The 115,343-nt window shown below is 65.5% G+C and carries 83 protein-coding genes and 1 riboswitch (1 of these 84 only partly in view); of the genes, 43 read left to right on the forward strand and 40 right to left on the reverse strand.

The window, feature by feature from the left end:
- Positions 1-854, reverse strand: partial view of an EAL domain-containing protein gene (locus CIW53_RS02450; RefSeq protein WP_149363104.1) — the 5' end (the start) only. Its footprint begins 2,050 nt before the window's first position; only the first 854 of its 2,904 coding nucleotides appear in the window; the start codon lies at positions 852-854; its stop codon lies beyond the left edge, outside the window.
- Positions 855-1,089: 235 nt separating this feature from the next.
- Between CIW53_RS02450 and CIW53_RS02455 the strand changes: the two genes are divergently transcribed.
- Positions 1,090-2,013 carry a hypothetical protein gene (locus tag CIW53_RS02455; protein ID WP_149363105.1) on the forward strand — a complete coding sequence of 308 codons (924 nt, stop codon included), beginning with the start codon at positions 1,090-1,092 and terminating at the stop codon, positions 2,011-2,013.
- 72 nt (positions 2,014-2,085) lie between these two features.
- Here the strand turns inward: CIW53_RS02455 and CIW53_RS02460 are convergent, their stop codons facing one another.
- From CIW53_RS02460 to CIW53_RS02480, 5 genes are all read right to left on the reverse strand, one after another.
- The gene (locus CIW53_RS02460; RefSeq protein WP_149363106.1) at positions 2,086-2,988 is read right to left on the reverse strand and encodes a DUF4097 family beta strand repeat-containing protein; all 903 of its coding nucleotides are present in this window, start codon (positions 2,986-2,988) and stop codon (positions 2,086-2,088) included.
- 17 nt (positions 2,989-3,005) lie between these two features.
- Positions 3,006-3,467, reverse strand: a complete 462-nt coding sequence (locus CIW53_RS02465; RefSeq protein WP_149363107.1) for an anti-sigma factor — start codon at positions 3,465-3,467, stop codon at positions 3,006-3,008.
- Entirely contained in the window at positions 3,464-4,009 is a 546-nt protein-coding gene (locus CIW53_RS02470; protein ID WP_149363108.1) for a sigma-70 family RNA polymerase sigma factor, read from the reverse strand. Before CIW53_RS02470 ends, CIW53_RS02465 begins: the two co-directional genes overlap by 4 nt.
- 214 nt (positions 4,010-4,223) lie before the next feature.
- Positions 4,224-6,059, reverse strand: a complete 1,836-nt coding sequence (locus tag CIW53_RS02475) for a phosphoenolpyruvate carboxykinase (GTP) (protein WP_277949619.1) — start codon at positions 6,057-6,059, stop codon at positions 4,224-4,226.
- 75 nt (positions 6,060-6,134) lie between these two features.
- Positions 6,135-6,713: a TetR/AcrR family transcriptional regulator gene (locus tag CIW53_RS02480; protein WP_149363110.1), complete on the reverse strand. Its 579-nt coding sequence runs from the start codon at positions 6,711-6,713 to the stop codon at positions 6,135-6,137.
- A 126-nt stretch (positions 6,714-6,839) separates the two neighbouring features.
- Here CIW53_RS02480 and CIW53_RS02485 point away from each other — a divergent pair, with 126 nt between their 5' ends.
- Positions 6,840-7,742 (forward strand): alpha/beta hydrolase, encoded by a 903-nt coding sequence (locus tag CIW53_RS02485; protein ID WP_149363111.1) that lies wholly within the window; start codon positions 6,840-6,842, stop codon positions 7,740-7,742.
- A gap of 9 nt (positions 7,743-7,751) precedes the next feature.
- Positions 7,752-10,211 (forward strand): acyl-CoA dehydrogenase, encoded by a 2,460-nt coding sequence (locus CIW53_RS02490; RefSeq protein WP_149363112.1) that lies wholly within the window; start codon positions 7,752-7,754, stop codon positions 10,209-10,211.
- Between the two features lie 126 nt (positions 10,212-10,337).
- Here CIW53_RS02490 and CIW53_RS02495 read toward each other — a convergent pair whose 3' ends face one another.
- The 4 genes from CIW53_RS02495 to CIW53_RS02510 all read right to left on the reverse strand — a co-directional run bounded on the left by CIW53_RS02495 (position 10,338) and on the right by CIW53_RS02510 (position 15,488).
- Positions 10,338-11,237 (reverse strand): type II CAAX endopeptidase family protein, encoded by a 900-nt coding sequence (locus CIW53_RS02495; protein ID WP_149363113.1) that lies wholly within the window; start codon positions 11,235-11,237, stop codon positions 10,338-10,340.
- 65 nt (positions 11,238-11,302) lie between these two features.
- Positions 11,303-12,904: a peptide chain release factor 3 gene (locus CIW53_RS02500; RefSeq protein ID WP_149363114.1), complete on the reverse strand. Its 1,602-nt coding sequence runs from the start codon at positions 12,902-12,904 to the stop codon at positions 11,303-11,305.
- A 139-nt stretch (positions 12,905-13,043) separates the two neighbouring features.
- Complete coding sequence (locus CIW53_RS02505) at positions 13,044-13,946, reverse strand: hypothetical protein (protein WP_149363115.1); 903 nt, start codon at positions 13,944-13,946, stop codon at positions 13,044-13,046.
- Positions 13,947-14,090: 144 nt separating this feature from the next.
- Positions 14,091-15,488: a M20/M25/M40 family metallo-hydrolase gene (locus CIW53_RS02510; RefSeq protein ID WP_149363116.1), complete on the reverse strand. Its 1,398-nt coding sequence runs from the start codon at positions 15,486-15,488 to the stop codon at positions 14,091-14,093.
- Positions 15,489-15,898: 410 nt separating this feature from the next.
- Here CIW53_RS02510 and CIW53_RS02515 point away from each other — a divergent pair, with 410 nt between their 5' ends.
- Positions 15,899-16,462 carry a manganese efflux pump MntP family protein gene (locus CIW53_RS02515; RefSeq protein WP_149363117.1) on the forward strand — a complete coding sequence of 188 codons (564 nt, stop codon included), beginning with the start codon at positions 15,899-15,901 and terminating at the stop codon, positions 16,460-16,462.
- A 55-nt stretch (positions 16,463-16,517) separates the two neighbouring features.
- On the opposite strand, the gene fusA is transcribed toward CIW53_RS02515, so the two are convergent.
- The 7 genes from fusA to CIW53_RS02550 all read right to left on the reverse strand — a co-directional run bounded on the left by fusA (position 16,518) and on the right by CIW53_RS02550 (position 26,203).
- Complete coding sequence (gene fusA / locus CIW53_RS02520) at positions 16,518-18,647, reverse strand: elongation factor G (protein ID WP_149363118.1); 2,130 nt, start codon at positions 18,645-18,647, stop codon at positions 16,518-16,520.
- Positions 18,648-18,946: 299 nt separating this feature from the next.
- The gene (locus CIW53_RS02525; protein WP_149363119.1) at positions 18,947-19,309 is read right to left on the reverse strand and encodes a response regulator; all 363 of its coding nucleotides are present in this window, start codon (positions 19,307-19,309) and stop codon (positions 18,947-18,949) included.
- Positions 19,306-22,923: a chemotaxis protein CheB gene (locus CIW53_RS02530; protein ID WP_149363120.1), complete on the reverse strand. Its 3,618-nt coding sequence runs from the start codon at positions 22,921-22,923 to the stop codon at positions 19,306-19,308. Before CIW53_RS02530 ends, CIW53_RS02525 begins: the two co-directional genes overlap by 4 nt.
- Positions 22,924-23,092: 169 nt before the next feature.
- Positions 23,093-24,274, reverse strand: coding sequence for an acyl-CoA desaturase (locus CIW53_RS02535; RefSeq protein WP_149363121.1), 1,182 nt, complete (start codon positions 24,272-24,274; stop codon positions 23,093-23,095).
- Positions 24,275-24,352: 78 nt separating this feature from the next.
- Complete coding sequence (locus CIW53_RS02540) at positions 24,353-25,012, reverse strand: M24 family metallopeptidase (protein WP_149363122.1); 660 nt, start codon at positions 25,010-25,012, stop codon at positions 24,353-24,355.
- A 5-nt stretch (positions 25,013-25,017) separates the two neighbouring features.
- Complete coding sequence (locus CIW53_RS02545; RefSeq protein WP_149363123.1) at positions 25,018-25,374, reverse strand: DUF1304 domain-containing protein; 357 nt, start codon at positions 25,372-25,374, stop codon at positions 25,018-25,020.
- A 94-nt stretch (positions 25,375-25,468) separates the two neighbouring features.
- Positions 25,469-26,203 carry a 2OG-Fe dioxygenase family protein gene (locus CIW53_RS02550; RefSeq protein ID WP_149363124.1) on the reverse strand — a complete coding sequence of 245 codons (735 nt, stop codon included), beginning with the start codon at positions 26,201-26,203 and terminating at the stop codon, positions 25,469-25,471.
- A 303-nt stretch (positions 26,204-26,506) separates the two neighbouring features.
- Positions 26,507-26,621, forward strand: a riboswitch (SAM riboswitch).
- Positions 26,622-26,699: 78 nt separating this feature from the next.
- Between CIW53_RS02550 and CIW53_RS02555 the strand changes: the two genes are divergently transcribed.
- The 3 genes from CIW53_RS02555 (at position 26,700) to CIW53_RS02565 (ending at position 30,148) form a co-directional block, all read left to right on the forward strand.
- Positions 26,700-27,728, forward strand: a complete 1,029-nt coding sequence (locus CIW53_RS02555) for a homoserine O-succinyltransferase (protein WP_149363125.1) — start codon at positions 26,700-26,702, stop codon at positions 27,726-27,728.
- 102 nt (positions 27,729-27,830) lie between these two features.
- Positions 27,831-29,021 (forward strand): cystathionine gamma-synthase, encoded by a 1,191-nt coding sequence (gene metB, locus CIW53_RS02560; protein ID WP_149363126.1) that lies wholly within the window; start codon positions 27,831-27,833, stop codon positions 29,019-29,021.
- Positions 29,018-30,148, forward strand: coding sequence for a homoserine dehydrogenase (locus CIW53_RS02565; RefSeq protein WP_242451741.1), 1,131 nt, complete (start codon positions 29,018-29,020; stop codon positions 30,146-30,148). Before metB ends, CIW53_RS02565 begins: the two co-directional genes overlap by 4 nt.
- Positions 30,149-30,154: 6 nt before the next feature.
- Here CIW53_RS02565 and CIW53_RS02570 read toward each other — a convergent pair whose 3' ends face one another.
- Both CIW53_RS02570 and CIW53_RS02575 read right to left on the reverse strand, forming a co-directional pair.
- The gene (locus CIW53_RS02570; protein ID WP_149363127.1) at positions 30,155-30,754 is read right to left on the reverse strand and encodes a YceI family protein; all 600 of its coding nucleotides are present in this window, start codon (positions 30,752-30,754) and stop codon (positions 30,155-30,157) included.
- 145 nt (positions 30,755-30,899) lie between these two features.
- The gene (locus tag CIW53_RS02575; RefSeq protein WP_149363128.1) at positions 30,900-32,564 is read right to left on the reverse strand and encodes an APC family permease; all 1,665 of its coding nucleotides are present in this window, start codon (positions 32,562-32,564) and stop codon (positions 30,900-30,902) included.
- 385 nt (positions 32,565-32,949) lie between these two features.
- Here CIW53_RS02575 and CIW53_RS02580 point away from each other — a divergent pair, with 385 nt between their 5' ends.
- Positions 32,950-34,623: a hypothetical protein gene (locus CIW53_RS02580; protein ID WP_149363129.1), complete on the forward strand. Its 1,674-nt coding sequence runs from the start codon at positions 32,950-32,952 to the stop codon at positions 34,621-34,623.
- A 100-nt stretch (positions 34,624-34,723) separates the two neighbouring features.
- Here CIW53_RS02580 and CIW53_RS02585 read toward each other — a convergent pair whose 3' ends face one another.
- Complete coding sequence (locus tag CIW53_RS02585; protein WP_149363130.1) at positions 34,724-37,666, reverse strand: DEAD/DEAH box helicase family protein; 2,943 nt, start codon at positions 37,664-37,666, stop codon at positions 34,724-34,726.
- Here CIW53_RS02585 and CIW53_RS02590 point away from each other — a divergent pair.
- Positions 37,665-38,033: a type II toxin-antitoxin system RelE/ParE family toxin gene (locus CIW53_RS02590; protein WP_343191971.1), complete on the forward strand. Its 369-nt coding sequence runs from the start codon at positions 37,665-37,667 to the stop codon at positions 38,031-38,033. The two genes, CIW53_RS02585 and CIW53_RS02590, sit on opposite strands and share 2 nt — an antisense overlap.
- A 12-nt stretch (positions 38,034-38,045) precedes the next feature.
- Positions 38,046-38,351 carry a HigA family addiction module antitoxin gene (locus tag CIW53_RS02595; RefSeq protein ID WP_149363131.1) on the forward strand — a complete coding sequence of 102 codons (306 nt, stop codon included), beginning with the start codon at positions 38,046-38,048 and terminating at the stop codon, positions 38,349-38,351.
- A gap of 29 nt (positions 38,352-38,380) precedes the next feature.
- Here CIW53_RS02595 and CIW53_RS02600 read toward each other — a convergent pair whose 3' ends face one another.
- Complete coding sequence (locus CIW53_RS02600) at positions 38,381-40,450, reverse strand: site-specific DNA-methyltransferase (protein WP_149363132.1); 2,070 nt, start codon at positions 40,448-40,450, stop codon at positions 38,381-38,383.
- Between the two features lie 102 nt (positions 40,451-40,552).
- Here CIW53_RS02600 and CIW53_RS02605 point away from each other — a divergent pair, with 102 nt between their 5' ends.
- A complete protein-coding gene (locus CIW53_RS02605; RefSeq protein WP_149363133.1) occupies positions 40,553-40,960 on the forward strand; it encodes a helix-turn-helix transcriptional regulator in 408 nt (135 codons plus the stop codon).
- Positions 40,961-41,149: 189 nt separating this feature from the next.
- Complete coding sequence (locus tag CIW53_RS02610; protein WP_149363134.1) at positions 41,150-41,398, forward strand: DUF1272 domain-containing protein; 249 nt, start codon at positions 41,150-41,152, stop codon at positions 41,396-41,398.
- A gap of 25 nt (positions 41,399-41,423) precedes the next feature.
- On the opposite strand, the gene CIW53_RS02615 is transcribed toward CIW53_RS02610, so the two are convergent.
- The 5 genes from CIW53_RS02615 to CIW53_RS02635 all read right to left on the reverse strand — a co-directional run bounded on the left by CIW53_RS02615 (position 41,424) and on the right by CIW53_RS02635 (position 48,607).
- Complete coding sequence (locus CIW53_RS02615; protein ID WP_149363135.1) at positions 41,424-43,694, reverse strand: molybdopterin cofactor-binding domain-containing protein; 2,271 nt, start codon at positions 43,692-43,694, stop codon at positions 41,424-41,426.
- A complete protein-coding gene (locus CIW53_RS02620; protein ID WP_149363136.1) occupies positions 43,691-44,224 on the reverse strand; it encodes a (2Fe-2S)-binding protein in 534 nt (177 codons plus the stop codon). Before CIW53_RS02620 ends, CIW53_RS02615 begins: the two co-directional genes overlap by 4 nt.
- A gap of 51 nt (positions 44,225-44,275) precedes the next feature.
- Positions 44,276-45,595 (reverse strand): amino acid permease, encoded by a 1,320-nt coding sequence (locus CIW53_RS02625; protein ID WP_149363137.1) that lies wholly within the window; start codon positions 45,593-45,595, stop codon positions 44,276-44,278.
- A 69-nt stretch (positions 45,596-45,664) separates the two neighbouring features.
- Complete coding sequence (locus CIW53_RS02630; protein WP_149363138.1) at positions 45,665-46,543, reverse strand: PhzF family phenazine biosynthesis protein; 879 nt, start codon at positions 46,541-46,543, stop codon at positions 45,665-45,667.
- A 168-nt stretch (positions 46,544-46,711) separates the two neighbouring features.
- Positions 46,712-48,607, reverse strand: coding sequence for a S53 family peptidase (locus CIW53_RS02635; RefSeq protein WP_149363139.1), 1,896 nt, complete (start codon positions 48,605-48,607; stop codon positions 46,712-46,714).
- Positions 48,608-48,968: 361 nt separating this feature from the next.
- On the opposite strand from CIW53_RS02635, the gene CIW53_RS02640 reads away from it, so the two are divergent.
- The 4 genes from CIW53_RS02640 (at position 48,969) to murD (ending at position 56,495) form a co-directional block, all read left to right on the forward strand.
- Positions 48,969-50,486: a fumarate hydratase gene (locus CIW53_RS02640; RefSeq protein ID WP_149363140.1), complete on the forward strand. Its 1,518-nt coding sequence runs from the start codon at positions 48,969-48,971 to the stop codon at positions 50,484-50,486.
- A gap of 406 nt (positions 50,487-50,892) precedes the next feature.
- Positions 50,893-53,457 (forward strand): bifunctional aspartate kinase/diaminopimelate decarboxylase, encoded by a 2,565-nt coding sequence (locus CIW53_RS02645; protein WP_149363425.1) that lies wholly within the window; start codon positions 50,893-50,895, stop codon positions 53,455-53,457.
- Positions 53,458-53,687: 230 nt separating this feature from the next.
- Entirely contained in the window at positions 53,688-55,031 is a 1,344-nt protein-coding gene (gene murL / locus CIW53_RS02650) for a UDP-N-acetyl-alpha-D-muramoyl-L-alanyl-L-glutamate epimerase (RefSeq protein WP_149363141.1), read from the forward strand.
- Between the two features lie 105 nt (positions 55,032-55,136).
- Positions 55,137-56,495, forward strand: coding sequence for a UDP-N-acetylmuramoyl-L-alanine--D-glutamate ligase (gene murD, locus CIW53_RS02655; RefSeq protein WP_149363142.1), 1,359 nt, complete (start codon positions 55,137-55,139; stop codon positions 56,493-56,495).
- Between the two features lie 129 nt (positions 56,496-56,624).
- Here murD and CIW53_RS02660 read toward each other — a convergent pair whose 3' ends face one another.
- From CIW53_RS02660 to CIW53_RS02675, 4 genes are all read right to left on the reverse strand, one after another.
- The gene (locus CIW53_RS02660; RefSeq protein WP_149363143.1) at positions 56,625-57,053 is read right to left on the reverse strand and encodes a type II toxin-antitoxin system death-on-curing family toxin; all 429 of its coding nucleotides are present in this window, start codon (positions 57,051-57,053) and stop codon (positions 56,625-56,627) included.
- Positions 57,054-57,062: 9 nt separating this feature from the next.
- A complete protein-coding gene (locus CIW53_RS02665; RefSeq protein ID WP_133947811.1) occupies positions 57,063-57,284 on the reverse strand; it encodes an AbrB/MazE/SpoVT family DNA-binding domain-containing protein in 222 nt (73 codons plus the stop codon).
- Between the two features lie 261 nt (positions 57,285-57,545).
- Positions 57,546-59,597 carry a M13 family metallopeptidase gene (locus tag CIW53_RS02670; protein ID WP_149363144.1) on the reverse strand — a complete coding sequence of 684 codons (2,052 nt, stop codon included), beginning with the start codon at positions 59,595-59,597 and terminating at the stop codon, positions 57,546-57,548.
- Positions 59,598-59,688: 91 nt separating this feature from the next.
- Entirely contained in the window at positions 59,689-61,284 is a 1,596-nt protein-coding gene (locus CIW53_RS02675; protein WP_242451742.1) for a DHA2 family efflux MFS transporter permease subunit, read from the reverse strand.
- 65 nt (positions 61,285-61,349) lie between these two features.
- On the opposite strand from CIW53_RS02675, the gene CIW53_RS02680 reads away from it, so the two are divergent.
- The 3 genes from CIW53_RS02680 (at position 61,350) to CIW53_RS02690 (ending at position 63,897) form a co-directional block, all read left to right on the forward strand.
- Positions 61,350-61,946, forward strand: a complete 597-nt coding sequence (locus tag CIW53_RS02680) for a TetR/AcrR family transcriptional regulator (protein WP_149363146.1) — start codon at positions 61,350-61,352, stop codon at positions 61,944-61,946.
- A complete protein-coding gene (locus tag CIW53_RS02685; RefSeq protein WP_149363147.1) occupies positions 61,943-63,085 on the forward strand; it encodes an HlyD family secretion protein in 1,143 nt (380 codons plus the stop codon). The genes CIW53_RS02680 and CIW53_RS02685 overlap by 4 nt, the downstream gene beginning before the upstream one ends.
- 101 nt (positions 63,086-63,186) lie before the next feature.
- The gene (locus tag CIW53_RS02690; protein WP_149363148.1) at positions 63,187-63,897 is read left to right on the forward strand and encodes an SDR family oxidoreductase; all 711 of its coding nucleotides are present in this window, start codon (positions 63,187-63,189) and stop codon (positions 63,895-63,897) included.
- A gap of 6 nt (positions 63,898-63,903) precedes the next feature.
- On the opposite strand, the gene CIW53_RS02695 is transcribed toward CIW53_RS02690, so the two are convergent.
- The 3 genes from CIW53_RS02695 to CIW53_RS02705 form a co-directional block, all read right to left on the reverse strand.
- On the reverse strand, positions 63,904-67,653 hold the full coding sequence (locus CIW53_RS02695; protein ID WP_149363149.1) for a translocation/assembly module TamB domain-containing protein: 3,750 nt from the start codon (positions 67,651-67,653) through the stop codon (positions 63,904-63,906).
- 90 nt (positions 67,654-67,743) lie between these two features.
- Entirely contained in the window at positions 67,744-69,516 is a 1,773-nt protein-coding gene (locus CIW53_RS02700) for an autotransporter assembly complex family protein (protein ID WP_149363150.1), read from the reverse strand.
- A gap of 110 nt (positions 69,517-69,626) precedes the next feature.
- Positions 69,627-72,230, reverse strand: a complete 2,604-nt coding sequence (locus CIW53_RS02705; RefSeq protein WP_149363151.1) for a glycosyltransferase — start codon at positions 72,228-72,230, stop codon at positions 69,627-69,629.
- 560 nt (positions 72,231-72,790) lie between these two features.
- Here CIW53_RS02705 and CIW53_RS02710 point away from each other — a divergent pair.
- The 7 genes from CIW53_RS02710 to CIW53_RS02735 all read left to right on the forward strand — a co-directional run bounded on the left by CIW53_RS02710 (position 72,791) and on the right by CIW53_RS02735 (position 80,740).
- A complete protein-coding gene (locus CIW53_RS02710; protein ID WP_149363152.1) occupies positions 72,791-74,083 on the forward strand; it encodes an HlyD family efflux transporter periplasmic adaptor subunit in 1,293 nt (430 codons plus the stop codon).
- A complete protein-coding gene (locus tag CIW53_RS02715; RefSeq protein WP_242451743.1) occupies positions 74,076-76,217 on the forward strand; it encodes a peptidase domain-containing ABC transporter in 2,142 nt (713 codons plus the stop codon). Before CIW53_RS02710 ends, CIW53_RS02715 begins: the two co-directional genes overlap by 8 nt.
- A 56-nt stretch (positions 76,218-76,273) precedes the next feature.
- Positions 76,274-76,426 carry a hypothetical protein gene (locus CIW53_RS17610; RefSeq protein ID WP_172969562.1) on the forward strand — a complete coding sequence of 51 codons (153 nt, stop codon included), beginning with the start codon at positions 76,274-76,276 and terminating at the stop codon, positions 76,424-76,426.
- Positions 76,427-76,438: 12 nt separating this feature from the next.
- The gene (locus tag CIW53_RS02720) at positions 76,439-76,597 is read left to right on the forward strand and encodes a class IIb bacteriocin, lactobin A/cerein 7B family (RefSeq protein WP_149363153.1); all 159 of its coding nucleotides are present in this window, start codon (positions 76,439-76,441) and stop codon (positions 76,595-76,597) included.
- A 41-nt stretch (positions 76,598-76,638) separates the two neighbouring features.
- A complete protein-coding gene (locus CIW53_RS02725; RefSeq protein ID WP_149363154.1) occupies positions 76,639-76,839 on the forward strand; it encodes a hypothetical protein in 201 nt (66 codons plus the stop codon).
- 795 nt (positions 76,840-77,634) lie between these two features.
- Positions 77,635-80,301, forward strand: a complete 2,667-nt coding sequence (locus CIW53_RS02730; protein WP_149363155.1) for a pitrilysin family protein — start codon at positions 77,635-77,637, stop codon at positions 80,299-80,301.
- 118 nt (positions 80,302-80,419) lie between these two features.
- Positions 80,420-80,740 carry a hypothetical protein gene (locus CIW53_RS02735; RefSeq protein WP_149363156.1) on the forward strand — a complete coding sequence of 107 codons (321 nt, stop codon included), beginning with the start codon at positions 80,420-80,422 and terminating at the stop codon, positions 80,738-80,740.
- Positions 80,741-80,823: 83 nt separating this feature from the next.
- On the opposite strand, the gene CIW53_RS02740 is transcribed toward CIW53_RS02735, so the two are convergent.
- Positions 80,824-81,291: a Dps family protein gene (locus CIW53_RS02740; RefSeq protein WP_007512750.1), complete on the reverse strand. Its 468-nt coding sequence runs from the start codon at positions 81,289-81,291 to the stop codon at positions 80,824-80,826.
- A gap of 140 nt (positions 81,292-81,431) precedes the next feature.
- Between CIW53_RS02740 and hrpA the strand changes: the two genes are divergently transcribed.
- The gene (gene hrpA, locus CIW53_RS02745; protein ID WP_149363157.1) at positions 81,432-85,517 is read left to right on the forward strand and encodes an ATP-dependent RNA helicase HrpA; all 4,086 of its coding nucleotides are present in this window, start codon (positions 81,432-81,434) and stop codon (positions 85,515-85,517) included.
- A 254-nt stretch (positions 85,518-85,771) separates the two neighbouring features.
- On the opposite strand, the gene CIW53_RS02750 is transcribed toward hrpA, so the two are convergent.
- The gene (locus CIW53_RS02750) at positions 85,772-86,251 is read right to left on the reverse strand and encodes a hypothetical protein (protein WP_149363158.1); all 480 of its coding nucleotides are present in this window, start codon (positions 86,249-86,251) and stop codon (positions 85,772-85,774) included.
- 140 nt (positions 86,252-86,391) lie between these two features.
- Here CIW53_RS02750 and CIW53_RS02755 point away from each other — a divergent pair, with 140 nt between their 5' ends.
- From CIW53_RS02755 to CIW53_RS02775, 5 genes are all read left to right on the forward strand, one after another.
- Positions 86,392-88,512 (forward strand): bifunctional (p)ppGpp synthetase/guanosine-3',5'-bis(diphosphate) 3'-pyrophosphohydrolase, encoded by a 2,121-nt coding sequence (locus tag CIW53_RS02755; RefSeq protein ID WP_149363159.1) that lies wholly within the window; start codon positions 86,392-86,394, stop codon positions 88,510-88,512.
- Between the two features lie 77 nt (positions 88,513-88,589).
- A complete protein-coding gene (locus CIW53_RS02760) occupies positions 88,590-90,272 on the forward strand; it encodes a hypothetical protein (RefSeq protein WP_149363160.1) in 1,683 nt (560 codons plus the stop codon).
- A gap of 7 nt (positions 90,273-90,279) precedes the next feature.
- A complete protein-coding gene (locus CIW53_RS02765; RefSeq protein WP_149363161.1) occupies positions 90,280-91,119 on the forward strand; it encodes an NAD-dependent epimerase/dehydratase family protein in 840 nt (279 codons plus the stop codon).
- Between the two features lie 223 nt (positions 91,120-91,342).
- Positions 91,343-93,685, forward strand: a complete 2,343-nt coding sequence (mrcB, locus tag CIW53_RS02770) for a penicillin-binding protein 1B (RefSeq protein WP_149363162.1) — start codon at positions 91,343-91,345, stop codon at positions 93,683-93,685.
- Positions 93,686-93,687: 2 nt separating this feature from the next.
- On the forward strand, positions 93,688-94,221 hold the full coding sequence (locus CIW53_RS02775) for a tetratricopeptide repeat protein (protein WP_149363163.1): 534 nt from the start codon (positions 93,688-93,690) through the stop codon (positions 94,219-94,221).
- 12 nt (positions 94,222-94,233) lie between these two features.
- Here the strand turns inward: CIW53_RS02775 and CIW53_RS02780 are convergent, their stop codons facing one another.
- Entirely contained in the window at positions 94,234-94,782 is a 549-nt protein-coding gene (locus CIW53_RS02780; RefSeq protein ID WP_149363164.1) for a redoxin domain-containing protein, read from the reverse strand.
- Between the two features lie 120 nt (positions 94,783-94,902).
- Between CIW53_RS02780 and CIW53_RS02785 the strand changes: the two genes are divergently transcribed.
- The 5 genes from CIW53_RS02785 to CIW53_RS02810 all read left to right on the forward strand — a co-directional run bounded on the left by CIW53_RS02785 (position 94,903) and on the right by CIW53_RS02810 (position 100,014).
- On the forward strand, positions 94,903-96,849 hold the full coding sequence (locus CIW53_RS02785; RefSeq protein ID WP_149363165.1) for an ATP-dependent DNA helicase: 1,947 nt from the start codon (positions 94,903-94,905) through the stop codon (positions 96,847-96,849).
- 132 nt (positions 96,850-96,981) lie between these two features.
- Positions 96,982-97,377 carry a VOC family protein gene (locus CIW53_RS02790; RefSeq protein ID WP_149363166.1) on the forward strand — a complete coding sequence of 132 codons (396 nt, stop codon included), beginning with the start codon at positions 96,982-96,984 and terminating at the stop codon, positions 97,375-97,377.
- Positions 97,356-97,793 (forward strand): DUF4440 domain-containing protein, encoded by a 438-nt coding sequence (locus tag CIW53_RS02795; protein WP_242451744.1) that lies wholly within the window; start codon positions 97,356-97,358, stop codon positions 97,791-97,793. The genes CIW53_RS02790 and CIW53_RS02795 overlap by 22 nt, the downstream gene beginning before the upstream one ends.
- A 146-nt stretch (positions 97,794-97,939) precedes the next feature.
- A complete protein-coding gene (locus tag CIW53_RS02800; protein ID WP_149363167.1) occupies positions 97,940-98,497 on the forward strand; it encodes a 2'-5' RNA ligase family protein in 558 nt (185 codons plus the stop codon).
- 521 nt (positions 98,498-99,018) lie between these two features.
- Positions 99,019-100,014 carry a glucokinase gene (locus tag CIW53_RS02810; RefSeq protein ID WP_242451745.1) on the forward strand — a complete coding sequence of 332 codons (996 nt, stop codon included), beginning with the start codon at positions 99,019-99,021 and terminating at the stop codon, positions 100,012-100,014.
- Between the two features lie 13 nt (positions 100,015-100,027).
- Here CIW53_RS02810 and CIW53_RS17850 read toward each other — a convergent pair whose 3' ends face one another.
- On the reverse strand, positions 100,028-100,165 hold the full coding sequence (locus CIW53_RS17850) for a hypothetical protein (RefSeq protein ID WP_242451746.1): 138 nt from the start codon (positions 100,163-100,165) through the stop codon (positions 100,028-100,030).
- Here CIW53_RS17850 and CIW53_RS02815 point away from each other — a divergent pair.
- From CIW53_RS02815 to CIW53_RS02835, 5 genes are all read left to right on the forward strand, one after another.
- A complete protein-coding gene (locus CIW53_RS02815; RefSeq protein WP_242451747.1) occupies positions 100,164-103,271 on the forward strand; it encodes a TonB-dependent receptor in 3,108 nt (1,035 codons plus the stop codon). The two genes, CIW53_RS17850 and CIW53_RS02815, sit on opposite strands and share 2 nt — an antisense overlap.
- Positions 103,272-103,441: 170 nt before the next feature.
- Positions 103,442-104,827 carry an APC family permease gene (locus CIW53_RS02820; RefSeq protein WP_149363169.1) on the forward strand — a complete coding sequence of 462 codons (1,386 nt, stop codon included), beginning with the start codon at positions 103,442-103,444 and terminating at the stop codon, positions 104,825-104,827.
- Between the two features lie 4 nt (positions 104,828-104,831).
- Positions 104,832-107,558, forward strand: a complete 2,727-nt coding sequence (locus CIW53_RS02825; protein WP_149363170.1) for a sugar-binding domain-containing protein — start codon at positions 104,832-104,834, stop codon at positions 107,556-107,558.
- Between the two features lie 16 nt (positions 107,559-107,574).
- Positions 107,575-108,582, forward strand: coding sequence for a LacI family DNA-binding transcriptional regulator (locus CIW53_RS02830; protein WP_149363171.1), 1,008 nt, complete (start codon positions 107,575-107,577; stop codon positions 108,580-108,582).
- Positions 108,583-108,663: 81 nt separating this feature from the next.
- Positions 108,664-109,506, forward strand: a complete 843-nt coding sequence (locus tag CIW53_RS02835) for a sulfotransferase (protein ID WP_149363172.1) — start codon at positions 108,664-108,666, stop codon at positions 109,504-109,506.
- A 418-nt stretch (positions 109,507-109,924) separates the two neighbouring features.
- On the opposite strand, the gene CIW53_RS02840 is transcribed toward CIW53_RS02835, so the two are convergent.
- Positions 109,925-110,644 (reverse strand): hypothetical protein, encoded by a 720-nt coding sequence (locus CIW53_RS02840; RefSeq protein ID WP_149363173.1) that lies wholly within the window; start codon positions 110,642-110,644, stop codon positions 109,925-109,927.
- Between the two features lie 395 nt (positions 110,645-111,039).
- Positions 111,040-112,320, reverse strand: coding sequence for a hypothetical protein (locus CIW53_RS02845; RefSeq protein WP_149363174.1), 1,281 nt, complete (start codon positions 112,318-112,320; stop codon positions 111,040-111,042).
- Positions 112,321-112,542: 222 nt separating this feature from the next.
- Here CIW53_RS02845 and CIW53_RS02850 point away from each other — a divergent pair, with 222 nt between their 5' ends.
- The gene (locus CIW53_RS02850; protein WP_149363175.1) at positions 112,543-113,502 is read left to right on the forward strand and encodes a DUF4238 domain-containing protein; all 960 of its coding nucleotides are present in this window, start codon (positions 112,543-112,545) and stop codon (positions 113,500-113,502) included.
- Between the two features lie 232 nt (positions 113,503-113,734).
- On the opposite strand, the gene CIW53_RS02860 is transcribed toward CIW53_RS02850, so the two are convergent.
- Positions 113,735-115,144 carry a DUF2130 domain-containing protein gene (locus CIW53_RS02860; protein ID WP_149363176.1) on the reverse strand — a complete coding sequence of 470 codons (1,410 nt, stop codon included), beginning with the start codon at positions 115,142-115,144 and terminating at the stop codon, positions 113,735-113,737.
- Positions 115,145-115,343: the final 199 nt, after the last annotated feature.

Raw genomic sequence — 115,343 nt, forward strand, 5'->3', positions numbered from 1 at the left:
ACATAACTCAGCAACTCCAGGTCGTTCCGGGAGTAATGCGTATCGGCCCGGTAGCTCTGCACCACGATGCCGCCCACCACGTGACCGGCGCGCAATAGCGGGACACCCAGCCAGTGTTCGCAAATCGGGCCCAACAATACGAAACGATCGTCGAACTGCTGCCGCAGCTCGTCGATCGATCCCATCAGGGGTCGGCCCTCCTGCAACAGGTTCCAGGTCAGGCTGTGCAGCATGTCGTGCAGCGGCACGTCCTGGTCGGGCGGCGGCGGGTCGTTGTCGGCAATGTCGATGTAATAGGGGAAGCGGACCGTGCCCGTGACCGCGTCGTACAGCACGATGTAGAAATTCTCGGCGTACATCAGGCTGCCGACGATGCCGTGCAGCGAACGCATCATCTCAGGCATGTCGTGTTCGGCACCGGCCTGTTCGGCGATCGCGTAGAGTGCGCGCTGCAGTCGCTCGGCCAGCGCCAGCCGCGAAATCGCCTCATACAGCCGGCTGGTTTCGGCCAGCTGGCGCAGGCGCGACTCGGCCAGGCGACCCAGCCACATGAGCTGTTCGTGCACGCCTTTGGGCAGTGGCTGGTCGGCCCAGTCCAGGGTGAGCACACGCGACCCCAGCGGATCCTCGGCCAGATTCAGAACGGCGGGGGAGGCTTCGCTTCCCGGCTGATCCTGGCCGCGCCAGCGCAGGCGGGTGTCGATGCCGAAATTGCCCAGCATGACTTCGCAGATTTCCAGCACACTGGTTGCGTCGGGTGCCTGGAACAGCTGTTCCACGACCTGGTGCAACGCCGCAAGATCCTGAGCCTGCAAGGTCGGCTGGGGTGAGCGGATCGTGGGAGTGACACTCATCGGCGGCGTTCAGTTCCGGGGTGGATCCGGCAGGTTCGACATCAACTCCCTTTATATCGTGTTAGTCGGCCATGCCGCCAGCATCGGGGTCGCAGGAACCTGTGAAAGATCCGGTGGTCGCAACCCACAACAAGACATGACTTTTGTGCGTTCGTACCAGTTTTTGGGTGTTAGCAAAATGTAAAACGCGATATACTTGCCCCGCCTCCTACCCTCCAAGGTTGCTTCCCGGATCATGCGTCGCCTGTCTGCCCTGTTGATGCTCCTGCTGCCGCTTGCCGCGGCCGGGCAGTCCATGGGCGGGCAGTCCATGGGCGGCGACAGCGCGCAGGCCGAATATCTGCTGAGCCAGCCGCAAAACCAGACGACGGCAGCCGAGTCCGGTGTCATGACGCCGTTGTGGCGCGGTGCCGATGGCCGCATGCTGACGCTCAAGGCCGATCACGGCTTGGGTACCGATGCCTTGGGGCTCGACACGCCGCTGGCGTTCCGCGCCGGCGATGCGGCCAGCACCATGACGACAGGCCTGCAATACAACCTGGGTCCGAAGCTGCAGGCGCACGCCGAAGTCAGCGAGCACTCCTGGGTGAACCAGGGGCCGCGGGTGGTTGGCAGCGAGGTCGGGGCCACCTTCGACGCCGGGCGGTATCGCCTGGGTCTGAGTGTGGGTACCAACACCACGCCAAACAACCGTGCGGTATTGCCGAGGGTTCTCCCCGGGGCGGCGCCGGGTGTCGATGGACTGGCCGATTTCGACAGCAGCTCGCAGCTCAATGCGCGTGGCCGCTTGGCCCTGGGCCGTAGAAGCGGCATCGACCTGGGCGCCAGCGTGGGCCGTATCCACCTGCTTCCCGGCAACCTGCTCGGTGTCGACACGCTGGATCAGAAGGCGTTGAGTGTAGGTATCGACCACGGCCCGCTGAGCGGCACCTTGATCGGTCGCACGATGCAGCCGCAGGCGGGCATCCCCGGCAACCAGTATGGCGACAAGCGCTGGAACAGCATCGACCTGGGCGTGACCTGGCGGTTGCCGTGGCGCGGCGAGTTGAGCGTGGGCGCGCAGAACCTGTGGTCGTCCGGCACGGCGGTCAATACTCCTGCCGGGCCCGAGCCCGACCAGTCGCGCACGCCATACGTGCAGTATCACCAGGATCTCTGATCCGTCGAAGTCCGGTTTTGCTGCGATACCGCCGACGCCGCCGCCCATGCGACGGCGTTTTTGCATGCGCCGTCAGTCCTGCTTGCGAATACGCAGGTCGCCGCTGAATGTCTCGACGCTGATCTTGCCGCTGCCATCGCCGAGATGGACGTCCAGCGAGCTGCCCGGGCCGTGTTCGGGTTTCGTCGGGCTGCCGAAGTCGCTGCGCAGGTCGCCGCTGAAGCTGCTGGCGTGCAGGTCGCCGGAGGTGGCTGCCGGCAATTGCAGTTGCACGTCGCCGCTCATGCTGTCGATGCCGATGTTGCCGCCGGACGCCAGTGCGCCGCTCAGCTGTACGTCGCCGGAGACGGTGCTCAGGGTCATCTTCTGCCAGGGGCCGCCGGCAGCCTGGATGCGGCCGGAAATCGTCTGCAGCTTGACCTCGCTGCCCAGCGCGGGCGCCAGGATCTCGCCGCTCACGGTTTGCAGGTCGGCGTGTTCGGCGTGTCCGGCCTGTTCGATGCCGCCGCTCACGCTGTCCACTTCCAGGGACGGCGTGCGCGCATTGATGCGCGCCTTGCCGCTGACCGTATTGACCTTGATGCTGCCGCCGTCGATGCCGTCGACGACCAGTGGCGCGCTGACCACCTCGATGTCGAGCGAAGCGGCGCGGGGGACATGCAGTTCGAGCGTGGTCGGCGCCATCTTGCTGTCGCCGCCCCAGTTGAGCCAGCCGGAGCTGCCTTGCGATTCGACCTTGATCGTCAGGTTGCTGTTGCTTCCGGTGATCGCCAGTGGCTTGGCGCCCTCGCCGAGCCGGCCGCTGACCTGCACCTCCTGGCGATCCCAGGCGACCACGTTCACGCTGCCGGCGACGTTGCTGATGCTGACGTGGGCAGTGGGAGTGGCATCGTGGCGCAACTGGATCGGCGTGTCGGCGAGGGCCTGGCCAATGCAAAAGCACAGCAGCAGCGGTAGATAGCGGACGGTTTTCATGGTCATTCCTGTGGGCGTCATCCAGCCTGTTTGGCCAGCTGGCGCAGTTGAATCTGCTGTAGTTCAGTGCGATCGAGCAGGCGCCGCAACGCGGGCGAGTCGGGCGACTGCCGGATGGCGAGTTGCAGCTCCATGCGTGCGGCGTCCAGTTCGATCGCGGCGCCGGCCAGGCGCGGATCGTCCGGTTTCCAGGTTGCCGGGGCCGGATTGGCGGCGCGGGCGACCGGTGTCGCCGTCGGCGCCTGCAGCAGGTGCCAGCCGAAGCCGCCGACCAGCAGCAACGAGGCGGCGAGGCTGCCGGCAAGCAGCCAGCGTTGCCGGTGCTTCTGCAGGGATACGGCGGAAGTCGCCGGTCGCGGCAGGCGGGCCAGTTGGCTGTCGTCGTCCAGGGCGGCGTCGATCCCGGCCCACAGATCACGCTGTGGCATGAGTGGCTGGCGCAGGTCGCGCATTTGCCGGCGCCATTCGAATTCGTTCATGAGCTTTCTCCCAATATCTTGCGCAACAAGCCGCGCGCCCGATGCAGTTGCGCTTTCGATGTGCCTACCGCCATGCCCAGTTCGCTGCCGATATCCTCGTGCCGCCAGCCTTCGATGTCGTGCAGCACCAGTACGGCGCGTGCGCGTGGCGGCAACTGGCCGATCGCGCGTTCCAACTCGACGCGCTCGGCGGCACAAAACGGTGTCTCGCCGGCTTCGGGCAGATGATCGTCGTCGAGCATGCTGACCGGATCGGCGCCGCGGGCGCGGATGTCCATCAACGCCACGTTTATCGCCAGGCGGTACAGCCAGGTGCCGAACGCGCTTTCATGGCGGAAACCTGGCAGCTTTTGCCAGGCGCGGATGAACGCATCCTGGGTGAGGTCTTCGGCGCGGGCATGGTCGTAGCCGGCGAGCCGATACACCGCGCCATGCACGCGGCCCGCATGCAGTCGGTACAGCCGCTGGAACGCATGGCGATCGCCGGCGGCTGCGGCACGCACGTCATCGGTGTCGTTGGCTCGCGTCGAGGCGGGCGACATGGTGCTTCCAAGAGCGGGGCAGGCAGCGATCATCTTGCCAGCTTGGATGCGGCGTTGTGCGAAAGGGTTTGAATGGCAGCGCGGACTCGGGACTTGATCCGGGAGCTGAGAGGGCAGAGCAGGACCATGAGCGCCCCATCCGCCTTCGGCACCTTCCCCCGCTTCGCGGGGGAAGGAAAAACCGGGCTTCACGTCAATCCGCGAGGGAGGGTCCTCAGGAGGCGCTGGCTTCGCGGCGCGGCCGGTCGTTGGCAACGCCCAATGCGCTGGCCACGCGCTGCTGTTCCTGGTGCAATCGTTCGGGAAGGCGTGGGGTGAAGCTCTGCAGATACTCGCCGATGGCGGCAAGCTCGGCTTGCCAGCCGACGGGATCGACATCGAGCAATTCGTCGAGATGGGCACGATCGAGCGTGAGCCCGTCCAGCTTCAACTCGCCTTCACCCGGCAGGATGCCGATCGGGGTCTCGACGCCGCTGACGCGGCCTTCGGCGCGGTTGATCATCCACTCCAGCACGCGCAGGTTGTCGCCGAAGCCCGGCCACAGGAATTTGCCGTCGGCGCCCTTGCGGAACCAGTTGACGTGGAACACCTTCGGCAGCTTGGCGCCGGGCCGGTCGAACGACAGCCAGTGCGCGAAGTAGTCGCCGTAGTGGTAGCCGCAGAACGGTTTCATCGCCATCGAGTCGCGGCGCAGCACGCCGACTGCACCGGTGGCGGCGGCGGTGGTTTCCGAGCCCATGGCCGCGCCCATCAGGACGCCGTGATTCCAGTCGCGCGCTTCCATCACCAGCGGCAGCAGCGACGGCCGGCGGCCGCCGAATACGATCGCGCTGATCGGCACGCCTTGCGCGGCTTCGGCCATCTCCGACCAGGTCGGGCACTGCTTCGCGCTGACCGTGAAGCGGGAGTTGGGATGAGCGGCCGGGCCATTGGCCGGATCGTACGCACGGCCCTGCCAGTCGATGACCGGGGTGCCGGGCAGGCCTTCCCACCATGGCTGGTTGTCGGCGGTGACGGCGACGTTGGTGAAGATGGTGTCGTGCGAGATGCTCTTCAGCGCGTTCGGGTTGGTGCTGTCGCTGGTGCCCGGCGCCACGCCGAAAAAGCCGGCCTCCGGATTGATGGCATACAGACGTCCATCCGCACCTGGACGCATCCAGCAGATATCGTCGCCGACCGTCCATACTTTCCAGCCATCCTGGAGGTAGCCTGCCGGCGGGATCAGCATGGCCAGGTTGGTCTTGCCGCAGGCGGACGGGAACGCGGCAGCGACGTAGTGCGTCTCGCCCTGGGGATTCTCGATGCCCACGATCAGCATGTGTTCGGCCAGCCAGCCCTCGTCGCGCGCCTGGTTGCTGGCAATGCGCAGGGCGTGGCACTTCTTGCCCAGCAGCGCGTTGCCGCCGTAGCCGGAGCCATAGGACTTGATCATGCGCTCGGCGGGGAAATGCATGATCCAGCGCCGCTCGGGGTCGAGTTCGCCGACCGAGTGCAGGCCCTTCACGAACGAACCCTCGCGCTCGATGCGTGCCTGCGCGGCGGCGCCCATGCGGGTCATGATCTTCATGTTGGCGACCACGTACGGGCTGTCGGTGATCTCCACGCCGCAGCGCGACAGCGGCGAGTCGATCGGGCCCATGCAATACGGGATCACGTACATGGTGCGGCCTTCCATGCAGCCGTCGAACAGCGCGTCGATCTTCGCGTGGGCGTCGGCCGGGGCCATCCAGTGATTGTTCGGGCCGGCGTCTGCCTGATTCGGATGGCAGACCAGAGTGAGCTGTTCGACGCGCGCGACATCGGAGGGATGCGAGCGATGCAGGTAGCAGCCCGGATGGCTCTGCTGGTTCAGCTCGATCAGGGTGCCATCGGCCAGCATCTGCTGTACCAGGGCGCGGTATTCGGTCTCCGAACCGTCGCACCAATGCACTTTCGCGGGACGCGTCAACGCCGCCACCTCGTCAACCCACTGTTCGAGCGCTTCCAGCTTGCTGGCCATCATGTCCTCTTGAGGTCTTTGGAAAAAGTGATCGGAAACGGTAGTTTGCACGCACTGGTATTGCAAGGTTCCGTGCAACAAGAAACGGCGCCAGATGGCGCCGTTTGGGCATGCCGTGAGGGGATATCAGGCCGGAATCAATGTCGCGATCATGTGTTCGACGTAGGCGTCGAATTCCTCGTGATTGATACGCGGCAACCCCAGCGTGAAGTTCAACTGCAGGAAGCCGACATAAGCGGCGTAGGTCAGCCGCGCCCGGTTCAGCGCCTGCGGCGGCGCCAGGCCGGCCTCGCGGTAGGCGGTGGTCAGGAATTCCATCCGCCGCTGCGACACGCGCGCCATCACCGGCACCACCTGCGGGTGATCCAGTGCCTTCAACAGCGCGGCGTATACGCGATGCGGCTGCAATTCGTGCGCGACCCGGCGGAACAGCTCGGGCAGGCGTTTGCGCGGATCGGCAATCTGCTCGATCTGGCTGATGATCTCGCGCTCGCCGTATTGCTCCCAGCGCTCCAGCGCCGCGTTCAGCAGCGCTTCGCGGGTGCGGAAATGCCAATAGAAACTGCCCTTGGTCACGCCCAGCTGGCGCGCCAGCGCTTCCACGGCCAACGCCCCGACGCCTTGTTCGGCGATCAGTTGCAGGGCGGCAAGTTCCCAATCTTCGGCCGACAGGCGGGTGCGTTCTGGCTTGCTGCTGACATTCATATGCGTATGGTAGCCACACCTTGCGTATTTGTAATGTGGCGCGCGCCAGCGGCGGCCTTTTCCGCCCGGCCGGTTTGACGAAACGGCGGTTGACGGCACTCGTCGGGACAATCCATACTCTTCCGTATGGTTGATTCTGTCCCATTCCCGTCCTCGGACCATCGTTTTCCGGCAGCCGGGCTGAATCTGGCCGTGGAAACATGGAACGCGACCGGCAACCCGGCGTTGCTGTTCGCGCATGGTTTCGGCCAGACCCGCGGCGCCTGGAGCAATGTGGCGGCCACGCTGGCCGATGCCGGCTGCCGCTGCACGACATTCGACAGTCGCGGTCACGGCGAAAGCGATCGGGCAAACGTCGGCGCGGGATACCACATGGACCAGTTTGCCGACGACCTGCTGCGGCTGGCCACGGCACAGCCGCAGCCGCCGATCCTGGTCGGCGCCTCGATGGGCGGATTGCTGGGGATCGTGCTGGCCGGTGAGGTGAGGCCTTCGCCATTTAGCGCGTTGGTGCTGGTCGACATCACGCCACGCTGGGAAACCGCGGGCGTGGAACGCATCCTCGCCTTCATGCAGGCGCATCCGGACGGTTTCGCGAACTATACGGACGCAGCCGAACAGATCGCCGGCTACCTGCCGCAGCGGCGCGAACGCAAGAGCGAGGAGCAACTGCGCCCGCTGCTGCGCGAAGGCGCGGACGGCCGGCTGCGCTGGCATTGGGACCCGGCGCTGCTGGCCGGTGAGCTGGTACGCGAAAGCGAGCGCTACCAACCGCGCCTGCAGGCGGCGGCGGCGAAAATCGACGTGCCCGTGCTGCTGTTGTCCGGCGCGCGCAGCGACGTCGTATCGCGCGTCACCGTCGACGAATTCCTGCAGTTGGTGCCACATGCGCGGCATGTCGAACTGCCGCACGCCACGCACATGGTGGCGGGCGATGCGAATGACGCTTTTACTCGCGAAGTCGTGCGCTTCGTGCAAAGTCTGGATCCATCGGCTGACCGGCGCCATGCCGGCGCTGTTCAACCGTGAGGTGCTGAAATGTCCGTGATACTGACCCTGCTGGCGGCGCTGATTGCCACCGGCGCGTGTGCCTACCATCGCAGCAGCCTGCGCACCTGGGCGATCGTGACCATTGCCACCACGCTGGTGGTCGGCCTGGTGCTGCATGCGCCGTGGACGATGGTGATCCTGCTGATCATCGAGCTGTTGATTGCAGTGCCGCTGCTGCTGGTGGATTTTCGCCGCAAGCAGATCAGCGCGCCGCTGCTGAAACTGTTCGCCAAGGTCACGCCGAAGCTGTCGGACACCGAGCAGACCGCGCTGGAAGCCGGCACGGTCGGCTTCGAGGGCGAGCTGTTCTCCGGCAAGCCGGACTGGCATGAACTGCTGAGGCAGCCCAAGCCCGAGCTGAGCGTGGAGGAGCAGGCCTTCATGGATGGCCCCGTGGAAGAGCTTTGCGGGATGATCGACGACTGGCAGATCACCCACGAACTGGCCGACCTGCCACCGAACGTGTGGGACTTCATCAAGAAGAACCGCTTCTTCGGCATGATCATCCCGAAGCGCTACGGCGGGTTGCAGTTCTCCGCGCTGGCGCATTCGGCGGTGCTGCAGAAGCTGGCCACGATGTCGGCCACGGTGGCGTCGACCGTCGCCGTACCGAACTCGCTCGGGCCGGCCGAACTGCTGCTGCATTACGGCAGCGAGGAGCAGAAGGATCATTACCTGCCGCGCCTCGCCGTCGGCGAGGAGATTCCCTGCTTCGCATTGACCGGCCCGTACGCCGGCTCCGACGCCACCTCGATCCCCGACTACGGCATCGTCTGCAAGCAGACCGTCGATGGCGTCGAGACAGTCGGCATCAAGTTCACCTTCGACAAGCGCTATATCACGCTGGCGCCGATCGCCACGGTGGTCGGCCTGGCCTTCCGCATGTACGACCCCGACCACCTGCTCGGCCAGACCGACGATCTCGGCATCTCGCTGGCGTTGCTGCCGCGCTCGACGCCGGGGCTGGAAATCGGCCGCCGCCACTTCCCGCTGAACGTGCCGTTCCAGAACGGCCCGGTGCGCGGCAACGGCATCTTCGCGCCGTTGTCGGTGCTGATCGGCGGGCCGCAGATGGCCGGCCACGGCTGGCGCATGCTGGTCGAAGTGTTGTCGGTAGGCCGCGCGATTTCGCTGCCGTCCAACGCCACCGGCGGCGTGCGCGCGGCGGTTGCCTCGGTCGGCGCGTATGCGCGCATGCGCAAGCAGTTCGGCCTGGCGATCGCACGTTTCGAAGGCGTGGAAGAAGCGCTGGCGCGCATCGGCGGGTTGACCTATGCGACCGCGGCGTTGTCGCGCGCCACGGCGGCCGCAGTCGATCGCGGCGAGAAACCGGCGGTGACCTCGGCGATCGCGAAATACCACGCCACCGAATGGGGCCGGCAGATCGCCGGCGACGCCATGGACGTGCTCGGCGGCAAGGGCGTGCAACTCGGTCCGAAGAATTACGCCGGCCGCGCGTGGGAAGGCGTGCCGATCGCGATCACGGTGGAAGGCGCGAACATCATGACGCGCAGCCTGATGATCTTCGGCCAGGGCGCCATCCGCTGCCATCCGTACGTGCTGAAGGAAATGCAGGCGCTGTCGATCAGCGATCGCGGCGAACAGTTGAAGACGTTCGACCGGCTGCTGTTCGGCCATCTCGGTTTTGGCGTGTCCAATGCGGTGCGCAGCTTTGCGATGGCATTGTCCGGCTCGCGCCTGGGCGAGAGTGCCGGCGATGCCTACACACGCCGCTATTACCGCAAGCTCGACCGCTACTCCGCTGCGCTGGCGTTGTGCGCCGACGTGTTCATGGGCGTGCTTGGCGGCAAGCTGAAGTTCAAGGAGAAGCTGTCGGCGCGTCTCGGCGACGTGCTCAGCTACCTGTACATCGCCAGCGCGATGCTCAAGCGCTACGAGGACACCGGCCGGCCGGAAGCGGATCGTCCGCTGCTGGCTTGGGCGTTCCACCAGTGCATGTGGAACATCCAGACGGCGCTGGACGGCGCGATCCGCAATTTCCCGGTGCGCCCCGTTTCATGGCTGCTGCGCGTGCTGGTGTTCCCGTTCGGTCGCCGTGACGTGCCGCCGTCCGATCGCCTGGGCCGCCGCGTCGCCGCGCTGATCACCGCGCCCAGCGAGGCGCGCGATCGCCTGCTGGAATGGACCTACCTGACGCCGACGGCGAACAATACGATCGGCCGCATGCATGCCTTGCTGCCGGACGTGATCGCCGCCGAGCCGGTCGACCGCAAATTCGGCAAGGCGCTGAAGACTGGCCAGTTCAAGGCCCACGACTACCTCGGCCAACTGGCCGAGGCCGAGCAGGCCGGCGTGCTCGATGCCAGCGAGGCGGCGTTGCTCAGGCGCGTGCGCGAGGGCGTATTCGAGTTCATCTCGGTGGACGATTTCGAGGTCGACGAGATGCGCGCGTTCAAGACGCGCGCGGATGCGAAGAAGCCGGCCTGAGGTTTCGCGCGCGGAACCTCGTGTCGGGTGCTGCCTTGTGTGGCATCCGCTACGGGGCGCGGTCAGAGCCCGCGAGAAATTCGACTTCCGCAGCGATGGCGGGCGTGGGTTTTTCAGGCCCTCAGCTCAACGCCGCCAGGCTGGCGGCACGATCGAGCTCCGGCGCAGTGCGACGATCAGCAGAGCCAGCGTGAGCAGCGAGCAGATAGCCAGCGCGACTACCGAAGCCTCCGCACCGAACGCCCCGCCGCTGAGCCAGTCCGGCCCGGTTCGGCTGGACACCAGCCAGCCCTTGCCGGCACCGCCGGAAACCGGGATGCCGTAGACGGTGCCCTGCATGATGTTCCACGCCGCGTGCAGGCCGATGCACGCCCACAGCGAGCGGGTGACGTGATAGATCATGGCGAGCAGCAGCCCCGCTTCGATCGCGATCGCGGTCGAACTCCACAGCGAGGCGCCGGGATTGAAGATGTGCGCCGCGCCGAAGAAAGCCGCCGAAATCAGCAGCGCCCACCAGGTACCGAGACCTTCCTCGACGATCCGGAAGATCACCCCGCGCGCGATGATCTCCTCGCCGATGCCGGCCCCCAGGCCGGCCACCAGCACGCCCGGCAACCAGTCCACCTGCGGGTCGGTGCCGATGACGTGGTAACTGCCGGCCAGCCACAGCACGCCGACCACCACGCTGAACAGCGCGGCACCGATGACGAAGCCGGCCACGCCGAACGTCGGGATGTCGTGCGGCGACAACTCGCGCATGCGTCGCCGTTCGATCAGGCGGACCAGGATTGCGTAGCCGATCCATGCCGGCAGCAACCGCACACTCAGGGTCGCCAGGGCGTGATGCAGTGGACCGGCAGCCTTGGCGGTCCAGCCCAGCGCGATCATGGTCGTGCGCGTGACCACGATGAAGCCGATCAGCATGGCGGCGAAAAAGATGATGCGCGCGGCGGGTGAAAGCACCAGCCAGCGCTGCCAGGCTGGCGTGTCCGGTGGTGCGGTGAAAGCGATCTGCTGGGGTTGCATGCGCGGATTCGTAAGCAAGGGAGCCCGCAGATTAGCAGCGCGGATAGCTCAGTTCAGCGGGTACTTCAAATCTCCACCGCTGCCGCGTGCTCGCGGGTATTGGCAAAGCGCACCTGCGGCCAGCGCTCCTGCGCCAGTTGAAGGTTGACCCGCGTCGGCGCAATGTAGACCAGCTCGCCGGCGCCGTCGATCGCCAGGTTCATGGCATTCTTCTCGCGAAATTCCTCCAGCTTCTTCGGGTCGTCGCAATGCACCCAGCGCGCGGTGGTCACCGTCACCGGCTCGAAGCTGGCGTCGACGTTGTACTCGTCCTTCAGCCGGTACGCCACGACCTCGAACTGCAGCACGCCGACCGCGCCCAGGATCAGGTCGTTCGACATCAGCGGGCGGAAGAACTGGGTGGCGCCTTCTTCGGACAACTGCGCCAGGCCCTTCTGCAGCGCCTTCATCTTCAGCGGGTCGCGCAGGCGTGCGCGGCGAAAGAGTTCGGGAGCGAAATTCGGGATGCCGGTGAAGCTGACCTGCTCGCCCTCGGTGAAGGTATCGCCGATGGTGATGGTGCCGTGGTTGTGCAGGCCGATCACGTCGCCCGGGTAGGCTGTCTCGACGATTTCGCGGTCCGACGCCATGAAGGTCAGCGCGTTGGCGATGCGTACTTCCTTGCCGGTGCGGCTCTGGATCATCTTCATGCCGGCGTTGTAGGTGCCCGAGCACACGCGCATGAACGCCACGCGGTCGCGGTGCGCCGGGTCCATGTTCGCCTGGATCTTGAACACGAAGCCGGAAAGCTTCTCCTCCTCCGGCTCGATCTCGCGCGTGGTGGTGGCGCGGGGGAGGGGGCTGGGCGCGTTCTCCACGAAGAAATCCAGCAACAGCTGCACGCCGAAATTGTTCACCGCCGAGCCGAAGAACACCGGCGTCTGCCGGCCGGCCAGGTACTCGTCGATGTCGAACGAGGGTGCGGCGCCCTGCACCAGCTCCAGCTCCTCGCGCAGTTCGCGCATCGCATCAAAGCCGATCTTCTCCAGCAGGCCCGGCGCGTCGAGGCCCTTGAAGATGGTCGAATCCTGCCGCGTGAAATTCTTGCCCTGCTCGAAGATGTGCACCTCGTCCAGCGCCAGGTGGTATACGCCCTTCAGCCGCTTGCCCATGCCGATCGGCCAGGTCAGCGGCGCGCAGGCGATGCCCAGCACCGACTCCACCTCGTCCAGCAGCTCGATCGGCGAACGACCCTCGCGGTCGAGCTTGTTGATGAAGGTCATGATCGGCGTATCGCGCAGCCGGCACACTTCCATCAGCTTGATCGTGCGTTCCTCCACGCCCTTGGCGCAGTCGATCACCATCAGCGCCGAATCCACCGCGGTCAGCACGCGGTAGGTGTCCTCGGAGAAGTCCGCATGTCCCGGCGTATCGAGCAGGTTGACGATCTTGCCCTCGTACGGAAACTGCATCACCGACGAGGTCACCGAAATCCCGCGCTCCTTTTCCAGCGCCATCCAGTCCGAGGTGGCGCTGCGCGACGTCTTGCGACTCTTCACCGAGCCGGCCATCTGGATCGCGCCACCGAACAGCAGCAGCTTTTCGGTCAGCGTGGTCTTGCCCGCGTCAGGATGGCTGACGATGGCGAAGGTGCGGCGGCGGCGGGTTTCTTGGAGATGCGAGGGCATGGAGGCGGGTCGGCTGGAACGCGAACCGGCAATTGTAGCGTGGAACGGCGATGGCCTTGACAAAAGCCCGGCAGCTGCCCCGGTCGAGCTCATCGCCATCTTCGTGGATGCACAGGCTCTGTGAAGTCGGGAGTCGAGCTCAATGCATCGACCTGGCCCGATATCGTCCATCGTCGTATATCACCGGCATCCACGCATAACGCAACGCTTTCCCGACACCCGCATGGGCGGGAGGTGCCGTCATCTCCCTGGCATATTTGCGCAGGGTCAGCCCAAGGTCTGCGTCGGGAACGGCATCGAGCAACCAGGCATCGGCCACCGAACCGTCGGCGTTGAATGCGAGCAGATAGTCGGCAAAACCGGCGTAGGGGGTGATGCGTCCGTTGGGCGCGATGTACGGCTTGGCTTTCGGTACGGGATGGAGAACCTCTCCCGTGAAGTTGCTGTCGGTACCCGCGCGGATGTCTGCATCATGCGAGGCGATGAAGCTGTTCACGTCGCGCATGACTTCGGGCATGGCCGATTTTCCCAGCCTGTCGAGGATACGTTGCACCAGTTCGGCCGCGTAGCCGTCATGCGGGCGGTCGCCCTTCGGCAGCAGCAGTGCATAGTGTCCGTATATCTGCGCCCAATTCATGGCCTCGCGATACTGGCGGGTGGCGAGCTTGATTTCGGCCATCTTGGCCATCGCCAGAACACTGCCGCGCGTGGCCGCATTGCCCAGATAGAGGCTGGCTTTGACGAGATCCTGTCGAACGGGTGAGCCGGAAGCATGCTGGCCCATGTGGTACAGGGAGCCTAGTACGTACAAGTCGTGTTGATCGCCGGTCTGCGCCTCCTGCTCGATTTTCGATAGCTCCTGTCGGCGCCGGGCGAGCGGGACATTCTTGTCCAGCACCCGGGCCCAGGAGGCGTTCAATGCGATTTTTTCTGTCGCGACCGGATTTTGCGCGGGTGGCGGCGTCGCAGCGGATGCGCTGCTGCACAGGATCAGAAGTATCGCGAGGGCTGCTGCGAGCCTGTGCGGGCATTCCTCTCTCATCTCCGTTTCCTTGGCGGTTGGGTCGTGCGGTGGAAGTGCCGCAAGCAGACATTACGGCAGCTCGTGATCGTCCGCAAAAAGAAGAGCCCGGAAATCGCTTTCCGGGCTCTTTTCATGTGGCATTGGAGACAAGGCTGCGACTCGTCATTTCGCCAGTCGGGTCAACACCCGATGCCAGAACTCCAGCCCCGCTCCGACTTCCGATGCCGGCAATTTTTCGTTGAGCCCGTGAGCAAATGTATCGTCCGGTTTGGTGAAGGCCGCATCGATGCCATAGCTGGGCACGCCCGCGTTGCGGAAGTACATGCTGTCGGAGGCGCCGGCGGACATGCCGGGGACGATTTCCACGCCGGGGAAGCGGGCGTGCACCGCGGCGGTGACGGCGGCGATCACGTCCTGGCGCAGCGGCGAGGCGGGGCTGGCCACCGGCGGGGGTGGCAGCACGGTGACGGTGGCGGACTTGTCGTTGATCACCTTGACCAGCGTGTCGCGCACGCTGTCGACCGGGGTGCCCGGGAAGATGCGGCAGTTGATGTTGACGCTGGCACTTTGCGGCAGTGCGTTGAGTGCGTGGCCGCCGTTGAGCATGGTGGCCACGCAGGTGGTGCGGATCTGGCCGACGTAGGCGGGGTCGGCCGAGATGGTGGCCGCGGCGGCGGCATCGTCAGGGTGGGCGGCGAAGCGGGTCATCGCCGCGCCGAGCGGGCCGGGGGTGTGCGCACCGAGCGCACGCAGCGAGGCGAGCGTGATCTCGTTGCTGAGCGGCGGAAACTGGTAGCCGGCGACGCGGTCGATGATGCGCGCCAGCCGATAGATGGCGTTGTCCTTGTTGGGTTCGCTGGAATGTCCGCCGGCCGAGGTCAGGCTAATGTGGAAGTCCGCATAGGTCTTCTCGGCGGCCTGGATCTGGTACAGCGCGGGCTTGCCGGTATCCGGGTTCAGGGTGCCGCCGCCGGCGTCGGCGTTGAGCAGGAATTCGGCGTCGTGATAGCGCTTCGCCAGTTCGCGGGTCGAGGCCATGGTGGTCTCCTCGTCGCCGGACAGCAGCAGGATCAGGTCGTGGCGCGGCTTGAAGCCTTCGCGCTTGAGCCGGATCAGCGTCTCGACCAGCACCACCACCGCGGTTTTCATGTCGGCGGTGCCGCGGCCGTAGAGGTAGCCGTTCTCCTCGATCAGGGTGAACGGGTCGCGGGTCCAGTCCTGGCGCTTCGCCGCGACCACGTCCATGTGCCCGGACAGCAGGATCGGCTTGCCTTCGCCGGTGCCGCGATAGCGCGCCACCAGTGCGGCGGTTTCGCCGACCGGAATGATCTCGACATCGTCGGCGGCAAAGCCGGCCGCCTTGAGCTTGTCGGCCAGGTAGGCGGCCAGCACCGGCACCTGGTGCTGGCCCTCGACGGTATGGATGCCGATGGCATGTTTCAGCATCGCCATGGTTTCGGGCAGCGCTTGGGCGGTGGTATCGGCGTGGGCCATTCCGATGCCGGCACAGAGGACAAGTGTGGTTGCCGCGGCGGTTCGAAGTGCTCGTGGTGTTCTCATTCGAAATCCCTCTGCATGGCTTGAACGGAAGGCCCGAGTATGCGCGACGGCTCGCGTGGCTGTACAGGTTGATGGCTCCTCGCCAGGCACATGCCGCAATCGCCCATGCGAAGAAGAGCGCGGGGGCGCGTGTAGCGCAACGGGCTAGGCCCGGGCCGGCACTAGCGCGGCTCGCCGGTGGTCCGGGCGCAGTCGTGTTAACCTTGCCGCCGCGCTGACGGCCATACCGACAGCGCACACCCCTTGGGGAGTAGCCTGCCTCGTTCCGCGAGGCGTCTTCGTCAACATGCTCGGCTTGTCCTGCCGTGGCGAAGACACCGATCCTGGTTGGCGAGACCAACGGCTGATGGCGCCACGATGGTCGGGCGCGCCGTCGTGCCGTTGCGCCTGGCCCGACCCAAAGGCAATGCATGAATCCCATTTCCATCCTGTTGCTCGGCTTTGCCATGTCGACCGACGCGTTCGCGGCGGCGATCGGCAAGGGCGCGGCGATGGCCAGGCCCCGGCTCGGCCAGGCCATGCGCGCGGGCTTGATCTTCGGCGTGATCGAGGCGATCACGCCGGTGATCGGCTGGCTGCTGGGCAAGAGCGCTTCCCGCTACATCGAAGCCTGGGACCACTGGGCCGCGTTCGGCCTGCTGTTGGCGCTGGGCCTGCACATGATCTGGAACGGCCTCAAGCCGGAGTCGGACGAGCCGGTCGATGCGGCCACGAAGCATGGTTTCCTCGGCCTCGCCCTCACTGGCCTGTCCACCAGCATCGACGCGTTGGCGGTCGGCGTGGGCCTGGCCTTTGTCGACACGCCGATCGCCGTGGTCGCCGTGGTCATCGGCCTGTGCACGTTCAGCATGGTGACCCTGGGCATCATGCTGGGGCGGGTGCTGGGCGGGATGGTTGGCAAGCGCGCCGAGATGATCGGCGGCGCGATCCTGATCGGCGTGGGCGCGGTGATCCTGTACGAGCATCTGGCGTAAACGGAAAACCCGGGGATCGCTCCCCGGGTTCGCGTGTTTGCAGCGGTGCGGCGGCTTACTTCGCTTCCTTCTCCATCAGCTTGTCGACCATGCTGGCGGGCACTTCCTGGTAATGATCGAAGATCATGCTGAAGTTGCCGCGACCGCTGGTGGCCGAGCGCAGGAAGTTGATGTAGCCGAACATTTCCGACAGCGGCACGAAACCCTGCACGAAGGCCGAGGTGCCCTTCTGGCCCTGGTCGGTGATGTTGCCGCGGCGGCGGTTGATGTCGCCGATGATGTCGCCGAGATAAGTCGCTTCGGTGACCACCTCCAGGCTCATGATCGGCTCCAGCAACTTCGGCTTGCTGAGCCTCTGCGCCTCGCGGAAGCACTGGCGGGTGGCGATCTCGAAGGCCAGCGCGGAGGAGTCGACGTCGTGGTATTTGCCGTCGAGCAGGCGTGCCTTGAAATCGACCACCTCGTAGCCGGCGATCTGGCCCTCCTGCGATTCGGTCTTCACCGCATGCTCGACCGCCGGGATGTATTCGCGCGGCACGCGGCCGCCGACCACTTCGTCGGAGAAGACCACGCCCGAGCCCGGTTCGCCCGGCTCGAAGATCATCTTCACTTCGGCAAACTGGCCCGAGCCGCCGCTCTGCTTCTTGTGCGTGTAGGTATGCTCGACGGCCTTGCCAAAGGCCTCGCGGAAGCTGACCCGCGGCTTGCCCATGCTGGCTTCCACGCCCAGCTCCGTGCGCATGCGATCGATGGTGATCTCCAGGTGCAGCTCACCCATGCCCTTGAGCACCGTCTGGCCGGTCTCCTGGTCCACTTCCATGCGCAGCGACGGGTCGGCCTTGACCATCTTGTAGAGCGCGGTGGACAGCTTGTCGACGTCGTTGCGGCTCTTCGGCTCGACCGACACACTGATCACCGGGTCGGGGAAGCGCATGCGCTCCAGCAAGGCCGGGTGCGCCGGATCGGCCAGCGAATCGCCGGTCTCGGTGTCCTTCATCGAGACGAAGGCGCAGATGTCGCCGGCGCGCACCTCGTCGATTTCCTTCGTGTCGTCGGCCTGCACTTCGACGATGCGGCCCACGCGCTCCTTCTTGCCACGGGTGACGTTGAGCAGGGTGTCGCCCTTCTTGATCACGCCGGAGTAGACGCGGCAGAAGGTGAGCGTGCCGAACTGGTCGTTGATCACCTTGAACGCCAGCGCGCGTGCCGGCGCGTCGTCGGTCACTGCCTGCTCGCCGACGATGTTGCCGTCCTCGTCGACCATCGCGATGCCGCCGTTTTCGCCGGGGTAGGGCAGGTAGTCGACCACGGCGTCCAACAGTTGCTGGACGCCCTTGTTCTTGTACGAGGAGCCGCACAGCACCGGCACCAGCTCGCCGGTGACGGTGCCCTTGCGGATGCATTGCTTGAGCATGGCCGGATCGAACTCGCCGGTGTTGATCAGGCGCTCGAACGCGTCGTCGTCCAGGGCCAGTGCGCTTTCCAGCACTTCCTCGCGCAGCTTCGGCAGGTTTGCGACCCATTCGTTGTCGGCGCTGGAGCCGAGCTTTAGGCGATCCTTCAACTGCTCCAGCGGCACGCTTTCCCACACGGCGTCCTTGTCGTCGGAGGCCCAGATGTAGCCGACGCCGGCAACCAGGTCGGCCATGCCGACGAATTCGTCGCTGCTGCCCAGCGGCACGTGGCAAAGCAGCGCGTTCGCGCCGAGGCGTTCGCGGATGCCCTTCACGCAGTGCGCGAAGTTCGCGCCGATGCGGTCCATCTTGTTGACGTAGCAGATCCGCGGCACCTTGTACTGGTCGGCCAGGCGCCAGTTGGTCTCGGTCTGCGGCTCCACCCCGGCGACGCCGTCGAACACCACCACCGCGCCATCGAGCACGCGCAGCGAGCGGTTCACCTCGATGGTGAAGTCGACGTGTCCGGGCGTGTCGATCACGTTGATCTGGTGCCCCTTCCACACCGCCGACACGGCTGCGGACTGGATCGTGATGCCGCGCTTGCGCTCCTGCTCCATGTAGTCGGTGGTGGTGGAGCCCTTGCCGTCCTTGGTGTCGTGGACGTCGATGATCTGGTGCTTCTTGCCCGTGTAATAGAGCACGCGCTCGGTGGTCGTGGTCTTGCCCGCGTCGATGTGCGCGATGATGCCGATGTTGCGGTAGAGGTTGAGCGGTTTCTGTCGGGCCACGGTGAGACTCCGGATGGGTGTCGGGCAAGCTTGCGAAGGACCGTAAATGGCTGTTCGCGGCCGGTCTTTCAAGAGGTCGCCCGGTAGGTGGCGCGCGGGCAAGCGCCGACGAACGATGAGCGGGCCAATCATCGTAGCTGGTGCGCGACGACGGCGCGCGCGGTGCGGCGCGGCAGACAGGCGAATTTTTCAGCGTCTCGGAAGCTGTGAAAAAATTCGATGGACTGGCACGGAGCCCGCTCTGCTTTCCCGCTGCGCAGGGGAACCGGCCACGGCATCGATCACCCTGCGTAAAACGTTCAGACCGCGAGCAACCCGGTCAGCGCCGCGTTCAGTTGCCTGGAGTCGTAGGGTTTCTGCAGGATATTCTCGTTGCGCCATGCTTCGGGAACATCCTGTTCGTCGTAGCCGGAGGAAAACACGAAGGGGATGCCGCGACGGCGCAGGATCAGGGCGGCGGGAAAACTGGCTTCACCGGCCAGGTTGATGTCCAGGATGGCCAGGTCGATCGGCGCGGACTCGGCCAATTCCATGCATTTGGCCAGGCGTGCCGCCTTGAGCACCCGATAGCCCGAGATATTGAGGCGGTCCTCCAGCATCATCGCCAGCAGCATCTCGTCTTCGGCGAGTAAAATGCATAATGGAGCGTGGTCGGTGGTCATTCCTGAGCTTCCTCGGCCAATGGTACGTCGATGATGCAGGTGACCCCTTCGCGAAGAAATGCCAGCGTGACTTCGCCATCCAGTTCGTAAGGCACGCCTTCATCGATCAGGCGTGAACCGAAGCCGCGGTGGGGGGGCGGGTCGACGGCGGGGCCGCCGCTTTCCACCCACTGCAGGTTCAACCATGGACGTTGCCCTTTCAGTCGTGTCGACCAGGTGACGGTCACCCGACCCTCGGGTACCGACAGCGAGCCATATTTGGCCGCATTGGTGGCCAGTTCGTGCACGGCCATGCTCAGCGCCAGCACCTGCTTGGGCTTCAGATGGAGGTCGTCGCCCTGCAGCTGCACCCGCAGGTCGTTCCCGCGCGCATGGCTGTCGTGCCGGTAGGGCGCAAGCTCGCTGTTGATGATGCCGAGCAGCGGCGCACCGATCCACTCGTCGCGCGCCAGCAGGTTGTGCGTATGCGACAACGCCAGCAGCCGCGGCAGGAAACTTTCCTCGAAGGTGGGCAGGTCCGTGGCGCAAGCCAGGGTCTGCTGGGCGATCGCCTGCACTGTGGCGAGGGTGTTTTTCACCCGATGATTGAGTTCGGCCATCATCATTTCGTTGTGCCGCGCGGCGCGATGGCGTTCGGTGATGTCGCGCGCGATCAACTTGCCGGCCATCAGGGTGCCGGCGACGTCGGACACCGGCGAGTAGCTCATCGACAGCGGCACCAAGTCGCCGTCCGGTCGTCGCCAGATCATCTCGAACTCGTCGAGCCGACTCGATCGGTTGCGGCTGCTGAAGAAGAGTGCCGCTTCCACGGACAGTTCGGTCGGCTGCAACTGGCTCAGCGGCTGGCCGACCACCTGCGCCGCCGACAGCCCGAAGATGCGTTCGGCGCTGGCATTCCAGCTGGTGATTCGGTCATCCAGCGAGAATCCGAAGATGGCGTCGCGCGAGGAGTTCACGATCGCCGCCAGCCGCGCATGTTCACGGCTCAGTTTCTGGCCCTCGCTGACATCGACGAAGGTCAGCACCACGCCGTCGACGACGTTGTCGACGGTCAGGTAAGGGCGCATGCGCAGCAGGAAGGTCGTCATCGTGTCGTCGGCACTGCGCAGCAAGCGCTCCGTCACGATCATCTCCTGCAGCACGCGGGAGACGTCGCTTTTCAGCTCCGGGTACTCGATGCGCGACGAGATCTCGGTGATCGGCCTTCCCTTGTCGCCGTCGCGCAGATGGAACAGCCCGGTCATCGCCGGCGTGTAGCCACGGATGTGCATTTTCCGGTCGAGGAACAAGGTGGCGATGTGCGTGCTGTCGAGCAGGTTGCGGATATCGCTGTTGACGAGGTTCAACGCTTCGTTCTTGCCGTTGAGCTCGCTGTTGACGGTTTGCAGCTCCTCGTTGATCGACTGCATCTCCTCGGTGGAAGTTTCCAGCTCCTCATTGGCCGATTGCAGTTCTTCATTCACTGACTGGTATTCCTCGTTCGCCGATTTGAGATCTTCGCTGGCCGTTTCGTGCAGGTCGATGGCGGTATGCAACTGCGCGCGAGTGGCGCGCAGTTCATCCTCCAGTGCCTCGATGCGCGTCTGTTCGCCGTCGGGCTGGCCGTCCGCCAACGGATCGGTCGAGTGCGCCGCGGGTTCCAACTCGTTGAACGCCACCACGCACAGTTCGATCCTGCCCTCGTGTTTCGTGGCGTCGCCCGACGCTTCGTCTTGTGCAGGATCGTGCGCGGGCAGCGGCTCCACGATCAGGCGCAGCGGCCGTGCATGGCCGGATTGCGGTAGCCCAAGCCCATCGCGGATCACCCGCTGGCCGCTGGCAAACGCCTGCATCACCGCCGTGCGCACGCTACCGCGCAAAGATTTGTCCAGCAGCTGGAACAGGTCGAGACTGGCGGCGCCGGCCGACGGTGCCAGGTAGCGTCGGGTATCGCCACCAAAGCGCACCACCTCATGGTTGGCATTGACCACCACATAGGCTGGCGACCACGGTTCCAGGATGTGGCGTGCCTGCTGATCGATCAGGTCATCGACCTGCGGTGACGGCGCCTGCAACGAGGGCAGTGCATGGCCTGTTGGGCGACGTTGCGCACTGGGGAAGTCGTGTGGATGTGTGTGTGCGTCTTCGCGGCGAACGTACAGGCGCTGCTTCTTGTCCAGTTCGGTGAACAGGTGCGCGTTCCTGGCCAGTCGCTCCGAGGTGCCCAGCAACAGGAATCCACCGGCCCGCAAGGCGTAATGGAACGACTGCACCAGCCGTTCCTGCAGACCGTTGTTCAGATAGATCAGCAAATTGCGGCACGAGACCAGGTCCATGCGCGAGAACGGCGGATCCTTGAGCACGCTGTGCGGCGAGAAGATGCACATCTCGCGGATCTGCTTGGCCACGCACCAGTCGTCGTGGTCCTTGCTGAACCATCGCTCCATGCGCTCGGGCGAAACACCGTTGAGCGGCGCACGATAGCGGCCGGCGCGCGCGCGGCCGATCGCCTGGTCGTCGATGTCGGTGGCGAAGATCTTCACTTTCGGGGCGCGTTGCGGATCCATCGCCTCGCGCAGCGCGATAGCGATGGAATACGCCTCCTCGCCGGTCGCGCAGCCGGGCACCCATACCCGCAAGACGTCGGCCCCGGTCTTGTCGGCCAGTATCGCCGGGATCGCGATCGTCTGCAGCGCGTCGAAAGCGGCCGGATCGCGGAAGAACGCGGTCACCCCGATCAGGAATTCGCGAAACAGCAGTTCGTGTTCTTTCGGATGCTGGCGCAGATAGTCGATGTAATCCGTCACGCGCTCGGCCTGCACCACCAGCATGCGTCGCTGGATGCGCCGCATCAGGGTCCTTTCCTTGTACTGGCTGAAGTCGTGACCGATTTCGGCGTGCAGCAGCTGGCAGATGGTTTTCAGGTGCGCTGCGACGTCACCAAGTACGCCATCGGCACCTTTGCGCTGGTGCGCAGCTTGCATCTGGGCCTGATAGGCGAGCAGGCGCGCCGGCATGTCGGCGACCGGCAGCACCGCGTCGACCAGCCCGGTGGCCGCCGCACTGGCGGGCATGCCGGTCATCGCCTCGTCGTCGAAACCGGATTGCGCCAGGGCGAGCCCGCCGTGATCCTTGACGGCGCGCAAACCCTGCGCTCCGTCGCTGCCGGTGCCGGCGAGCACCACGCATACCGCGCCGTCGCCCTGATCCTCGGCCAGCGAGGTGAAGAATGTGTTGATCGGCCAGCGATGCTCGCGCGGCGGCGCCGGTTTGCTGACCTGCAACACGCCATCGGCGATGGTCAGGGTGGCATTCGGTGGAATCACGTAGACGTGCCGCGGCTCGACCCGCATGCCTTGAGCGGCTTCGAGCACCGGCATCGTCGTGCTGCGACCGACCAGTTCGGCCAGCAGGCTCTGATGATCCGGTGCCAGATGTTGCACCAGCACGAAGGCCAGCGCGCTGTCCGCCGGCATGTGCGAGAAGAACGCCTTGAACGCTTCCAGCCCGCCGGCCGAGGCACCAATGCCGACGATCAAGCCCTTCGTCGGCGGTCGCTTGCGGGTTTTCGTCGGCGCACCGCTCCTGCTGGCTGTCGCTGCAGGAGTGGATGCTGACTTGGTGCGCGAGGACATGCTGACAACCTGAAACCCAGGACAAGGCCTGGATGAAACGGCAGCATAGCGCGCTTGTCGTCAGGCGCGGGTGAGGGGCGAACGATGTGCGCAAGAAGGGAGGGGCTTCATTGTGACGTCATTCCGGCTTTCCGAAATGACGGCCTCGGGAAGTTCGTCGAAAATCCCGTCAGCTTTGCGGCATGGGCTCGGGCAACAGCAAGGCGGATATCGTGCCGGTCGCGACATCCGGCCTGCCCAGTCGCCGCAGCAGGCGGTAGTGCGAGGCAATGCCCGCGCCAAACGTGCGGTGTTCGAGGTATGTCACGCCGAACTCGCGGCAGGCGTCCTCGACCACGCGGGCGACCATCGGATAGTGCACGTGCGAGATGCGCGGAAACAGGTGGTGCTCGATCTGGAAATTCAGCCCGCCGATCAGCCAGCCCAGTACGCGGTTGCCGCGGGCGAAATCCACCGTGGTTTCCAGCTGGTGGATCGCCCACGGCGTGGCCATCTGCCGGCCTGTTTCGTCCGGTTCCGGAAACGCCGCCTCTTCCACCACATGCGCCATCTGGAACACCAGCGCCAGCAGCACGCCGGCGACCGCCGAAACCAGCGCGTAGAACAGCAGCACGGTGCCGATCGAATGGAACATCAGCGGTACCCCGAAGGCGAGCGTGAAAAACACCAGCTTGCCGACAACGAATCCGGCCAGGTTCCAGCCTTTCGGCCGATCGAACGGACGCTCGCCGACGGTGCCGGTGAGCATGTCGCGGAAGTCGCCGTACAGGTGCCAGCGGATCGCGGTGACGCCGTACAGCGGCCACAGGTAGACATGCTGCCAGCGGTGCCATGGCCGTCGCGGCTGCAGCGGCGACAGCCGGCCCAGCACACCGAGGTCGATGTCGCTGTCGTGGCCGGCCACGTTGACCCAGGTGTGGTGGAAGCGCGCATGTTTCCACTGCCAGATGTACGAACTGCCGCCGACCATGTCCAGCGTCAGCGCCATCACCCGATTGATCCAGTGATGCCTGGAATACGCCTGGTGGCCGCCGTCATGCATGATGTTGAAACCGATCGCGGCCATCGCCATGCCCAGCACGAGGGCCAGCGGCACGCCCTGCCACCAGCTGGCGGCAAACCACACCAGCGCGACATAGGCCAGCGCGAAGGTGGCGAGGATGACGGCCGTCTTGAGGTACATCTGCAAGCTGTCGCGCGGGCGCGTGCCGCTGCGCTTGAACTCGGCATCGACGCGACGGCGCAATTCGCGATGGAACGAATTGTCGCCGTTGAATTTCAGGCGCTCGGCAACGTCCGCGGACGCAGGTCGCGCGGACGGGGCCGTATGACGGGGTGACTCGATCGGCATGCAGGGAACCCCGGGAAAAGTGCCCCATGGTAGTCGATGCGCGGTAACTACCCGTTGGGAGCCTTGCGCGCAGTGCGATCAGCTCAGCAGGTCTTCGTAGAACGCGCCGAACGGTTCCGTCGGATGCGCGATCTGGATCTCCAGTATCCACAGTCCGCTGGACGGGGTTGCCGGCAGGTCGACGAGGTCGCCGCCTTTGTGGATCGAGTGGGGGAAGTCGCCGACCCGATGCCCCTTGGTGGCGTGGTTGAAGCGCCAGCCCATCGCTTCGGCGCGCTCGCAGGCAAAGGCGTACAGCGCCTGGCCGCTCCATCCCCGTGTGCGCCATGCCTCGGCCACTTCGTGGAACAGCCTGCGCGCGGCATCCGCGCAGGCCTGTCGTTGCGGCGCGTGGCCGATCACGAAGGTGTCGCCCACATCGCCCTCGTGGCCGTCGAACACCAGCCCGAGGTCGATGAAGTAGCTGTCGTTCTCGCCCAGCCGCACGCCGGGGTCGGATCGCTGCCGATACGCCTTGGTGGTATTCGCGCCGATGCGGATCAGCACCGGATGCCACAGCCGCTCGTAGCCCAGTTCGCGGAACACTTCCAACGCCTCGGCCTTCGCCTCGTCCTCGCTGATGCCCGGGCGCATGCGCTCGCGGATGCCATGCAGCGCAGCCCAGGTTCGTTCGCGGGCGTGCTGCATCAGGGCGGGGTCGAAACCTGGTCCGACAGCTTCGCGGAAGGGAGTCGTCATGGGCGTCAGGGCAGGTGGACGAGGATCAGGCCGATCGCCGCAGGCAGCGCCTGGATCCACAGGATCTTCCGGCTCGCGGTCAGGCCGCCGAAAATCCCGGCGAGCAGAACACAGGTGAGGAAGAACACCTTCACGTAGAACCCGGCGCCGCCGAGGCAGAGGCCCCAAACCAGGCCGGCGGCGAGGAAGCCGTTGTACAGGCCCTGGTTGGCGGCCAGCGCCTTCGACTGCTGGGCGAATTCCGCCGTGGTGCCGAACGCACGGCGGCCGGCAGGGCGTGTCCACAGGAACATCTCCAGGATCAGGAACCACACGTGCAGCAGGGCGATCGCGGCGATCACGACATTGGCGGCGATGGACATGGGTTTCTCGGCGCAGTGGATGGCAGGCGGCAGTGTTGCAGCCGGATCGATCCGTCGCAAATCGCCGCGCAGGCGCTGTCGCCGAACGAACGCTTCAGCCGCCCGCCGCGACACCGCGGAAGGTCACCACCAGCACATCGCGATGGGCCGGCAACGCGGGGTCGAGCGGCGTTACCGGGGTCACCCCGTGAAAGACGCGATGGTCGTCGACCAGCGCGGCGTCCAGCTCGCGAGCCAGGGTGAAGCTGCCCAGCAGTTCGCCATCGGGGGCGTGGATGGTGGTGGTGCCGCTCTCGATGTTTTCGCGGTCGACCAGCAACACCAGCACGTAGTCGACGCCATCGCGATGCACCCCTTCCGGAGTCGGCTCGCCTGCTTCGTCGGCACGCGCCTCGATGCGGAACTGATGCACCTCGATATGCCAGTGGCGCGTGGCCGGCGCCAGCGCGCCGAAGCAGTCGCGGCAAAATTCGAGGATGCATTGCAGGCTGGCGCTTTCGGCGACCGCCGGCAGCACCGGTTCGAACCAGCGCTGGATATCGCCCTGCAAGGGGTTGTACTGCAGGCTCTGGTAATGCGGCTGATGCGGCTGGCGTCGCACGTCGCCGGCAGCGTCGGCAGCGAATGTCGCATGGCGCCGGCGCCGATGGCGGCCGCTGGCGGCGAGATAGCCGTCGGGTGCCAGATCGTTCCAGCTGGCGGCAAATGCGGGCCAGTCGCCCAGTGACCGGCCCGGCAGAAGCTTGCGCATGATGTCGGCGGTGAGGAAGGCAAAGCCGTCGCGTTGCAGCCGGGCATGCAACGCGGACGTGTCGGGGTGGTGGGTCATCCGGATACGTTAGCAGGGAAGGCGCGAAGCGGCGATGACCTGCGCGCAGCCTCTGCCTGAGATGTGGGAGCGACTTCAGTCGCGATGCTCTTCAGGAGCACGCAAGGGCCATTGCGACTGAAGTTGCTTCCACGGCAGGCCGGCAAGGGTCGCGACGTCTTTCAGGGCGCCTCCGGCGATCCGAAAGCGGTCCTTTCTTCACCATTTCCGCCGCCTTTGACTGAATATTACAAACGAACATATAAACGTCTAGATGTTTAGACGTCTATTGACAGCAACTTGAAAGGCATTCACCATCCGCTTCACTCATCGAGACCGGCGGAGGGATAGGCCCTTTGATGCCGGGGCAACCAGCGGGGACGTCCCGCCACGGTGCCAAATCCTGCGGCGGCGCCACGGCGCCACCGAGAGATGGGCGTCATCCGGCCGCAGCTCCCCTGGCGTGCACGTGTGACCCCGGCTCCGGTACCTGCAGGCGATGCGACCGGAGAACCGCATGACCCTTCAATCGCTGCCACTTGCCGTTTCCGATGCCGGCCATTTGCCGGCCCCATTCCATGGGCAGTCGCATCGTGACGACCTGACCGCCCGGCGCAGCACGCGGCGGGTGGTCATCAGTCCCAAGTACGGCAGCGGCCGGCGCGAGGTCGAGGTTCGCTATCTGTGGTGCGGCGCGCCGGATGCGCCGACGCTGATCGTGCAGGGCGGCATCTCCGCCGACCGCGACGTCGTCGCATTGGATGGCCAACCCGCGCCCGGCTGGTGGCAGGCGCTGGTCGGCAGCGGTGCGGCGATCGATCTGCAGCGCTGGCGCGTACTGGCGATCGACTGGCTGACCCCGGGCGAGCTCGATGCCGGTTCGGTGTCCAGCGAGGATCAGGCCGACGCGCTGGCGGCGCTGTTGCGCGAACTGGACATCCCGAAGGCACATGCATTCATCGGTTCCTCGTATGGCGCGATGGTGGCGCTGGCCTTTGCCGCGCGGCATCCGTGTTGCGTGGACCGGCTGGTGCTGCTGGCCGGTGCGCACCGGCCGCACCCGCTCAGCACCGCGCAACGCAGCGTGCAGCGCGGGATCGTGCGACTGGGCCAGGCCAGTGGTCGGGTCGACGATGCGCTGGCGCTGGCGCGGCAGCTGGCGATCACCACCTATCGCGGCAGCGGCGAATTCGGCCGCCGCTTTGCCGGTGGCCCGGAATGGCGCGACGAGCGCTTCCGTTTTCCGGTCGAGGACTACCTGGAACATCAGGGCCGCCGCTTCGTCGAGCGTTTCGACGCCGATCGATTCCTCGCATTGTCCGAGTCGATCGACCTGCACGACGTCACGCCGGAGCAGATCCCGACACCGGCGACGCTGATCGGCTTTCCGTCCGACCGCCTGGTGCCACTGGCCGACCTGTGCGAATTGCAGCGCCGCCTGCATGGCCCGGCCACGCTGGAAGTGGTCGAGTCGCCCTACGGCCACGACGCCTTCCTGAAGGAACCCGCGCAGCTCGCGCCGCTGCTGCGCGAAGCACTCGACTAGGGAGCGCACCCTGTGCGCGAGCTCCTCGCGCTGCCGCCAGGAGCATCGCGCACAGGGTGGCTCCTGCAACAAACACCACGACGCAATGATTTGGAGATGGACATGAGCGAAACCCCCGCCCCCTGTACCCGCGCGGTGCGCGCCGGCATCGAATCGGACACCCAGCACGGCGCGGTGGTGCCGCCGCTGCACCTGTCCACCAACTACGCGTTCGAGGGGCTCGGCGGCAAGCGCCCGTACGACTACTCGCGCAGCGGCAACCCCACCCGCGACCTGCTCGGCAATGCGCTGGCGGAACTGGAGCAGGGCGTCGGTGCGGTGGTGACGTCGAGCGGCATGTCGGCAGTGGCGCTGGTGCTGGAACTCGTACCGGCCGGCGCGACCGTGCTGGCGGCGCACGATTGCTACGGCGGTACCTGGCGATTGCTCGACGCATGGGCGAAGAAGGGCCGCTTCAACGTGGTGTTTGCCGACCTCACCGATCCCTGCGCGCTGAGCGAAGGTCTTGCCGCCAAGCCGGCACTCGTCTGGGTGGAGACGCCGTCCAATCCGCTGCTGCGGATCACCGACATCCGCCACGTGGCGCATGCCGCGCATGCGGTAGGCGCGCTGCTGGTGGTCGACAACACCTTCCTGTCGCCGGCATTGCAGCAGCCGCTGCTGCTCGGCGCGGACGTGGCGGTGCACTCCACCACCAAGTACATCAACGGTCATAGCGACGTGGTCGGCGGCGCGGTGGTGGCGCGCGACGCGGCGGTGTTCGATCAGCTGAAATGGTGGGCCAACTGCAACGGCCTCACCGGCGCGCCGTTCGACAGCTACCTGACCTTGCGCGGCCTGCGCACCTTGAGCGTGCGTCTGCGCCAGCACCAGGAAAACGCGACGCGCATCGCCGAGCTATTGGACGCCCACGCGGCCGTGCGCAAAGTCTATTACCCCGGTCTGGCCAGCCATGCAGGCCACGCGTTGGCAGCGCGTCAACAGCAGGGTTTCGGCGCCATGCTCAGCTTCGAACTGGAAGGCGACGTGGGGCAGATCGAGGCCTTCGTCGATGGCCTGAAGTATTTCTCGCTGGCCGAATCGCTGGGCGGGGTGGAAAGCCTGATTGCGCATCCGGCTTCGATGACGCATGCGTCGATGGCGCCCGAGGCACGCCGCACCGCCGGCATCGCCGACAGCCTGCTGCGCCTGTCGGTCGGCATCGAGGACGGTGACGACCTGCTGCACGATCTCGATGCCGCGCTGGCCCGCGCTGCAGCGGTAGAGACGTCCAAACGCCGGGTACTCGCATGAGTACGGTGCTGGATGATGCACCTGCGGGAGCGGCTTCGGCCGCGATTGCCCGCGGGAGAATCGCCGCTGAAGCCGCACCCGCAAAGGCGTTCGCTCCCATCATCGCAGTAGTGCTGCTCGGCACCGGGGTGGTCGGCGGCGCGCTGCTGAAGCTGCTCAACACGCCGGCTGCGGCATCGTTGCGACTGGTCGGCGCGGCCAATTCGCGTCGGCAGCAGACCGATCCTGTCAGCCTTGCCAGTCGCAGCCTGCGCGAGCAGCTGAACCACCGGGGCGAGCCACGCGACAACGCCAGCCTGCTCGCGGCGTTGGATGCCAGTGGCGCCGCAGCGAAGGTGATCGTCGACGCTACCGCCAGCGCATCGCTGGCCGCACGCCACGCCGAATGGCTGGCGCGCGGCTATCACGTGGTGACGGCGAACAAGGCGCTGGCCGGCGGTGAACTGTCCGGCTGGCGTGCGTTGCAGGCGGCGTTGGCGCACGGCGGTCGCTATGGCGATGCGGCCACCGTCGGCGCCGGCCTGCCGGTACTGTCCACGCTGCGTCGCCTGCGCAGCTGCGGCGACAGCCTGCTCACCCTGGAAGGCGTGTTTTCCGGCTCGCTGTCGTGGCTGTTCAACCAGTACGACGGCGGCCGCCCGTTTTCCGAACTGCTGCGCGAGGCGCGCCAGCTCGGTTACACCGAACCCGACCCGCGCTCGGACCTGTCCGGCGAGGACGTGGCGCGCAAGCTGCTGATCATCGCCCGCAACGCGGGTTTCTCGCTCGGCACCGACGAGGTCCAGGTGGATGGGCTGGTGCCCGAAAGCTTGCGCGGCCTGAGTGCCGACGCCTTCCTCGCGCGCCTGGACGAACTGGACGCGCCGCTCGCCGCGCGCCATGCCGAAGCCGCCTCGCGTGGCGCCGTGTTGCGCTTCCTCGCCCGCCTCAACCAGCGCGGCCATGCCCGCGTCGGCCTGGTCGAAGTGCCGCTCACCCACCCCGCCGCGCGCCTGTACGGCACCGACAACCAGTTCGCCCTCACCACGATCCGCTACAACACCCAGCCGCTGGTGATCCAGGGCCCGGGTGCGGGACCGGAAGTGACGGCGCAGGCGTTGCTGGGGGATGTGCTGGCGCTGGCGTGACGCGACTCAGGCGGCGGGCTCTGCAATCGCCTCGACCTGGATGCGCAACGTCACGTCCATGCTGAAGCCGTAGTCCTTGCCGGCCGCCATGCCGAACGCATCGCGCTTGAACGTGGCCAGCGCATCCGCGCCGCATACTTCGCGCTTCAGCATCGGGTGCGGCATGCACTTGAAGCTGTCGATCTTCAGGTCCAGCGGGCGGGTGACGCCGTGCAGGGTCAGTGTGCCGGTGACCCGCGTCGGCGCGCCGTTGACGAAGTCGACGAGCTTGCCGGCGTAGATGGCCTGCGGGTAGAGGTTGCTTTCGAACAGCTCCTTGCCCTGCGCGAACTTGTTCAACGCGTCCTGGCCGAAGTCGGCGCTCTTCATGTCGACGACGACGTTCACCGCGCCGGTGCCGGCGGCCTTGTCCAGCATCACCATGCCGCTGCTGTGGTTGAACTTGCCGCGCCACACCGACAGCCCACCGAAATGATCGGCCTCGAAGCTGGGGTAGGTGTGGTCGGGATCGATCTTGTAGTTCACCGTGGCGGCGCTGGCGCCCGTGGCAAGCGAGAGCAGGGCGATCAGGCCCAGCGCGTTGATCCTGGTGCGGATGGAAAGCATGAGCGACTCCGTTGGCGGGTGGCACGCATCCGGGATTGGATGCTTGTTCAGGCGACGAACGACGCACCGTCTTTTCGACACGATGAGGGCACAAAGGAAAACGCACGGCGGGTGCCGTGCGTTTCGTTGACGGATGCGATTTCGCTCAGTGCCCGGTGATCCGCTCGGCGGTCTCCTCGTCCGGCGGCACCAGCGGCGCGTTCGGGTCGGCCTGCGCTTCCAGCTCCGCCGCTTCCACCGACGGCGTGCGCCAGCCCGACTTCACGCCCCACAGGTAATACACCAGGCCGATCACGGCGACCACGCCCAGATCCATGCCGTAGGACAGGTAACCCTTGCCGCCGAACGTGGTGCTGCCGGCCCAGGAGACCAGCGCCAGTGTGGGCAGGTAGAACACCAGCCACCAGGCGCCCTTCATCTGCCGTCCGAAATCGTGCCAGCCGGACTTGGCCTGGTAGTAGAAGTAGACCGGCAGTGCGACCACCATCAGCAGGATGATTTCGCCGGTCAACGGCCACTTGGCCCAGTACAGCAACTCGGTGGACATGATGAACGCGATGCCGGCCAGCACCGACAGGCCGCTCAGTCGCAACGGCCGATGCAACCCCGGTGCGGTACGACGCAGCGTCATCACGCTGACCGGGCCGGTGAGGTAGGAAATGATCGTGGCGACCGAGATCACCGCCGCCAGCGAACCCCAGCCGCGGAAGAAGAACAGGAACATGAACGACACCGCCAGGTTTACCCACATCGCCGGCCGCGGCACGCCCCATTTCGGATGCACGCGCCCGAGGATGGCCGGCAGCGTGCCGTTGCGCTCCATGCCGTAGAGCATGCGCGCGGTAGTGGCGGTATAGGTCATGCCGGTGCCGCTGGGGCTGATCACCGCATCGATGAACAGCAGCGTCGCCAGCCACTGCATGCCCAGGATGATCGCCAGGTCGGCAAACGGCGAGCTGAAGTTGATCCCGTGCCAGCCGACGTTGGCCAGCATTTCACGCGGCACCGCGCCAATGAACGCGACCTGCAGCAACACGTAGATCACCGTCGCCAGCGCAATCGAGCAGACGATGGCGAACGGAATGCTCTTGCCCGGATTGCGCGCTTCGCCGGCCAGGTTCACCGGGCTCTGGAATCCGTTGAAGCTGAACACGATGCCGGCGATCGCCACGGCGGTGAGTACCGAGGCGAAGTCGGTCTTGTGCAGCTCACCGTGGATGCCGACGCTGAAATTCTCGGCATGGAAACCGCTGGCGATCAGCAACACCGCGGTGAGCGCGGGGATCACCAGCTTGAACAGGGTGATCGCGGTATTCGAGCGCGCGAACAGCTTCACGCTCCAGAAGTTGAACAGGAAATACATGACCACCAGCGCAGCGGCAATCAGCAGGCCGTTGGTGCTCAGCTCGCCGTGACCACCCGGCATCTGGTGATACAGGTCCTTCGCCCACTGCCACTTCCACGACGACATGTACTGCGCCGACGCTTCGGCCTCCACCGAGATCACCGAGACGATCGCGATCCAGTTCGCCCACGCCGCGATGAAACCGACCAGTGAGCCGTGCGAGTAATGACCGTAGCGAACCATGCCGCCGGATTCGGGAAACATCGCGCCCAGTTCGGCGTAGGTCAGCGCCACCGTCATGATGATCGCCGCGCCGATCACCCAGGCCCAGACAGCCCCGGGGCCGGCGATCTGCGCGGCGCGCCACGCACCGAACAGCCAGCCTGAGCCGATGATGGAGCCCAGGCCGGTGAGCATCAGGGCGAATGGGCCGACGTCGCGGCGGATGGAACTGGGAGAGGACATGCAGGCTCCGGTATTCGGTGATGTCGAGAACGCCAGCAGGCGAGACAAGCCCCGGATGATGCCAGACGGGCATCGGACTGTCAGGTTTGGGGAGTCCATCCGGCGCGCGCTTGGCGCACGCCATGTCGGGTGATAGTGTGAAAGTCGTCAGATTCTGCGGCCCTTTGCGCGCGCAGGATATGGCAGGCGCAAGCAGGGGCTTGCCGCCCAAAGGGGATCGTCTGAAGGCATTGACCGGTGTGGCGTAAAGGCCGCATCGGCGCTTGATGGCCGTTGCCGCCTGGCGGACAACGGATCACGAACGGCGGCAAGCGCCGGCCGACTTGCACGTCCCGATCCGGCCGGATCGAGCTGCCATCCTGTTGCACCACGGAGGGAGGAGAACATGAAGATCTCGGCAATTCTCGCAGTCGCAAGTCTGTCCTGTCTTGGCGCAGTAGCATCGGCCACCGCCGCCACTCAACCGGCGGCCCCGCCGGGTTCGTACCGGCTCAGTTGTTACGGCGCGGCGGTTACCGGCGACAGTCTGTCGGCGCAATGCCAGACCCTGGCCGGCAACTACCAGTCGTCCACCCTCGCTCCGCTGGGGCAGTGCGAAAACGCGGTGATCAAAGGCGGCGACATCGCCAACGCCAACGGCAATCTGGTGTGCGTGCCCGACCTGCCGCAGGTGGTGTCCGGCGAGCCGTTCCCGCAACCGGAGACCACCATCAACAGCTGGGTCTACGGCGGCAACACGGCAGCGTTGTACCGCCACAGCTGGGCGCTGTGGGCCGGCCTCACGGACTTCACCGGCACGGTCAACGGCACTCCGGTGCGTGCCTTCCAGACGTGGGCCACGCCGTCGAACATGATCTACCGGATCCAGTCCGGCATCGGCTTCGATGCCGTACGCGGCACCATGCTGCTGGACAAGTCGCGGCTGCTGCATCCGCGCGGCATGTTCGAACTGCAACGGCCACACCAGTTCCGCAACCTGAAGCCAAGGCTCAAGGCAGCGCAATCGGTGCCCGATGGCGACACCAACATCTTCGTGGCGGTGGCCTACAACCCGGCGGCGGCGAAACACGCGATCACCAACAAGCTGTTCCTGCAGAGCACGCTCAATGGCTACCTGAAGCAGGGCTACACGCAGATGCCGGTGTTTCCGGCCAGCGCGATCACCATCAAGCCGGTCTACAAGATCGTGCAGAAGAACGAATCCGGCGGCAACGTGCAGAACGGCATCTACACCATGCCCGGCTGGCCCGGCACGCCATCGCCGGCGAAGACATTTCCCGAGCCGGACTGGGGCGCCTGCGTGTATGTCGACATCCGGAACGCGGGGCCGAGCGGATCATCGATCGACCAGGGTTGCACGGGCCGTACTGCGGCCAGCACTTTCCATCTCGGTGATTTCATCAGCCACACGATTACCGCGGCGGAAGTCGCCGGCATCGCCGGCCAGACCGGCATGCAGGTTTCGGCCGGCGACATCGCCATCCTGGTCGGCATGCACGTGGGTACGCGCGAGGCCACCCGCTGGACCTGGCAGACGTTCTGGTGGGCGGCCAATCCGGCGCAGCCGTTCGCACCCAGTTCCAGCACCATCGCGGCAGCGCGTCCGTCGGTACTGGACGCGGCGGCAAGTCACTACGCGATGGCCGTCGCCTACCAGATGGTGGCACCGGCCCAGCCGATCATCGGCGGTCAGAGCGTCGGCACTTCGGTGATTGCCTACAACCCGCATCTCGAGGCCGGCTTCGATCCCGGGGTATTCCAGGCCAAGGGCACCATCAACGACAACGGCACGATCATCAACAACATCTACGGCGTGCAGACCAACTGCATGAGCTGTCACGGTGAATCTCAATATCAATCCACGCCGCACTACTACGCGATCAATGATGGCTCCAACCGCGAGAATCCTTACGCGGCCGACTTCTATTTCAGCCTGAACGACCCCTCGTTCAACGGCAAGCTGCAGCTGGATTTCGCCTGGTCGATCCTCGGCAGCCTGGTGCTGGACGACGACAACGGTGCATCGGCCAAGCCGGTGGCGTCGCACAAGGGCAAGTAGCCCAGCCCTGAACCGACGGCATGCGCACCGCATGCCGTCGGTTCGCCGTGGCAAGGTCGGGCCTGATCCATGCCAATGTCGGCTTCGGCACAGCGCAAGATCAGAGTGCCAGGCCACCTTGCGATTGCACCGTCGGCATGGCGCGTGCCCGCGAAAATGCCAGCAACTCGCCCAGCCGTGCACCTTTCTCGCGCCAGTCACGAAACAGCGACTCGCCGACCAGTGCGTAATGCCAGGCGCGATCGCCACGCAACTCCGGCTCCAGCGCATTGATCCGCTCGCACCAGGTCGTCGCGGCCTTCAGCTTGCGCTGCACGTTAGGATGGCTGGCCTGCTCCTGCGCCTTCGTCTCGACCAGGTAAATCGCGTCTGCCGTGCGCACCAGGAAGTCGGGTATGTAGAACGCGGGCATGCCGTCGTCCTTCACATAGCGCAAGCGCGCGAAGTCGTGACGGTTCTCGCTGATCTTGCAGAACGCTTCCACGTCCGCGTCCAGCCGTGCCCATTCGATAAACGCACGCTCCAGCCCGCCACTGCGTGTGGGGTAGGGTAACCGCGTGTAGATGCACTTGGACACTTCCAGCGAGGCGCTTTCGCGCACCATCAGCCTGGTCACTTCCGACAGCCGCCGATGGCGCACTTCGGTTTGGCCGCTGGTGGTGTGTTCCTCGGCGCGCACCAGCGCCAAGCCAAAGATCTTCACGATGTGGTCGAGTACCGGCTGCAGCAGCAACAGCCGCCAGCCCTCGTCCTCGAACGGCTCGAAGGGTTCGTCGAACAGCCGCTCGCGGATGTAGTCGTCCAGAGCCATGGCCAGCGCGGCGGTGTTCAACTGCAGATACGGGCGGTCCAGATGCGGCGCGATCCTGTTGCCTTTCGGCAGCGGCTGGTTCAGCGCCTGGCTCACGCGCCGGGTCAGCCTGGAGAGCAGCTCGTTGTAGCCGCTGACGTTCATTGCCACACCATCGACGCGGTAGTCGCCGAACAGCGTGCTGCTCTGAAGGTCCTGCGAGGTGAAGGTGTCGCCCTTGCCAAGCAGATCGGCCAGCTTCGCGCGGCTCATCGCGCTGAACGGTGACAATGCGGCGACGTTGATCGGCAGATGCTCTACGTTCTCCTCGGTCTCGCGCAGGATGAACGGGATGGCGAAATCGTATTTCTCGTAGTCGTCGCGCAGCTCGGCAGGAATCAGGTCGCCGGTGCTGCTGCCCTCGTCGTCATCGCCGGTCTCGCCGACCAGACCCTCGCGCATCAGTTCGTCGTAGAAACTCTGAAACGCCGGGTGCTCGACGATCGACAGGATGTCGATCAGCGAGCCGGGTTCCTCGCCACGGTTGATCCGCTCGCGATTCTCGCGTTTGATGTCGGCGTATTCCGGGTCGCGCCACATCAGGCGCAGGCCGCGGCCGATGGTCTGCTCCAGCAGGATCTGCGCCTGGCTGGAACGCAGCGGCACGATCACGCAGATGTTGTTGACGTCGAAGCCCTCGCGCAGCATCAGCACGCTGACGATCACCCGCGGTTGCGCATGCTTGTCGACGTTGAACAGGCGTTGCCTCAACGGTGCCCACTGCTTCTCGCCCAGCTCGGCCTTCCTGCCCGAGTCGACGGTGAGCACGTCTTCGTCGTGCAGGCCTTCGTCGCGCAGGAACTGCGCCACCAGCGGCGATACTGTGGTGTCCTCGCATACCACCAGCATCTTCGGATGACGCGTGGCGTCGATGCGGGTGAAATCCGCCTCCAGCTTGCGCAGCTTCTGCAGGCCCGCGCGCAGCATCACGCGTTGGCCTTCGGATAGCCGCACGTTGCCATCGGCATCGCGTTCGGCCTTGAACTCCAGTATCGGCAGCGCGCCGACTTCCTTGCGCTTGTCCAGCACCAGCGACTTCACCAGGCCCAGCCGCATCGCGTCCTTCAGGTCGAAGTCGACCACGATGTGCGGGAAGTAGACCTTGCGCCGATTCCTGCCGCCGCCGACGTCGTTGTACGGCGTGGCGGAGAAATCCATCTGCACGAAACGGCGACCCTTGCCTTCAGCGATGATCGACAGGCTCTTCTGCCATTCGACCTCGGTGGTCTCGCCTTCCTTCTTCAACTCGTGGATGTGGTGTGCCTCGTCGTTGAACACCATTAGGTCGGGCAGGTCGGCGAGGTAACTCAATATGTTGCCGCGCGCCCAGCGCCGATCCAGCACGTCGAGGCTGTTGCCGGTGGCGCGGCCTGGCGTCAGTGGCAACACGTCATAGGCCACACGTGCTGCGTCGGCGACCATGCCGGGCGTGTCGACCCATTCGGCTTCCTCTTGCTCCGCTTCCTCCTCGGCTTCGCTGAGCAGGTGCCAGTTGGTGATCGCGATCATGCCGTTGCCGGTCGCCTTCAGTCCGATCTCCTGCTTCTGGCAGACGTTGCCGCGCACGAACTGCGCGATCCGTTCGCGCCGCGCCGGCGGCGTGAACAGCTCGGCATAACTGGCGATGTCGGAGCTGGCGAAGTCGCGGCTCTTGTCCTCGTTCTCCTTGCCGAGGAACGCATCGAGCAGGCGCTCGTACACGATCAGCCCCGGTGCCACGATCAGGAAGCGCCGGGTGAAGCGCGGATCGTCGCGCCCTTCGTCCAGCGCCGCGGTCTTGTTCAGCAACTGCCACACCAGCAGCGCCTGCAGCACCCAGGTCTTGCCGGTGCCGGTGGCCATCTTCAGGCAGTACTTCGGATGGTCGTGCTTGGCCTGCGCCACGTCGTTGAGCCGGGTGCCTTCGAGCAGCGCGTCGGCGCACACTTGCTGGTACAGGTCCTTCAGGTTCGGTCTGTCCAGCACCTCGTGCGCCACGATCACATTGAGGATCGCCTGGCGCTGGCCGGGATGGAAATTGAACGTGCGCGACTGGCAGGCGTCGTCGCCGAACCACCAGAGCAGCAACTCGGCGGTCACCGGCGTCACCAGTTCGTAGATGTCAGCGATGCCCTGTTCCAGGCCGATGCACAGTTGCTCGGCGCGGCGGGTGAGGGCAGCGGCGAGCGCTAGCGGGTGGTTGGCGTCAGACATGGGCACACTCCGCCAGCTTGCGCGTAATAAACAAATTGTTTATGGTTGGCAAGCGCAAGTCGACCAGGTAGACAGGAGTAACCCGGTGATAAGGAGCTTCGCCGACAAGGACACCGAGCGGTTGTTCGCCACCGGCAACACGCGGCGACTGCCGCAGGACATCGTGCGCCGGGCGTTGACCCGCCTGAAATACCTTGATATCGCCACGAGTCCCGAAGACTTGCGTGAACCGGTTTCCAACCGCCTTGAACTGCTGGCTGGCAACCGGGCTGGTCAATGGAGCATTCGCATCAACGACCAATGGCGGCTGTGTTTTCGCTTTGAGGGCGGTCACGCTTTTGACGTCGAGATCGTCGATTACCACTGAGGATTCGTCATCATGTCCATTCCCGCCACCACCAACGGCCTCCCGCCCATCCACCCGGGTGAACTGCTGGAGGAAATTCTGAGCGACCACGACATGAGCCAGGCGGCCTTTGCGCGCGCGATTGGCGTGTCGCCCATGCGCATCTCGCATGTGATCAGGGAAGTGCGGCCTGTCACGGCAGAGCTGGCCCTGCGGTTTGGTCGCGCCTTCGGGCAGAGCCCGCAGTTCTGGATGAATCTGCAGACCGATTACGACCTGAAGATCGCCGAGCGCGAGTTGAAGGCCAGTCTGCGCAAGGTGCGCGCGCTGGCAGCCTGAATATCTGGTGCGCGCCCACGCTGGCGCGCTCATGCCCGCGGCTCCGCCACCACCTGCACCACCTCGGCCTCGAAACCGAACACGTCCACCACGCGCACACAGACGCGGCGCTCGCCGCTCTTGTACGGCACATTGAAGTTGGCGGCGGTCACCACCCGCAGCGGGTCGTCGTCGTTGGCGGTGTTGCCGCGGTAGTCCTGCCACACCGAGCGGAACACCGCACCGTCGTAGTCCGGATCCACCGCCCAATACTCGATCAGTGCCAGCGGTTCGGCGTTGGCCACCTTGAGCAGCTTCTTGCGGTTGTCCTCGTCCAGGTTGATCGCCTCGGGCGAGAGCAGCACGTAGTTGTCCAGGGTGACCTGCAGCGTTTCTTCATCGCCGCTGCGCGTGCGGCGCACCGGCTTGATCGTGAGGTACTGCAGGCTGGAGAAACGCACCTGGCCGCGCAGCTTCTCGATGCCGCCCTTCTTGCGCAGGCGGTCGAGCAGGTCGGGCGGGATCACCAGCACTTCCAGCCGCGGGTCGTTGAGCGCGGTGATGCTTTGCCCGATCGACGGCTCGAAATTCCAGCCCAGCACCACGACACGATCCCAGCCGCCGAGCAGATGCTCGCGCTGGGCGATCGCCTTGCGCAGGGTGGCGTCGCCAGTGAGCTTGTTCGGCGAGTCCACCAGCACCAGGGTCTTCTTGCCGGCGTAGACCACGGCGCCGAGATTGCGCAGCGGGTTGTCCTCGGGCTGCAGCGGCAACGCGCCATACAGCGACAGTACGATCCCCGACAGGTCGCCCACGCGGAAACTGCGCCCTAACGAACTCTTCGCCGCCTCGACCTGGTAGTCGCCGATCGCCTGGTACAGGAACGGCTTAGCGCCTTGGTCGATCAACCGCTTGCGCATGATCATGCAGGCCGGCTTGCCGAGATCGGTTGTGATCCAGCGGCGGCCGAGCTTTTCGGCGACGGCGGCGGTGGTACCGGAGCCGCCGAAGAAATCGGCAACCAGATCGTTTGAGTTGGTGCAAAGGGAAATAATTCGATCGAGAAGAGCTTCTGGCTTTTGTGTCGTGTATCCAATTAGCTCGCTCGACTGATTGTGGATCTTGCTGATGTCAGTCCAAAGATCTTGCAGCGGTACGCCGCGATGCTCGCTCTCGTATTTCTTCAGTCGTGGGACGCCACCGACCTTAAGAGGCCAATGTAGCCGACCCTCCTCGTCGTGCCTTTTTAGGGTTTCGACGGGGCATCTCCAAAGAGTGCGTACACCTTTGTATTCGTAATCATAGCCGCCACCAGAAAGACCGCCCGCGGATAAACTCAGGCGTTGATAGCGTTCTCCTCGGGCTGGGTCGAATTGGTCAAAGAACGTATCTATGTACGAAGGATCAGCTGGAACAAGTTCTTGATTCCAAGTTCGGTTTTGAGATTTGGAAAATAATAAAACGGTATCGTGGATATTTCCGAGACGCTCTGAATCGCTATGCCCGAATGAACGGCGCCAAATGATTTCGTTGACGAAGTTGGCCTTACCGAATATTTCATCGAGAACGATCTTGACGTAATGCCCTACATGCCAATCCAGATGCACATAGATCGAGCCGCTATCGCTCAATAACTCCCGCATAAGAATCAATCGCGGCGTGATCATCGCCAGATACGACGCCGTCCCATCCGACCACGTATCGGAATATGCGAACTGCTCGATCACCGTCGGCTTCTGCTCCAGCTCCACGCCGGGCAGCGAAACCTTGGTGCGGTAGTCGGCCTTGGAATCGAACGGCGGGTCGATGTAGATCAGGTCGACCTTGCCGCGCAGGCTGGGGGTGTGTTCGTCGCCGGCCAGCAGCGCGGCCATCGCCAGCAGGTTGTCGCCGTAGATCAGCCGGTTGGTCCAGTCGGCCGTGCCTTCGTCGCCCAGGTGTGCCTGCCGGTTCGCCGCGGCGATCCAGTCGCTGTCGCGGGTGTCCTTCGAGGGCAGCACCCACTCGCGCGTCTGCAGGCTGACCCGATGCCGCCCTTCGAGGCTCTCCAGGATCTTCTCGGCCTGCTGCCGTGCGCGGGCGACGATCTCGGGGAGTTGTTCCAGCAGGGACTTTGGCATGTCGTGTCGCCAGGCAAAACGACGACAATGAAAGCAAAGTTTACGTGCATTTGAAAGCAATACTTTCATTCCGCGCCGGACATCAACCTAACGTCCGGTGCCATGAAGAAGGAACAGGAAGCGTTTGCCGCGCGGCTGCTGGGCGGACTGGCTGCTGCCAACATCGAGGCCAGCCCGAAGGAGCTGGAAAAGCTGTTGGCCCGTTATGGCGGCACGCCAGTGACACCACAGGCGATCTCCGGCTGGCTCCATGGCAAGCACTTTCCGAAGCCGGACAACATCCAGGCCTTGGCGCGAATGGTGAACATGCCGCCGCATCAACTGCAGTACGGCGGCAAGACGACGGCCAGGGGCGTGCGCGAGCCGAACAGGTCGTGGCCCGAGCATGTGAGCGGCATGGATCGCCTCGCGTTCGAGGAGTTCCTGGCGCTGCCGGAACGCCAGCGCAAACTGGTGCGCGAACTGATCGCAGCGTTCACGGACGCGCCGGTGCGCAAGAAAGGCGAGTGAGGTCAGCCGGGCCGAGCCGCTTCCGGCCCGGCTCGATGCAGCCGTCAGGCCTGCATGGCGATCGTCTGGTGCCGCCGGCACAACAAGCGAGTCACCCGAAACCGTAGCCTGTCCGCCTCTGGTTGATCGGCGTTTTGTGCGCCGATGTCGCCGCGTGCAAACTGAAGGCCGCAATCCACGGAGAACGCCATGCTTCAGATGCGCCCGAATTGCGAGTGCTGCGATCGCGAGCTGCCGGCGGATGTGGCTGGGGCGATGATCTGTTCGTTCGAGTGCACGTTCTGCGTCTCCTGCGTGGAGACGGTGCTGCATGGACGCTGCCCGAATTGTGGCGGCGCCTTCAGCCCGCGGCCGTTGCGTGCGGCGGAGCTGCTGGGCAAGTACCCGCCGTCGCGGGAGCGCGTGTACAAGCCCGATGGATGCGCGAAGGCCGGTTGAAGAAGCCTCTTCGCGCGGCGGCTACTTACAGCAGGCGCAGCAACTCCTTCATCAACGGCAGCCGGCGCACGCGCACGGCGCTGGCGCGGAAGACCGCGTTGGCCAGTGCGGGTGCGGCGGTGGGCATGGCGAGGAAACTGGCGCCGGCCGGCGCACGGTCATCGTCGACGGTGATGACTTCCACGGCGTCGGGCAGCTGCGCCATGCTGGCCAGCGGATAGTCCTTGTAACTGTGTTGCTGGATCTGCCCGTCCTTGAACGTGATCGCCAGGTTCAAGGCGGTGGACAGCGCGTCGAGCGTGGCGCCGGCGACCTGGCCTTCGAGGCCGCGCGGGTTGATCACGCGGCCCACATCGACCGCGCAGACGACCCGCTGGATGACCAGCTTCTCGCCCTGCATCGCCACTTCGATCGCATGCGCCACATAGGCGCCGTCGACGTGCCAGCAGGCGATGCCGAGGCCGTTGACGGTGCGCAGCCAGTTCTTCCATTCGATCCGGTCGGCGACCAGCTTGAGCACGTTGAGCAGGCGGCCGGTGTCCAGCGTGCGACCGGCAGAGAGCGTCAGCGAACGCGGCTCGCCGAGGATGCGCAGGCGGGTCTTCAGCGGGTCCTCGCGCATCGTGTGCGCGATTTCGTCGATGAAGCTCTCGACCGCGAACGCGTTGCTCAGATGCGGCATGCCGCGCGCAGGGCCGCGCGGTATCGTCGATTCCAGCCCGTACCAGTCGCTGCGGTAATTGGGTACCAGCCCCGCCGGCAACTGGTCGGCCTGGAGTTCGGACGTCCACAAGTGGTTGTCCGGCACGCCACGATGCGAAAGCGCGGAGGCGCTGGCCATGCGCTGGTTCCAGCCGAGCAGCTTGCGCTTGCGGTCGATGATTGCGTTGAGCTGATGCACGCAGCCGGAGCGGTAGTAGTCGTGGGCCAGGTCCTGCTCGCGCGTCCACAACAGGCGCACCGGCCGGTCGACGGACTGGGCCAGCATCACCGCTTCGGCGACGTAGTCGTGATCGAGTCGGCGGCCGTAGCCGCCGCCCACGCGCGGCACGCTGATGTCGATCCTGGCCGGGGCGAAGCCGGTGAGGCGATGCACCACCGCCCATGCTTGCTGCGGCGCCTGGGTCGGCACGACCAGGCTGGCCTGGTCCTTGTCCAGACGCACCAGGCAGTTCATCGGCTCGGCGGTGGCGTGCGCCAGCCATGGCTGGAAGTAGGTGGCGTCGAGTCGGCGGGCGGCCTTCTTGCCGGCCGCGTCGACGTCGCCGTCGTCGCGCACGCGGGTGGTCGGGTCGGTCTTGCCGGCGAGTGCGGCGCCGGCGGTTTGTTCGAACGTGTTGCTGTCAGCGGCCGCGCTGGCCCCGGGCTTCCATTCCAGCTTGAGTTTCCGGCGGCCCTGCAGCGCCGACCAGGTGTCTTCGGCGAGTACCGCTACCGCCGGGGCGATCGGCGTGCTGCCCGGCGGCTGGCCGGGTTCGGGCCGCAGTTGCAGCACCTTGACCACGCCCTTGACGGCCAGGCAGTCGGCGAAGTCGGAACGTTCCAGCGTGCCGTCCGGCCATGGGCAATGCACGAGCACCGCGACCAGCGCGTCGCCGTAGTGGTGGTCGATCGCGAAACGCGCCTGGCCGGTGACGATCGCGTGCGCGTCGACGTCGCCGGCGGGCTTGCCGATCAGCTGATAATTCGCCGCTTCCTTCGGTGCAGGTAAGCGCGTCGGCAGGGCGATCTTGCTGGCGTCCTCTGCGAGGCTGCCGTAACTCAGGCGGCGGCCGTCCGACGCGATCACCGTGCCTGCCGCGCAGCGCAACTGATCCGCCCGCACGCCGAATCGGCGCGCCGCCGCCTGCAGCAACAGCCAGCGCGCCACCGCGCCGACCTGGCGCAGGTCGTTCCATGCCGCGGGAATCGAGCCGCCGACGCCACCGACCTGGCGGCCGTACGTCCAGCGCGGCTTGCCGTTGTCGTCGCTGACGCCGAGGCCGGGCAGGATCACGCTGACGCGGTTCCAGTCGGCGTCGAGTTCGTCGGCAATGATCCGTGGCAGCGAGGTGGCGACCCCGGTACCGGTATCCGGATCGCGCGCGTTGATAAGTACGCTGCCGTCGGCGTTGATGCGTACATACGCACCGAGCCCGTAGAAGTTGTCGCCGACCAGGGCCGGCGGCAATGGCGCATCTGCCGCCTCGGCCATGCGGATGCCCACGACCAGCGCGCCCGCGGTGCCGGCCAGTACCTGCAGAAAGCGGCGACGCGAGAGTGGGATCCGATTCGGGGTTTTGCCATTTCCGCTCATGATTGCGGCGCCTTGCCGGCGGCGCGCTTGATCGCGCGGCGCACGCGCGTCTGGCACCCGCAGCGGCACAGGTTCGGCAAGCGGTCGATGTCGTCGTCGCCCGGATGCGGTTTGCGTTTGAGCAGGTCGACGCCGGCAATCAGCCAGCCGGGCGTGCAGTAGCCGCAGCCGATCGCGTCCTCGTCGATGAAGGCCTGCTGCAGCGGGTGCAGGGTGCCGTCGTTGGCGGCCAGCCCCTCCACCGTGACCACCTGCTTGCCGGCGAGCTTGGCCATCGTTTGCGTGATCGCCGAGACCGCCTTGCCATCGAGCAGCACCAGGTCGGCACCGCTTTCGCCGTGCTCGCCGCCGTACTTGGTGCCGGTCAATCGCAACACGTCGCGCAGGTACCACAGCAGCGGCATCTGCGGATCGCCGGTATGACGGTAGTGCTCGCCGTTGATCTGCAGGTCGATGCCGTCACGCACCGCTTCGGGCACGATGGTGTTTTCCTGACCGGTCGGCAGGGCCTGGGCTTGCGCGGGTGCCATTCAACATCTCCCTGAAACATACCCGCACATTGTGGCATTGCCGCCGCCTGCTTAGGGATGCGGGCGGCTGAACAGGCGGCGCCAGACGAAATAAGCGGGCACGCCCGCGGCCATGATGAGCAAGCCGATGCCCGCGTTGCGCGGATTGTCGCGCAGGGTCAGCGCCACCACCAGCGCCACCGCGGCGATGAACAGCAGCGGCAGCCACGGGTAGCCCGGCACGCGGAAGCTGCCGCTGCGGTCGTCATGACGGCGATACCAGAACAGCGTGGCCACGCCGACCGCGCAGGCCAGCCAGTCGCCGAAGGTGGCGTAGTCCAGCAACTGGCCGTAGCTGCCCGACAGCGCGAGCACGATCGCCCAGCCGGAGAGCAGCAGCAAGGCGGTGTTCGGCGTGCGCCAGCGCGGATGCAGTCGCGCCACCGAGCGGAAGAACAGCCCGTCCTCGCCCATCACCTGCAGCACCCGCGCCCCGGCGACCAAAGTGATGTTGCAAAAGCCCAGGGTGGAGATCGCCACGCCCAACGCGATCACCTTCGCGCCGACCGGGCCGGCCACCTGCTGCATCACATCGGCCGCCGGCGCCGTGCTGGCGGCGAGCCCGGCGTGGCCGAGCACGGCGAGGTAGGCCACGTTGACCAGCGCATAGGCGCCGATCACCAGCAGCATGCCCAGGGTCAGCGCGCGCGGCAGCGTGCGCTGCGGGTCGCGCACTTCGCCGGCGAGGTTGTTGAGGTAGGTGAAGCCGGAGTACGCGAACAGCACCGGCAGCGCCGCGCTGATGAAGCCGACGCCGCTGCGCGCCGGATCGGCGGCCAGCACCTGGCCGTGCCCGGCACCGGCGAGGAACAGGCCGCACACCACCAGCACCGCCACCGCCAGCAGCTTGAGCAGGGCGAACAGGTTCTGGATCTGCGCGCCGAGGCGGATGCCGAACAGGTTGATGCCGCCGACGAAGACCAGCGCGCCGACGGTCAGCGGCAGAGCCCAGGCCGACGGCAGCCCGAACAGCGAAGCGGTGTAGCTGGCGAAGATCGTCGCCACCGCAGCGCTGGAGCCGGAGTAGATCACCAGCAGCATGGTCCAGCCGAACAGGAAACCGGCCAGCGGCCCGAATGCCTCGCGCAGGTAGACGTAGGTACCGCCGGCATGCGGCCGGCGCGCGCCGAGTTCGGCGAAGCACAGCGCGCCGATCAACGTCAGTACCCCGGCGCCGACCCACAGCAACAGCAGCGACAGCCCTGATTCGGTGCGCTGCGCGACGATGCCCGGGTTGAGGAAGATGCCGCCGCCGATGATCCCGCCCACCACCACCAGCGCGGCATCCCACGGGCGCAGGCTGCGCACATAACCGGACGGATTGTCATTCATGCGGTGGCTCACCAGTGGCGGGACGCGCAGCATGGCCGTCGGCGTGCGTGCGGGCAAGCCTGGCGTGTATCAGTCCAGCTGAAGCTCGCCGCGAATGCCCATGGCGCAGGCCCCGCCGATGCTGATGGCGCCGGTTGCGGCATCGCGCGTCACCTCGACGCAGCCGTCGCGACCCACCTCGCGCCCCTGGCTCGCGCGGTAGCGCAGGCCATAGCCGGCAGGGTCGCCGGCATCGGCCAGAAAGGCCATGATCGCGGCGTTGGCGCTGCCGGTGACGGGATCTTCGGGAATGCCATCGGCCGGGCAGAACGCACGCACGGCCATCGCCGCGGCGCCCGCGGGCTCGCGACCGAACACGCTGATGCCGATCGCACCGATGGCCTGGCTGATCGCGGCGATCAGCGTCAGATCGGGTTGCAACTGGCGCACGTCCGCCGCGTCGTGCAGGTCGCAGACGAGCCAGCGTGGCCCATTGTCGACCAGCCGCATCCGCATCTGCGCCGGATCGACCCGCAAGGCCTGCGCCACCCGGGCAGCTTCGCTCGCGTCGGGCGTGTGCAGGCGGGCAGGTGGCGCCTGCACATGGATGATCCGTTCACTGCCGCCGCCCTCGATGCGCACGGGCAACAGCCCGGCGGCGCACTCCTGCACCAGTTCGCATTTGCCGGATGCCACCAGCGCGGATTCGATCGCCGCATACGCGCTGCCCACGCTGGGGTGGCCGGCGAAAGGCAGTTCCTGGCGCGGGGTGAAAATGCGCACCCGATAGTCGGCATCGATGCGGGTGGGTGGCAACAGGAAGGTCGTTTCGGAGAGATTGGTCCAGCGCGCGAACGCCTGCATCGTGAGGTCGTCCAGGCCGTCACCGTCGATCACCACGGCCAGCGGGTTGCCCAGCAGCGGTCGGTCGGAGAACACGTCGAGCTGCATGAAACGGCGAGTGCGCATGGCGATTCCGGCGGGTCAATTGCTCCACGATGCCAGCCGGCGGCGCGCGTCACAAGCGAAGGCGACCGGGCGGTGCGCGCACGCCCGGCTGCGGCAAGAGGGGAGCCGGCAAGCAGGAAGCCGACACCTTGCGGCGTCGGCTTCCACCTGGCGCACCCGCGCGGGTGGTCAGAACACGCTGAGGAACAGCGCCATGTTGCTCACGTTGAGCGTGCCGATACCTGCGCCAGGCTCGTATCCGGAGCGGCCGTCGTAGAACCAGTTGTCGCCCGCACGTATGTCATTGAAGGCGGAGAACGGGCCGTAGCCGAAGATGTTCTGCAGTGCATAGACCTGCGGATTCCAGAGCCCGACGCGTCCGCGTGTCGCCTGCTTCAGCAAGGCGCTGATGCCATTGAGTTGCGGTGCGACGAAACTGGTGCCGCCGAGGAATGTCTGCAGGCCGGGACCGTCCAGCGACGAGACGTAGCTGTAGCCGGTCTCCGGGTCCGCGTTCAACGAAATGTCCGGGACGTTGCGGCCGTGATAGTTCGCCCGCAGCGTGTAATTGATGTCGAACGGCGGGAAAAGCAAAGTCTGATGCTTCTCGCTCTTGCGCATGCCGGCGGTGAAGTGCTGATAGCGTGGCTCCGGCCAGAACACGCTCACGCCGCCGCCACCGCCGACCGAGAACAAGCCGAGGTCCACGCCGAAGTTGGTCTGGAAGTAATCGTCGATGTAGTCCCAGCCCCAGACGCTCTCCCGAGTGATCGATTCCGTCGGTCCGCCGCTGAAACTGTAGGAGTACGGCACGGTGGTGCCGCCAGCGCTGGTGATGAAGGGATCCGAAGCCGGGGCGTCGACGCTGAGCGGCGGCGGCACGGGATCGGTAAGCGAACCGCCCAGGCCGCGCACGGTGTCATAGGCGCCCGAGTCACCCGAGGCGGCGAACAGCGAGATGCCCTGCGCCGCCGCTTCCAGGAAGACCTGGTGGAAGGCGCGCAGCTCATCGGTGAAATCCGTGCCGCCGTTGAGTTGCGGGAAGTAGAAGATTTCCGGCGAGCCCCAGCTCACCGACAAGCTGTCGACCTTGTTGTCGGACACGGCCTCGTTGAACACGTCGAAGAAGCCGGCGTCGGTGTTCGGCGCGTCGTACACGATGATGTCCGCCCATGGCGCCAGGCCACCGGACTGTTCGACATCGAGCGAGGTCTCGCCCGAACCGGCCGGGCCGCTGAGCGGGCCGCCGCCGTCCACATGCACCTGGGTGATGCGATGGGGCTTCACGTTCAGGCCGATCGCGCTCCAGTAGGCATAGGCATCGTCCGGCAGGAAGTTGGCCAGCGTGGCGATGCCGATCGTCGAGCCTCGCCCGTTCACGCCGGCGTGATACAGCGGATTGATGTTGTAGCGATTGGCCACGTCGCCGACGGTGAATTCGCCGGGTGTGCAGGTCGCCGTGGGATTGCCCTTGCAGGGAGTGGCGGCAGGTGCCGCGCCCCGGGCCAGCGCATTGGCGCGACCTGGCTGCGGCGGAAGTACCGCGTTGACTCGATGCGAGCGGTAGCGCGCTTCGCTGCTCAGGCCCGAGGCCACCACCAGCGTTCCGGAAAGTGCAGCAGGCACCGTGGGCGTGACGTTGGGTTGATGGAAAGTCGAGCCGTCGCTGGCGCGGTAATCGTGGATGGCCGTATGGAAGGCCGTGTTGAATTGTCCGATCGTGCCGCGGACCTTGATCGCCAGGTGGTTGGGCAGAAGCTCGACTTGCGTGAGGCCTTGCTGTTTCACGAAGGCCTGCACGCGGCTGATCTGGCTCTTGCTGGCGCCATAGCGATCGGCAAACTCCGCCGTGGTGAGAAAGCGATGGAACGAGCGATTGCCCGGGGTGACCGTGCTGTAGACGTAATTCTCGAGCGCGGCCTGATTCTGCAGCCCGAGCACGAGGGTAACGTTCACGGTCTGGGCCGGATTGCTTGCGCCGAGATCGACGGGGCTGCCATCAGCAGCGAAACTGACCGTGGCAACTCCGCACAGCAACAGTGCCACGGAAGTCGCGAGTGCCTTGCGATGCAAGTTCTTGAGCATGTCCGATTCTCCAGGGTGGAAGCGGCCGCCGTTCGTGCGGCAGGCCATGAGATGAGTCATTAGGTCAAATCGATCCCCGACACCCAGGTGCGGCCCCCTGAAGACACTCCACTCCTGGTCGGGCCAGACTAGTCCCGTGCAGCGGCGCTTGGAAGCGGGAAAACGTGAAGGTATTGCGAAGCCGCCCGATGCGCGGATAGCCGCGCTGGAATGGCAATCCGTGCTGGCATGGTCATGGTGGGAACGCAGGGCCAGAGGTCCGGGCGGCCTTCGGCTGCCATCCGGTTTGCGGCACAATAAGAGGGTTGTGCGTCGCGGACTCGTTTGCGGCGTCGTCATTTCCCCCGAGTCGAAGCCGCCCATGCCCGCCATCAAGCAAGCCGACCTGATCCAGTCCGTCGCCGACGCACTGCAGTACATCAGCTATTACCACCCGGTCGATTACATCAAGGCCCTCGCCGCCGCGTACGAGCGCGAGGAGTCGCCCGCCGCGAAGGATGCGATGGCGCAGATCCTGATCAACTCGCGCATGGCCGCCGAAGGCCACCGGCCGCTGTGCCAGGACACCGGCATCGTCACCGTGTTCCTCAAGGTGGGCATGAACGTGCGCTGGGACGACGCCACCATGGCTCTGGAAGACATGGCCAACGAAGGCGTGCGCCGCGCGTACATGGACCCGGACAACAAGCTGCGCGCCAGCGTGCTGGCCGACCCGGCCGGCAAGCGCATCAACACGAAGGACAACACGCCGTCGGTAGTCAACATGTCGATCGTGCCGGGCGACACCGTCGAGGTGATCGTGGCGGCCAAGGGCGGCGGCTCCGAGGCGAAATCGAAATTCGTCATGCTCAACCCATCCGACTCGATCGTCGACTGGGTGCTCAAGACCGTGCCCACCATGGGCGCCGGCTGGTGCCCGCCGGGCATGCTCGGCATCGGCATCGGTGGCACCGCCGAGAAGGCGATGCTGATGGCGAAGGAAGCGCTGATGGAGTCGATCGACATCCAGGAACTGATCGCGCGTGGCCCATCCAATCGTTGCGAGGAGCTGCGCATCGAGCTGTACGAGAAGGTCAACGCGCTGGGCATCGGCGCGCAGGGGCTGGGCGGGCTGACCACCGTGCTCGACGTCAAGGTCAGGGATTTCCCCACCCACGCGGCGAACCTGCCGGTGGCGATGATTCCCAACTGCGCCGCCACCCGCCACGCGCACTTCGTGCTCGACGGCTCCGGCCCGGTGATGCTCGATCCGCCGTCGCTGGAAGACTGGCCCAAGCTCACCTACGACGCATCGAAGGGCCGCCGGGTGAACCTCGACACGGTGACGCGCGAGGACGTGGCCAGCTGGAAACCGGGCGAGGTGCTGCTGCTCAACGGCAAGCTGCTCACCGGCCGCGACGCCGCGCACAAGCGCATGGTCGGGATGCTCGACAAGGGCGAGCCGTTGCCGGTCGATTTCAACGGCCGCTTCATCTACTACGTCGGGCCGGTCGATCCGGTGCGCGAGGAAGTCGTCGGCCCCGCCGGCCCCACCACCGCCACCCGCATGGACAAGTTCACCGAACAGGTACTGGCGCAGACCGGCCTGCTCGGCATGGTCGGCAAGGCCGAGCGCGGTCCCGCCGCGATCGACGCGATCAGGAAGCATCGGTCGGTGTACCTGATGGCCGTGGGCGGCGCGGCGTATCTGGTGTCCAAGGCGATCAGGGCCTCGCGCGTCGTCGGCTTTGCCGACCTGGGGATGGAAGCGATCTACGAATTCACCGTCGAAGACATGCCGGTGACCGTGGCCGTCGACTCCGGTGGTACCTCGGTGCACCAGACCGGGCCGCGGGAGTGGCAGGCGAGGATCGGGAAGATACCCGTGGTTATCCAGTGAAAGCAGTGCGCGCAGCGCACGCCATCGCCCCCTCCCTTTCCGAGGGGAGGATCGAGGCGGGGTAGTGCAGGATCACCGCAAAGCCCCAAAAGCGCCATGCAAAAGCTCGACAGGCGAGGCAATCTCGCTTGTCACGGCTGAAGGTCAAGGGCCGCTCCAGCCCTCCCCGTGACCGAAGGAAGTCACTTCGGGACAAGCGGGGGAGGGCCGAATCACCGGCTTCATTTTTTCGCCTGGATGGTTTCAGCCATTCAGACGTCCATACGTCCAAACGCGATACCGACAGGAACCATTTGCAATTCCAATGCCGCAGCGCAACACTGGCTCGATATCCATCCCCTGACAGCGAACCCACGTGACCTCGCCAATCTCCGCGCCGTTGCCCCCCGACGCTCCCTGGATCGTGATGAAGTTCGGCGGCACCAGCGTCGCCACGCTGCCGCGCTGGCAGAACATCCGTGAGCTGGTCGCCAGCCGCCGCGCCGAAGGCGCGCGCGTGCTGGTCGTCGTTTCCGCGCTGACCGGCATTACCGATGCGCTGAAACAACTGTGCGGCGAGGGCGGGCAGGACAAGCGCAGGGCGGCGGCCGGCGCGATCGCGCAACGCCACTACGACTTGCTGGAGCACATGCAGCTGGCGCTGCCGGATACGCTCGGCGAGCGGCTGGGCGAGCTCGCACGGCTGGCCGAGGACGGCCCCACCGCCCGTGGCGAGCTGGCCTGGCAGGCACAGGTGCAGGCACAAGGCGAGCTGATGTCGAGCGCGCTTGGCGCGGCGTTCCTCAGCCACAGCGGCCTGCCCACGCAGTGGCTGGATGCGCGCGACTGCCTGGCGGCGGTGGCGTTGCCGAACCAGAACGAGCGCACCCGGCTGCTGTCGGCGATGGTCGAGGCGAAGCCCGATCCGGCGCTGAACGCACGCCTGGCCGCACTCGGCGAGGTGTTCATCACGCAGGGCTTCATCGCGCGCGAAACGCATGGCCGCACCGTGCTGCTCGGGCGCGGCGGCTCGGACACCTCGGCCGCGTACTTCGGCGCGCTGCTGAAGGCGCAGCGGGTGGAGATCTGGACCGACGTGGCCGGCATGTTCACCGCCAACCCGCGCCAGGTGCCGGGTGCGCGCCTGCTGCAGCGGCTGGATTACGAGGAGGCTCAGGAAATCGCCTCCACCGGTGCCAAGGTGCTGCACCCGCGCTGCCTGTCGCCGCTGCGCGAGCCGCGCGTGCCGTTGCTGATCAAGGACACCAACCGCCCCGAACTCGACGGCACCGTGATCGGTCCGGAAGTGCGCGCGCACGCACCCAGCGTCAAGGCGATCAGCGCGCGCAAGGGCATCACCCTGGTCTCGATGGAGTCGGTCGGCATGTGGCAGCAGGTCGGCTTCCTCGCCGACGTGTTCGCCCATTTCAAGCAGCACGGCCTGTCGGTGGACCTGATCGGTTCGGCCGAGACCAACGTGACCGTGTCGCTCGATCCCACCGAGAACCTGCTCGACTCCGACGCGATCGCCGCGCTGGCCAGCGACCTGGCCAAGGTGTGCCGGGTGAAGGTGATCGCGCCGTGCGCGGCGATCACCCTGGTCGGCCGCGGCATGCGCTCGCTGCTGCACACGCTGTCCGGCGTGCTGGCCGAGTTCGGCCAGCTGCGCGTGCACATGATTTCGCAATCGTCGAACAACCTGAACCTCACCTTCGTGGTGGACGAGGAAGTGGTCGACGCGCTGCTGCCGCATCTGCACGATCTGCTGATCGCCGCCGGCGCGTTGCGCACCGACGACAGCGCCTTGTTCGGCCCGAGCTGGCAGACGCTGTACGGCAGCGGTGAAACGGTGGGTGCCGTGCCGGCATGGTGGCGCCAGTCGCAGCGGCAACGCCTGCTGGAACTGGCCACCGAGACGACACCGCGCTACGTCTATCACCTGCCCACGGTGCGCCAGCAGGCGCGCGAGCTGAAATCGCTGGCGGCAGTGGACCGGCTGCACTACGCGGTGAAGGCAAACACGCATCCGGCGATTCTGCAGGCGCTGGCGGCGGAAGGTTTCGCATTCGAGTGTGTCTCGCCGGGCGAGCTGGAGGCGGTCAGCGCGATCGTGCCGGAAGCGACGCCGCTGCTGTTCACGCCGAACTTCGCGCCGCGCGAGGATTACGCGCTCGCGCTGGCCACCCGCGCCACCATCACCCTCGACGCGCTGCATCCGCTGGAGCACTGGGGCGAGCTGTTCCGTGGCCGCGAGATCGTGCTGCGGGTCGACCTGGGGCGCGGCCTCGGCCATCACGAGAAGGTGCGCACCGGAGGCAGCGCCAGCAAGTTCGGCCTGCCGCTGGATCAACTGGCCGCTTTCCTGCAACTGGCCGATACGCATGGCGTGATCGTGCGCGGCCTGCATGCGCACCTTGGGTCGGGCGTACTCGATGTCGCGCACTGGGGCGAGGTCTACGTGCAGCTGGCCAGCCTGGCCGAGCGCATCGCCAGCGTGGTACTGCTGAACATCGGCGGCGGCCTCGGCGTGCCGGCGCATCCGGGCGAGGCGGCGCTGGACGTCGCTGAACTCGACCGCGTCCTGAACGAGGTCAAGGCCGTTTATCCGCAGTATCAATTGTGGATGGAGCCGGGCCGTTACCTCGTTGCCGACGCCGGCGTGCTGCTGGCGCGGGTCACCCAGCAGAAGCACAAGGCCGGTTTCCGCTATCTGGGCATCGACACCGGCATGAACAGCCTGATCCGCCCCGCGCTGTACGACGCCTGGCACGAGATCGTGAATCTCGGCCGGCTCGACGAACCGGCCACCGCGCTGTACCAGGTGGTCGGCCCGATCTGCGAAAGCGGCGACGTGCTGGGCACCGACCGCCGCCTGCCCGAAGCGCAGGAAGGCGACGTGATGCTGATCGCGCAGGCCGGTGCCTACGGCAAGGTGATGTCCTCGCATTACAACCTGCGCGATGAAGCCGACGAGGTGGTGATCGACGCCTGACCTGCAGAGGACCTGTGGGAGCGGCTTCAGCCGCGATGCTTTTGACTTCGCCGAAGAGCATCGCGGCTGAAGCCGCTCCCACAAAACCAGCTACCGCGCGCCTTGTTTCTGGAACAATGGCGTATTCGCAAATATCCAGAGCATGCCCCAAGTGATGCGGTGGCCATGGCCAGGCCAGATTCCGCAGCTTTTCCTCCACGGAAAGGCAGCAGGCACCCGGAGAGTGAAGAGTGACAACGACAATCCAACCGCGACTCACCAAGGTTTTCCGCTTCGTGCGATCGAGCTACGCCGACGGCGTGGCCGAGCTGGCGTACGCGTTCGACGACGGCGAGGAACTGGTCGAGCGAATCCGCTTTCCGAATGCGCCGGCAGTACCGGCTGGCCGCGCGGCGGCGTTCGATGCCGCGCTGAAACTGCTGCACCTGATCGCCGGCATCAGCTACTACAAGGCCGGCGTGCCGCCGAAGATCGAGGTGGCCGACGGCCCGCTCGACGATGCCACCGCCGAGTTGCTGGATCAGCTGTATCTGCACGGGCTGGCCGAGTTCGCCTATCGCAATGGTCTGGATCTGCGCGGGCACATTGCTTTCCCGCGCGGTGGGACCGCGCCTGCCGTTGCTGCACTGGATTTGCCGAAACGCACCCTGGTGCCGATCGGCGGCGGCAAGGATTCGCTGGTCGCGGTGGAAGCGATCAAGTCGATCGGCGGCGAGCCGACCGCGGTGTGGGTCGGCAATTCCGCCCTGATCGCCGCCTGCGCCGAACGTACCGGCCTGCCTACGCTGAACATCCAGCGCGAGTTGGCACCGGCCCTGTTCGAACTGAACCGGCTCGGTGCATGGAACGGGCACATCCCGGTGACCGCGGTGAATTCGGCGATCCTCGTCGTCGCCGCGATCCTGTACGGTTACGACTCGATCGCGTTCGCCAACGAGCGCTCCGCCTCGGCCGCCACGCTGGAGTACGACGGCCAGCAGGTGAACCATCAATGGAGCAAGGGCTACGCGTTCGAGCAACTGCTGGGCAACTGGCTGCACACGCACGTGGCCAGCGATCTCGATTATTGCTCGCTGCTGCGGCCGTATTCCGAACTGGCGATCACCCGTGCATTCGCGAAGCTGACGCCGTACTTCGACGTGTTCTCCAGCTGCAACCGCAACTTCAGGTTGCTCGGCCCGAAGCCGGTTGACCGCTGGTGCGGGCAGTGCCCGAAATGCCACTTCGTGTTCCTCGCGCTGGCGCCGTTCCTGCCCAAGCCGCGGCTGCTGGCGATCTTCGGGCGCAACCTGCTGGACGATGAAGGCCAGGCCGCCGGCTTCGATGCGCTGCTGGAATACCAGGACCACAAGCCGTTCGAGTGCGTGGGCGAGGGCGCCGAGGCGCGCGCCGCGATGTATGCGCTGAGCCAGCGGCCGGAGTGGCAGGAGGACGCGCTGGTGGCACGCTTCCGCAGCGAGATCCTGCCGCAGCTCGATGCCTCGCAACTGGCGCTGGAGCCATGGCTGGAGCCGTCGTCCGAACATCGCGTGCCGGCGCGATTGCAGGCTGCGCTGGCGGCGATCGGCGGATGAATGTCTCCATATCTTCCGTAGGAGCCCGTTCGCGGGCGATGCTCTTGCGGGTTGGACCCAAGGCATCGCCCGCGAGCGGGCTCCTACGGGAATGCGGGATCCGTCATGCGCATCGCTGACCTGACCGATCGTCGCGTCGCGATCTGGGGCTTCGGCCGGGAGGGCCGTACGGCGATCCGTGCGTTGCGCCAGCGTTGCGGTGCCCAGCACTTCACCTTGTTCTGCAGCGCAGCCGAAGTCGATGCAGCGAGCGTGTTCGATCCCGCATTGGAAGTCATTGCCGGCGAACCGGACGCCGTCACGCTGGGCCGGTTCGATGTCGTGGTGAAATCGCCCGGCATTTCGGCGTACAAGCCGGCGCTGCTGGAGGCGCAGGCGCAAGGGACACGGTTTACCTCCGGCACCGCGCTGTGGTTCGGGGAGAATCCCGATGCGCGCGTGATCGCGGTCACCGGGACCAAGGGCAAGAGCACCACCAGCGCGCTGCTCGCGCATCTGGCGCGCAGCCTCGATGTACGCACCGCCCTGGCCGGCAACATCGGCCTGCCGCTGCTGGAACTGCAGGGCCGACAGGCGGAGCTGTGGGTGATCGAACTGTCCAGCTTCCAGACCGGCGAGGCCGGGCCGCTGGAGCTGGGCGTGATCACCAGCCTGTACGAAGAACACCTCGACTGGCACGGCTCGCGCGAACGCTATGTTGCCGACAAACTGAAGCTGGCCGACGTCTCGCGCCGGCTGCTGGTCAATGCGCTGCAACCTGCGTTGCTCGAACGCACGCGGCAGCATCCGCAGCGCCTGCAGTTCGGCCAGCCTGATGGCTGGCACGTCACCGACGGTGTCATTTGCCGTGGCACGCGGGAAATTTTCACGGCCGCCCGACTCGCCGCGCCGGGCCTGCACAACGCACTCAACGCCTGCGCTGCACTCGCCGCACTGGAAGCCATCGGCCTGGACGCGCCGGCCGCCGCGCCCGCGCTGGCCAGCTTCCGCCCGCTTCCGCATCGCCTGCAACCGCTTGGCGAAAACGGTGGCTGGCACTGGGTCAACGATTCGATCAGCACCACGCCGCTGGCCACCCTGGCCGCGCTGGAAAGCCTGCACGGCCGTACGGTGACCGTGCTGGTCGGCGGCCATGATCGAGGGCTGGACTGGACGCCGTTCGTGGATGCCATGCGCAGCGCGCCGGCCCACGCGATCGTCTGCATGGGCAGCAACGGCGGCCGCATCGAAACTGCCTTGCGCGCCGCCGGCGTGGTCTGCCCGATCGTGCATGTCGCGGACCTGGCCAGCGCGGTGGCCGAGTCAAAGGTTCACACGCCCGCGGGTGGAGTGATCCTGCTCTCTCCCGGCGCCCCCAGCTTCGACCAGTTCAAGGACTATGCCGAACGCGGCCGCCGCTTTGCCGAGTTGGCCGGGTTCGATGACGCGTCGATCGCCGGCATCGAAGGCCTGGGTATCGGCTGATCTCGCGCGATCGCACGGTGCGTCGATCGCCGGTGCAGCAGTGGTGCGCTCGAAGGGTGCCATGCAGTCGTCGATCTGTTTCCGGTGCCGGGAGACAGTCGTCATTGAACAGCGACAATCGAATCGGCTTCAGCGTGCGTAGCGCGCCAGTGGTTCGTTCACGCGTTTTTTGCCATCGATGCTGATGTGCTGGCGCAGCCAGGTGGCGAACTCGGCCTCGGGCAGGCTGCCTTCGGCGAGGGCGAGATACTGCGGATAGAGGGCGAGGTCATCGGCATCGAGCCTACCGCCATTGAGCACGATGAAAGTTTCGCAGGCCACGGCCGCCGTGCGTTTGTTGCCGTCGATGAAGGGATGGTTGTGCGCCAGACCGAAAGCCAGGTTGGCGGCGAGGTCGGCAAGATCGGGCGGCGGGTCACCATAGGCGTACGCCTGTTGCGGACGGGCGAGCGCGGAATCCAGCGGGTTCTCGTCGCGCACGCCGCTGCCGCCGCCGTGCTCGGCCAACTGACGTTCGTGGATGGCGATGGTGAGCGGCTTTTCGATCAAGGTGATCATGGCCGCTACCTACTGTGCCAGCTTGTGCAATAGGGTGCGCCGCTTGCGCATGACTTCCTCAGCTACTTCCATCTGCTTGGCGAGGGTGGGGTCGTAGGTGGTGAGGCGGATGCCGTCGGGCGTTTCCAGCGCGAACAGTTCGTCGCCCTTTTCCAGGCGCAGGCGGGCCAGCAGATCGCGCGGCAGGATGACGCCGGCGGAGTTGCCGATGGTGGTGATCTTGAGTTTCATGGCGGCCTCCGGAAGTTATAACGTATGTTATACTTGGCAATCTCAGGCATTCAACTCGCCGTTCGCTAGCCGTCGGTGGGCCAGGCAAGTTGAAGGCCGCGAGGAAAACGAAATCCCGAACACGATCCGGGCGGACGCACTTCGATGTGCACTTCGAGCGCCAAGTCGCCGCCGCCAACCTGGGCATTCGACAATCATGTCAATTCAAAAAAAAGGGCCGCACTCGCGTGCGGCCCTTCGCTTTGCCAGCGCCTGCAAGCCCTACCAGATCTTCACCCGATCCTTCGGTGCCAGGTACAGCTTCTCGCCCGGCTTCACGTCGAACGCGGGATACCACGCGTCGAGATTGCGCACGGTCTGGGCGCGGACGCTGGCGGGCGCGTGCACGTCGGTGTTGAGGCGCTGGCGCAGGGCGGCGTCGCGGATCTTGCTGCGCCAGGCCTGGCCGAAGGCGAGGAAGAAGCGCTGGTCGCCGCTCAAGCCGTCGATTACCGGGGCCGGCTTGTCGCCGAGCGACTTGTGGTAGGCGAGGTAGGCGATGGTGAGGCCGGAGACGTCGGCGATGTCCTCGCCGAGGGTCTGCTCGCCGCTGACGTGCAGGCCAGGCAATACCTCGTACTGGTCGAACTGCTTCGCCAGTTGCTGGCTGGCGGCCTTGAAGTGCGCCAAGTCGTCCGGCGTCCACCAGTTGGCGAGGCGGCCTTCGGCATCGAACTCGGCACCGAGGTTGTCGAAGCTGTGGCTGATTTCGTGGCCGATGATCGCGCCGATCGAACCGTAGTTGGCGGCCGCGTCCGCGTGCGGATCGAAGAACGGCGGCTGCAGGATCGCGGCGGGGAAATTGAGCGCGTTCTGCAACGGCAGGTTCACCGCGTTGACAGTTTGCGGAGTCATCCACCACTCGCCCTTGTCCACCGGCTGGCCGAGCTTGGCGCGCTGATGTTCGTACTCGAACTTTTCGGCACGCAGCCGGTTGCCCAGCGGATCGTCGGCGCGGATGTCCAGCGTGGCGTAGTCGCGCCAGGTTTCCGGATAGCCGACGCTGACGCGCAACGTGGCCAGCTTGGCCTTGGCTTTCCCGCGGGTGGCGGGGGTCATCCAGGCCAGCGTGTCGATGCGGTCGTTGAACGCGGCGATGAGGTTCTTCACCAGTTGCTGCACGGCGGCCTTGGACGAGGCCGGGAAATATTTCCGCACGTAGAGCTGGCCCACCGCGTCGCCGAGGCCGACATTGGTGGCGCCGACGGCACGTTTCCAGCGCGGCTGCTGCTCGGGCGTGCCCTGCAGGGTACGACCATGGAAATCGAAGCTGAGGTCGGCGTAGGCCTTGGGCAGCAGGTCGGCGCTGTGGTCGATGGTGTGGAAGACGAGCAGGTCCTTCCAGGCCTGCAGCGGCTCGCTGGCGGTCAGCGCGGACAGCCCGGTGACGGCGGAGGGCTGCCAGACGTCGAATTGCGATTGGCCGTCCAGCCCGGCAGCCTTGAGGTAGGCCGCCCAGTCGAGGCCGGGCGCCTTGTGCGCGAAGTCGGCCATCCGCCACAGGTTGTTGGCCTTGTGCACGTCCTGGCTGTCGAGCAGGCTTTCCTGCGCCTTGGCGATCTTCGTCTCCAGGTCGAGGATGGCGCTTGTCTTGCCTGCGGCATCGGCGATGCCGGCCTGCTTCAGCAGCGCGGTGACGTAGGTCCGGTACTTGGCACGGGCCTCGACCATGTGCGGATCGCTGGACAGGTAATAATCGCGGCTGGGCATGCCGAGGCCGCCCTGCATCAGGTAGGCGATGTGGTGCGAAGGATCTTCCAGCCCCTGTGTCACGAACAGGCCGAACAGGTGTTCGGTGTGGAAGTTGGTGGCGTTGATCGGGTCGACGTCGGCGCGCAGGCGGCTGCCCAGCACGCGGGCCAGGTCGTCGCGCGAGGCGATCGCGTCGATCTGCGCCAGCTGCGGCTTGAGCGGGGCCAGGCCGTGCTGCTCGATCGCGGCGGTGTCCATCCAGGCGGCGTAGTAGTCGGCGATCTTGTGCGCGTTGCTGCCGGCGGCGGGATGGCTGGCGCCGGCATTGCGGATCAGCTCGGCGGTGTCCTTCTCGGCCTGCTCGAACACCTTGAGGAAGGTGCCGGTGCTGGAGCGGTCGGCGGGGATCTGCGCCGTCTTCAGCCAGCTGCCGTTGGCGTAGCGGAAGAAGTCGTCGCCCGGCTTCACGCCGTGGTCGACGCCGGCCAGGTCGATGCCGATCGGCTGGCTGGTCGGCGTGGCCGCCCAGGCGGCGGGAGTGCACGCCACCATTGCCGTCAGGATCCATCGCATGCGTTGCATGATCGTGTCGCCTCCGCTGAAAGGAATGTTCCACCATAGCCCGCCGCCCGGCGCTTGAGGGCATGACTTATGGGCCATGCGGGCCAGGCATTCAGTGCGTCTCCACGCTGACCGGCGCGACTTGCGCCGGCATGCGACAAAACGGCACCAGCAACAGGGCCACGATGAACATCCACGCCATCAACCGAAACACGTCGTCGAATGCCAGCGTCGTCGCGGCACGCGATACCAGCTGGCCCAGTTCGCCTTGTGCCATCAGCAACGCGTGTGCGGAATCGCTGGTGAACTGGCCGATCCGCGCAGCCAGCTGCGCCACCACCTCGGGCGCGTTGCGGCCGGCCTCGCCCAGGCTTTCGCCGAAGCGGGCGGCGTGGATGCGCGTCCCATCCATCAGCCAGGTATTGACCACCGCGATGCCGATTGCGCCGCCGAGGTTGCGCATCAGGTTGAACAGGCCCGAGGCGTAGCGCAGCTCGGCCGCGGCGAAACCATTCAGCGCCATGTTCACGCTGGGCACGATGCACAGCATCGTCGCGAAGCCGCGCAGCGCCTGTGGCCAGAACAGCGCGGCGAAACCCCACTGCGGCGTCATCGCCGAGAACAGCCACAGGCTGGCGGCGAACAGCAGCAGGCCGGCGCTGATCGTCCAGCGCGCGTCGACCCGTTGCGACAGCCGTGCCGCCACCACCGTGCTGAGGATCTGCGCGATGCCGGTGACGAATACCGTGGTGCCGATCTGCAGGCTGTTGTAGCCGCGCACGCGGCCGAGGAACACCGGTACCAGGTAGGTCGACGCATACAGCCCGAAGCCGATCACCAGGCTGAAGATGCAGGCGAACACGAAACTGGAATGGCGGAACGGCGACAGCCTGACGATCGGCCCCGCCGAGCGCAGCGAGCGCTCCAGGAACAGCGCGAAGCCGACCAGCGACAGCCATGCCGCGGTGGCGATGGTCGGGTCGCCCAGCCATTCGTGGCGCGGGCATTCCTCCAGCACGTATTCCAGGCCACCCAGGAACATCGCCATCGCGACCAGATGCACGTAGTCGATCTTCTTCAGCATCGCCAGGTTCGGCCGGTCGACCTTGACCAGCAGGATCGACAGCACGGTCACGGCGATGCCCGGCACGATGTTGATGTAGAAGATCGAGCGCCAGCCGACCACCTCGGTGAGCCAGCCGCCCACGGTCGGCCCCAGCGTCGGTGCCAGCACCGAGACCATGCCGAGGATCGCCGGGATCAGCGCGCGCTGCGGGCCGCTGAACAGCGCGAAGCCGGTGGCGAACACGGTCGGCACCATCGCGCCGCCGACGAAGCCCTGGATCACCCGGAACAGCGTCATCGAGTGGATGTCCCAGGCCATTCCGCACAGCGCACTGGCCAGGGTGAACAGTCCGGCCGACAGCGCGTACAGCCAGCGCGTCGACAGCGCCTGCGCCAGGAACGCGGCGAACGGGATCATCACCAGTTCCGCCATCAGGTAGCCGGTCTGCACCCAGCTGATCTCGTCCGGGCCGGCCGACAGCCCGGCCTGGATCTCGTTGAGCGAGGCGGCCACGATCTGGATGTCGATCAGCGCCATGAACATGCCGAACGCCATCACGCCGAAGATCAGGAATTTGCGCGGCAGCGGCAGGTCGGCGGGGGCGATGATGGTGGTTTGCGGGGTGGCGGTAAGGGCGTTCACGGGAGGCTCTTGCATCGTCGGCAAATCATAGTATGATGATCATCATATTAAAAAGCGAGACCGTCATGCGCTACGACACCGAGCACAAGCAGAAGACCCGCGCCATGGTGCTGCAGGCTGCGGCGAAGGCGATCCGTGCCGACGGCCCGGACCGCGTCGCGGTGGCCGGCGTGATGGCCGAGGCGGGGCTCACCCACGGCGGCTTCTACGCCCACTTCAAGTCCAAGGACGAACTGGTCGCCGCGGCGATCGGGCAGATGTTCGAGGAAGCGCGCGCCCGCTGGGAGCGCGAGACCGCCGAACGCGGCCCGGCCGACGGCCTGGTGGCGTACATCGACTTTTACCTGTCGAAGAAGCATCGCGACGCCCGCGGCTTCGGTTGCCCGATGGCAGCGCTGGCCTCGGACCTGCCGCGCCTGTCCGAGCCGGCTCGCGAGCAGTTCGCCGACGGCGTGCAACGCAGCACCGCGCGGCTGGGCGAGCAGCTCGCCGCGCTGGGTCATGCGGCGGCCGAGGTTGAGGCGCGCTCGATGATCGCCGAGCTGATCGGCGCGCTCTCGCTGTCGCGCATCGAGCCGGACGCGAAGCGCTCCGACGCAATTCTCGCTGCCTCACGCAAGCAGTTGAAGCAGCGGCTCGGACTTGAGGCGCGGCAGCCATGAGCGCCGACGGTAGCCCGAGCGTTCCCCTCGACGTGCCTGCGGCACCACGTGCATCGTGGTCGCGCCGACCAGTGTTCGTCGCGGTGGTGGCACTGCTGGTCGCGGTCGGCGGCGCGTTGTGGATCGCCGCGCCCGGGCGCAGCGTGTCCACCGACAATGCCTACCTGCAGGCCGACAGTTCGGTGGTGGCGCCGAAGGTGCGCGGCCTGGTGGCCGACGTGCTGGTGCAGCACAACCAGCGCGTGCATCGCGGCGATCCGCTGCTGCGCATCGACGCGGAAGAGTTTGACGCGCGCGTGGCCTCGGCCATGGCCGGACTGCAGGACGCGCGCTCCAGCGTGGCGGCGGTACAGGCCGCACTCGCTGCGCTGGATGCGGAAGAGGCGCTGGCCGCCTCCAACGTACACGCGGCGCAGACCTCCATCCGTTCGGCCGATGCGCAGCAGGCCCTGGCCGATGCCGACCGCCGGCGCTTCGACGCGTTGATCGCCAGCGGTGCGGTGGCGCGCCGCGATGCCGAGCAGTACCGCACCGCCGCCGTCACCGCGCAGGCGAATGCCGAGCACAGCCGCGCCGAGTTCGCGGTCAGCCGCAATCAGGCCGCGGTGACGCACGCCAAGCGGCTGACCCTGCAGGCCAACCTGGCGCAGGCAGAGGCGACGGTGGCCAGCGCGCAGGCCGCGCTCGACCTGGCCAGGCAGGATCAGGCCAACACCCTGGTGCGCGCGCCGATCGACGGCGTGGTCGGCGATCGCCAGGTCGAACCGGGCGACTACGTGCAACCGGGCACGCGCCTGCTCACCGTGGTGCCGCTGGATGCGCTGTACGTGATCGCCAACTTCAAGGAAACCCAGACCGCGCGCATGGTCGCCGGCCAGTCCGCCAGCGTCGAGGTGGATGCGCTGCCCGGACAAACCCTGCACGGCCACGTCGAGAGTTTCGCACCCGGTTCCGGCTCGCAGTTCTCGCTGCTGCCGTTCGAGCCGGGCACCGGCAACTTCACCAAGATCGTGCAGCGGGTGCCGGTACGCATCCGCTTCGACGCCGATCAGGCGGCCTTGGCGCGCTTGCGTCCGGGGCTTTCCAGCACGGTCACCGTGCAATTGAACACGCCGCCTTCCGCGCAGGCAGCGCGCTGAGCGCAGCACGTCGTCGGCAAGCCGGCATCACGCGCCAGAAACGGCTTTGCCGGTCGAAGGCACCTTCAGCATCTCCATCCCACTCTCACGAGGTATCAACCATGAAAATCCAGGGCAGCACCGCATTCGTCACCGGTGCCAACCGCGGTCTCGGTCTCGCCTATGCCAGGGCACTGCTGGCCGCCGGCGCAAGCAAGGTCTATGCGGGCGCACGCGATCCCGCCTCCGTGCCTGTGCTGAAGGGACTGGTGCCGGTGAAGCTGGACGTCAACGACGCCGGCAACATCGCCGCCGTGGTGGCGCAGTGCGCCGATGTGAATCTGCTGATCAACAACGCGGGCGTCATCGGCGGCGAGCCGCTGCTTGGCGCACGCGGCGAGGATGCGCTGCGCGAGGTGCTCGACACCAATCTTCATGGCGTGCTCGCGACGAGCCGCGCCTTCGCACCCGTGCTGGGCGCGAACGGCGGCGGGGCGCTGGTCAACATGCTTTCGGCCCTGAGCTGGGCCAGCCTGCCAGGCAGTTCGGCGTACTCGGTGTCCAAGGCGGCGGCGTGGGCGTTGACCAACGGCCTGCGCAACGAGTTGCGCGGGCAGGGCACGCTGGTGGTCGGGGTGCACGCCGGCTACATCGACACCGACATGGTGAAGGATGTCGAAGGTCCCAAGTCGCGCCCCGAGGACATCGCGCAGGCCGTGCTTGCCGGCATCGAGGCGGGCGCGCCGGAAGTGCTGGCCGACGACACGGCCCGGTACGTCAAGGCCGGTTTCGGCGCCTCGCCGTCGCTGTACCTGGGCGGCGTGCCGGGTTGAACGGCGCTACTTCTCGATGCGGTAGTTGAGGCTGGCGCGGCTGAAGTCGGTGGCCTGTTGCGCCTCGAAGTTCCAGCGCTTGCTGAGCCGGTAGCGCAGGGTGATCACCTCGCCCGGCTCGAACAACCCCACGCCGTAGCTGAGGTACAGCCGCGGCGAGAGGTACTTGCCCACGGTGAACGCGGAGCTGCCGCCGAGCGCCTCGTTGCTGGACACGCCGATGTCGTCCACGCCCAGCTTCGAACCGATGCTCTTGGCCAGCAGGTCGCCGGCGGCCGAGCCGAGCGCCTGCGCGGCGGCACCGACCATGTCGCCTTCGCCACCCTTGACCTGCGACAGCGGCTTGCCGGTGACCAGGTAGGACAGCGCGTCGGACTGCTCCATCACCGGGTTGGAAAACACGGTGAGGATCGGTCGCTGCGCGGTGCCGGAGACCAACAGGCCGACTTCCTGGCCTTCGTCGATGGTGGCATTCGGGTTGAGCTTGCGCACCGCGCGGATGTTCAGCCCCGGGTTGTCGATCGGCGTGCTGGCGAACAGCAGCTGGCCGCGCTGGATCTGCAGGTTCTGGCCGTAGGCCTTGTAGGTGCCGTCGACGGTGAGCTGGCCCCGGCCGGTGGTGGCGCGGCCAGGGCGTTCGGTCACCGTCAATAGTCCGCTGACGCGGCCGTCCAGGCCCATGCCGACGACATGCGTCTTGTGTCCGAGATCCACTTTCACCTCGGCGCTGATCGGCAGTTTCCTGGCGGCTTCCTGCTGCTGCTTCTCGTCGACCACCACCACGTCGGGCGATGCCCGGGTGGCACCGGCGCCGGGCAGCTTCTCGGCATTCACGTCGGCGGAGTCGATGCTCAGCGCGCCGCCGATGGCGATGCCGCTGGCATCCTGTTTCACGGTCAGGTCGGGCGAGATCACCACCCTGGCGGCGGGTATGTCGGCGGCGGTGAACTGGCTGCCCTTGAGCGTGAGTTGCGTTTGCGCATCGGCACCGATGTCGGCGTGGCCGCTGATCGCCAGGCTGCCCTTGCCCGATTGAACGCTGCCCTGGATCAGGAATTGCCGCGCGTCGGTGGTGCTGACCGTGAGCTGGCCCTGGCTCAGCGTGAGTCCGGCCGACGGCACCTCGGCGGAAAAGCCGCGCACGTCGGCCCGGCCGGTGACGGCTGGCTGTTTCAGTGTGCCGCCGAATCGGAAGCTGCCGTCGACACCGCCTTTGACGCTGGCCACCTCACTGCTGAACAGCTCGACGAAGGCCAGATTGTCCAGGCGCAGATCGAGTTGTCCGCCCAGCGTCTGCTGCGCACCGCTGATCGTGACCTGGCCGTCGATGCGGCCGCTGTCATCGAGCCCGCCATGCGCCACGATGCGCTGGCTGGTCGGCGAGAGGTCGGCGTCCACGCGCAACTGGTCGTAGCGCAGCAGCGGTTCGTCGGCGTGATCGGTGTAGCTGATCGTGCCTTTCGCGGATTTGATCGAGGCGTTGCCGCTGAGCGCACCTGCGGCGCTGCGGCGGATCTTGCCGCTGCCTTCGATGACGCCCTCGGCGCGCATCGGCAGGTCGGCATTGCCGGTGGCGTTCAGCAGCAGCGCCAGCGGCAGCGCCTTCAGCCGGTAGCTGGCGTCGAGGTTGCCCGGCTTGTCCTGTTTCGCGGCCACGCACAGTTGCGGCTCGCCGGCGCTCAGGCACAGCTCGGACAGGCTCATCGCGCCGTCGTTGTAGCTCAGCTGCGCAGGCTGCAGCAGGCGCCAGCCGGGCATGCCCTGCGGCTCCAGGTTGAGCGTGGACAGCGTGCCGTTCCACGTCGATCCCTTCAACGCACCGTGCAGGGCGAGTTCGCCGGAGAGCTGGCTGCCACGGGCATCCACGCGCACCTGATGGTCGCCCTGGCTGCCTTCTGCCAACAGGTTGATGTGCTGGAACAGCAAGCCCTGCAGATACACGTTGCCAGTCTGCAGATCCAGCTTGCCGGCCGGGTGGCTGATGTCGGGGATGCCGACGATCAGCCGCAGCGTATCGGCCTTCTGCTGCTGCCAGGCCAATGCCTGTCCGTGCAACTGGCCGTTGACGCTGAGCTTCGGCTGCCTGCCGCGGATATTGAAATGGCCGTCCAGACGGCCACTCGCATCCGGTAGCCAGTCGCCCAGGGACGCGATGGCCAATTGCAGGTCGGCATCGTTGCTGCTGCCGGGGCGGGCCACCAGCTTCACCGTGCTGCCGCCCGAGGCGAGATCGAGCTTGCCATCGACCACTTCATTGGATGACAGGTGCAACTTGCCGCTGCCGCTGACCGCACGATCGCGCAGCTTGCCCGCCAGCTGGCGGATTTCCAGGGTGGCATCCGGGCCGTTCCGCGGCAGGCTGCCCTGGCTTGCGATGTCGAAATCCAGCGCGCCATTCCAGCCGGCGAACAACTGGCCGGGATCGAACTTGCGGGCCTTGGCCTCGGCCTGCCAGGCCAGGTCCGGTGCAAAGGTCAGCGTACCGTTGGCCTGCAGGCCGCCTTGCGGCTGCTTCAGCGCGAGCGTGTGCAGGATGAGCTGTCGCGGCGTGCCGTCGAGGTTCAGCGCCAGTTTCGCCAGCTTGCCGGGTGGGCCGATGTCGATGTCACCTTCGGCGTGGTAGGCATCGACGCTGCCGCTGGCCTTGAGCTGACCGTGGCTGGCCAGGTCCTGGCCGGCCAGGTCCGCCGGCAGCAGCAGATCGTTCCAGCGGATATCCAGTGCGGCGCTGAACGGCCTGGCGGCGAGCTGCACGGTGCCGCTGGCGACTACGCTGCCCTTGATCTGCGTCGAGCTCAGCTTGAGCTGCTGCAGGTCGAGCGTGGCGTAGTCGTGGCTGAACCGCGCGCGCAGCGGCTGCAGCAGCAAGTGGTAATCGTTGAGGTCGAGCCGGCCGTCGAGCGTGCCGCCGTAGCGGTCGCCGTGGCCCCGCACGGCGATCGCCAGGGCTTTCAGCGAGCTGCCGCCGAGGAGGGGCCTGGGGTCGAAGCGCGGCGTGTCGAGCTTGCCGGTCCAGGCGTAGTCGCCGCGCGGGGTCAGATCCAACTGCAGTTGCATCGGTGCCGGCGCGGTGAGCTTGAGGTCGAGGTGCGCCGTGCTGCCGTCGCTGTGCGCGGCGAGGTCGCCGGCATAGTCGGTGTCGCCGACCTTCCAGGCGAAGACCGCCTTGCCGTTGCCCCGGTAGGGCGTGCCCAGCGCCAGTTTGCCGGCGAGCTCGGCGTGGCCATCGGGCGCCTGCAGGTCGAGCTGGCGCAGTTCGATGCCGCGGCGGGTCCAGCTGCCGGCCAGGTCGAGCCGGCTTGAGGCGAACAGCGGCTGGCTGTCCCGGGTCACTTTCACCGTGCCCACGTGCACGCGATCGAGGATCAGCTCGACCGGCGGCTGCAGCGAGAAGTTGCCGTGGCCGGAGGAGGCCGTCTCGTCCGTTTTCGGCAGGGCCACCTGGACGCCGTCCACGTTCAGCGCGAGCACGTGCACGCGTTTGGCCAGCAGCGGCCAGAAGCGCAGGTCCAGTTGCGCCGTCGCCACGGTGGCCACGATACCCTTGCCGTCGTCGTAGCGAATACCGGCCAGTTGCAGCGGGCCGATCAGCCGGCCGCGCGCCTGCTGCACGTGCAACGCGCCATCGGTGGCGGCTTGCGCCCGCGCCAGCGCGAACCGCAGGCCGGCACCGGTACCAAGCAGCCACCACAGCAGCGCCGCCGCGATCAGCAGCAGCGCGGCGAATGCGATGGCGATGCGCTTGAACCACTTCATGCTGTCAGCTTGCTCCGCTTGCGTTTGCGTCGGCCAGGATGGTTCTCCCGAGCAACGCCGAATCCCTGCAGCCGGTCATGCAGATTTCCATCACAGATCCGGCCCGATCACGAGGTGCAGCTGGATGCCATGCGCGCGGTCGTCGTGGATCGGCGTGCCCAGGTCGACGCGGATCATGCCCACCGGCGAACGCCAGCGCAGGCCGAGGCCGGCGCCGATCGTCGGGCGGTAGTCGGTGCCGCTGAATGCGTTGCCGGCATCGACGAAAGCGGCCATGCCCCAGTTGCGGGTGAAGTAATGCTCGACCTCGGTGCTGGCGACCAGCAGGTTCTTGCCGCCGATCACGCGATCGTCGCTGTTGCGCGGCCCGATCGACTGGTAGCCGTAGCCGCGCACCGAGCGGTCGCCGCCGGCAAAGAAGCGCAGTTGCGGCGGCAATGCGGCGAAGTCGTTGGTCCAGGTGATGCCAGCGCTGCCGCGCAGGATCAGCCGGTTGCGGTTGTGCGCGCCAAACGCACGGATCCACTTCGCGTCGGCGGTCATCTGGCTGAAGCTGGCATCGGACAGCAGATTGCCGGCGGTGCTGCGGGCGGCCAAGGTGATCGACCAGCCGCGACCCACGAAGTCGGGGTTGTCGGCCTTCTTGCGCGTGAGCGCGGCCTCGCCGAACACCAGCGTGCTGCGGCCGTGCTCGATGCCGGGCGTGTTGTCCGGCTCGTTGCCGCGCTTGCCGACGGTGAAGGTGCCGGACAGCGCGTGCACGCCCAGCGCGCGGGTCCAGCCGTGCCACTGGCGCGTTTCGTTGCCGACCAGTTCCAGCGTGCGCGATTGCGAAGTGGCGGTGTCGGCGTCGCGGAAGTTCGCGCCCGCGTTGTAGCTGCGCTGGTTGTCGCCGGGCATCGGGATCGAGTACAGCGTGGACAGCGTCTTCAGCTTCTGCGCCACCACCAGCTCGTTCTTCCACTTGTGCCCGCGCCGGTTCACCCAGCGCCGCTCCATCCCGCCGCGCACGCCGAAACCGGTGTCGGTGCCGATGAACGGCCCGCCGGTGTAGATCGTGCGCTTGGCCGGCGCCAGCTGCACGGTGACGTCGACCACGCCGTCCTTCGCCTTGTCCACGTCCGGCATCACGTTGACCACCGCGAAATAATCCGCGCCGTTCAATGCCTGCTGCAGTTCCAGCAACTGCTCCTGCGAGAAGTAGTCGCCGGACTTGAACGGCACGTAGCGATCGAGGAAGCCCTCGTTGAACTGCGAACCGTCGAAGTGAACCTGGCCGTAGCGGTAGCGCGGGCCGGCCTGCCAGGCCAGCTTGATCGCCGCGCTGTGGTTGGCGCGGGTCACTTCGACCCGGTGGGTGACCAGCCGCGCATCAAGGAAGCCGTTGGCGGTGAGCTGGGCGCTCAACGCGTCGCGCGCGGCGTCGTAGGCGCCATGATCGAGCGTCTTTCCCTTCATCCGGGTGATCGCGCGTTCGGCGCGGCGAACCGGGGCGAGCGCGTCGGCCGCCTCGTCCAGTTGGACGTCGACGGCGGTGACCTTGATCGGCTCACCGGGCGTGACGTGCAGCGTTACCCTCCAGTCCTTGCCGACCTTCTGCAGGTCGCCGGTGACCGTGGCGTCGTAGTAGCCATACGGTTGCAGCGCCGTTTTCACCTGCGCGGGCGCGCGCTCATACAGCCGGCGCATCTGTGCGTCGCTGACTTCGCGCTTCGCGTATTGCGACAGTTCGGCCGCGGAAACCACGGCGCTCTTCAGTGGATCCCCGACTCCATCCACCGCCAGTTGCACGCCGGCATGGGCCGGCGATGCCAGCAGCACGACTAAAGGCAACAGGCTCAGGCGTCGGGGGATTCGGCGCATGCTTCGGTTTTGTCCTTGGCCGACCACTCAGGGGGAGTGGGGGAGCTTACCCAAGTCGAAGTTCGCTTCGCATGAATTCCCGGGATCCGGCCGAAAGAAGCAACGCCGCATCAGCCCGCCTTGTCACCCGCCGTGTGCGCAATCCACGCGCCGATCACCGCCGACACGTACGGGATCGACTGCGCGGCGAGGATGAAAATCCACAGGGTGCCTTCGATGTATCGCGTGCCGAAGAATTCGGCCATGCCGAAGATGCACAGTGCCAGCGCGATCGCCATCAGCCCTTCCTCGCGCACCGGCGCGAAGGCGGCGAAGTTGCTGCCGCCCAGGCGCCGGCTCTTGGCGGTGACCACGAACGAGGTCTTCTCGCGGGTCAGGCCGTGCAGGATGCCGCGGGCGATCGCATGCGACAGGCCCATGCTGGCGAGCGATGCCATCAGCGTGTCGCGCCAGCTGCACGGCACGCGGGCGCGATACAGCACGATGCCGAAGATCGCCTTGGCGAAGAAGAAGCCGATCACGGGGATCAGGAACAGCTGCATCGGCAGGCTGAAATACTGCGGATACGCGACCATGCCGGCGGTCCAGAAGATCGCCATCAGGGTGAAGATCAGGTGCAGCGCATCGGCAAACCAGCTGAACCAGCCAGTGAGGAAGTGGAAGCGCTGGCCGGCCGACAGCGGCCCGGCCTTGGTCATCCAGTCCCAGCGACCCTTGAGGATCTGCATCGCGCCGAACGCCCAGCGATAGCGCTGGCTCTTGTACGCCTTGAAGTCGGCCGGGGTCAGGCCCTTGCCCATCAGCTCGTCGACATAGACCAGGTCGTAGCCGGAGTGCATCAGGCGCAGGCCGAGCTCGGCGTCCTCGCAGATCGTCCACTCGGACCAGCCGCCGGTGCCTTCCAGTGCGGTGCGCCGTACCATGGTCATGGTGCCGTGCTGGATGATCGCGTTGCGCTCGTTGCGGTGATGCATGCCGATGCGGAAGAAGCCGTCGTATTCCCACGCGGTCATCCGCCGGAACGCGTTGTGCTCGAACTCGCGATGCGCCTGCGGGCACTGCACCACGGCCACCTTCGGGTCATGGAAATAGCCGGTGAGCGTGGCCAGCCAGTCCGAACGCACCTCGTAGTCGGCGTCGATCACCGCCACCACATCGGCCTGCGGGTCGGTTTCCTTCAGGCCGAAGTTCAGCGCGCCGGCCTTGTAGCCGGGCCACGGCTCCAGATGGAAGAAGCGGAAGCGCTTGCCGAGCTTCTCGCAGTATTCCTGCACCGGCTGCCACACGGCCGGGTCCTTCGTGTTGTTGTCGATCACCAGCACTTCGTAGTTGGCGTAGTCCAGTGCCGCCAGCGAATCGAGCGTGATGATCACCATCTCCGGCGGCTCGTTGTAGCAGGCCAGATGGATCGACACGAACGGCTGCCGGTCCGGCGGATCGGGCGTCAACATGCTCGCGTGGCGTCTCCACTCGCGCCGCCACAGCACCTCGGTGAACTCGAAGCCGTTGATCAGCAGGATCGCCAGGATCGCGATCTGCGCCGGGAACAGCAGCGTGAGCATGGTCCAGTCGATCCAGCTCAGGTAGAAGTTGAACGGCAACGTGGCCGACCACGTCAGCAGGCCGCAGGCGAGCTGGATCAGCATGCAGAAGAACAGCCGCCCCATCAGCTTGAAACGGCTGAAACGCCGTGCGAACAGGATCATCGGCAACAGCGCCAGCAGGCTCGCCGCCAGCGCCTTCCACGGCCAGCCGGTGTCCTCGGTCACCGGCCCGGTGAACGGGAACTTCAGCTGGCGATCGGCGTTGAAGATGCCCCAGTACGCCTCGGTGCGACCCGACAGCTGTTCCTTCCACGGCTGGTCGAACGCTTCCATCAGGTAGTAGTCGATGTGGCGCTGCTTCGCTGCCAGCAACCATTCGCGGATGAAGATCGCCTCGTTCGAAATGGACGGATCGGCGTGCTCATGACGATCGCCATTTGACGGCCAGCCGATTTCGCCGACCACGACGTGTTTGTACGGAAAACGCTGCTGCAGCTGCTGGTACGAGCCCAGCGCCGCGTCCAGCGCCACCCCGTTGGCGACCGGTATGCCGTTCCAGAACGGGAAGATGTGGATCGTGATGAAGTCGACGTGATCGGCCAGTTCGGGATATTTCAGCCAGATGTATTCCGGCTCGGCGATCGACACCGGCTGGTGCACGGCGGCACGCACGCGGTCGAGGTAGGCCATCATCTGCTGCGGCGTGAGGTCGTTGCGGAACAGCACCTCGTTGCCGACGATGACGCGGGTGATGGTGTCGGGGTACTCGCGCGCCTTGGCGATCAGCGCCTCGATCTCCTTCTCGTTGTTCTCCATGCGCCGCCCGATCTCGGCGCCAGCCATCACCTTCAGGCCGTCCTTCGCGGCCAGCCGGTAGGTTTGCGGGTTGACCAGCATCGAATACGTGCGGATGCGGTCGGAATAGCGCGCGACCAGCTTGAGATCGCGGTCGATCTCGGCGTCGCTGGGGTAATCCTGCTTGATCGGGTCCTGATAGCGCTGGAACGAGGAAAACGCGAAGCCGCCGATCTTGCCGTGCCAGTCATCCGGGCCATGCGGCAGGTTGCCCCACCACCACAGCCCGATATTCATCGCCGCCACGACCAGCGCAAGCACGATGGCGGTGAGCAAGGGGAATCGGCTGTCGTGATTTGCTGCAGTGGCGCTCAAAAAATTCCCCGGCGGAAGCCTGCGCAACAGGCGGTAAAGCCGCAGAAGCTTAACGAATGTGAGGCCAACGGCCAATAAATCCCCTTCCGGTGGGTGGGATGCCGAGCCAGAGGCCCCCTCGATGCCGGGGTGGCAGCCGCGCAGCGGGCATGACGGCAAGTCGCCGAGGCCTCGACTCGCCAGGGCACTTTTGAGGGGGAGAGCCAGGTCAGGGCGTGCGGCGGCCCGCTGCCTTTGGCCCGGTGCATTTTTCGACATGCCGGATCTTGCGGGTCGTCCGGCGCAGGAACTGAAGCGTGTGTCAGCAGCCGTTCTTCCCGGAAAGTTCTGGTGGAGCCGATGCGTGTTCGTCTGGCCATATATCGCGAATCGGCGAGTGCATGTCGCCGTTTGATTGTGGCGCTGGCCGCATATTCCACAAACAAGTTCTTGCGGATGGTCGCCAATTACGAAAATGTCCTATGGACTCACGGCAGCTCAGTCCGGATAGTGCCGCCGGTCTTCTATCGGGACGATGAGCGCATCGCAGTCCTCCGGTAGCGCAGTCGATTTGCCCAGGGATGGATTACGTTTTGTCGCAAGGTTTGTTTCGTCAGGAAGTCATCGACGCGAAGCGCGGTGAATGGTTGGGTTCGATCATCGTGGCCGCACCGCTGTCGCGCTGGCTGCTGACGGCGCTGACACTCGCACTGGCCGCCACCATCCTGCTGTTCCTCTTCTTTGGTCACTACACCCGTCGTGAAACCGTATTTGGGCAGCTGGTGCCAAGCGCCGGTCTGCTCAATCTCGCCGCGCCCAGCGCGGGCACCATCACTGGTCTTCACGTGCGCGATGGTCAGGCCGTCAAGGCCGGCGATGTATTGCTCGAGCTTTCGAGCGAACAGGACAGTGCGGCACTGGGCGACACCCACGCGCTGGTCGGGCAGCAACTGGATATCCAGCGATCCCGCCTGCAGGCCGACCTGCTCAACCAGAAAAAATTGTCGAAGCAGCAAGCCGACGCGCTCCAGGGCAAAATCGTACTGCTGCGTTCGCAGCTCACCCAGATCGCCGGCCAGCTGGCGATCCAGCAGCAGCAGGTCACCAGCAACCAGCAGATGCTGGAAAAAATCAGGCCGCTGGCCGCCAAGGGTTTTGTCTCGGCGGTGCAGATCCAGCAGCAGGAAGCGGCCGTGCTGGACGCGCAGGCACAGTACAAGACCCTGGTTCGCCAGCAACTCGATACCCGTCAGCAACTCGATGCCACCGAACAACAACTGGCGCAACTGCCGCTGGACGACGCCGGCAAGCGCAACGATACCGAGCGCCAGCTCGCCTCGCTGACCCAATCGATGGCGCAGAACGAAATGCAGCGCGCCGTGGTGTTGCGTGCACCGCGTGACGGTGTGGTTTCCACCGTGTTGCTGAAAGAAGGTCAGATGGTCGGTGCAGGCCAGCCGTTGCTGTCGATCCTGCCCGCCGGGTCGATTTTGCAGGCGCAGCTGCTGGTACCCAGCCGGGCCATCGGTTTCATCGAGCCGGGCAGCCGGGTGGTGCTTCGCTATCAGGCGTTTCCGTACCAGAAATTCGGGCAGCAGTACGGCGAGGTCACGGAGATCTCGCGCAGTGCGCTCAGGCCACCGGACATCGCGGCGTTGATGGGACAGCAATCACAGCAGCAGGAGCCGCTGTACCGCGTCCAGGTGAAACTGGACAGCCAGCACGTGCTGGCCTACGGCAAACCCGAGTCGGTGAAACCCGGCATGGCGCTGGAAGCCGACATCCTGATGGAAAGGCGACGCTTGATCGAATGGGTGTTCGAGCCGTTGTACGGCATGGCCCACCACCTGGCGGGAGAGGCGGCGCATGGCTGACGGAACACCGATCAAGCAGGGCGCCAGGCCCATGCGTGGCCATCACGTTGCGCTCCAGTTCGGCTGGTCGCGCAGCCTGCCGATGATGCTGCAGACCGAGGCCGCCGAGTGTGGTCTGGCATGCCTGGCGATGGTCGCGAGCTATCACGGTCACGATGTCGACCTGGCCGGTTTGCGCCGCAAATTTTCCACCTCGTTGAAGGGCGTCACCCTGGCACGGGTGATGGCGATGGCGGGCCAGCTCGGCTTCACCTGTCGCCCACTCAAGCTGGACATGGACAACTTGCGCCAGCTCAAGACGCCGTGCCTGCTGCACTGGGATCTCAATCATTTCGTGGTGCTCAAACGGGTCGGCAAGCGGCGCATCGTTGTCCACGATCCTGCGTACGGCATACGCAAGCTGAGTTGGAAGGAAGTTTCCGAGCATTTCACCGGTGTGGCGCTGGAGCTCTCTCCGTCGGCGGATTTTGCTCCGGTGAGCGAACGCCAGGCGGTGTCGCTGCGTGCGCTTACCGGCCGCGTGCGTGGCTTGGTGCCAGCGCTGGCACAGATCCTGTTGCTCGCCTTGGCGCTGGAAGTCTTTGCGCTGGCCGCACCGTTCTACCTGCAATGGGTGCTTGACCAGGTGATGGTCTCGGCCGATCACGACCTGCTGAGTTTGCTCGGCTTGGGCTTCATCGGCATCGCGGTGTTCTCCGCGCTGGTCACGGCGGCGCGTTCGTGGGCGGTCACCTGGCTGGGCGCCACCCTCAATGTGCAATGGGCCAGCAACCTGTTCGGCCACCTGATGCAACTGCCGCTGGACTGGTTCGAAAAGCGACACGTGGGTGATGTGGTGTCGCGCTTCGGCTCCATCCATACCATCCAGCAAACCCTCACCACACAGTTCATCGGCTCGCTACTCGATGGCCTGATGTCACTGGTGACTTTAGTGGTGATGGGCTTCTACAGCCTTTGGCTCACCGCGCTGGTCGTCGGCCTGTTCTTGGCCTACGGACTGATTCGCTGGGCATTCTTCAATCCGCTGCGCCAGGCGAACGAGGAACAGATCGTCTGTGGTGCGCGCCAGCAAAGCGAACTCCTGGAATCCATCCGTGGCGCCATGCCAATCAAGCTGGCCAACAAGCAAGACGAGCGGCTGTCCCGCTACGCAAATGCGACTGTCTCCACCATCAATCGCGGGATCGGCATCCAGCGTTTGAGCATAGCTTTCACGCTTAGCAATCAGTTGCTGTTCGGTATCGGCCGGGTGGTGATGATCTGGATTGCCGCCACGCTGGCACTCGAGAACAGATTCACGGCCGGTGCGCTGATCGCCTTCATCGCTTACGCCGATCAATTTATCAGTCGCGCCGCTGCATTGATCGATAAGTGGGTGGACTTCAGCATGCTGAAGCTGCATGCGGAGCGAGTGGCGGATATCGCGCTGACCTCGCCGGAACAACGTGCGGAAACGGCGTGGAACGGCCCGATTCCCGAAGCTAGCATCGAACTGTGCAACGTCAGCTTCCGTTACGCGGAGAACGAGCCTTGGATACTCAAAAACTGCAATCTTAAGGTCGAAGCCGGGGAGTCAGTCGCAATCACTGGGCCTAGCGGTTGCGGCAAGAGCACGCTGGCAAAGATCGCCCTGGGTTTGCTCGAGCCCACCGAGGGCGTGGTGAAGTTCGGCGGAATCGACATCCGAAAGTTGGGTTTGGATTATTACCGCCAGCTTGTCGCGTCGGTAATGCAGAGCGACCAGCTTTTCGCAGGGACGATCGCAGACAACATCAGTTTTTTCGATACCGCTCAGGATTTGGAGCGGATGCTGGTTGTCTCTCAACTGGCACAAATACACGCGGACATCATGGCGATGCCGATGGGTTATCAAAGTTTGGTGGGCGACATGGGATCCAGTCTATCCGGCGGACAAAAGCAACGGGTGATTCTCGCGAGGGCACTATATCGGAAGCCTTTGCTATTGCTGCTTGACGAGGCAACTAGTCACTTGGACATGGCAAAAGAGCGTGAGGTAAACCTAGCCATAGGAGGTTTAAATCTTACCAGAGTCGTGATCGCGCATCGCTCGGAAACGATAGATTCTGCGGGCAGGACTATCTGCCTCGACGAAGTCGCTCGCGGGTCGCTATAGGTGCGCTTTGTTCCACCTGATGCGGTTATTTTCTCTGAGAACTACAAGGAGCTGTAATGAAAGCCTTGGCTTGTGTTGAAAGCGCGCTGGCAAATAGCCCGTTTGCCGTTCGCGTGGCAGTGATCGTGCTTGCTTCGTTGGTTGTGTTTGCCATGGCCGCGTACGCAGGAACGAGTATTGGGCGAGCGTTGTATTACTTATCTCATTAAAAGGAGCTCGAAATGCAAGTCCTTCAGGAACGCGAACTGGAAGAGGTTAATGGCGGTATTGCTGGTTTGGTTGTCGCTGGCATTATTGTTGGTGGAATTGCACTTGTCGGATTGGCCGTGGGCATCTACAACGGCTATAAAGCAGCCGAGCACGATGCGGCGAAAAAGTAAGTAATGCTCACTATTGCTGAACAAACTAAAAAGGGGGTTTCATGAGCGCAGGAATTGTGCTGGCAAATCATGGTTCGCTTATTGAATTGAACGACGGCGAAATTCAAGAGGTTTCCGGAGGGGTCATTGGGGCGGTTTTCCTGGGGGTAGCTGCTGTGGCCATTGCAGGCCTCACGGTATACACCTTGGCCGAAAGTGCGGGTGAGTCAATCGGCAAGTTCGCCTATAATGTGACGCACTGACTTTTCCGGTCGCTCTAGGAGCACCGGTAGCCGTTGACTAAGGCCGCTGGCGTGGTTCATAGATGCACCACGCCAGTTGGTTTGGTTTTCACCACGGTTTTTTGTTGGCGTCAGCGCGCAGCCAAGCGACCACCACGGTGCGGTGGATCTGCGATCGTTTCAGCTACCAATGATCGGTTGCGGGCACATTGATGCTCGGCAGCTCCCCGTGCTGCAGTCGAACGAGCTGCCACCCATGGCCGGTCCTGATTAGTGACGACGCTCAGCCAAAAAAATTGTTGACTGGAAATCGGGGTCGGAGTATCGCTGTTGGACGGTCCTCTGTTTTTGCGTATGAACGCATCGGGAATCGTGTTTTGCAGCCTGTTTTGCGTGTTATTTATAGGGCGAGCCGTAATTAATTGTTCGACTGGGTCGTGCCGTTGTTGAGGCGGTCTTTCCTCGCCTTTGCAGAAGTAGCAGGTAGTGAAAATCATCAATGCGGATGACGTGAAGGCCGTTGCTGGTGGCGCGTCAGGCACCTCCAACGAAGGGTTGCCTTGGTGGGTTCCTGTGTTGGGTAATCCCGACCACCTTCCTCCAGGCTTCCCCGGCACCCCGGGCGGCCCCGTCCTTCCTCCCAGCACTTTCTGCACGATTTTGCTGAATACCCGAGGAAATCCCCTGGCTCTGCCAGGGATACTTGTTTTTGCCATATGAATCAGACAACCAGGAAACTACGCACGCCGTCGGCTGTTTCACCGTGGACGTGAGTTTCCGCTCTCTTTCCCGCAAGACCGGACATGGACAACGCTGATGAAGCAACGAGTAGTACAACTGACCGCGGCGATCTCCCTGGCCCTGATGGCTTCTGTCGCGATAGCAAAGGCCCGCGACGCCGATGTCACCCGCGCCACCCTCGACAACGGCCTGCGCGTGGTGATCGTGCGCGACGCGCTGGCCCCCGTGGTCACCACGGAGATGAACTATCTGGCCGGGTCCGATGAAGTGCCGGCGGCGTTTCCGGGTACTGCGCATGCGGTGGAGCACATGATGTTTCGCGGCAGCCCGGGGCTGTCGAAGGATCAGCTGGCGGCGATCGCGGCCAACATGGGCGGCGCGTTCAATGCCGATACCACGCAGGGCGTGACCCAGTATTACTTCGTCGCGCCGTCGCAGGATCTGGACGTGGCGCTGCATGTACAAAGCCTGCGCATGCGCGGCGTGAACATGGACGAGGCGGCGTGGGCGAAGGAGCGTGGCGCGATCGAGCAGGAGGTGTCGCGCGACCTGTCCAATCCGTCCTACAAGTTCTACGAGCAGTTGCAGGCACAGCTGTTCGAGGGCACGCCCTATGCGCACACGGCGCTGGGCACACGCGCCTCGTTCGACAAGACCACGGCGACGATGCTGAAGTCGTTCCACGACACCTGGTATGCGCCGAACAACGCGATCCTGGTGATTGCCGGCGACGTCGATCCGGCCGCCACGCTGGCGAAGGTGAAGAGCGAATTCGGCGACATCGCGCGCGCGACGTTGCCGCCGCGACCGGCGTTTGCGTTCAAGCCGGTGCAGGCGAAGACGATCAAGCTGCCCACCGACAGCCCGTATGGTTCGGTCTATCTGGGCTACCGCATGCCGGGAACACAGTCGAAGGATTATGCCGCCGGGCTGGTGCTGGGCAGTGCGCTGGCCTCGCAGCGGGCGGCCTTGTTCGGCATGGGCATGGACGGTACCGCGCTGTTCGGCACGTTCGGCGCCAACCTGATGCCGCAGGCGGGTTTCGGCATGGCCGTGGGCATTTTCCCGAAGGGCGGCGACCCGCAGCCGGTTCTGGCGAAGATGCAGTCGATCCTGGCCGAAGCGGCCAGCAAGGGTATCGACCCGGCGCTGGTGGAAGCGGCCAAGCGCAAGGCGATCGCCGAACTGGAGTTCAAGAAAAACTCGGTCGACGGGCTGGCCAACGCATGGTCGCAGGCGTTGGCGTTCCAGGGGCTGGACTCGCCCGATGCGATGAAACAGGCGATCGAGGCGGTGACACCGGCAGCGGTCAATGCGTTGGCCAGGGCCACGTTCGATCCGGCACACGCGGTGACCGCGATCCTCACCCCGGAGAGTTCGGGCAAGCCGGTGGCCGGCAAGGGTTTCGGTGGTGCCGAGAGTTTTGCCTCCAGCCCGGACAAGCCGGTGACATTGCCGGCGTGGGCCGAGCAGGCGTTCGCCAAGCTCGAGGTGCCGCGGTCCACGCTGAAGCCGGTGTCGTACACCTTGTCCAACGGCATCACCTTGATCGTGCAGCCGGAGTCGATCAGCGACACGGTGGAAGTGTTCGGCAAGATCAAGACCAACCAGGACTTGCAGGCGGCCAAGGGCGAAGAAGGTGTGGCCGACGTGCTCGACGGCCTGTTTCCGTTCGGCACCGCCAGCCTCAACCGGCTGCAACTGCAGCAGGCGCTGGATGCGATCAGCGCGCAGGAATCGGCCGGTTCCCGCTTCTCGCTGTCGGTGCCGGCCGCTCATTTTGCCGATGGCATCGCCCTGCTGGCCGACAACGAGTTGCATCCGGCGTTACCGGCGCGGGCGTTCGCGGTGGTGCAGCACCAGATGGCCGGCATCGTGGCCGGCCAACTGCAATCGCCCGGGTTCCTCACCGAGCTGGGCCTGGAAAAGGCGCTGCTGCCGGCGAATGACCCGGAACTGCGTCATGCCACACCGCAAGGCGTGAACGCGCTGACGCTGGACAAGGTGAAGGGCTATTACGCGCAGGCGTTCCGCCCCGACATGACCGCCATCGTCATCGTCGGCAAGGTGGATCCGGCGCAGGCAAGGCAGGTGGTGGAGCAGGCGTTCGGCGGGTGGAAGGCGACAGGCGCGAAGCCCGACGTCGATTACGCCGCGGTGCCGCCGAACAAGTCCGGCCAGTTCAACGTGCCCGATGCCAGCGCCAGCCAGGACAGCGTGCAGATGTCGCAGACCATCGACGTCACCCGCAACGATCCGGCGCGTTATGCGCTCTATCTCGGCGATCAGGTACTCGGCGGCGGCTTCTACGCATCGCGCCTGTACCACGACCTGCGCGACACCCGCGGGCTGGTCTACAACGTCGGCACCAAGTTCGATCTGGACAAGCATCGCGGCACGTATACGGTGTCGTTCGGCTCGGACCCGGACAAGGTCGCCGCGGCCAGCGCCATCGTGGTGCAGGACCTGAAGCAGATGCAGCGCGCACCGGTGTCCGACAGCGACCTCAAGCGCGCCAAGGGCATCCTGTTGCGCCAGATCCCGCTCGGCGAATCCAGCTTCCGCGCGATCGGCGGGCAACTGTTGAGCCTGTCGATGGAAGGCAAGCCGCTGGATGCGATGACCATTGCCGGCCAGCACTATCTCAAGCTCGGCGCGAAGGACGTGCAGCAGGCGTATGCGAAACACATCCGGCCGGATGCGTTCGTCACGGCAGTGAAGGGGCCGGCACCGAAGGGATGATGGAACAGAAAAGGCTGCACGGTTCCGCCGTGCAGCCTTTTCATCGCGCGAGGTCAGGTTTTCCGCCTATGCCTGCGAGAACGGTCAGGGCGGGCCTGGACATGGGACGAAGGTTGGCATGGAATACATTACCGTCAAGAAACTCCAAAAGCAGTACGGCCTGCCGTGGCGCGTTGCCGAACGCATCATTTCCGAGCAAACCCGTGAGACGTATTTCAGGCATTGGCTGCCGGCATCGTGTTGGTTTGCAGCCTTGCTGTTGCCGGCCTTGCTGCAGTTCGCGCATCGGTGGGAACGTGTTGTGGTGCACGTGGCTTGCCTGGTTCTGATCGTTGCCGGGATCGTCTCGGTGAGATTCCTGAAGCACGGCACCATCGTCGCATCGGCAAGGGAGCATGCCGCGAAACCTGTGCCTGACGCAGAACAATCAGAGGCCTGACCTTCGCGACAGCCTCGTATGTCGCAACCTTCAACGAAGAAGGCCCGCCGAATGGCGGGCCTTCTTCGTCATGTGGTTCGCGCTCACTTGAGCAACGAACGCAACATCCAAGCCGTCTTCTCGTGCGCCATCAGCCGGCCGGTGACCATGTCGGCGGTGCCGTCGTCGCCAGCCCCATTGGCGGCCTTGAGCACGTCGCGGGCGGTGGCGGCGGCGACCTCGTGGCCTTCGACCAGCTGGCCCACCATGTCCTTCCATTCCGGAACGCCGGATTCTTCCTTGATCGAGCTGAGCTTGGCGAACTGACTGTAGGAGCCGGGCGCGAACACGTCCAGGGTGCGGATGCGCTCGGCCACTTCGTCGGCGGCCAGCCACAGCTCGTTGTACTGGGTCTCGAACATCAGGTGCAGGCTGTTGAACTGCGGGCCGGTGACGTTCCAGTGGAAGCTGTGGGTCTTCAGGTACAGCGAATAGGTGTCGGCCAGCAGCTTGGACAGGTGCTTGGCGACCGCTTCGCGGTCCTTCTTGGCGATGCCGATGGAAATGGCCATGTGCTGCTCCTCCGGGTGGTGAATGCGATGGGTCAACAGTAACGGGTCGATGGGCGGCGGTGAAATGAAACCTTCGTATGCCGCCGATAGGTCGCGGCTATCAAGTCGGCGGTCCGCCAGCAGCTATCATGTGCGGTCCGATGAACGATGCCCACCCACCAACAGCCGATTCCTCCGCCGATCCCGGCCTGCGCGAATTGCGCCGTTTGCTGGATGCGGTGTCCAGCCGCGACTTCGGTCGCCTGCTGGGGCGCTGGCGCACGTTGTCGCGTCGGCCCGACGAAAACAAGCTGGCGGCATTGCGCGCGGATATGGAGCGCTCCGCAGCCAGGCGCCGCGCCCGTGTGGCGGCGAAGCCCGGGATCCGCCTGGATGAATCGCTGCCGATCAGCGCGCGCGGCGAGGACATCGTCAAGCTGATCCGCGAGCACCAGGTGGTGGTGATCGCCGGCGAGACCGGCTCGGGCAAGACCACCCAGCTGCCCAAGCTGTGTCTGGCCGCCGGCCGTGGCGAGGCCGGCATGATCGGTTGCACCCAGCCGCGCCGGCTGGCGGCGCGCTCGGTGGCGCGCCGGGTGGCCGAGGAGCTGGGTACGCCGCTGGGCGAGGTGGTGGGTTTCCAGGTGCGCTTCAACGACCAGGTCTCCGAACGCAGCCTGGTCAAGTTCATGACCGACGGCATCCTGCTCGCCGAGACCCAGGGCGATCCGTGGCTCAGTGCGTATGACACCATCATCATCGACGAGGCGCACGAGCGCAGCCTCAACATCGACTTCCTGCTCGGCTACCTGAAGCGGCTGGCGGTGAAGCGGCCCGAGCTGAAGATCATCGTCACCTCGGCGACGATCGACACCGCGCGTTTCGCCGAGCATTTCGGCGGTGCGCCGGTGGTCGAGGTGGAGGGGCGCGCATACCCGGTCGAACTGCGCTGGCGTTCGCTGGACGAGATTGCCGCGCGGCAGGGCCGCAGCAAGGACATGCAGCAGGGCAGCGCCGAACACATCGCTGCGGTGCTCGACGAAATCACGCACGACGATCCGCGCGGCGACGTGCTGATCTTCCTGCCCGGCGAGCGCGAGATCCGCGACGCGCACCAGCTGCTGTCGCGCCGGCAATACCGCGAGACCGAGATCATGCCGCTGTACGCGCGGCTTTCCGCCGGCGACCAGGACCGCGTGTTCAAGCCCGGCGTGAAGCGCCGCGTGGTGCTGGCCACCAACGTGGCCGAAACCTCGCTGACCGTGCCGCGCATCCGCTACGTGATCGATACCGGCACGGCGCGGGTGAAGCGCTACAGCCAGCGCAGCCAGCTCGAGCGGCTGCACGTGGAGCCGATCTCGCAGGCGGCGGCCGACCAGCGCAAGGGTCGCTGCGGCCGCGTGGGGCCGGGCGTCTGCTACCGGCTGTACGACGAAGCCGATTTCGCCGGCCGCGCCACGTTCACCGATCCGGAATTGCTGCGCTCGTCGCTGGCCAACGTGATCCTGCGCATGCTGGCGCTGAAGCTGGGCGAGGTCGATGACTTCCCGTTCCTGGAAGCGCCCGACCCGCGCGTGATCGCCGACGGCTTCCGCCGGCTCACCGAGATTTCCGCGATCGACGGTACGCGCAAGCTTACTGCGATCGGCCAAACCCTGGCGCGGCTGCCGATCGACGTGCAGCTGGCGCGCATGCTGGTCGAGGGCGAGAAACTGCACGCACTACGCGAGCTGCTCACCATCGTTTCGTTCCTCAGCATCCAGGATCCGCGCGAGCGCCCGGGCGACGCGCGCCAGCAGGCCGACGCCGCGCACGCCGTGTTCGCCGATCCGAAGTCCGACTTCATGGGCGTGCTGAACCTGTGGCGCGATTATCACGATGCGCACGAGGAACTGACCCAGTCGAAGCTGCGCGACTGGTGCTCGCGCCATTTCCTCAGCTTCATGCGCATGCGCGAATGGCGCGAACTGCATCGGCAGTTGCTGCTCGTGGTGGGGGAGCTGGGGTGGCAATTGGCTCCCTCAACCGTGCGGGGGGAGGGTAGGGGTGATGGGGTGGTTCTGCATCAAACTCCACGCGCTGGCGTCGCGGCGGCTCAGAAAAAGAGCGGGAGCAGGAGAGTTTCCCGCGAGCACCGGCCCCTCGCCTCAATCCTCTCTCCCGAGCGGAGAGGAGGCGAACGCGAAGATCCCGTGATTGATCAACAGCGATCGATGGACCGCCTCTTCGAGGCAGTCCATCGATCGCTGTTGGCCGGCCTGCCCACCCAGGTCGGCCGCAAGGACGAGAAGGGTATCTACCAGAGCACGCGCGAGCGCAAGTTTCAGGTTTTCCCCGGTTCGGCCTTGGCGAAGTCGCCGCCGAACTGGATCTTCTCCGCGCAGATCCTCGACGTGGGTGGCCGCGTGTGGGGCATGGCGAATGCGCGGGTCGAACCGCTTTGGATCGAGCAGCAGGCGGCGCATCTGCTGCGCGTGCACTGCCGCGACGCGCACTGGTCGAAGAAGCGCGGCTGCGTGGTGGCCTACGAGCAGGTCAGCCTGTTCGGGCTGGTGCTGGTGGAGAAGCGGCCGGTGACGTTCCAGCAGCAGGATCCGGCGCTGGCGCACGCGATCTTCCTGCGCGAGGGGCTGACCCGCGGCGACATCGACAGTCGTGCGGATTTCGTGCGCGCGAATCAGCGTGTGCTCGAAGAGGCGCTCGGCATCGAGGCAAAGCAGCGCCGCGAAGGTCTGATCCGTCACGAGGACGATCTGGTCGTGTTCTTCGAGGGCAAGCTGCCGGGAGACATCGCCAGCTCGCGCGCGCTGGATGCGTGGTACCGCAAGGCGCGTCCCGCCGAACAGGCCGCGCTGCGCTGGTCGCTGGATGACGTGATGGTCGGAGGTGCGGGGCTGGATGCGAAGGCGTTTCCTGCCGCGCTCGAAATCCCGCCGCAAAGGTACAAGCTGGAATACCGCTTCGTCCCCGGCGACGAAGCCGACGGTGTCACCCTGCACCTGCCGCTGGAGATGCTGAACGCGTTGCCGCCCGCCCGCTGCGAATGGCTGGTACCCGGCCTGCTGGCCGAGAAGGTGGCCGAGCTGATCCGCGGCCTGCCCAAGGCGCAGCGCCGCAACTTCGTGCCGGCGCCGGATTTCGCGCGTGCCTTCGTCGAGGCCGAGTCGCCGCGCGACGAACCGCTGGCGAAAGCACTGGCGACATTTCTAAAGCGCGCCACCGGCGTCGACATTGCAGCGGCGGAATTTTCTGCCGTCGAACTGTCGCCGCACTTCCTGATGCGCTACCGCCTGCACGACGAGCGCGGCAAGACGCTGGCCGGCGGCCGCGACCTCGCCGCGCTGCGCGGCCAGTGGGAAAGCCGGGCACGCGAGGCGTTCTCGCGCAAGACCGACATCGAGTTGACCCGCGAGGACGTGGCCAGCTGGGATTTCGAGGAGATCCCCGCGCAGGTGCGTTCCGACGGCGACCTCGCCGCGTTCCCGGCGTTGGTCGACCTCGGCGAGACAGTGGCACTGCGCGTGTTCGAGCGCAGCGACGAGGCGCGCGCCGCGCACGTCCAGGGCGTGGTGCGGTTGCTGCGCAACGCCCTGGCCAGCGAGGCGAAGCAGGCGCGACGGCGGCTGCCGATCGGCAACGCGCTGGCCCTGAAATACGCACCGCTCGGCGGTGTCGACGGCTTGCGTGAAGACCTGCTCGAAGGCGGCTTCACCGACTTGATCGAGCGCCATGACCTGGACGTGCGCACCGCCGGTGCGTTCGAGGTGTTGCGCACGCAGTGTTCGCGCGAACTGTTTGGTGCCGGCGTCGAGCGGCTGAAACTTGCCGAGCCGATCATCGAGGCGCAAGCCGAGATGAAACCGTGGCTGCAACCGCCACTGCTGGGTTTTGCTCGCGCCAGCTACGACGACCTGCGCGAACAGTTCGACGCACTGCTCGTCCCCGGCTTCCTGCGGGAGTTGCCGACCGCGCGGCTGGCACATTACCCGCGCTATTTGAAGGCCATGCGCCTGCGTGGCGAACGGTTGCGCCAGGACCCGGCGAAAGACCAGCAGCGCATGTTGCAGGTACTGCCGTACTGGCGCGCGTATCTGCAACATCGAGCCGCCGGTGCCGAGCCCGCCGCGCTGGCCGAGCTGCGCTGGCTGATCGAGGAATGGCGTGTGTCGCTGTTCGCGCAGGAACTGAAGACCGCCGAGCCGGTCTCGGCCAAGCGGCTGGCGAAGGCGCTCGCCGCGCTGGGCTGAAGCGCGCCGTCAGGGTCTGTGAAGAAAGCCGCTTCCTGTGGTTTTCTTCTGTCGCCAGTCAGGCACTTGCGCGCCAGATCCACGACCTGGCATCGGGCAACCGCTCCTGCGTTGCCTCAATTCGGGCATCGGGCAACCGCTCCTGCGTTGCCTCAACTCGGGCATCCATGCCCTCGCCATGCCCTCGCCATGCCCTCGCCATGCCCTCGCCATGCCCCATGCCATGCCCGGCCTCAGGCCAGAAATTCACAACTTCAGCGCACGCGTTTGACGTGCGCGTTCTCGTAGCACGAGGGCACGTACATCAGCCATGAACCCAGCAGCGACGGCTTGATCTTCACCTCGGTGTTTTCGGAGGGCTGGCAGGAGTGCGGCTCCGGATCGATCACCCGCCATTGCTGCCCGTTGGCCATGGTGAACTCGAGGTTCTTGTTCCAGCCGTCGAAGTGCCCGACGATGTGCGTATCGATGGTGTGGCGCTTCTGGTCGCCAGAGTAGAACACCGGCTTGCCGCTGGAGTTGACGACCTTCGTGGTCACCACGGCATGCCCGTTCAGCCAGTTGTCGAGATTCTGCAGTTCCTGCGGCGACAGCTTGTCCAGTCCGGCGGCCTTGAATTCGGTGCTGCTCATGCGCTGCTGCAGGCTTTTGGTTTGCTGGGCATGCACGGACAGGCAGCACAGCGGCAAGACCAGCAACATCGACAAGGTCAGGTGGCGGGAGCGCAGCATCATGGGTGATTCCTCTGGGGATGGCGAAGCGGCAGCGGCAATTCTGCGCGGTAAACCGCCTCCAGGCCAAGCGCCGCTGCGCATATCCAGGCTGGCGAGGTCGCCCTGCGGCTAACATGGACGTCCGTACCGGATTCCCCGCCATGCCGCCGATCGTCAAATCCACCAGCCTACTGCACTGGCGCGAGCGCGCCGGCACGCTGCCGCCGGTGCTGGCCGAAGCATTGCACGCGTGCGAAACGCAGCCGGTGGCGCAGGCCGAATGCTGCGACGTGCTGGATCTGCTCGGCATGCTCGGCTGCGATGCGCAGACCCAGGCGGCGGCGTTGTGGTTCGAGCTGGCGCGGGTCGATCCGGCGCTGTGGAAAACGCAGGGCGCGAAGTTGCCGGCGGAGTTGCAGCGACTGGTAGGCGGCCAGCAGGCCGCCGAGCAGGTATGGGCGCTGCACGCGCAACGCGCGCCCGAAGGCGCTGCCGAAGGTTTGCGCCGTCTGCTGCTGGCGATCGTGCGCGACCTGCGCGTGGTGTTCGTGCTGCTGGCGCGACAGCTGGCGCGGATGCGCGCTGCCGCGACCTTGCCCCCCGAGCAGGCCGCCGCGCTGGCACGGTTGACCCGCGACATCCACGCGCCGCTGGCGAACCGTCTGGGCATCTGGCAGTTGAAGTGGGAGCTGGAGGATCTGGCGTTCCGCTTCCTGCAGCCGGAGACCTATCGGCGTATCGCCAAGCTGCTCGACGAGCGGCGCACCGACCGCGAGAGCTTCATCCGCGAATCGCTGGACGAGTTGCAGCGTGCACTGGAGGCCGCCGGCATCCATGCCGAGCTGGCCGGGCGGCCCAAGCACATCTATTCGATCTGGAAAAAGATGCAGCGCAAGTCGCTGGATTTTTCCGATCTGTACGACATCCGCGCGGTGCGCGTGCTGGTCGACACCATCACCGATTGCTACGCCGCGCTGGGCGTGGTGCACGCGCGCTGGCCACATCTGCCGGGCGAGTTCGACGATTACATCGCGCGGCCCAAGGCAAACGGCTACCAGTCGCTGCACACCGCCGTGCTGGGGCCGGAAGGCAAGACCCTGGAAGTGCAGATCCGCACCCACGAGATGCATCGCGCGAACGAACTCGGCGTGGCCGCGCACTGGCGCTACAAGGAGGGCGGCAGCAGCGATGCCGAGTTCGAGGCGAAGATCGCCTGGATGCGCAAGCTGCTGGAGCCGCGCGGCGAGGACGACAGCGCGCTGGCCGCCGAACTGCATACCGAGCTGCTGGAAGACCGCGTCTACCTGTTGACCCCCAAGGGCGAGGTGTTCGACCTGGCACGCGGCGCGACCGTGCTGGATTTCGCCTACCTGGTGCATACCGAAGTCGGCCACCGCTGCCGCGGCGCCAAGGTCAACGGCCGCATCGTGCCGCTGACCTTCCAGCCGCAGAGCGGCGATCGGGTCGAGATCCTCACCGCGAAGGTGGCCGAGCCCAGTCGCGACTGGCTGTCGCCGCATCACGGCTACCTCAACACGGCGCGGGCGAAGGACAAGGTACGCGCGTGGTTCCGCCGGATCGCCCACGATGCGAACCTCGCCGTCGGCCGCAGCATGTTCGAGCGCGAATTGAAAAGGCTGGCACTGTCGGGCGCAGACGTGAGCAAGCTGCCCGCGCATTTCCACCTGCAAACCCATGACGAACTGCTGATTGCGCTGGCCCTGGGCGAAGTCACGCCGGGCCAGATCGCGCGCGTGGTGCAGGAATCCGCGCAGCCGCCGGCGCCGCCCCCGCCACCCGTGAGCGCGCGGCCGGTCACGCTCGATCACAGCGCGCTCAGCATCGAAGGCATCGGCAACCTGCTGACCACGCTGGCGCGCTGCTGCCAGCCGCTGCCGGGCGATCCGGTGCGCGGCTTCATCACCAAGGGTCGCGGCGTGTCGGTGCATCGTGCCGATTGCGGCAGCCTGGCACGGCTGGCCCGACGCGATCCGGATCGGGTGATCGAGGTGAGCTGGGGCAGCGCCGCAGCGCAAGCCTACGAGGTCGACATCGAGCTGCGCGGCTACGACCGCAAGGGCCTGCAGAAGGATGTCACCGGCGTGGTCAGCAACGCCGGCACCTACATCATTGCCTCGTCCAGCCGCTTGATCGCCCATGCCGGCGAAGTGGAGATGCGCTTCACCCTGCGCGTGCGCGATTTCGAGCAGTTGTCGACCCTGCTCGGCAAGCTGCTGGCCTTGCCGAACGTGGTCGACGTGCGCCGGGTCGGCGTCGGCTGAATGACCGCGCAATGCCGGAACGTCGACCGAACCGACCCGATGTTAAGCTGCGCGGACGACCTTCACAGCCACGGATCATGAGCGGACGCCGAGACCAGCAAGACACACATCCACCCATCCGCACCGAGCCCACCCTGGGTGAGTTCGATCTGGAAGATGTGCGTCCGGCCTCCAGCGACGGATTGCCGAATGTGTCGGTCGAACCGCGCCATCCGCGGGATCGGACACCCTCGCCATCGCATCGCCAGCATCGCCGGCGCCGATGGCTGCTGCCGCTGCTGCTGTTGCTCATCGTGTTGCTCGGGGCACTCTGGCTCGGCCAGAACCGGCTGCGCGGCATGCTGCCGCGTACCGACTTCAACAGCGTGCTGGTTCAGGCACAGCAGGCATTGCAGGATGGCCATCTGGATGGCTATAACGGGACCAGCGCACGCGAACTGTTCCAGCGGGCGGTAGCGCTGGAACCGGACAACGACCGCGCCCGCGATGGCCTGCGCCAGGTCGGCCAGGCCGAACTGGCGCAGGCCGATGCCGCACTGCAGGCCGGCCACCTGGCCCAGGCCACGCAGCAGGCCGCGGTTGCCCGCGAGCTGCTCGGTGGCGGCAGCGATATCGACCGTCTCGACCAGGCTATCAACAGCGCTCGTGCCGCGCAGGTAAAGACGATCGATCTGATCGATCAGGCGCAACAGGCACTCGCCGCCGGCAAGCTGGACGATGCCGGCTTGCTGTACCAGCGCGTATTGCGTGCCGACCCCGACAATGCGGTGGCCGCCCACGGTCTCGATCAGGTCGGCTATGCGCTGGCGGTGCAGGCACGCAAGGCGCTGGACGCGAAGGACACGGCGGTGGCAAACGCCAGCATCGAGCAGCTGGCTGCGTTGCAGCCGGACAACGGCACCCTGCCGGCGTTGCGCGCACTGCAGTCGCAGACGCGCAAACAGGACAACAGCGCGTTGGACGCCGAGCTCGCACAGGGCCAGGAGGCCTTGCGTGCCGGCCACATCGACGGCCCCGGCAGCGACACCGCGCTGGCGCATTTTCAGGCCGCGCTCAAGCTCGATCCGGAGAGCACGCAGGCCCAGGCCGGCCTCGGCAAGGTGGCGCAGGCGATGACCGTGCAGGCAAGGGCGGCGATGGACGCCGGCGATCTGGTGCAAGCGTCCATGCTGCTCGACCGGGCGACCGAGCTGGCGCCGAAGTCGGCTGACCTCGCCGCTGCGCGCGCACGCCTGCAGAGTGCGCAAGCAAAGCCGGCCGCGACGCCGGCATCGCATGGCGACGACATCGCGCCGCCCGCGCCACCCGCGTTGTCGCCGCAGCAAAGTGCGGCGGTGGCGCAACTGGTGCAACGTGCGCTGGCCGCCGCCGACAGCGGCAACATCATGATGCCCCCCGGCGACAGCGCGTACGACCTGTACCGCAGTGCGCTGGCGATCGACGGCAACAGCGCGCCGGCGCTGAGCGGGCTGCAAGGCTTGCCCCGCCTCGTCGAGCAACAGTTCAACCAGGCGCTGGCCGCCGGCAAGCTGGCGCAGGCCGACGACATGCTGGTCGATCTGGCCCAGTTGTCGCCCGGCGACGCAGCGCAAGGCGCACTGCGTGAACGGCTGACCGCAGCCTGGCTCGATCAGGCCGAACAGCAACTCGCACGCGGAGATCGCATCGGCGCCAGCCAATCGCTCGAACACGCGCGCAAGCTGGCGCCGAATCATCCGCGGGTGATCGACCTGACCGCTCGCCTGCAGGGCGAGAGGTGATCGCTGCATGACTGTCCTGGTTGTGGGCGGCAGTTGCCAGGTCGGCCATTTCCTGTTGCCGCGGCTGCTGGCCAGCGGCGAATCGGTGCTCGCGCTGAGTCGTCAGGCGCGGCCGGACCGGCCCGGTGTGGAATGGTTGCGAGGTGCGCTGCCTGACGAAGTGCCCGTGCTGCCGCCGTTGTCGGCGATCATCAGCTTCGGCCCGTTGCAGGCGCTGGCCGACTGGATGGCGCAAGTGCGCCTGGCGGGGGCGCCGCGGGTGGTCGCCACCAGCTCGATGAGCGCCGAGACCAAGCAGGATTCCGCCGTGCCGGCCGAGCGCGAAGTGGCGCGGCAGTTGCGTGATGGCGAGGTCGCCTTGGCCGCTGCCTGCGCCCTGCATGGCTGCGCCTGGACGGTGCTGCGGCCGACTTTGGTCTACGGTGCCGGCCTGGACAAGAGCCTGACGCCGATCGCCCGTCGCGCGATGCGGCTGCGGTTGTTTCCGCTGCCGTCCGGCCGCGGACTGCGTCAGCCGGTGCACGCGGACGACATCGCGCAGGCGGTGATGGCCGCGTTGGAAAATCCTGCCGCGGCGGGGCGGATTCTGCCGATCGGCGGCGGCGAACGGCTTTCGTCCGGCGAAATGTTCGTACGGGTTCGCCGCAGCCTGTCGAGCAGCACGCTGCCGCTGCCGATACCGGCCTGGCTGCTGCGAATGGGCCAGCGCGCACTGCCGCCACTGCGCGGCCCGCTCAGCCGGCTCGACAGCGACCTGATCGCCGACAATGGCGAGTTGCAGCAGCTGCTCGGCATTCGTCCGCGACCTTTCCACTTGGATGCTTCGATGTGGTTTGCGTCCGATTGATCGCGCCAGGCGCTGTGGGAGCGACTTCAGTCGCGATGCTCTTGTCACGTTTGGCCATATCGGGTGTCGCGACTGAAGTCGCTCCCACCGGCGCGCGGTCGACTGCGGGACGGCAACGGGCTGTTTGCCCGCGTTCTGCCACAAAACCGGCCGCCGCGTTCATATGCGCGCCGGGTAGCAGGCCCTATCATCGTCGGACCACCGATTGCCGGATTCCCCCACGTTGGCCTTTCTGACTCGTATTCGTTCGCTGGCGCACCGTAGCTGGCCATGGCTGCGCATTCCGTTCTGGATCGGCATGGGCCTGTTGGTCGGTTTCGTGCTGCCCTACACGCTGGTGTTGAACAAGCGCGTGCAGGATCGCTTCAACGACCTGGTCTTCGCGGTGCCGACCCGGGTGTACGCGCGGCCGTTGCCGTTGGCGGCCGGCATGCCGATGACGCCGGCGGCGCTGGAACTGGAATTGACCTTCGCCGGCTACAGCGCCGACGGTCACGGCCAGGTTGCCGGCAGCTGGGTGAAGCAGGGCGGGCGCTACACCATTTCCTCGAGCGGCTACGCCGGCCCGGATGGCGGCGAGCTGCCCAAGCGCATCCGCGTCACCTTGGGCAAGGGCGTGGTGCAGTCGGTGCAGGACGCGACCGGCGGCAAGAACATCGCCCTGACCCATCTGGATCCGGCGCGCATCGCCACGCTCTACGGTGCCAGCCAGGAAGAACGACGCTTCGTGCACCTGGCCGACGTGCCGCCGCTGCTGTTGAGCGGGCTGCAGGCGGTCGAGGATCGCGACTTCAAGCACCACATCGGGATCGACTTCGGCGCCATCGTGCGCGCCGCCTATGCCAACCTGCGCGCCGGCCATACCGTGCAGGGCGGCTCCACGCTGACCCAGCAACTGGTGCGCAACCTGTTCCTGAGCCGCGACCAGACCCTCGCGCGCAAGGTCAACGAGGCATTGATGTCGCTGCTGCTGGAGGCGCATTACAGCAAGGGGCGGATCCTCGAGGCCTACGTCAACGACGTTTTCCTTGGCCAGCAGGGCGGGCAGGCCGTGCACGGTTTCGGAGCCGCGTCGGAGTTCTATTTCGGCCGACGACTGCAGGATCTGCGTCCGCAGGAGATCGCGCTGCTGGTGGGCATGGTGAAGGGTCCCAGTTACTACGATCCGCGCCGCGCGCCCAAGCGCGCGATGACCCGGCGCAACCTGGTGCTGCAGGAATTCTTCGATACCGGCCTGATCACCGCCGGGCAACTCAATGCCGCGCAGGCCGCGCCGCTGGACATCGTCAAGAACGGCCAGCTGCCGCACAACCGCTTCCCCGCGTTCATGGATCTGGTGCGTTCGCAGATCACCGCCGATTTCGACGAGCAGGCGCTGCGCGACGGCAACCTGTCGATCTTCACCACGCTCGATCCGGCCGCCCAGTTGTACACCGAGCAGGCGATCACCGGCACGCTCAAGGGCCTGGGCAAACGCGGCGATGGCGTGCAGGCCGCGGCGGTGGTGACCGATGCGCACAGCGGCAGCGTGCTGGCCGTGGTCGGCAGCAGGACGCCAGGCGACCCCGGCTTCAACCGGGCGCTGGATGCGCGCCGGCCGATCGGTTCCACGATCAAGCCGTTCGTCTACCTGGTGGCGTTGACCCAGCCGCAGCGCTGGAACCTGGCCAGCCTGATGGACGACAGCCCGGTCAGCATGCGCCAGCCCGACGGCAGCATGTGGACGCCGCAGAATGATGACCACCGCAGTCACGATCCTTTGACCATGGTCGATGCGCTGGCGCATTCGTGGAACCTGGCGACCATCCATCTCGGGCTCGCGGTGGGTCTGCCGCGGATCCGGGCCTTCCTGGAGTCGTTCGGTCTGACCGACGTCAATCCCAGTCCCTCGCTGCTGATCGGCGCGATCGACCTGGCACCCTTGCAGGTGGCGCATCTTTATCAGTACCTGGCCGCCGATGGACACGCGATGCCGCTGGTGGCGGTGCGCGGCGTACTCGACGGCAATGGCCGCACGATCAAGCGCTACCAGGTGCAGGGCGGCAAGGGCGAGTACCAGGAGGCCGTCCGTCTGACCACATGGGCGATGCAGCAGGTGGCCGAATACGGCACGGCCAGCGCGATCGGAAATTCCGGACTGGCATGGCTGCACGCCGCCGGCAAGACCGGCACCAGCAACGACATGCGCGACAGCTGGTTTGCCGGCTTCACCGGCGAGCACCTGGCGGTGTTCTGGATGGGGCGCGACGACAACAAGCCGACCACCCTGTTCGGTGCCAGCGGTGGCCTGCGCGCGTGGCGCGATCTGTTCGCCAGGTTGCCGACCCGGCCCCTGTCCGCCGCGCCGGGCGAAGGGTTGGAGATGGCCTGGGTCGACCCGACCAACGGCAAGCGCACCGAGTCGCAATGCCAAGGGGCGCAGCAGGTGCCGGTTGTCGCCGGCAGCTTGCCGGCCGACACCGAAGGCTGCTTCTGGCAGGGCATCCAGAGCCTGTTCGGTGGTGGCGACCAACCTCCCGCGGCCGGCAGCGTGCCGCCCGCCGACGGCACTCCACAGCGGAATTGATCATGCCGACCTCATCCCGATATTTTGGTCTGCTGCCTTTGCTGCTTGCCGCAGGCATGTTGGCCGGCTGCGGCATGTTCGCGACGGCACCATCGCCGCCCGCGCCGGCGGCGACGCCAAGCTACGACCTGGTTGCGGCGATCCGCGCCGCTGGCGATCGCGAGAAGTCCATCATCGACGTCAACCCGCTGCGCGATCCTGGCGTCGCTGCGCTGCAGGAAGCCGCGCAAAGCGACGAACGTGCCGGCAAGTATGCCGAGGCTGCCGCAAAGCTCGACCAGGCACTCAAGCTCGGCCCGGACTCGCCGGACCTGCTGCAGGATCGCGCCGAGATCGCCGTGCGCCTGCACCAGTTCGCCGAGGCCGAAAAGCTTGCGCACCAGTCATGGTCGCTCGGTCCGAAGCTCGGGGCGCTATGTGCGCGCAACTGGCAGACCATCGTCGAGATGCGCCTGCAGGCACATGACGCGGCCGGCGCGGCAACGGCGCGCAAGTGGGTGCAGCAATGCCACAAGGCGGGCATTCCGCGTTACTGAGCGCGAGCGTCGCTAGGCGGCGCGACGGAGTTGACCGCGATCGAGGAACCGCTCGACCCGCGCGATCGGAATGCGGTCACCCGCGTCGCGGCCGTACCAGCTCTCGACGATGCAGCCGTTCTCGTCGATCAGGAAATCCGCCGGCATCAAGTTGCCGGTGTCGAGGCCGGCAAGCCCCACCAGGCGCATGCCCCTGAGCAGGGTCGGCACGCGCGTCAGCACGGCTTTCCACTTGCGCCAGAACGATCGCTCGATGCCGTAGATCTCGTGTGCCCGCGACGTCGGATCGGCCGCAATGCTGAAAGGACGCGGACGCTGTCCGGCGAAACGCAGCACCTCGGCCTGCGATGCGCTGAACACGGCGACGATATCGAGCCCCCGTGTCGAAAGGGTCGGGTACAAGCTGGTCAGTTCGTAGATGCGAAAATTGCAGAAAGGACAGGCCGCATCCCGGAAAAAGGACAGCAACGTGCGACGGCCATGGCCGCCGATCGCGATCGGCTCGCCGCGAATGTCCACGAGATCGAGGACGGGCGCGGGTGATGGGGCGGACAGTCGCATGTCGATTCTCCTTCGCGAGCTGATGCGGCGATGTCCAGTGGATGCGGTGACCAGAGGCGGGGTTCCCGCGACCTGGTCGCGATGGTTTGCCGCGATCACCCGCTCCGCCATACTTGGCCGATGACTGCACTGGACGACACCGAGTCAGACGATATCGGCGCCCTGCTCGGTGCCGACGGCCCGTTCGCGCGCGAGCTGCCGAATTTCGCGCCACGGCTCGCCCAGCAGGCAATGGCGCGCGCGGTGCAGCAGGCCATCGCCGGGCGCGACACGCTGGTCGCCGAGGCCGGCACCGGCACCGGCAAGACCTACGCCTACCTGGTGCCGGCGCTGCTGTCGGGCGAGCGGGTGATCATCTCCACCGGCACCAAGGCGCTGCAGGATCAGCTGTACTTTCGCGACCTGCCGAAGGTGCGCTCGGTCCTCGGTGCGCGGCTGAAGACGGCGCTGCTGAAAGGCCGCGCGAATTACCTGTGCCTGTACCGGCTGGACCAGACCGTGCGCGAGGGCGCCACTTTCGAACGCGCGCAGGCCGCGCAACTGGCGACGATCCGGGCGTGGTCCGCGCGCACCCGCCGCGGTGACCGCATGGAACTGGCCGAGGTGCCGGAGGAATCGCCGCTGTGGCCGCGGGTCACCTCCACGCCGGAAAACTGCCTCGGCGTGGAGTGCCCGTTCTACGAAGACTGCCACGTGTTCAAGGCACGCCGCGAGGCGATGGAGGCGGACGTGGTGGTGGTCAACCACCACCTGCTGTTCGCCGACCTCGCGCTGAAGCAGGAAGGCTTCGGCGAGATCCTTCCCGGCGCGGTCGCCTTCATCCTCGACGAAGCGCACCAGATTCCCGAGCTCGCCGGCCAGTTCTTTTCGCAGAGCGTCAGCGCGCGCCAGCTCACCGAGATGGCGCAGGACACGCTGACCGAATGCAGTGGCGTCACCGGCGCGATCGGCCTGCTGCTGGAGCCGGTGGAAGCTTTGCAGGGCGCGCTGCGCAAGCTGCGCCTGGCGATGGATGCGTTGCCGTCGCGCGGTGCGTTCCAGCAACTGGAGGATCGCGCCGGCGTGCGCGAGGGGCTGCACGACCTGCGCGAACTGCTGGCCACGCTGGCGGAACTGCTCGCCTCGCAGGCCGAGCGCTCGCGCGGCTTCGCCAACCTGCACGAGCGCGCCGAACTGTTCGCCGAACGGCTCGACCGCATCATCGAATCGCACGGCGACCAGGACGTACGCTGGTACGAAACTTTCCCGCGCGGTTTCGCGCTGTACGCCACACCGCTGGACCTGGCGCTGCCGATGCGCGGCCTGCGCGAGCGCACCCAGGCGGCGTGGATCCACACCTCGGCCACGCTGTCGGTGGCCGGCAACTTCGACCACTTCGCGCGCCAGCTCGGGTTGGACGAGCCGCAGACGCTGAGCCTGGAAAGCCCGTTCGACTACGCGCGCCAGGCCTTGTGCTACCTGCCGCCGGGCCTGCCCGACCCGAACGCGCGCGACTACACCGAGCAGGTGATCGAGGCGGTGCTGCCGGTGCTGCACGCCTCCCACGGCCGCGCCTTCCTGCTGTTCACCTCGCATCGCGCGTTGCGCCGTGCCGCCGAGCTGTTGCAGGACAAGGTGCCGTGGCCGCTGTTCGTGCAGGGCACCGCGCCGCGCCCGCGGCTGCTGGAAGAGTTCCGCGCCAGCGGCCACGGCGTGCTGCTCGGCGCAGCCAGTTTCTGGGAAGGCGTCGACGTGGTCGGCGAGGCGCTCAGCGTGGTGGTGATCGACAAGCTGCCGTTCGCCGCGCCCGACGATCCGGTGCTCATGGCCCGCCTCGCCGCACTCGAACAGTCCGGCATCAACCCGTTCATGGGCTGGCAGGTGCCCAGCGCGGTGATCGCGCTGAAGCAGGGTGCCGGCCGCCTGATTCGCGACGTGCACGACCGCGGCGTGCTGGTGCTGTGCGACCCGCGCCTCACCGGCAAGGGTTATGGCAAGCTGTTCCTCGCCAGCCTGCCGCCGATGCCGCGCACCCGCGAGCTGGCCGATGTGCAGGCATTCTTTGTCGACGTAGAGACAACCCCGTAGGAGCCCGCTCGCGGGCGATGCTTTTGCGATTCCCGATTCCCGATTCCCGATTCCCGATTCCCGCAGAAAAGCATCGCCCGCGAGCGGGCTCCTACACGACAACATGGCAGACACAACGCGAGAAACTCCACCATGGCCAAGGTCACCGGACTCGGCGGTATCTTCTTCAAATCGCGCGACCCCGCGGCGTTGTCGGCGTGGTACGCAAAACATCTTGGACTGACCGTCGAGGACTGGGGCGGCGTGCGCTTCAACGAAGACGAACAACACCCCGGTTACACCTTGTGGTCGCCGTTCGCCGCCGACACCGACTACTTCGGCCCCGGCCCGCAACCGTACATGATCAATTTCCGCGTCGACGACCTCGACGCACTGCTGGCGCAACTGCGCGCCGATGGCGTCGACGTGGACGAACGCGTCGACCAGAGCGAGTTCGGCCGCTTCGGCTGGATCACCGACCCCGAAGGCACCCGCATCGAGTTGTGGCAGTCACCGGAGCAATCAACATGGAAGGCTGCTGGACCGTGAAACTGGATGCGATGAAGGCCGCGATGGAACCCGATCTTGCCACCCCACCCGAACTGGCCGGCGTACTCGATGAACTGCGCCGCCGCGAGCCGATCTTCCACCGCCCCGAATTCGGCAGCACCCGCGCCGACTTCGAGCGCATGGCCGCTGCGGACTTCTGGGAGATCGGTGCCTCCGGCCAGCGCTACAGCCGTGCCCACGTGCTCGACATACTCGAACACCGCGCGCCCGACCCCGCCGAACACACCTGGAAAACCCGCGACTTCCACTGTCGCGAACTCGGACCGGAAACGTATCTGCTCACGTACACCCTGGAGCAGGGCGAGCGGGTGAGCCGCCGCAGCACGGTCTGGCGGCGCAACGGCGAGGAGTGGCAGATCGTGTTCCACCAGGGGACCCTGGTGGAGGTGCCATGAGTAGCTGACGGGCGGCTTTCGATCCGACAACCATCGCCTGACGGATATCAACGCAACGTAGCGGTGGTGAGTACCGTGCCGCCGGCTTCACCCAGTCACGTCAGACTTCAGGACATACAACTCAACTCGAACAGGCGCTCCAGGATATGGCCGAGTCCGCATTCATCATCCGCGTGCCCGAGGCAGAACACTGCGTCGGCAGCCTGCGCGAACGCTTCGATGCTTCGGCGCGGCTCGGCGTGCCCGCCCACATCACCGTGCTTTTCCCGTTCATGCCGCCGGAACGCATCACGGATGCGGTGCTCCGGCGTGCGCAAGCGGTGTTTGATGGGATGCCATCGTTCCCGTTCACGCTGTCCCGGATCGCCCGCTTTCCGGCTGTGACGTATCTGGCCCCCGAGCCCGCCGAACCATTCATCGCACTCACGCAGAAACTGGCGCAACGCTTTCCCGAATATCCGCCGTTCCGTGGCGAGCACGAGGCCATCATCCCGCACCTCACGGTCGCGCACGGCAGCCCGACCGAAACGGACCTCGCGGAGCGGGAGCTTGCCGCTGCGATGCAGGCCCACGGCCCGATTCATGGCAACTGTCGCGCGATCACGCTGCTGGAGAACTCGTCGGGCCGGTGGAGGGAAATGCATGCCTTCGTTCTGCCGGATGTCGCCCTGGGGCCGGATCTCCGCCGACCGAATACCGACTGACTCGGTTTTGGCCGATGGTGGGCATCCCGCGAAGCCGAAGGTCGGCGCCGATCCGCTTGTTCAGAGGGCCGGCCACGACCTTCGCCAGCACTTGCTGTTCGCGCGGCGTGAGCGACGCGTAAGCCCTCTGCAGCACTTGCAGGTTTTCTTCCTGGCCCAGCGCGTCGCGGGTTCAGTTCGATGGCATGGCCGATCGTCTGCAGGGCAACACATCGACGACGCGGCTGAGTTCATTCTCCATACCGGTCCTCTTTCGGCAGTCGCCGTGCTGGCGAAGCGAGCTGGTTGGCAAGCATGTATCGCTGGCCTGCCCGGAATTGTTGCGATGAAGTATATGTCGCGATGAATTTCTCCGGGCCAAAGGAAAAATTGCCTTCACATCAAATGTTTAAACATAGTCATGTCGATCATGACGTTTGCCGCGTTGCAAGTTGACACCGGTGACAATGACTCGCACTCTGATACCCGTTCCGGTGCGGGGAGGCACAGTGAACGCAGCGATCACCCATCCGGATCCATCAGTGAGCGTCCAGGCCATGCCGTTCCTGGCGGCCGACGTTGGCGGAACGTTTGCCCGCGTCGCCTTGATGCGGATGTCGCATGACGCCGAGTGCGGGGTCGAGGTGCTTGCCTATCGCAAGCTGGCATGCGCGGCATTCGAGGGGCTGGCGGAACTGTTGCGATCGTTCGTCGACAGCGTTGCGCAAACTCCCGTGCGGCATTGCGTGCTCGCCTGTGCCGGCCACGTAAAGGGCGATGAAGTGTTGAACGACAACTCCCCCTGGCCGATCCGCCTGGCGCCGTTGCGCCAGGCGTTGATGCTGGAAGACGTTGCCGTCCTCAATGACTTCGAGGCGTTGGGTTATGCCTTCGACAACCGCTCTGCCAGCAGCTCGCGGCTCTTGTGCGGGCCGGATATCCGGCCCGATGGTTCGATCCTGGTGATCGGGCCGGGCACCGGCCTGGGCGCGGCGGTGCGCTTGCCCGCCTCTGCCGGCGGTGGCGTGCTGGCGACGGAAGCCGGCCAGATGGATTTCGCACCCCATTCGATTCGCGAACGCGAGGTGCTCGCACACCTGATGCCCGAGGGCGGCTATCTCGCCTATGAGCGCATCGTGTCGGGCCCCGGCCTGCTGACCTTGTATGGCGTCCTGTGCGCATTGCGCGGGGAAACGCCGCGGCTCGCAACGCCCGAGGAAGTCACCGCGGCGGCCGCTGCATGGCGTGACGGACAGGCGGTGGAAGCCGTGCAGCTCTTTTGTGCGTCGCTGGGAAGTTTCGCCGGAAGCCTGGCCATGACCTTCATGAGCACCGGCGGCGTGCATCTGGCCGGTGGCTTCCTGCATTCGATGTTCACGTCGCTCCAGCGCAGTGCGTTCGAAGAGCGTTTCCTGCACGGACGCAGCGTGCGTGCACTCCTGTCGCGGATTCCGGTGTGGGTCACGGAACACGGGCGCCAGGGCGTGCTCGGTGCAGCCAGGTGGTATCTCGCGGGCGCAGCCCGGCGGGCGAGTTGACCGGATAAGCAAATCACGGGGCTTCGTGGAGCACCAGGGCTCGGCAGGCATCAACCAAGAGGTAAAAGCTCATGTCCACCAAACATCGCAGGCATCCCTTGTCATTGGCCATATCGATGTCCTTGCTCGCGGCCGTGGCGACATCAGCCATGGCGTCGTCGCCTACCGGCGCCGCCCAGGTGGACACCTCGGGTCGGCAAGCTACCGCGCCCCAGGACGCATCGGCGCCGCCGTCCAAGGCGGAACAGGACAAGGACGCCAGGAAAGCCGTCACCCTGTCCTCCGTCACCGTCGTCGGCGTACGCGCCTCGCAGATGCGCGCGATCGAGCTGAAGCGTCTGGCACCGAACATCCAGGACAGCATCACCGCCGAGAGCATCGGCCAGTTGCCCGACGTGACCATCACCGATGCGTTGCAGCGCGTGACCGGCGTGCAGGTCAACCGCGACGCCGGCGTGGGCACCACGGTGGACGTGCGCGGCCTGCCCGAGGTGGGCACCATGCTGAACGGCGAAGCGTTCATCACGGCCGATCAGATCGACTCGCAACAACCCGACTTCACCATGTTGCCGGCCACGTTGTTCCACGGCGTGGACGTGATCAAGTCGCCCACCGCCAGCACCACCGACGGCGGCATCAGCGGCGCGCTCGACCTGCATACGTATCGGCCGTGGGATCTGCCCAGCGGCTTCACCTACAGCTACTCCGCCAACGGGGAGCGCGGGCGCAGCAGCAGCAAGTGGGGGCCGGAAGCGAACGGGCTCATTTCGTACAACGACGGCGGCCGCTGGGGCCTGCTGGTTTCCGCCGACTATTCCGACACCACGCGCTCCAACTCGAACGAGGGGCTGGACCAGTACGGCGTGGTGCTGAACGGTGAAAACGCGGCCAGCGCGGGCGGCTACAACGGCTTCCTGACGCCGTGGAACGGCGCGCCGATTCCTTCGCAGATCGTGCAGAACCCCGACGGCAGCGTCGACGTCAACGGCGACGGCAAATCCAATGGCGTGTTCATGGGCAGCCAGAACATCGGCCTGTACGACATCACCACCCAGCGCAAGCGCAAGTCGGGCAGCGCCTCGTTCCAGATGGACCTGGGCAGCGGCTTCACCTTCACCAGCGACTACTTCTACGCGCAACAGAAACAGTTCGACCGCAACGTCGGCATCCAGATCAACTCCACCAACTGGCAGGGCGCGACCTACGTGCCGCTGCAGTCGCGCGACACCGGCAGCCCGGTGGCCGGTTCCTACGGCACGCCCGAGCCGGGCTGGGACGGCACGCACCTGTACACCACCCAGGTCTACGAGAAGTGGCCGGGCGACGTGGAATCGTTCTCGCAGGTCACCCGGAAGGACTCCACCGCGAGAAACTTCAATGCCCAGCTGGATTTCGACAACGGCGGTCCCTTCACGGCAAGCCTGCGCGGCATCCACGACACCGCGCGCCAGTCGAACGTCGAGACCGACATTAACATCTCCAATTCCGATGGCGGCCTGTGGTCCAACGTGCTGATGGATGGCGTACCCGATAACGCCGTGCCGCCCGGCACCTACATCTTTCCCGACCAGCTCGGCGGCAACCGCGTCTTCAACGCCAACGGCATGCCGCAGAACACGGTTCCGGTCACCGCCGACCTGCGTGGCCGCAACATCACGATTGGCATGCCCTCGTCGCTGTCCAACCAGTTCGCCGACCCCAACGGCTGGACGATGAAGACGCTGGAGTCTGCCGGCGACTACGACCGCAAGGTCGCTCTGAACGCGCTGCGGTTCGATGGGCACTACGACTTCGACAGCGGCTTCAAGCTGGATTTCGGCGTGCGCAACAGCATCCGCCATGCCGACAACATCGGGTACACCCTGGTCACGCCGGTGTATGCCGGCATGGGTGCCAGTGATCCGAACGGATGCCTGGTGCGTTACGTGGGCGCGGATGTGGTGTTGAACAGCGGCGCGTGTACCGCGGGCAATGCACAGGGGTATTTCCGCGCCGGCCCCATTTCGGCGCTGCAGATTCCGAACACGCCCGGGCCGCTGGCCAACAACTGGAAGCAGTACAGCAACCTGCTCGGTTCGGGGATCACCTTCTGGGCGATCGACCCGCATGCCATGGACAACCCCGAGGCGTACTGGAAATCGCTCTATCCCCAGACCGTGCGGCAGGGAGAACCCGGAACCACCTGGGCCGTGGGCATCAAGGAAACCTCCGCCTACCTGCAGGCCGACTTCGCCGGCAACATCGGAAACATGCCGTACAGCGCCAACGTGGGCATGCGTGTGGTCCGCACCAATCTTGACGTTACCCAGCGCCTCAGCGGCGATCCCGGCGCCTACGGCACCGAGCCTGCCGACGTCGGTGCCCAGCTCACGCAGCGCAGCTACAAGGACTACCTGCCGGCCGCCAACTTCGCGCTGGACGTCACCGACGACCTGAAGTTTCGCCTGGCCTACTCCAAGAACATGATGCCGCTCGATCTCAGCACCTGGGGCGGCGGCCTGGAGCTCAACTATTCGCTGGTGGAAACCCCGCAGGGCCCGCTGTTCCGCGTGGCGGCGGGCAATTCCAACGGCAACCCCCACCTCGACCCGTGGCGCTCCAAGAACTACAACGCCTCGCTCGAGTACTACATCAACCCCACCAGCATGATCAGCCTGGCGCTGTTCCGCATCAACGTGCAGAGCTTCATCAAGAGCGGCAGCGTCACCGATTGCACGCTGCCCGACGAGGATGGTGTGGTGCGCAATCACTGCGTCACCATCACCGAACCCATCCAGGGCACCGGCAACAGCATCAAGGGCGCGGAGTTCGACTACCGCCAGGGGTTCACCTTCCTGCCCGGCATCCTGTCCAAGACCGGCATGGAGATCAACGCGACGTACGCGCCGAGCGACTCGGGAGCCACCGATCTGGCCGGCCACAAGATCCCGTTCCAGGACAATTCGACCAAGTCCGGCAACTTCATCCTGTGGTACCAGGACGACCGCTTCCAGGCCCGCGTTGCGTACAACTACCGGTCGCGGCGCGCGGTGTCGGAGGACGTCGGCGGCATCACCGGCATGGAGATGTACGAGGCACCGCAGAAGTACCTCGATGCGTCGGTCTCGTACAAGATCGCCAATTCCGCCGAAGTGTTCGTGGACGGCACCAACCTCACCAACGAGTACCAGCGCTACTACCTGGTGTGGCCTGATCAGCCGGCGCACTCGAACTTTTCGGAGCGCATGTTCATGGTCGGCATTCGCGGTCAGTGGTGATCGGGGCCGGACATCCGGCAATACACCCCGTTCGCGCTGAGCGTAGCTTGCGCTAGCAAGCGGAGTCGAAGCGGCCGTGGCATGACGGCCCTTCGACTTCGGCCCTTCGGGCCTACGCTCGGCGCGAACGGGTCGGATTTCGAGCGAGCAACCAGCGCGACAAGGCAATCATGCACTCCAACGCGACCCAACCCACCCGCGGCAGCAGCTTCCATCGCTCCATCGGCCTGTTTTCCGGCACCGCGATCAACATGACCCAGATGTGCGGCATAGGGCCGTTCATCACCATCCCGATCATGGTCGCCACCATGGGCGGGCCGCAGGCGGTGATCGGCTGGATCGTGGGCGCCATCCTCGCGGTGGCCGACGGCATGGTCTGGGCGGAACTGGGCGCGGCGATGCCGGGCTCCGGCGGCACCTACGTCTACCTGCGCGAAGCCTTCCAGTACCGCACCGGCAAGCTGATGCCGTTCCTGTTCATCTGGACGGTGCTGCTGACGATCCCGTTGCTGATGTCCACCGGCATCATCGGCATGGTCGAGTACCTGGGCTTCTTCTTCCCGCACCTGGGCTGGTGGGAGGTGCACCTGATCAGCCTGGCGGCGACCGCCCTGGTCACCTTGCTGCTGTACCGGCGGATCGAGTCGATCCGCGTGATCACCATCGCGCTGTGGGTGATCATGTTGCTCTCCGTCATCGGGGTATCGGCGGCGGGCTTCTCGGATTTTCACCCGGCCTACGCCTTCACCTATCCGCAAGGCATGTTCGGTGGAAAGTTCTTCGTGGGCCTCGGCGCGGGGCTGATCATCGGCATCTACGATTACCTCGGCTACTTCACCACCGCCTACATGGGCGACGAGCTGCGCGACCCGGGCCGGACCATGCCCGGCTCCATCATCATCTCGGTGATCGCGATGATGTTCGTCTACCTCATCCTCAACATCAGCGTGCTCGGCGTGGCGCCGTGGCAGGAGATCGCGCAATCCAAATCCATTGCGTCGCTGGTGGTGGAGCACAGCTGGGGCCACACGGCGGCCGCGGTGATGACCGTCCTGATCATCGTGACCGCGTTCGCCTCGGTGTTCGCCGGCCTGCTCGGCGGCTCGCGCGTGCCGTTCCAGGCGGCGCACGAAAAGGTGTTCCTGTCCGTGTTCGGCAAGCTGCACGCCAGGCACGGCTTTCCGCACGTGGCCCTGCTCACGATGGGCGTGATCACGGCCATCGGCACGTTCTTCGATCTGGCCGAAGTCATCAACATGCTGCTGGCCGCCACCATCATCGTGCAGTTCATCGCGCAGATCGCCGCACTGGTGGTGCTGCGCAAGCGCCAGCCGGAACTGCATCGGCCGTATCGGCAATGGCTGTACCCGGTGCCGTGCGTGATCGCGCTGGTCGGCTGGATCTACGTCTACGTGTCGGCGTCCACCTTGTCGCTGATCCTGTCCGGCATCTGGATCGTGGCCGGGCTGGTGGTGTTCGCGATATGGGCCAGGGTGAATCGCTCCTGGCCGTTCGCACCCGTGGAAATCCGCGAAGCCTATCTTGAGAAGGACTGACGCCATGCGCCTCCTGGCCACCTCCCTGTTCCTTTCGATGATCGCGCTGGCGGCCTCGGCGGCCGTGCCGACTGCGCGCAGCGCAACCTTCGCGCCCACGCGGGTGGACGGCAGCGGCGGCTCCACCACCGCCGTGGCCGGCTGGCAGATCCAGGCCAGCGACAAGGCGCAGGAAAGCGGCGCCGAGATTTCCACCGCCGGATATTCCACCGAAGGCTGGTACCCGGTCAGCGGCCGCGCCACGGTGATGGCGGGCTTGCTGGAAAACGACGCGTACAAGGACGTGTTCTACAGCGACAACCTGCGCGCGGTGCAGGCACCCGATGCCAGCGGCAGCCTGTTCGTGAACCCGTGGTGGTATCGCACCGAGTTCATTCTGCCTGCGGCGAAGCATGGGCGGCACACCCTGCTGCGCACCAACGGCATGATCGCCAGCGCCGATGTGTGGGTGAACGGGCATCTGGTCGCCGACCAGGCCAGCGTCGCCGGCGCCTATCCCGTGCACGAGCTCGACGTGACGCCGTGGGTGCAAGCGGGCAGCAACATCCTCGCGCTGCGCGTGCATCCGGCCGACCCGCGGCGGAGCCTGTCGATCGGCTGGGTCGACTGGAACCCGACGCCGCCGGACAACAACATGGGCCCGTGGCGCGGCGTGGACATCGTGCAGAGCGGACCGGTGCAGCTGCGCTTTGCGCACGTGACGCCGGCGCTGTCGTTGCCCGATCTCGCGCACGCCGCGCTGACCGTGAAGGTGGAGGCACGCAACCTCGACGTGGTGGCGCACGAGGCAACGATCACGGGCGAAGTGGCCGGCGTTTCGCTGCAGCGGACGATCCATCTCGCCGCCGGTAAAACGCAGACAGTATCGTTCACCGCCAAGACCGATCCCGGCCTCGACCTCAGCCATCCGAAAATCTGGTGGCCCACCGGCATGGGCGCCCACCCGCTGTACTCGCTGCAGTTGGCCGCCAGCGTCGATGGCGCCACCTCCGACAAGACCAGCGCGACGTTCGGCATACGCAGCGTCAGCTCCAGGCTGACGAAGCAGGGCTATCGCCAGTTCCTCGTCAACGGCAAGCCGATCCTGATCCGCGGCGCGGGCTGGGCGCCGGACATGTTCCTGCGCGACGATCCCGCACGGATGGAGGCCGAGTTCAGCTACGTCCGCAACCTCGGGCTCAACACCATCCGCAGCGAAGGCAAGCTGGAGAACGCGCGCTTCTACGAGCTCGCCGACCGCGACGGCATCATGATCCTGGCCGGCTGGGAATGCTGCGACAAATGGGAGTCGGCGGCCAAGACCGGCGGCGCGCCGTGGGACGCGGCGGACCTGAAAGTGGCGCAAGCCTCGATGGCCAGCGAAGCGCGCCTGCTGCGCAACCATCCGTCGGTGATCGGCTTCCTGATCGGCAGCGACAATGCGCCGCCGCCGGCAATCGCGAAGATGTACGTCGACACCTTGCAGGCCGAGGACTGGCCTGCGCCGATCATCGCGGCGGCCGTCGCCCAGGCCACCGCCGAGACCGGACCGTCCGGCATGAAGATGACCGGGCCGTACGCCTGGGTGCCGCCTTCCTACTGGTACGCCGACAAGCTGGGCGGCGCGTTCGGCTTCAATTCCGAAACCAGCGCGGGCGCCGACATCCCGCGCCTGGAAGACCTTACCCGCATGCTGTCGCCGCAGGAACAGGACGCATTGTGGAAGCATCCCGAGCTGCGCCAGTATCACGCCGCCGCGGACTGGTCGACGTTCTCGAGCATCGCGCCGTTCGCCACGGCGCTGGCCAAACGCTACGGCGCGCCGAAGAGCCTCGCCGACTACGTGGCCAAGGCGCAGCTCGACAACTACGACAACACCCGCGCCCAGTTCGAGGCGTACAACGCGCACATGGACGCGGCCAACCCCTCGACCGGCGTCATCTACTGGATGCTCAACAACGCCTGGCCGTCGCTGCACTGGCATCTGTACGACTACTACATGAATCCGGCCGGCGCCTACTTCGGCGCCAGGAAGGCCAACGAGCCGGTGCACATCCAGTACTCGTACGACACGCACGACGTGGTGCTGGTCAACCAGACGCTCACCGACCGGCATGGCCTGCAGGCGCGCATCCGCGTGCGCAACCTGGACGGCAGCGTGCGTGACGAGCGGCGCGTGCAGAACATCGACCTGCCGGGCAACGGCACGCGGCAAGTGGCGACACTGCCGGCGCCGGCCGGCCTGTCGCCGACGTACTTCGTCGAGCTGGAGCTTGCCTCCGCCGATGGCCATCCGGTCAGCCGCAACGTGTACTGGCTTTCCACGCAAGCGGACACGCTCGACTGGGCGCATTCGAACTGGTACCTCACGCCGGTGACGCACTACGCGGACCTGACCGCGTTGCAGTCCCTGCCGGCGGTGACCAGCGAGGTGCGCGCGTCGATGCAGCATGTGGGAGCGGAAGAAACGGTCAGCGTGACCCTGACGATGCCTGCGTCGGCCAGGGGCGTGGCGTTGTTCCAGCACCTGTCGATCCGCCAGGCCGCTGGTGGCAAACTGGTGCTTCCGATCCTGTGGAGCGACAACGACGTGACGCTGTGGCCGGGCGAATCGCTGACCGTGACGGCGCGCCATGCAGGGCAGGGGAGCGCGGCGCCTGTCGTCGAGGTCAGTGGGTGGAACGCGCCCACGCGCAGCTTCCCGATTGTCGTGGAAAAAGGCCTGACTGCTGCGCAAGGAACGAAGCATTGAACAAGGACAGACCCGCATGGCGCGCGTGACCATCACCGACGTCGCCCGTGCCGTCGGCACCTCGAAGAAGACCATCTCGCGGGTGCTCAATAACGATCCGAACGTGAGCGCCGCCATGCGCCAGAGCGTGCTGGCTGCCATCGCGGAGCTCAACTACCGGCCGCTCACCTCGGCGCGCAGCCTGGCCACCAATCGCTCCTTCATGATCGGCCTGCTGTACGACAACCGCTCGCCCAGCTACATCATGGAAGTGCAGGCCGGCGTGCTGGAGGCGTGCGAGGCGCAGCACTACAGCATGATGGTGCAGCCGCTGGTGTCCACCACGGCGGACTTCGTCGAGCGCGTCGAGGACATCCTGTCGCGACAACGGCCCGACGGGCTGATCCTCACGCCGCCGCTCACCGACCACCCGCAGTTGCTCGATTGCCTGCACCGGAACGGCGTGCCGTTCGCCTCGATCGCGCCGCGCCACCCCGAAGGTTGCATCGGCGTGATGCTGCGCGAGCGCGAAGCCGCCGCGGCGATGGTGGAACACCTGGTGTCGCTGGGCCATCGACGCATCGCGCACATTCTCGGCGATCCCGAACACGGCGCCGGCATCTGGCGCCTGGCCGGCTACCGCGACGGCCTCGCGCACGCGGGATTGAAGGAAGACCCGGCGTACATGGTGCAGGGCCGGTTCTCCTTCGAATCCGGCGTGGCGGCCATGCGCCAGCTGCTGGCCCTGCCGCTGCGGCCGACCGCCGTGTTCGCCGGCGACGACGACATGGCCGTCGGTGCGATCTGGGCGGCCGCGGAGGCGGGTGTGTCGATCCCGCGCGAGATATCCATCTGCGGCTTCGACGACACGACCATCGCGACGCAGGTGTGGCCGCCGCTCACCACCGTCCATCAGCCCGTGCGCGAGATGGGCCGCCGCGCGACCCAGGAGCTGCTTCTGCGCGTACTGAACAAGGGCGAGGCCAGGATGGTCGAGGTCGATTACCAGATGCGCATCCGCGCCTCGACGGCGCCCACCCCGTAGCCTGCTCGCCCTGGCATCCGTGAGGTTCCGCCCGGGTATGCTTCTGCCACACCCCTCACCGATCCACAGGAGAGTGCCCGCATGCCCGCCGCCCACGACGCCGCCACGCCGGCCCGGAAGTTCCACTTCATTTCCGGGCTGCCACGCTCGGGCAGCACCCTGCTGGCCGCCATCCTCAACCAGAACCCGCGTTTCCGCGCCGGCATGACCAGCCCGCTGGCCGACATCATGGGCATGGTGATCGCCGAAGCCAGCAGCAAGAACGATTTCTCGTTCGACGTCTCCGACGAGCAGCGCGTCGCGATGCTGCGCGGCCTGGTCGAGAACTTCCATGCGGGGCACGCGGACTCAGTCGTGTTCGACACCAGCCGGCTGTGGTGCAGCCGCATGCCCTTGCTCGACGTGCTGTTCCCGCAAGCGAAGGTCATCGCGTGCGTGCGCCAGTTGTCCTGGGTGCTGGACAGCATGGAGCGGCTGGTGCGCCGGCAACCGGTCGGCGTCAGCAAGGTGTTCCGCTTCGACACCAACACCACGGTGTACTCGCGCGTCGAGGCGCTCACCGATCCGCGCGGCATGGTCGGCTTCGCCTTCCAGGCGACCAAGGACGCGTTCTACGGCCAATACGCCCCGGGCCATTTGCTGCTGCTGACCTACGAGAGCCTGGTGCGCAATCCTTCCGCGGCGATGCGCGCGGTCTACCAGTTCATCGGCGAACCCTGGTTCGAACACGATTTCGAAAACATCGCCTTCCAGGCCGACGAGTTCGACGCCCGCGTCGGCATGCCCGGTCTGCATACGGTGCGTCCGAAGGTGGAACCGATTGAACGCACTTCGATCCTGCCGCGCGAAATCTTCGCGCGCTTCGTCAATGAGTCGTTCTGGATGGATCCTAAGAACAATGTTAGTCAGGTGCCGATTGTTTAGGCGGCCTTGCCGCTTGTAGAGCAAGAGCGTTTCGTCCACCTGCGGTGGCCGAGCCACCTTTCTCTGCGTGGCCAGAGAAACGTGGCCCAAAGAGAGGCCACCCTCCTCGGCGCTTGCCGGGCTTCGCCCGACAAGTCCGTGAGCCGCGGCCGGGCTTTTCGACAGCACATCCCTGTGCTGGCGAAAAGGAGTCGACATCGTGTCGACTCCCCTGCGGGCCTGTCGTCCACGACTCACCGCCTCACAAGGGGAGTCCAAGATCAAAGGCAACAGCCAGATCAACGGCACTGAAGTGCAGCCTGTCTGAGTAGTCAGGCATATATGGCAGAATAAGACCTGACTCCGAGGTCGTTGATAACGAGGCATCAGTGATGCACTTCGATCTGGATCTGGACCTCCGCCCCCTTTGTCGGATCACTTAAAGAGTGCCGCCAGGGCCTTCGCCCTCCAAAGCATCACGGTTAGCCAGCGGTGCGGGCGCTTGTACGTGTGCGAGGATGGCTTCGGCTTGCTCACTCAGGCGCCTCTCTGCCTGCAAGCGCAGTTGCTTCTCCAAGGATTGATCTCGCACAGCAGAGTTCAAGTCGCGCACGAGTGGCAAGTATGTCCACAAGCCCGTAGTCGCGATCTCAGCGATGGTTTCGAAGATGAAAGTTCGATCGTGAAGCCTGGCTTTAGATTTGATGCCCAGTCGTACGCAATACTGCTGCATCTTGACAACGACATTGCCTCTTGAGCTGTTATCTATATCGCTCAATTTTTCAACCGTGAGCTTGTGAGCGAACTGGTTGCGCACGTCGCGAATCAGATCGGCCGCATCAGTCAGGTGCTTCGGTACAAGTGCCAGGGCTTCCAGCATCTGGATCTTCAGATAGATGTTCGTGCGACGCAGTGGCTGATACAGCGGCATGAACGCACCCAGGATCTTGTCGACAACCGCCTCGCTGGCAAGCGCCGCTAGCAGCACCTTGGAGCGCTCATCGCCGTAGCTAGCCATGCGATTGACGGTCGAGAGCATCCCGTCGGTCTCGAATTGATCTGCGATGGCCGCCATCAGGTCGCGCACCGGCTGGTGGAACACGCTTTCGCCCAGCGTGCCCTGCAGGTGCTCTTCCAAATCTTTCGATATCTTCAGCATGACGCTTCCTGTGATTGGGAATCTCCGATTGTCTTGCGGTCGAAGCGCAGCCGCAGCCGTCGAGAAAGTGTAGGAGATGCCGGATTACCCGCCGCATATGCGAAACAGTTAAAGTGATTCTGGGCTCTAGGTCGTCCCTCTACTGAAAGTGGGGCGACGTCGCCCTGCCACATCGTTTTCATGGATAGCCTCACGACAGCAGAAAAGGTGTCAGGGACAATTTATGCTCTCCGGCGGCTAACGATAAATTGTCCCTGACACCATTGTTTCAGAGCCGACAATGTTGCGATGCACGCGACTCTCAGGCGAATCGGCTTTTCGCCGGCTGGTACGCCCTACCACTCCCAGCGCGGCGATCGAGAAGTCCAATTGTTCTTGCGGCCAGAACAGCCCAGCTAGAAATCCAGGGTTACCGCCTCGTAAGAGGAAACGAACAGTTGCTCCAAGCGGACGAGGCCCATGAAGGAGCCATCGCTGAACCGATTTCCTCTCTCGTCGTCGCGTTTGGTGAAAGCACCCGCGTCGCCAGGGTCAGAGGACGCATCCTCCAGCGAGGACCAACTGCGCGACCGCGAGGCTCGAGCCACCCGCTCGAGAACCTGGATATCCAGGGCGAGCACGACGATCATCTGATTGTCGGTTTCGTGGAAATTCGCTATCGAGTACTCGCCTGGCCATCCCGTCGGGAGGTGAAACACCCGTAGAAGGTCGTCCGGCTTCTGGGGCGGGACCCAGGCAATCGGAACGTACGCGTAGCGCCCGCCGCCGAATTCGGCGACTTGAAAAGTCTCCCTTACCCGGTCCGTCGAGTGCGGTGAGACGAGGTTACGGGACGGAGCTCGGTAGCCCATGGCGCTGAGCCAACCAGCGTAGTTGAGTCTTCGCACTAGGTCGGGCGGAACGGGGACTGCGTCTTCGTCCTGACCGCCTTCCGGATCCACAATCGCCATGAGTGAGGGCTCGCGATCGGTGGATTCCGGCTCGCGCAGGTAGGTACCAACGGCGAATTTCTTAGTGATTGCTGGGCTGAACTGGCTTCCCCACGGCGCTAGTTGCTTCAACGCATCGGACATCGATCCCTTGATGTCCGCGACTTTTCCACCGTTGAGGAAGCTCCCCTTCGACTCTACGAGCGCTCGGTCGCCTGACTTTGTCTCCACGACAAAGTCCGGTGATCGAATCCGCTTCGGAATTAGCTTTCCTAACCTGTTCCTCCTTCTTGACGGAACCGTGGGTACTGCCACGCCACACTTCTTACGAAAGGTGTCGAAGCGACCCACGAAGGCGTAACCCTCGTTCTCCATCTGCAGCAGTGCAAATCCCTGCGCCACGCGCCCCGTCAATCCCGTCTGGGAAAAATCATCGAGATATGACGCGGCGCCATCGGCCAGGTTGAACTGTGTGCCGGAGTAATCGAACAGGTGTTGGTTTTCGAGCAGGAACCCGAGGGTCATGGAGTTGGCCATGCTCGCGAGCACGGGGTTGACGCACTCTGCCTTCTTGACCGCATGTGCCAGGCGCCACATTGAAAAGCGCAGGTTGTCAGTGGGTGCGGGCAGCGGTCGAATCGAAGTCTTTGAAGCAAAGCTCGATGTCAGATCATGGACGGGCAACGACGAGTAACTTCTGGCCGGCCCGACCGGCAATAGCGAGTAAAGCTGCGCGTACCAGTGCATTAACGACACTTCCCTACTCCTCGATAAGAACGACAACAGGCGACGGATCCACGCCTTCGAGCCGGACAAGGTATCGTGAATCGGGGCATCGACCACGAGACGATATGCGATGAACGGCAGCCCGCCTCTTTGGTCTTGGTGACCCGCCGATTGATGTGCCCATTATAAGCCGGAGGCGGTGACGCCTCATTGCCAGCCAACTGACACGGAGTCGTACATTCCATGCCCCAGAGCAAGAACCGTAAGAAGCTTCACCACTATGTGCACGAGGCGTATCTCGCTCAATGGCGAGATGGTTCCAACGCAATTCACATACTCAACCCCAGCACGGGGAAATCATTCGCGTCGACGAGAAGGGGCGTCGGCGCCGAGAGCAGGTTCAACGACTTTACGTTTGACCCGATGGTGATCGACCTGCTGCATTACGCCTTCTCCCGACGCTTGGCGGACAAGGACCCGGGCAGCGACGCCGCGGAGATCATGCTATCGCTCGTCAGCTGGGCTAAGGACATGGACTATCTGCATAAGGAACACAACTTCTTCGAAGATTTCTACGAGATCTACGAAAATAATATCGGCATCACGATAAGTCAGATCAAGCGCGCCGAGCTGGCGAAGCCAGAAGGGCGTGAGGATTGGGGACTGAACCTATTGTTCTTCTACTTCCTCCAGCTCTTTCGTGTCCCGAAGGCGCGCGGCATGCTCTCTGGCGAGTTGATCTGGTCAACACCCGAGGGTTCCACCACGCTAGACGGGTGCCAGAAGCGCGAATTCACCATGTTGCATATGCTGATCAACGCACTCTGTGCCGCCTGTGATGCACATGCCTTGGGCTTCACCATCCGCCTTCGGTATGCATTGGCGGCAGGCAAGATCATAAATTCCGATGCGCCGGCGGTCGTGCGCTCCTCAGGCATCACCCGTCTGGAAGAACTGCGTGGATGGATGCCTCTGACGCCCCGCATTGCGATGGAGCTTGACGAGGTGGGAGGCGGGTTTCGTACGGTGATATCCGAGCCCATGAGTCGTGACACGGTCGATCAATACAACCGATCCATGCTGGAGAACGTGCACACGCATCTTTACTTCAGCAGCGCGAGCCAGTGTGCCGACTACAGCCGCCGCATCGTGCGCAAGAGTGCAGTCGAGGCCTCCGAATCGTCCAGCCCTAGTTCGGCTTGAGGACCCCTGAGTCCGAGGCCCTGCTCCGGAATCAAAGGGGACGGTGGTGTTTAAATTGGATTAATTACCTCCGTCCCCTTTGTCGGGCTCAGAGAAGTTCTTCTGCTATGACATCTCAAAGGGTGGCATTCGAAACTTCCATGTATCAAAGATAGTTTCAGTGTCGGAAACGGAGAATTCATTTACACCACGATGGCCGGTCGAGGTCTGAGGTCTGGCTCGTCCGTAGAACTCATTCGGCGTCTGAAAGTTCATTCCTCTTAAGGTCGGCGAATTTTGCCGCCATCGTCGGGTTCCCCCGATTTAGCTTCTTGATAGTCACGTCCTGCGCCTTGTCGTTCGCAAGACGAAGGTTCCGATCAGTGCCGAGCAGGGCCTCCTTCGTTTTCTGAAGGTGGTCGATCGACTTGTCGATCTCCTCAATCGCCGTTTGGAAGCGCCTGGAGGCGAGATCGTAGTTCTTCGCGAATGCGGACTTGAAGGTCTCAAGCTCGTTTTCGAAGTTCGTGATGTCGATGTTCTGCGCCTTAACGAGCGCAAGCTCTGACTTGTACTTGAGCGAATTCATCGCCGCATTACGCAGCAGCGTGATGATTGGAAGAAAGAACTGCGGTCGCACGATGTACATCTTCGGGTAGCGGTGGAACACGTCGACGATCCCAGTGTTGTAGAGCTCACTGTCCGGCTCGAGCAGGGAAACCAGCACCGCATACTCGCACCCCTTCTCATTTCGGTCCTTGTCGAGCTCCTTCAGAAAGTCCTCGTTCTTGTTCTTCGTCGCCGTGTGATCGCTCTCGTTCTTCATTTCAAACATGATCGAGACGATCTCAGTGCCAACCTCATCGGAGTCGCGAAAGATGTAGTCGCCCTTGCTGCCACTCCGCGCGTCGTTGTCCTTCTCGAAATATGCCCTCGGAAACGCCGTCGCTCGAATGCGGTTGAATTCGGTATCGCAATGCTGCTCTAGGGTTTCGCCAACCATCTTCGTCGACAGGCGAGCCTTCATGTCCCGAAGGCGCACGATCTCGTCCTCGCGATCCTTGATCTGCGTCTCGTACTTGTCCTTGAGCGACTTCTCGCCGAGTTGCTTCTCAAGCTTCGCTCTGTCGAGGCCATTCTTCAGTTCGTCGCGTTCCTTCTCGACCGCACTCACTGCCTCGGTGATTGCGAGCTTCTGAGCAACCTCGATCGCGTCAAGTTTGGAGCTCAGGCTTTGGATCTCCGCGTCCTTCGTAGCAGCAGCCTTCTGCAGTTCATTAGCGAGCATCGCCTCGGCCAGCTTGGAAGCGGCCTGCTTGTCGCGCCTCGCCTGCTCAAGTTCGTTCGCGAGCATGTCACGTTCTTTTTCCACGCCGCTTAAGGCTTCGGTCACGGCAAGCTTCCGCGCGGTATCTCCGGCATCAAGTCTGGCCTTGAGTTCCTGGATCTCGGCGTCCTTGGCCGCGGCAGCCTTCTGCAATTCGCTGGCGACCTTGGTCTCGGCGAGCTCGACGGCGTTCCGCTTGTCCTGCTCGGCCAGCTCCAGCCGGTCGTGCAACTGCTGCTCGAACTCGCTGTCTCGAACCTGTTTCAGGATGTTCGCGTACCCAGCTTCGTCAATCTTGAATGCTTTCCCGCAATGCGGGCAGATGATCTCGTGCATGGCTATTTCCCCTTCGCCTTAGCCAGGTTCTGAATGAGCATCTCTGGCTTCGTTCCTTCAGCCCCTGTATCGCCGTCCGGCACCGTATTCGACCGGAAGAAGCCACTATAGACCAGACTTTCCGGTCCGCAGGCCAATATCTCGTATTGGCCGAAAGCCCCCATCGAGACGATCTGGCGCCTGCTTAGCGTGTCAGTCC

The sequence above is a fragment of the Rhodanobacter sp. T12-5 genome (genome assembly GCF_008329435.1).
In the GTDB taxonomy this organism is placed as follows: Bacteria; Pseudomonadota; Gammaproteobacteria; order Xanthomonadales; family Rhodanobacteraceae; genus Rhodanobacter.

Excerpts from the sequence above, each read along its gene's own strand:
- metB (WP_149363126.1), top strand. The coding sequence starts at position 27,831 with ATGAGCGAAACCCCCGCCCCCTGTACCCGCGCGGTGCGCGCCGGCATC.
- CIW53_RS02545 (WP_149363123.1), bottom strand. The coding sequence starts at position 25,374 with ATGTCCATCGCCGCCAATGTCGTGATCGCCGCGATCGCCCTGCTGCAC.
- CIW53_RS02510 (WP_149363116.1), bottom strand. The coding sequence starts at position 15,488 with ATGAGAACACCACGAGCACTTCGAACCGCCGCGGCAACCACACTTGTC.
- CIW53_RS02640 (WP_149363140.1), top strand. The coding sequence starts at position 48,969 with ATGCCCGCCATCAAGCAAGCCGACCTGATCCAGTCCGTCGCCGACGCA.
- CIW53_RS02780 (WP_149363164.1), bottom strand. The coding sequence starts at position 94,782 with ATGCGACTGTCCGCCCCATCACCCGCGCCCGTCCTCGATCTCGTGGAC.
- CIW53_RS02750 (WP_149363158.1), bottom strand. The coding sequence starts at position 86,251 with ATGATGCTGCGCTCCCGCCACCTGACCTTGTCGATGTTGCTGGTCTTG.
- CIW53_RS02800 (WP_149363167.1), top strand. The coding sequence starts at position 97,940 with ATGGCCGAGTCCGCATTCATCATCCGCGTGCCCGAGGCAGAACACTGC.
- CIW53_RS02860 (WP_149363176.1), bottom strand. The coding sequence starts at position 115,144 with ATGCACGAGATCATCTGCCCGCATTGCGGGAAAGCATTCAAGATTGAC.
- CIW53_RS02725 (WP_149363154.1), top strand. The coding sequence starts at position 76,639 with ATGAGCGCAGGAATTGTGCTGGCAAATCATGGTTCGCTTATTGAATTG.
- CIW53_RS02495 (WP_149363113.1), bottom strand. The coding sequence starts at position 11,237 with ATGCAACCCCAGCAGATCGCTTTCACCGCACCACCGGACACGCCAGCC.
- CIW53_RS02460 (WP_149363106.1), bottom strand. The coding sequence starts at position 2,988 with ATGAAAACCGTCCGCTATCTACCGCTGCTGCTGTGCTTTTGCATTGGC.
- CIW53_RS02840 (WP_149363173.1), bottom strand. The coding sequence starts at position 110,644 with ATGCTGAAGATATCGAAAGATTTGGAAGAGCACCTGCAGGGCACGCTG.
- hrpA (WP_149363157.1), top strand. The coding sequence starts at position 81,432 with ATGAACGATGCCCACCCACCAACAGCCGATTCCTCCGCCGATCCCGGC.
- CIW53_RS02565 (WP_242451741.1), top strand. The coding sequence starts at position 29,018 with ATGAGTACGGTGCTGGATGATGCACCTGCGGGAGCGGCTTCGGCCGCG.
- CIW53_RS02620 (WP_149363136.1), bottom strand. The coding sequence starts at position 44,224 with ATGGCACCCGCGCAAGCCCAGGCCCTGCCGACCGGTCAGGAAAACACC.
- CIW53_RS02590 (WP_343191971.1), top strand. The coding sequence starts at position 37,665 with ATGGGCACACTCCGCCAGCTTGCGCGTAATAAACAAATTGTTTATGGT.
- CIW53_RS02680 (WP_149363146.1), top strand. The coding sequence starts at position 61,350 with ATGCGCTACGACACCGAGCACAAGCAGAAGACCCGCGCCATGGTGCTG.
- CIW53_RS02625 (WP_149363137.1), bottom strand. The coding sequence starts at position 45,595 with ATGAATGACAATCCGTCCGGTTATGTGCGCAGCCTGCGCCCGTGGGAT.
- CIW53_RS02660 (WP_149363143.1), bottom strand. The coding sequence starts at position 57,053 with ATGATCACCTTGATCGAAAAGCCGCTCACCATCGCCATCCACGAACGT.
- CIW53_RS02740 (WP_007512750.1), bottom strand. The coding sequence starts at position 81,291 with ATGGCCATTTCCATCGGCATCGCCAAGAAGGACCGCGAAGCGGTCGCC.
- CIW53_RS02605 (WP_149363133.1), top strand. The coding sequence starts at position 40,553 with ATGAAGAAGGAACAGGAAGCGTTTGCCGCGCGGCTGCTGGGCGGACTG.
- CIW53_RS02825 (WP_149363170.1), top strand. The coding sequence starts at position 104,832 with ATGCGCCTCCTGGCCACCTCCCTGTTCCTTTCGATGATCGCGCTGGCG.
- CIW53_RS17610 (WP_172969562.1), top strand. The coding sequence starts at position 76,274 with ATGAAAGCCTTGGCTTGTGTTGAAAGCGCGCTGGCAAATAGCCCGTTT.
- CIW53_RS02850 (WP_149363175.1), top strand. The coding sequence starts at position 112,543 with ATGCCCCAGAGCAAGAACCGTAAGAAGCTTCACCACTATGTGCACGAG.
- CIW53_RS02820 (WP_149363169.1), top strand. The coding sequence starts at position 103,442 with ATGCACTCCAACGCGACCCAACCCACCCGCGGCAGCAGCTTCCATCGC.
- CIW53_RS02755 (WP_149363159.1), top strand. The coding sequence starts at position 86,392 with ATGCCGCCGATCGTCAAATCCACCAGCCTACTGCACTGGCGCGAGCGC.
- CIW53_RS02585 (WP_149363130.1), bottom strand. The coding sequence starts at position 37,666 with ATGTCTGACGCCAACCACCCGCTAGCGCTCGCCGCTGCCCTCACCCGC.
- CIW53_RS02485 (WP_149363111.1), top strand. The coding sequence starts at position 6,840 with ATGGTTGATTCTGTCCCATTCCCGTCCTCGGACCATCGTTTTCCGGCA.
- CIW53_RS02505 (WP_149363115.1), bottom strand. The coding sequence starts at position 13,946 with ATGAGAGAGGAATGCCCGCACAGGCTCGCAGCAGCCCTCGCGATACTT.
- CIW53_RS02765 (WP_149363161.1), top strand. The coding sequence starts at position 90,280 with ATGACTGTCCTGGTTGTGGGCGGCAGTTGCCAGGTCGGCCATTTCCTG.
- CIW53_RS02795 (WP_242451744.1), top strand. The coding sequence starts at position 97,356 with ATGGAAGGCTGCTGGACCGTGAAACTGGATGCGATGAAGGCCGCGATG.
- CIW53_RS02665 (WP_133947811.1), bottom strand. The coding sequence starts at position 57,284 with ATGAAACTCAAGATCACCACCATCGGCAACTCCGCCGGCGTCATCCTG.
- CIW53_RS02715 (WP_242451743.1), top strand. The coding sequence starts at position 74,076 with ATGGCTGACGGAACACCGATCAAGCAGGGCGCCAGGCCCATGCGTGGC.
- CIW53_RS02555 (WP_149363125.1), top strand. The coding sequence starts at position 26,700 with ATGACCCTTCAATCGCTGCCACTTGCCGTTTCCGATGCCGGCCATTTG.
- CIW53_RS02455 (WP_149363105.1), top strand. The coding sequence starts at position 1,090 with ATGCGTCGCCTGTCTGCCCTGTTGATGCTCCTGCTGCCGCTTGCCGCG.
- murD (WP_149363142.1), top strand. The coding sequence starts at position 55,137 with ATGCGCATCGCTGACCTGACCGATCGTCGCGTCGCGATCTGGGGCTTC.
- CIW53_RS02710 (WP_149363152.1), top strand. The coding sequence starts at position 72,791 with ATGGATTACGTTTTGTCGCAAGGTTTGTTTCGTCAGGAAGTCATCGAC.
- CIW53_RS02830 (WP_149363171.1), top strand. The coding sequence starts at position 107,575 with ATGGCGCGCGTGACCATCACCGACGTCGCCCGTGCCGTCGGCACCTCG.
- CIW53_RS02515 (WP_149363117.1), top strand. The coding sequence starts at position 15,899 with ATGAATCCCATTTCCATCCTGTTGCTCGGCTTTGCCATGTCGACCGAC.
- CIW53_RS02615 (WP_149363135.1), bottom strand. The coding sequence starts at position 43,694 with ATGAGCGGAAATGGCAAAACCCCGAATCGGATCCCACTCTCGCGTCGC.
- CIW53_RS02525 (WP_149363119.1), bottom strand. The coding sequence starts at position 19,309 with ATGACCACCGACCACGCTCCATTATGCATTTTACTCGCCGAAGACGAG.
- CIW53_RS02630 (WP_149363138.1), bottom strand. The coding sequence starts at position 46,543 with ATGCGCACTCGCCGTTTCATGCAGCTCGACGTGTTCTCCGACCGACCG.
- CIW53_RS17850 (WP_242451746.1), bottom strand. The coding sequence starts at position 100,165 with ATGGCTGATGTCGCCACGGCCGCGAGCAAGGACATCGATATGGCCAAT.
- CIW53_RS02645 (WP_149363425.1), top strand. The coding sequence starts at position 50,893 with ATGAAGTTCGGCGGCACCAGCGTCGCCACGCTGCCGCGCTGGCAGAAC.
- CIW53_RS02720 (WP_149363153.1), top strand. The coding sequence starts at position 76,439 with ATGCAAGTCCTTCAGGAACGCGAACTGGAAGAGGTTAATGGCGGTATT.
- CIW53_RS02480 (WP_149363110.1), bottom strand. The coding sequence starts at position 6,713 with ATGAATGTCAGCAGCAAGCCAGAACGCACCCGCCTGTCGGCCGAAGAT.
- CIW53_RS02610 (WP_149363134.1), top strand. The coding sequence starts at position 41,150 with ATGCTTCAGATGCGCCCGAATTGCGAGTGCTGCGATCGCGAGCTGCCG.
- CIW53_RS02530 (WP_149363120.1), bottom strand. The coding sequence starts at position 22,923 with ATGTCCTCGCGCACCAAGTCAGCATCCACTCCTGCAGCGACAGCCAGC.
- CIW53_RS02835 (WP_149363172.1), top strand. The coding sequence starts at position 108,664 with ATGCCCGCCGCCCACGACGCCGCCACGCCGGCCCGGAAGTTCCACTTC.
- CIW53_RS02785 (WP_149363165.1), top strand. The coding sequence starts at position 94,903 with ATGACTGCACTGGACGACACCGAGTCAGACGATATCGGCGCCCTGCTC.
- CIW53_RS02635 (WP_149363139.1), bottom strand. The coding sequence starts at position 48,607 with ATGCTCAAGAACTTGCATCGCAAGGCACTCGCGACTTCCGTGGCACTG.
- CIW53_RS02535 (WP_149363121.1), bottom strand. The coding sequence starts at position 24,274 with ATGCCGATCGAGTCACCCCGTCATACGGCCCCGTCCGCGCGACCTGCG.
- CIW53_RS02600 (WP_149363132.1), bottom strand. The coding sequence starts at position 40,450 with ATGCCAAAGTCCCTGCTGGAACAACTCCCCGAGATCGTCGCCCGCGCA.
- CIW53_RS02845 (WP_149363174.1), bottom strand. The coding sequence starts at position 112,320 with ATGCACTGGTACGCGCAGCTTTACTCGCTATTGCCGGTCGGGCCGGCC.
- CIW53_RS02570 (WP_149363127.1), bottom strand. The coding sequence starts at position 30,754 with ATGCTTTCCATCCGCACCAGGATCAACGCGCTGGGCCTGATCGCCCTG.
- CIW53_RS02815 (WP_242451747.1), top strand. The coding sequence starts at position 100,164 with ATGGCGTCGTCGCCTACCGGCGCCGCCCAGGTGGACACCTCGGGTCGG.
- CIW53_RS02775 (WP_149363163.1), top strand. The coding sequence starts at position 93,688 with ATGCCGACCTCATCCCGATATTTTGGTCTGCTGCCTTTGCTGCTTGCC.
- CIW53_RS02465 (WP_149363107.1), bottom strand. The coding sequence starts at position 3,467 with ATGAACGAATTCGAATGGCGCCGGCAAATGCGCGACCTGCGCCAGCCA.
- CIW53_RS02735 (WP_149363156.1), top strand. The coding sequence starts at position 80,420 with ATGGAATACATTACCGTCAAGAAACTCCAAAAGCAGTACGGCCTGCCG.
- CIW53_RS02690 (WP_149363148.1), top strand. The coding sequence starts at position 63,187 with ATGAAAATCCAGGGCAGCACCGCATTCGTCACCGGTGCCAACCGCGGT.
- CIW53_RS02790 (WP_149363166.1), top strand. The coding sequence starts at position 96,982 with ATGGCCAAGGTCACCGGACTCGGCGGTATCTTCTTCAAATCGCGCGAC.
- CIW53_RS02500 (WP_149363114.1), bottom strand. The coding sequence starts at position 12,904 with ATGCCCTCGCATCTCCAAGAAACCCGCCGCCGCCGCACCTTCGCCATC.
- CIW53_RS02580 (WP_149363129.1), top strand. The coding sequence starts at position 32,950 with ATGAAGATCTCGGCAATTCTCGCAGTCGCAAGTCTGTCCTGTCTTGGC.
- CIW53_RS02695 (WP_149363149.1), bottom strand. The coding sequence starts at position 67,653 with ATGAAGTGGTTCAAGCGCATCGCCATCGCATTCGCCGCGCTGCTGCTG.
- CIW53_RS02490 (WP_149363112.1), top strand. The coding sequence starts at position 7,752 with ATGTCCGTGATACTGACCCTGCTGGCGGCGCTGATTGCCACCGGCGCG.
- CIW53_RS02670 (WP_149363144.1), bottom strand. The coding sequence starts at position 59,597 with ATGCAACGCATGCGATGGATCCTGACGGCAATGGTGGCGTGCACTCCC.
- CIW53_RS02700 (WP_149363150.1), bottom strand. The coding sequence starts at position 69,516 with ATGCGCCGAATCCCCCGACGCCTGAGCCTGTTGCCTTTAGTCGTGCTG.
- CIW53_RS02550 (WP_149363124.1), bottom strand. The coding sequence starts at position 26,203 with ATGACCCACCACCCCGACACGTCCGCGTTGCATGCCCGGCTGCAACGC.
- CIW53_RS02685 (WP_149363147.1), top strand. The coding sequence starts at position 61,943 with ATGAGCGCCGACGGTAGCCCGAGCGTTCCCCTCGACGTGCCTGCGGCA.
- CIW53_RS02760 (WP_149363160.1), top strand. The coding sequence starts at position 88,590 with ATGAGCGGACGCCGAGACCAGCAAGACACACATCCACCCATCCGCACC.
- CIW53_RS02595 (WP_149363131.1), top strand. The coding sequence starts at position 38,046 with ATGTCCATTCCCGCCACCACCAACGGCCTCCCGCCCATCCACCCGGGT.
- CIW53_RS02575 (WP_149363128.1), bottom strand. The coding sequence starts at position 32,564 with ATGTCCTCTCCCAGTTCCATCCGCCGCGACGTCGGCCCATTCGCCCTG.
- CIW53_RS02470 (WP_149363108.1), bottom strand. The coding sequence starts at position 4,009 with ATGTCGCCCGCCTCGACGCGAGCCAACGACACCGATGACGTGCGTGCC.
- CIW53_RS02730 (WP_149363155.1), top strand. The coding sequence starts at position 77,635 with ATGAAGCAACGAGTAGTACAACTGACCGCGGCGATCTCCCTGGCCCTG.
- CIW53_RS02540 (WP_149363122.1), bottom strand. The coding sequence starts at position 25,012 with ATGACGACTCCCTTCCGCGAAGCTGTCGGACCAGGTTTCGACCCCGCC.